Below are 114,185 nucleotides of genomic sequence, written 5' to 3' on the forward strand. Positions count from 1 at the left end.
CCCCAGCGCCTTTTCTCTTTTGGACCGTGCACGGCCCGTTTTCTCTTTTCGGCGCAACCGAAAAGAGAAAATGGGGGGTGCATTGCCCAGCCATCATCATGGCTGAAATCCACCCCGCCCGTCAGGGCGACAACAAAACCCCGCCCAGGCGGAAACCCAGACGGGATCACTCAGGATATTTTTCGTAAAAATCAGAGAGAAGATCCTTTTCAGAGATATGGAGAACGCGGCAAAAGCAGACAAGCTCATAATCTTTTACAAAGCGCTGATTAAGCTCGATTTTGCTGATAAGAGGTTGGGTGATGTCTGCACCAAGCAGCTGCATCTGTGCGGCAAGTTCCTCTTGTGAAAGATTGCTTTTCTTGCGAAACTTTCGGAGCTTTTTGGAAATAATGTTGGAATCTGCGTTGAAATAGGATTTGTTCATTATTTTTACTCCAAGACGACATATTTTCTTGACTATATCATGTCACTTGTTATATAATTATGTCGTCTTATAATAAAACGGAGGATATGACTATGGATGATAGAGAATTTTACGCAAGCATTCTGGCAAGAGTATTGATCGACGCCGGGGCGGGCGTCGTTGTCGGCGGAACCGATTCAGACGAGATCATCAAATATATGGCAGAGACAGAGTGCTGTGAGGCCCTGCGTAAAATACGGGATATATTGGACGACGACTCCTTGAGCGACGAGGCCTGCTTCGGCCGTATCAGCCGTATCGTCTCCCTCTATGAGGAGCTGGGCCCCGGAGGCGGAGCCCGCCACGATTTCGGCTGAATTTATCTTTCCCCAAACCACCAAAAATTTTTTTCAATTTTCATGAAAAACAGAGAAAATCCTCTTGACAATGGGAGGATTTTCTTTTATTATAGGTAAGTCCGCGCGGGAAGGCCGTATCTTGCCGCGCAGGCTTGCGATGAACCGGGAGATTGCTCCGTCAGGAGGTAACTTTCGGGGAGTATGTCCGATAATCGGGCGGCTGAGAGGGATCTGTACGCTGCGTAGATCGCTGCGCCATGATCAATGTACCGGCCGGAATTGCCCTGCGCCGGTATTTTTCATGAGCTGGAATGATACGCACGGTTAAGCGTATAGAAAATTTTCTCGCCGTAGGTCGTCGAGACTCAAGAAAAAACGACGTACGAAACAGGAGGAATCAAAACCATGGCACAAAAAGAAATGATCCGCATCCGGCTGAAAGCCTATGACCACCAGGTCATCGACCAGAGCGCCGAAAAGATCGTCGAGACCGCCAAGCGCACCGGCGCCGAGGTCTCCGGTCCCATCCCGCTGCCCACCAAAAAAGAGATCATCACCATCCTGCGCTCCGTCCACAAGCACAAGGACAGCCGGGAGCAGTTCGAGCGCCGCACCCACAAGCGCCTCATCGACATCACCCGCTCCACCCCCAAGACCGTGGAGGCCCTGATGGCCCTGGAGCTGCCCGCCGGTGTGGACATCGAGATCAAGCTGTAAGGCCGGCCTCATCCGCAATACCTCATTATAAAGGCTCCCCGCGCAAATCGGAAGACATTTGTGGCGGGAAGCGGAAAAGAAACGGAGCGCGCGGCGTTTTCACCCTGCGGCGGAGACGGAGCGAAGCGGAGTTTCTTTTGACGAGTTTGCTGTCCGTGCCCGTCGACTTGCGAGGCGGGCGGGTCATGTCGGCAGAGCAATGCGGCCCGGGGTTTCGGCTCCGCCGTATCTAAGCCGACCAATAACCTATCAAGGAGGAACATACATGAAAGCGATCATCGGCAAAAAAGTGGGCATGTCCCAGATTTTTGACGAGAACGGCCATGTGATCCCCGTCACCGTTATCGAGGCGGGTCCCTGCGTGGTCGTTCAGAAGAAGACTTCCGAAAAGGAAGGCTACCAGGCTGTTCAGCTGGGCTTTGAGGACGTCCCCGAGCGCAAGCTGAGCAAGCCCGAGATGGGCCACCTGAACAAGGCTGGCGTCAGCCCCAAGAAGCACCTTAGAGAGTTCGACCTGGAGAACGCCGGCGAGCTGAACGTGGGCGACCTGGTGAAGGCCGACACCTTCGCCGTGGGCGACTTCGTGGACGTCACCGGCACCAGCAAGGGCCACGGCTTCCAGGGCGTTGTCAAGCGCCACGGCGCAGCCGTCAAGCGCAACACCCACGGCGGCGGCCCCGTCCACCGCCATCAGGGCTCTCTGGGCGCCGGCACCACCCCCGGCCGCATCATGAAGGGCCGCGACGGCGCGGGCCACATGGGCGTGGATCAGGTCACCGTCCAGAACCTGTCCGTTGTGAAAGTTGATCCCGAGCTGAATATGCTGGTCGTCTGCGGCGCGGTGCCCGGCCCCAAGGGCGGTCTGGTCACCGTCAAGTCCACTGTGAAGGTCCACAAGATCAAGCAGGCCGGCGCCGACATCAGCAAGAACCCGCAGAAGGCTTCCGGCCGCAACCCGCAGAAGGCCTCCGCGAGAAATCACTGAGAGAGGGGTGCTTAGAGTATGTCTACCATGAAAGTTTTGAACATGGCCGGCGCGGAAGTCGGCACTGTGGAACTGAACGATGCGATCTTTGGCATCGAGCCCAACGAGGCCGTTGTGCATGAGGTCGTGAAGAACCACCTGGCCAACTGCCGGCAGGGCACCCAGAGCGCCCTCACCCGGGCCGAGGTCTCCGGCGGCGGCAAGAAGCCCTGGCGCCAGAAGGGCACCGGCCACGCCCGCCAGGGCAGCACCCGGGCTCCCCAGTGGACCCACGGCGGCGTCGTGTTCGCCCCCAAGCCCCGGGATTACAGCTACGTGCTGAATAAGAAGGTCAAGCGCCTGGCGCTGAAATCCGTCCTCTCCGCCAAGGCGGCCGAGGGCAAGCTGGTGGTCGTCGACTCCATCAAGATGGACGAGATCAAGACCGCCGTGTTCCGCAAGTTCCTGGACGCGGTGAAGGTGGACGGCAAGGCCGTCGTGGTCACCCCCGCCGTGGACCAGAGCGTCGTCAAGAGCGCTCGGAACATCCCCGGCGTGCTGACTACCCCCGCCGTGCAGCTGAGCGTCTATGACATCATCAACGCCCGCTACCTGGTGGTGGATCAGGCCGCCCTCGCAAAAATCGAGGAGGTGTACGCGTAATGGCAACCGCATACGATATTGTTATCCGCCCCATCATCACCGAGCGCGCCATGGCCGGAGCCGCCGACAAGAAATATGTCTTCGAGGTGGCCAAGGACGCCGGCAAGATCGAGATCAAGAAGGCGGTTGAGGAGATCTTCGGCGTAAAGGTCGCCTCCGTCAACACCCTGACGGTGCCCGGCAAGGAAAAGCGCATGGGCGCCGGCCGTCCCGGCATGACGAAGACCTGGAAAAAGGCCTACGTCCAGCTGACCGGCGATTCCAAGACCATTGAGTTCTTCGAAGGCATGGTCTGATTTTACGGAAGGAGTGTAAAGCATGTCTATCAAAACCTTTAAGCCGACGACTCCCTCCCGGCGTCAGATGACGGTCTCCGGATTCGACGGCATTGACAAGAAGGCCAAGCCCGAGCCCAGCCTGGTGGAGCCCCTGAAAAAGAGCTCCGGCCGCAACAGCTATGGCCGCATCACCGTCCGCCACCGCGGCGGCGGCAACAAGCGCAAGTACCGCGTCATCGACTTCAAGCGCGACAAGCACGACATGTTCGCCACCGTCCTGCGCCTGGAGTACGACCCCAACCGCTCCGCCAACATCGCCCTTCTCGAGTATGAGGACGGCGAGCGCCGCTACATTCTGGCCCCCGTGGGCCTGAAAGCAGGCGACAAGGTGGAGTCCGGCGCGAACGCGGACATCAAGGAGGGCAACGCCCTGCCCCTGTCCAGCATCCCCGTGGGCACCATGATCCACAACATTGAGCTGCATCCCGGCAACGGCGCCCAGCTGGTGCGCTCCGCCGGCACCGCCGCCCAGCTGATGGCCAAGGAGGGCCAGGACGCCCAGATCCGCATGCCCTCCGGCGAGGTCCGCATCGTGCGCACCAACTGCATGGCCACCATCGGCCAGGTGGGCAACATCGACCACGCCAACATCAACATCGGCAAGGCCGGACGCAAGCGCCACATGGGCTGGCGTCCCACGGTCCGCGGCTCCGTCATGAACCCCAACGACCACCCCCATGGCGGCGGCGAGGGCCGCGCTCCGGTTGGCCGTCCCGGCCCTGTGACCCCCTGGGGCAAGCCCGCCATGGGTTACAAGACCCGGAAGAAGAAGAATCCCACCAGCAAGTTCATCGTCAAGCGCCGCAACGAGAAGTAAGGGAGGCAAGTAAAATATGAGCAGATCCATTAAAAAAGGCCCGTATGTTGCCCCGGAGCTTCTGAAGCGGGTCGAGGAAATGAACGCGAAAAACGAGAAGAAAGTGCTGAAGACCTGGAGCCGCAGCTCCACCATCTTCCCCGCCTTCGTGGGCCACACCATCGCCGTCCACGACGGGCGCAAGCACGTGCCCGTGTATATCCAGGAGGATATGGTGGGCCACAAGCTGGGCGAGTTCGCCCCCACCCGTACCTTCCGCGGACACCGGAAGGACTGAGTAAAGGAGGATGCTGAACATGGAAAACAAAACCGCTAAGGCCTATCTGCGCTATGTCCGCATCTCTCCCCGGAAGGTCCAGATCGTCTGCGACCTGATCCGCGGCAAGGATGCCGGCACCGCCATGGCTATTCTGATGCAGACTCACAAGTCTGCCTCCGAGCCTCTCCAGAAGCTGCTGAAGAGCGCCGTCGCAAACGCCGAGAACAATTTCGGCATGGACCCCAGCAAGCTGGTGGTCTCCGAAGTGTTCGCCACCCCCGGCCCCATCCTCAAGCGGATGATGCCCCGGGCCCAGGGCCGCGCCTACCGTATCAATAAACGCACTTCTCACGTCACCCTGGCTGTGACGGAAAAGGCATAAGAGGGAGGAGAACAGTTTTATGGGACAGAAAGTAAACCCCCACGGCCTTCGCGTGGGCGTCATCAAAGACTGGGATTCCCGTTGGTATGCCAGTGACGAGAAGGTCGGCGATCTGATCGTGGAGGATCAGAAGATTCGCAAATACCTGAAAAAGACACTGTACGGCGCCGGCGTTCCCAAGATCGAGATCGAGCGTAGCAACGACGTGGTCACCATCTTCCTGCACTGCGCCCGGCCCGGCATGGTCATCGGCAAGGGCGGCGAGCAGATTGAGCAGTACCGCCTGGCCGTTGAGAAGCTCATCGGCAAGAAGGTGAAGCTGAACATCGTCGAGGAGCGCAACCCCGACATGAACGCCCAGCTGGTGGCGGAGAACATCGCGGCGCAGCTGGAAAAGCGCATCTCCCACCGCCGCGCCATGAAAAACGCTATGGCCCGCGCCATGCGCGCCGGCGCCAAGGGCATCAAGACCTGCTGCTCCGGCCGTCTGGGCGGTCGTGAGATCGCCGGCGTGGAGCACTACCACGAGGGCACTATCCCCCTGCAGACCATCCGCGCCGACATTGAGTACGGCTTCGCGGAGGCCGCCACCACCTTCGGCCGCATCGGCGTGAAGGTGTGGATCTACAAGGGCGAGGTTCTGAGCCAGACCCTGCGGACCACCCCCCGCACCATGGATACCTCCAAGCCCTATCAGGAGCGCCGTGAGCGCCGTCCCCGCCGGGATGGCGACCGCCGCGGCGGCTTCAATCGGGGCCAGGGCGGCGGCTTTAACCGCGACCGTCAGGGCGGCGGCTTCAACCGCGGGCCCGGCGGCCAGGGCGGCCGTCCCCAGTTCCGGCCCAACACCAACACCAGCCGCCCCGCTGCCCCCGCAGCCCCCGCGGCTCCCAAGGAAGGAGGGGCGCAGTAATGCTGATGCCGAAGAGAGTGAAATACCGCCGGGTGCACCGGGGCCGCATGACCGGCAAGGCTACCCGCGGCAATACCCTGGCCTACGGCGAGTTTGGCCTGGTGGCCACGGAGCCCGCCTGGATCACCAGCAATCAGATCGAGGCCGCCCGTATCGCCATGACCCGCTACACCAAGCGCGGCGGTCAGGTCTGGATCAAGATCTTCCCCGACAAGCCCGTGACCAAGAAGCCCGCCGAGACCCGCATGGGCTCCGGTAAGGGTTCCCCCGAGTTCTGGGTTGCCGTGGTGAAGCCCGGCCGTGTCATGTTCGAGATCGCCGGTGTTTCTGAAGAAGTCGCCCGCGAGGCGCTCCGTCTGGCCAGCCACAAGCTGCCCATCAAGACGAAAGTGATCGCCCGCACCGAGGAAGCAGGTGAGTAAAGATGAAGGCAAATGAAATCCGTGAGATCCGCAAGATGACCCCCGAGCAGCTGAATGAGAAGCTGGCGGGCCTGAAGAAGGACCTGTTCTTCCTTCGTATGCAGCACGCCACCAACCAGCTGGACAATCCCGTGAAGATCCGGGAGACCAAGCATGATATTGCCCGAGTCAAGACCGTTCTGGCGGAGCTCGCCGCGGCCGAGAGCAAGCAGTGAGAAGGAGGTAAGGTAAAATGGACGAAAAGAGAACTTCCTCCCGCAAGACCCGGGTCGGCAAGGTGGTTTCCGACAAGATGGATAAGACCGTTGTGGTCGCCATTGAGGACCGGGTTGCTCATCCCCTGTATAAGAAGATCGTCGGCCGCACCTATAAGCTCAAGGCGCATGACGCCGAGAACGCCTGCGGCATCGGCGATAAGGTCAAGGTCATGGAGACCCGGCCTCTGTCCAAGGACAAGCGCTGGCGCGTGGTCGAGATCATCGAAAAGGCGAAGTAAGGAGGTGCCGAGTATATGATTCAGCAGGAAACTTTTCTGAAGGTCGCCGACAATACCGGCGCCAAGGAGATCAAGTGTATCCGCGTTTTGGGCGGTTCCAAGCGTAAGTTCGGCAACATCGGCGATGTGATTGTGGCCTCTGTCCGCAAGTCCACACCCGGTGGCACCGTGAAGAAGGGCGAGGTCGTCAAGGCCGTCATCGTCCGCAGCGCCAAGGGCGTCCGTCGGGCCGACGGCACCTATGTCCGCTTTGACGATAACGCCGCCGTCCTGATCAAGGACGACAAGAACCCCCGGGGCACCCGCATCTTTGGGCCTGTGGCCCGCGAGCTGCGCGACAAGGATTACATGAAGATCCTGTCCCTCGCCCCCGAAGTGATTTGAGGAGGGGAACGAAATGGCTATGAATATCAAAAAGGGCGATACCGTTGTCCGGATCTCCGGCGACGGCGGTAAGGACAGAGACCTTACCACCCACCAGGGAAAGGTCATCGCCACCCTTCCCAAGGAGAACAAGGTCGTGGTGGAGGGCCTGAACATGGTCACCTGCCACATCAAGCCCCGCCGTCAGGGCGAGGAGGGCGGCATCATGAAGCGCGAGGCCGCCATCCACGCCTGCAAGGTGCAGGTGGTGTGCCCCAAGTGCGGCAAGCCCACCCGCGTCGGCCACAAGGTCGAGGACGGCAAGAAGAGCCGCGTCTGCAAGAAATGCGGCGCCGAGCTGTGAGAAAGGAGAGTTGACAAATGGCCAGACTGAAAGAGAAATACAAAGCCGAAGTCGCTCCCGCCCTGATGAAGCAGTTCGGCTACAAGAGCGTCATGCAGATCCCCAAGATTGACAAGGTCGTCGTGAACGTCGGCTGCGGCGAGGCCCGCGAGAACGCCAAGATTCTGGACAATGTGGTGGGCGATCTGACCCAGATCACCGGCCAGAAGCCGGTTGTCACCCGGGCCCGCAAGTCCATCGCCAACTTCAAGCTGCGTGAGGATATGCCCATCGGCGCGAAGGTGACCCTCCGCGGCGAGAAGATGTGGGAGTTTTTGGACCGCCTTTTCAACGTGTCCCTGCCCCGCGTCCGCGATTTCCAGGGCATCAACCCCAACTCCTTTGACGGCCGCGGCAACTACGCCCTGGGCATCAAGGAGCAGCTGATCTTCCCCGAGATCGAGTATGACAAGATCGACAAGATCCGCGGCATGGATGTCGTCATCTGCACCACCGCCCACACCGATGAAGAGGCCCGGGCCCTGCTGGAGCAGGTCGGCGCCCCCTTCGCCCGCTAAGGAGGAAGAACGATGGCTAAGAAATCTATGATTCTCAAGCAGCAGCGTCCCGCCAAGTTCTCCAGCCGGCGGTACAACCGCTGCAAGCTCTGCGGCCGCCCCCACGCCTATCTGCGTGATTATGGCGTGTGCCGCATCTGCTTCCGGGAGCTGGCCTACAAGGGCGAGATCCCCGGCGTCCGCAAGGCCTCCTTCTGAGCGCTTTCCTTTCAAGAGCGGAAAGCTGACTCGCCGCGAAACTGGCGGCTGAGGCAGCGGGAGCGCCGATTGAATGTCTTTAGGCTCTCCCCATTCCGGAGGTCAAGGGGTGGGGAGAGCTGAAAGAGCAGATTTGCCCTCTATAGATTTTCCTTGAGGAAAAGAGTTCTTTATGGTGGGCAATCTTGCCGTTGCCGCCGCAGAGGCTTGGATCTGTTCCCGGACTTTGCAGCGCGCAAAAGGTCTTTTTCGTCACTTTTTCCACTTCGTGGACGTACTCCACTGAGATTTGCTTTGCAAAATCAAGTGTTGTTACAGTCTTACAAGAAAAAGTGGCCGGATGGCGAAAGGTCATGGGCAATTGGGCACCACGCGCGAGCGGACTGCTCCATTGGCCACGATACCTCGCCGCCGAAGCGGCTCCAGGAGGAGACCGCAACTCTAAAAATAGGAGGATTACCCAAATGCATATCACCGATCCTGTTGCGGATATGCTGACCCGCATCCGCAACGCAAACAGTGCCAAGCACGACACCGTTGATGTACCTGCCTCCAAGATGAAGAAGAGCATTGCTCAGATTCTGCTGGATGAGGGCTATATCAAGAGCTTCAACGTGGTGGACGACGGCCTTCAGGGCGTGATCCACATCACCTTGAAGTACAACGCGGGCAAGGAGAAGGTCATCACCGGCCTGCGCCGCGTTTCCAAGCCGGGCCTCCGGGTCTATGTGGGCGCCGACGAGCTGCCCCGTGTGCTCCGCGGCCTGGGCATCGCCATCATCTCTACGTCCAAGGGCGTCATGACCGACAAGAAGGCCCGCGAGCTCCATGTCGGCGGCGAAGTCCTGGCGTTCGTCTGGTAAGGAGGGTGTTTGAACAATGTCTAGAATTGGCAGAATGCCCATTACCGTTCCCGCCGGCGTGAGCGTGAACATCGCCGAGGGTAATGTGGTTACCGTCAAGGGACCCAAGGGCGAACTGAGCCGCGCGCTGCGCCCTGAGATGATTATTAAACAGGAAGGCACTACGATCACCGTGGAGCGTCCTTCCGAGGATAAGCTGCACCGCAGCCTCCACGGCCTGACCCGGACCCTGCTCAACAACATGATCGTCGGCGTGACCGACGGCTATAAGAAGGAGCTGGATGTCAACGGCGTCGGCTACCGTGTGGCCAAGGAGGGAAAGAACCTGGTCATGAACCTGGGCTTCTCCCATCAGGTGATCGTTTCCGAGGTGGAGGGCATCACCATCGAGGTCCCCTCTCCCAATAAGATTGTGATCCACGGATGCGACAAGCAGGCCGTCGGCCAGTTCGCGGCCGAGGTCCGCGAGAAGCGTCCTCCCGAGCCCTATAAGGGCAAGGGCATCAAGTATGCCGACGAGACCATCCGCCGTAAGGTCGGCAAGACCGGCGCTAAGAAGTAAGGAGGTGTGCCGATATGATTAAGAGACCGAATACCAACAAGCAGCGCTTAAAGCGCCACAAGAGAGTGCGCGCCAAGATCTCCGGCACCCCCGAGATGCCGCGTCTGAACGTGTTCCGCAGCGAGTCCAACATCTATGCCCAGATCATCGACGATGTGGCGGGCGTGACGCTGGCCTCCGCTTCCTCCCTGGACAAGGCCGTTGAGGGTTACGGCGGCAACGTGGCCGCCGCCGAGGCTGTCGGCAAGCTGATTGCCGAGCGGGCCAAGGCCAAGGGCATCGAGACCGTGGTCTTTGACCGCGGCGGATACCTGTATCACGGCCGTGTGCAGGCTCTGGCCGACGGCGCCCGCGAGGGCGGCCTGAAATTCTAAGGGAGGAGGAACGACAAATGCCTAGATTTGAAAGAGAGCAGAGCGAGTATATCGAGAAGGTTGTGTACCTGAACCGTGTTTCCAAGACGGTGAAGGGCGGCCGCGTCATGAAGTTCTCCGCCCTGGTGGTCGTCGGTGACGGCAAGGGCAAGGTGGGCTACGGCCTGGGCAAGGCCGCCGAGGTTCCCGAGGCCATTCGCAAGGGCATCGAGGCCGCCAAGAAGAACATGATTACCGTGACGCTGTCCGGGACCACCATTCCCCATGAGACCATCGGAGAGGCAGGCGCCGGCCGCGTGCTGATGAAGCCCGCCGCCCCCGGTACCGGCGTAATCGCCGGCGGCGCCGTCCGTGCCGTGGTCGAGGCCGCCGGCATTAAGGACATCCGTACCAAGTGCCTTCGGTCCAACAACCCCAACAACGTCGTTGCCGCCGCCTTCCAGGGCCTGAAAGAAATGCGTGGCCCCGAGGAGGTCGCCCGCATCCGCGGCAAGAGCGTCGAAGAGATCGTGGGTTAAGGAGGCGCAAAACATGGCAAACTTAAATATTAAGCTCGTCAAGAGCCTGAACGGCCGCCTGGAAAAGCAGGTCGCCACAGCCCATTCCCTGGGTCTGCGCAAGATCGGTGACGTCACCGTGCAGCCCGACAACGACCAGACCCGCGGTAAGATTGCCAAGATCGGCTATATGCTGCAGGTCACAGAAGTGAACTAAGGAGGCACCCATTATGAAATTGAGCGAACTGTCTCCCGCCGAGGGCTCTGTCCGCCAGGCATACCGGAAGGGCCGGGGCTCCGGCTCCGGCAACGGTAAGACCGGCGGCCGCGGCCACAAGGGCCAGAAGGCCCGCTCCGGCGGCAAGGTCCGCGTGGGATTTGAGGGCGGCCAGATGCCTCTGGCCCGCCGTGTCCCCAAGCGCGGCTTCAACAACATCTTCGCCAAGCCCCTGGAGATCGTGAACCTCAGCGCCCTCAACGCCTTTGACGACGGTGAGACCGTCACCGCCGAGGCGCTGCTGGGCAAGGGCATCCTCTCCAAGTGCGAATACGGTTACAAGGTGCTGGGCAGCGGTAAGGTGTCCAAAAAAGTCACCGTCCAGGCCTCCGCTTTCTCCGCTTCTGCCAAGGAGGCTATCGAGGCGGCTGGCGGGAAGGCCGAGGTGATCTGACGTGATTCAAACGATTCGTAAGGCGTGGGGCGTCCCTGAGCTGAGGAAGAAGCTGATCTTCACGGTCCTCATTCTGCTGATCTTCCGGATCGGCAACGCCATTACGGTCCCCTACGTCAACGTTGATCTGTTGCAAAGCCAGCTCCAGAGCATGGGCACCACCATTCTGGGACTGTACAACGTGATGAGCGGCGGCGCCTTTGCTACCGCCACGGTGTTCGCCCTGGGCGTGCAGCCCTATATCAACAGCTCCATCATCATCCAGCTGCTCACCGTGGCCATCCCGGCCCTGGAGCGGCTGGCGCGGGACGGCGGCGAGGAGGGACGGAAGAAGATCCAGTCCATCACCCGTTATACCACGGTGGCCATCGCCGTTCTCCAGGCCTTTGGCTACTATATGATGATGAAGAACTACGGTCTGCTGGCCGCCGGCGCTGACGGCGTCTGGCCCGCCCTGGTCATTATGGTCTCCATGATCGCCGGCTCCTCCTTCGTCATGTGGATGGGCGAGCAGGTCACGGAGTTCGGCGTGGGCAACGGCGTTTCCATCATCCTGTTCGCGGGCATCATCTCCCGCGTGCCCAATATGATCTCCGGCATGATCGACGGTGTGCGGATCTACAACGGCATTGGCAATGGCACTATCACCATGGAGACCCTGACCGCCGCCGGGGCCAGCCAGGCGCAGGCCCAGGCTCAGCTGGACAGCGCCATCCCCGTGTGGGGTGTAATTCTCCTGCTGGTGGGCATTCTGGCCCTGGTTGTGTTCATCGTGTTCATCAATGACGCCGAGCGCCGCATTCCTGTGCAGTACGCCAAGCGCCAGGTGGGCCGGAAGATGTACGGTGGTCAGAGCAGCAACCTGCCCATGAAGGTGGGCATGGCCGGCGTCCTGCCCGTCATCTTCGCCCAGAGCATCGCGTCTTTGCCGATCACGGTTTGGAGCTTCATCGGCATCCCTCAGGAGGGCACCGTGTCCCGGACCATCTATGACGCAATTGACGCCCGGTCCTTTGTGTATATCGTGGTGTATTTCATCATGATTATCGGGTTCAGCTATTTCTATTCCAGCATTCAGTTCAACCCCGTTGAGATCGCCAACAACCTGAAAAAGCAGGGCGGTTTCATCCCGGGCTTCCGTCCCGGCAAGCCCACGGTGGACTTCATCAAGCGGGTGCTGAACAAGGTCACTCTCTTCGGCGCCATTTACCTGGCCATCGTGGCCATCTGCCCCATCCTGGTGAGCAAGGTCATCGGCAACAGCTCTGTGGCCATCGGCGGCACCTCCGTTATCATCGTGGTGGGCGTGGCTCTGGAGACGGTGAAGGCTTTGGAGTCCCAGATGCTGATGCGTCAGTACAAGGGCTTCCTGGAGTAAGAGAGGCGTTTCAAATGAAATTGATTCTGCTGGGCGCCCCCGGCGCCGGAAAAGGAACCCAGGCCGAAAGGCTCTGCAAAACCCTGGAGATCCCTACCATTTCTACCGGCAATATCCTCCGCGCCGCCATCAAAAACGGCACTCCAACGGGCTTGAAGGCCAAGAGCTTTATGGACGCGGGGAAGCTTGTTCCGGATGAGGTCATCATCGGCATCATCACGGAGCGGCTTGCGGAGGAGGACTGCAGGAACGGCTATATCCTGGACGGGGTGCCCCGCACCATCGCCCAGGCCGAGGCCATGGAGCAGGCCGGGATTGTATTTGACGCCGTCGTCTCCATCGAGATCGCCGACGAGGCGATCATGGAACGCATGAGCGGGCGCCGCGTGTGCGAGTCCTGCGGGGCCAGCTACCATCTGGTGGCTGTGCCCCCCAAGCAGGAGGGCGTGTGCGACAGCTGCGGCGGCAGGCTGGTCCAGCGAAAAGATGATGCCCCCGAGACGGTGAAGAACCGGCTCGAGGTCTATCATAAGGAGACCGAGCCTTTGAAGGCGTTCTACAAAGAGCGCGGCCTCCTGAAGCCTGTGGAGAACCAGAAGGGTGTCGAGGACACCACACAGGCCATCCTCCGCGCACTGGGGAGATGAGTGTATGATTACCCTGAAATCCCAGACAGAGATCGAACTGATGCGCCGGGCCGGAAAAATTACCGCGGCTGCCCGTGCCTTGGCAGGGGAAATGGTAAGGCCCGGCGTAACAACCCATGAGATCGACAGCGCGGTGGAGCAGTTCATCCGCAAACAGGGCGCGGTTCCGTCTTTCCTCCACTACAACGGCTATCCGGCCAGCGTCTGTGTCAGCGTCAACGACGAGGTCATCCACGGCATTCCCGGCAAGCGGGTGCTGGTGGAGGGCGACATCGTCAGCATTGATGTGGGCGCGTACATTGGAGGGTTTCACGGCGACTGCGCGGCCACCTTCGCCTGCGGAAAGATCTCTCAGGAGGCCCAGAGCCTGATCGACGTGACCAGGCAGAGCTTTTTTGAGGGCATCCGGTACGCCAGGGAGGGCCACCGCCTTCAGGACATATCCGCGGCCATTCAGTCTTACGTGGAGAGCCACGGCTGCAGCGTCGTCCGGGAGTATGTGGGCCACGGCGTGGGAGCCAAGATGCACGAGCCGCCGGAGATCCCCAATTACGGCCATCCCGGCCGGGGACCCCGGCTGCTGCGGGGCATGACCCTTGCAATCGAACCCATGGTGAACGCGGGAAAGGCCGCCATCCAGGTCCTGCCGGACGGCTGGACCGTCAAAACGGTGGACGGCAAGTGGGCGGCCCACTATGAGAATACGATCCTGATTACCGATGGGGAGCCGGAGATTCTGACGGCCCCCGCCATCTGAGGGTAAGAAGAAGCGTATGGAAATTGCAAAATCAAATATCGTCCGATCCGACGCCGGCAGGGACAGAGGGAAGCTCTTCGTCGTTCTTGCGGTGGAGGGGGAGTACCTTCTGCTGGCGGACGGAAAGTCCAGAAAGGTGGAGTCGCCCAAGCGCAAAAAGCGCAGGCATGTGCTCTTTGTGGCCGACGACGGCACCCGCCTTGCTGAAAAAATCAAGGGCCAAGAGAAGATCACCAACAGTGAGCTTCGCAGAACCCTCGCGGCTTACCGCGGGGAGGTTCATCCGGACCAGGAGGGATAACGTTTGGCAAAATCCGACATGATCGAGGTAGAGGGCGTTGTGGTGGAAGCCCTGCCCAACACGACATTCAAGGTAGACATTGGAAATGGACACACAATTTTGGCGTTCATCTCCGGAAAACTCAGGATGAATTTCATCAGGATCCTGCCAGGCGACAAGGTTACGGTGGAGATGTCCCCCTACGACCTGACCCGCGGCCGGATCACCTGGCGCAGCAAGTGAGCGCCGGGGGAGCAGACTGACACAAACCGCTGAAAGGAAGGTTTCAAACTATGAAAGTAAGACCGTCCGTGAAGCCCATGTGCGAAAAATGCAAGGTCATTCGCCGCAAAGGCCGTGTCATGGTCATTTGCGAGAACCCCAAGCATAAGCAGAGACAGGGCTAACATTTAATTGGAGGTGCTTTAAGAGTATGGCACGTATTGCCGGTATTGACCTGCCGAAGGATAAGCGTATCGAGATCGGCCTCACCTATATCTACGGCATTGGCAGAAAGAGCGCCAAGGACATTCTGGCGCAGGCGGGCGTCAACCCCGACGTCCGTGTGAAGGACCTGACCGACGCCGACGAGCAGAAGCTCCGTGACGCCATCGACGACTATACTGTCGAGGGCGACCTGCGCCGTCAGACTGCCCTGGACATCAAGCGTTTGAGCGAGATCGGCTGCTATCGCGGCATCCGGCACCGCAAGGGGCTGCCCGTCCGCGGCCAGCGCAGCAAGACCAACGCCCGCACCCGCAAGGGTCCCAAGAAGACCATTGCCAACAAGAAGAAGTAAGGAGGGAGAACAGAAATGGCAACTGCGAAGTCTGGCGGCAAGAAAGTCATTCGCCGCCGCCGTGAGAGAAAGAATATTGAGCGGGGTCAGGTCCATATCCGTTCTTCTTTCAACAACACCATGGTAACTGTTACCGACGCCCAGGGCAACGCCATCTCCTGGGCCTCCTCCGGCGGCCTGGGCTTCCGGGGCAGCAAGAAGTCCACTCCCTTTGCGGCTCAGACTGCGGCGGAGACCGCCGCCCGCGCCGCTATGGAGCACGGTCTGAAGACCGTTGAGGTCTTTGTCAAGGGCCCTGGCCAGGGCCGTGAGGCTGCGATCCGCGCCCTGCAGGCGGTGGGCCTGGAAGTGACGATGATTAAGGACGTCACCCCCATCCCCCACAACGGCTGCCGCCCCCCGAAGCGCCGCCGCGTCTAATCAAAATAGGAGGTAACAAGGAATATGGCAAGATATACCGGCGCAGTCTGCCGCCTTTGCCGCAGAGAGGGCCAGAAGCTCTTTTTGAAGGGCGACCGCTGCTACACGGACAAGTGCTCCATTGAGCGTCGCGGCTACGCTCCCGGCATGCACGGCAACGCGAGAAACAAGAAGCTGTCTGAGTACGGCATGCAGATGCGTGAGAAGCAGAAGGCCAAGCGCTACTACGGCGTGCTGGAGAAGCAGTTCCATGAGTATTTCATCATGGCCAACAAGAAATCCGGCATGACCGGCGAGAACCTGCTCAGCATCCTGGAGACCCGCCTGGACAACGTGGTCTACCGTCTGGGCTTTGCCATGAGCCGGGCCGAGGCCCGCCAGCTGGTGCTCCACGGCCACTTTACCGTCAACGGCAGGAAGGTCAACATTCCCTCCTACCTGGTGAAGAGCGGTGACGTGGTGGCCCTGAAGGAGGGCTCCCGCAGTCTTGACAAGTTCAAGGGCTCCCTGGAGGCCAATTCCTCCCGCGTGGTGCCCAAGTGGCTGGAAATGGATAAGGACAACGTGGCCAAGGTCATTGCAGAACCCGCCCGCGAGGACATCGATCTTCCCATTGAGGAACACCTCATCGTCGAGCTCTACTCCAAATAATCGGAGGATACCCTCGAGGATGACACGTAATGTCCGCGGCATGCAGCAGTGCGCCGCCGCAATGAGAAGATGAAGGAGGGTAACTGCATGATCGAAATTGAAAAGCCCCAGATCGAGTGTATCGAAACCCCAGGCAGTGCCACCTACGGCAAGTATGTGGTGGAACCCCTGGAGCGGGGATATGGCACGACCCTGGGCAATGCGCTCCGTCGCATTATGCTTTCGTCTCTCCCTGGCACCGCGCCGACCACCATCAAGATCGCCGGCGTCCAGCATGAGTTTTCCACCATCCCTGGTGTGAAGGAGGATGTGACGGAGATCGTCTTAAATGTGAAGGGCCTCCTGACCAAGCTGCACAGTGAAACCGTCAAGACGGTTTATATTGAAGCGGTAGGACCCTGCGAGGTCACCGCCGGCGACATCAAGGCCGATGGTGAAGTCGAGGTCCTGAACCCTGAGATGCACATTGCCACGTTGGACAACGGCGCAACGCTCAACATGGAGATCAGCCTGTCCCACGGGCGCGGCTATGTGCCCGCGGACCGCAACAAGCCCCAGCAGAACGTGATCGGCACCATCGCCGTGGACTCCATCTACACCCCGGTCTACAAGGTGAACTACACCGTAGAGCCCACCCGCGTAGGCACCTCCAGCGACTTTGATAAGCTGACGCTGGAGGTCTGGACGGATGGGACCATCTCCGCCCGGGACGCCGTGTCCCTGGGCGCCAAGATCCTGTGCGACCACTTCACCCTCTTCACTGACCTCAGCGAGAACGTAGGCAGCAAGCCCACCGTTGTGGAAAAGGCGGAGGCGCAGCGGGACAAGGTGCTGGAGATGACCATCGAGGAGCTGGACCTCAGTGTCCGCAGCTTTAACTGCCTCAAGCGCGCCAACATCAACACCGTCGAGGATCTGATTTCCAAGACCGAGGACGAGATGATGAAGGTCCGCAATCTGGGCCGCAAGTCCCTGGAAGAGGTTATCAACAAGCTGGCGATGATGGGTCTGCACCTGGCCGATGAAGAGAACAACTGATTTATGGCCGGTGAACTCTGCCGGCTGACCAAAATCCTGATAAGGAGGAGATCGAAATGCCCGGAACCCGGAAACTTGGCAAGACCACTGACCAGCGCATGGCGATGCTGCGTCAGCAGGTTACGGATTTCCTGGACAATGGGAAGATGGAGACCACCGTCACCCGTGCCAAGGAGATCAAGCCTCTGGCTGAGAAGATGATTACACTGGGTAAGAAGAGCGATCTGGCCGCTTACCGCAAGGCCATGAGCTTTATTACCCGCGAGGACGTGTGCAAGAAGCTGTTCAAAGAGATTGCGCCCACCTACGCGGAGCGCAACGGCGGCTATACCCGCATTGTCCGTACCGGTGTGCGCCGCGGAGACGCCGCGGAGACCGCCGTTATCGAGCTGGTGAAATAATCATCCGTCCTGATTGAGAAAAGTCCTTTGTCATGGAATACCGGTGCCATGACAAAGGGCTTTTTATTTTTGGTAAAACTCTGGCGGAGGAGGAATTATTCAATTTCAGAGAAAGTATTATGATGCGTGAGGTACGCAAACTTTTGAATTTCAAATATGGAAAAGAGAGCGTTCTGATCGAGTGTGGGTATCCGGGTTCTTTGGGCTGTTGGAAATCCTATTAAAACGGCATAATAGGAGACCGAAAATTGATCCAATATCAAGGCCATTACTATATCTGCTGCCATAAGGGAATTTTCGGACAAATGGCCGGCAGTGATCCGGAGGAGAGCACTTTTCAAATGTCGAAAGTTGTGGTATGATGGGAACAGTAAAAAAGGAGGGGATTTCCATGCGCAAAATTCAGTGCTATGAGTGCGGGAAGAGCTATGACTTTGACGTGGACGATTTCTGTCCCAAGTGCGGCGCGTTCAATCAGCCCGGAAAGAGCGCCAGAATCGGCGCTGATGGCGCAGTGGTCCGGTCGGAGGGCCTTAATGAGAAAAACCATGCCGGCTCCTTTCTTCATCAGGAGTTCCATTTGGAAAACCGGGTGCGGAAAGCGGTGGGACTGTCCAAGGGAGTCGTGCGCACGGTAAAAGCGGCGCAGCCGCTTCCCAAGCGGCAGGAGAGCTGGCAAAAACAGCAGAAAAGACCCGCCCTGTACATTATATGGATCATTATAGCCATTATAGTTGTCAATACGCTGAGCAGTATCATTGGAATCCTATTTTGAGGAGAGACCGCCCGTGGATACAACGCAGGCGGAGTCTGTCCACACGCTGAAAAACAACAGATTTTGACAGCTCTATTTTTCCGCTATTCGTATAAACTATCCCTGAAAAATACGAGGAGATGGAAACGGATGTGGAAAAAACGGCTGCTCTTTTTGTGTCTGGCAGGGCTGACGCTGTGGGCCGCCGCGGGCGAGGAGGCTCTGCCTGCGGACGCCGCGGCGGAGCTTCCGGCGGAGGTAAAATATATCGCGCTGACCTTTGACGACGGTCCACGCCGGGGGACCACCAGCTGTCTGCTGGATGGCCTGCAGGAGCGGGGGGCCAGTGCCACCTTTTTTCTGGTAGGCGAGGAGATCGAAGGAAACGAGGACCTGGTAGAGCGAATGAAGGCAGAGGGACATCAGGTGGGTAACCACACCTGGAGTCATGTGCGGCTGGGAGGCACCTCCTTTGAGACAGTCAGCCAGGAGGTCCGTATGACCGAGGAGGCACTGGAGGAGCTTCTGGGGGAGAAGGGGTACTGGCTCCGCCCGCCCTATGGCCTCGTCGACGAGGGGATGGAAATCAGCGTCCCCATGGTCAAGTGGTCCGTGGACCCCCGGGACTGGGAGAAGCGGAATACGGCGCAGGTGACCCAGGCTGTGTTGCGGGACGTCAGGCCCAACTCCATCATCCTGCTCCATGACATCTACCCCACCTCGGTGGAGGCTGCTTTGCAGATTGTAGACGCTCTGGAGGAGGAGGGGTATTGGTTCGTTACGGTGGAGGAGCTGCTGCGGCTGAACGGCATCACCCCGGAGGCGGGGGTCATGTACCGCTCCGGAACGGGATAAATAAAAGGGCGGATGCTTCCAGCATCCGCCCTTTTTTGTGATAATCAGCCCAGGATCAGCAGGACCAGCGTCAGAATCAGAAAGAGAGCCCCCACCCATTTGGTAGCCCTGGCCAGCTTGGCATCCAGCGTCTTGGCCTTGTTCTTGGCCAGGAAGGAATCGGCCACACCGCCGATGGCACCGGACAGGCCAGCGCTCTTGCCGGACTGGAACAGCACGGCCATGATGATGGCAAGGCCGCAGAGCAGCTGCAAAACAGTAATGACGATCTTCAAAGTGTCCATGTGGAAAACCTCCAAAATTTGCCCATGCACAGGCATGATATGTCATTTCACGGATTATTATACTACCATAGATTGTCCCTGTTTTCAAGTGGAATTTTACAAATAAATCAAAAATAAAGTGGAACAAGTGTTTGCAATCTGTGGACAGATGTGATATAATACTTAAAATAGAACCCGGGAAGGGAATCAGGAGGTCCACTATGGCGGAGCTTTCCAAAATGCAGAAGCGGATCTATGACTATATTGCGGCCTGCATCCAGGAGCAGGGATATGCTCCCTCGGTGCGGGAGATCGGAGAGGCTGTGGGGCTGAAATCCCCCTCCACCGTGCATTTTCACCTGAAACGTCTGGAGGAGGCCGGCGTAATTGCCAAGGGGGCCGGCAAGGGCCGGGCCCTCGCCCTGACAGAGCAGGTACAACAGCCGCCGCAGCCGGAGGACCGCATTCCCATTGTGGGCAGCGTGGCGGCCGGCAGTCCGATTTTGGCGGAGGAGTGTATCGAGGAGTATCTGACATTTGACACCGGCGGCCATGGGGACGACTATTTTGCCCTGCGGGTGCGGGGCGAGTCCATGCTGAATGCCGGCATCCTGCCAGGAGACCTGGTGGTGGTGCGCCGCCAGCAGACTGCCAGCAACGGCGAGATCGTGGTAGCCCTTCTGGAGAACGAGGCCACGGTGAAGCGGCTGTCCCGGCGGAATGGGGAGATCTGGCTTCTGCCGGAGAACGACGATTACAGCCCCATTGACGGCACCTATGCCACGATACTGGGGAAGGTCACTGCGGTGGTGCGGTGGTATTGAAATGCAGGTGAGGCGGCACAGGGGCGTTCTCTGTGCCGCTGTTTGTCGCCGGGCTAACTTTTCCGCTTTTCATGTGAGCGGGGCGGAGGAGGAGCTTGCAGGGCGGCCCGCAGCTTCTCCAGGGCCCGTTTTTCGATGCGGGATACATAGCTCCGGGAGATCCCAAAGGAGGATGCGATCTCCCGCTGGGTCAGCGGCACAGTGCCGCCCAGGCCGTAGCGCAGACGGATGATCTCTGCCTCCCGGCTGGTCAGACACTCCCGCAGCAAGGTGTGGAGCCGCAGGGCGTTGTCACGGTCGTGGAGATCTTCCAGCATGGTGTCATCCACGCCCACCACGTCAATCAGCTGCAGGGCGTTGCCCTCCTTGTCGTTTTCGATGGAGTCCGACAGGGAGACCTCCCCCTGGAGTTTTTTCTGACTGCGGAAGTACATCAGGATCTCGTTTTCAATGCACCGTGCGGCATAGGTGGCCAGACGCGCTCCCTTGGAGGGGTCAAAGCTGGAGATCCCTTTAATAAGTCCAATGGTGCCGATGGAGATCAGGTCCTCCTGGTCGGCGCTTTGGGTGTAGTATTTTTTGGACGGGTGAAGCAAAGGGAGGGATGTTCCCGGTTGAAAACGGCCTCCCATGGGCCGCCGAATTTCAAATGGATGTCCAGGTGGATTTCTTCTTTTATACTGCTTTTTTTAACCACTATTTTGTCCAGAATCGTAGTGACCAGGGCGGAATTGACGCCGTTTTGGAAAGTGAGCTCCCGCTCCAGGGCGGCGCGGATTTCCTCCATCCGTCCCACGGTCTGCTGCCCTTTTTCCGCTTCCGCCCGGAGGGCTTCCAGCCGTTCCGCCAGGGCCTGCGCCTGCTGGTTAAAGCCGTCGTTGCGCTGCTTGAACTCCGCCATGGTGATGACACCCTCGACGCTCATCTCCAGCAGGTGGTCTTTTTTTGTCTGGATGGCAGACAAGTCCTCCTCGATGCGTCGGATGTCCTGGTCATAATTGTGCTCGTCAGGAACGGACTGGAGAACGGTAATCACCGCATCAATGACAGATTGCTTGTTTTGCGCCAGCTTGCTGAAGATGCCGGCCATGATCCGGTTCAGCTCCGCTGTCCTGAGCTGAGGCGCGGAGCAGGCTGCCCGGCCTTTATCACGGTAAATCCGGCACTGCCAGACCTCCTGATTTCCCTTGGCGCTTTTCAGTACCTGCCGGTGGAAGCTGGTCCCGTGCTCCTCACAGAGAATCTTTCCGCTGTATGGGTAGCGGTTGTGAAATTCCGCTCCGCTCTGGTGGGACATCATCTGCCGGCTTCGGCGTTTGTAGAGGGCGTTGGCCCGGTCCCACAGCTCCTCCGACACAATAGCTGGTATGGACGGGTCCGGATACAGGACCCACTCGTCTTCGTCCAGGAAGATCTTCCGCTTGCTGCGGTAGTCCACCGTCTGGGACTTATTGGCGCAGTACCAGCCCTTGTACTTGGGATTGCAGAGAATGTGCCGGATGGTCAGGACGTTGAAGGAATTGCCCTTCCGGCTGGTGAATCCCTCGCTGTACAATATCTGTGAAATGCGGCGGATGCCGATCTGCTGGTTGGCGTAGAGGTCGAAGATCCGCCGCACCACCTGGGCCTCGGTTTCGTTGATGGTCAGCACACAGTCCTTTTTGTCGTACCCCCACAGCTTATCGTTGCCTAGCACATGGCCGTTTTTGATGGCCTGCCGGAAGCCGAACTTCAGCCGTTCGGAGAGCTTGCGCACCTCATCCTGAGCCACCCCGGCCATGACCACCAGCCGGAACTCACTGTCGCTGTCCAGCGTGTTGATGTTGTCGTTTTGAAACAAGACCCCCACATCGTGCTCCAGCAGCTCCTGAGTGTACTGGATGCTGTCCAGGGTGGAACGGGAAAAGCGGGAGATCTCCTTTGTGATGATGAAGTCGAACCGCCCCGCTTTGGCATCCTTTATCATCCGTAAGAAGCTATCCCGCTTTTTCGTGCTGGTGCCGGAAATACCCTCGTCCACATAACCCTGAATATAAGTCCAATTCTGCTTTTCCTGAATGAATTGGGTGTAATACTGCACCTGGTTTTCCAGACTGTTGATCTGTTCGTCCTTGTCGGTGGAAACTCTGGCATAGAAAGTCACCCGCAGGGGCAGATCAAAAATGGTTTTCCCATTTCGCATTTCATTGCGTATCCTGAGCACATTCATATTCGCCCGCCTCCTTTGTCAAGCGCACAGGACACTGGAAAAGCTCCGGGAAGTCGATCATAGAGTATACCAAATCCACCGCTCCGGAATAAGTGGAATTCGATATGAGACCAAGCGAACGGATATGGTCCAGCAGGACGCTGACCAGTTCTCTCTGTGCACTTTCCATGCTGCATCACCTCGGTCTATGCATATGTTGAAAAGAAAGAAAAATGCCAGGCGGACAAGCTCCGTCTGGCATCTGTTGAAATTCTTACAAAACGGGCAGTTCGTTGACGGGCGGCAGGCAGCTGCAGCCCTGGCAGACATAGAAGGTCGTCTTCCCGTTTTTCAGCGGATACGCTGCTTCCGGCTCCCGCAGGATTACAGCCGCTTCAGCAGGCAGTCTCAACGGCAGATATTCCGCCTCGGATCTGTCCGAACAGACTGCCGTCACCTTGGGCGGCGGGTCCCGATCATCCAGCAGCGCCAGCAGAAACATGGCATAGCCGGCGGGATACTGACTTGCGTCTCCAGCCAGAAAGTCCAGCTGCTGTTCTGCCGACGGACCGAAGCGCTCCTCCGAAGCGAGCTGGCTGAGCCGCACCAGATTCCAGGCCATCAGGGAATTTCCGCTGGGCAGCGCCCCGTCATAGGTCTCCTTGGGCCGGAGAATCAGGGCCTCGTGATCCTCTCCATAGAGATAAAACCCGCCGTTTTCGGCATCGTGAAAGCGAGAGAGGGTGTCTCGGCAGAGCTTTTCCGCCTGCGTCAGATACGTTTGCTCCAGCGTGGCGCCGTACAGCGCCAGCTGGGCGAAGAGACAGGCAGCGTAGTCGTCCAGGAATCCCTTTGCGCCCCGCTGCCCGCTCCGAAAGCTGACGTAGAGCGCGCTGCCGTCCCAGAGATTTTCCCAGAGGAAGCGGTTCGCCTGCTTTGCGGCGGCCAGGTATTTCTCCTCTCCGCCGGCCTGATACAGCCGGCACAGCGCCGCGATCATCAGACCGTTCCAGGCAGTCAGGATTTTATCGTCCAGGCGGAGGACACAGCGGCGTTTGCGGTATTGATATACAGGTTGCAGCAGGTCGTCAAAGAACCGATTCGCCGGGTCGCTGCGCAGGAGATTGGGGATGCTCTCCCCCTCAAAATTCCCGGCGTCCGTGATGTCAAAATGCCGGTTGAAGGCCCCGCCCTGTTTCGGGCCGAGGAGGCGGACAAGCTCCTCTGGCGTAAACAGATAATACTTTCCCTCCACGCCGCCGCTGTCGGCGTCCTGGGCGCTGTAAAATCCGCCCTCCGGCGCGGTCATCTCCCGCAGGACGAAATCCGCGGTCCGTTTCGCCGCCAGCAGGTACAGCTCTTTTCCGGTGACTGCGTACGCTTCGCAGTATGCCAAAATCAGCAGAGCGTTGTCATACAGCATTTTCTCAAAGTGGGGAACAAGAAACCGCTCGTCGGTGGAATAGCGGCAGAATCCGCCGCCGATGTGGTCAAACAGCCCGCCTCGATACATCTGCAGCAGCGTCCGCTCCGCCATCTCCAGACACTCGCGGTCTCCCCGTCTGCGATGGTATGCCAGGAGGAACAGAAGGTTGTGGGGAGAGGGAAATTTGGGTGCGCCGCCAAAGCCGCCGTTTTTCGGGTCGAACAGCCGCTTGTACAGCTGGACAGCATCCTCCAGCAATTCCGGTTCTGCGTTATCCTCCGCTGCCCTCGGACGAGTCAGCAAAGACATGATTTCCCCGGCCGGACCCAGCAGCGCGGAACGGTTCTGTTCCCACCTGTCATGAATCAGCGTCAGCAGTTCCCCAAAGCTCACCATACCGCCCTGACGGCGTTTGGGGAAATAGGTTCCCGCAAAGAAGGGCTGCTTCTCCGGCGTAAGAAAAATACTGGCGGGCCACCCGCCGCTGCCGGTAAACGCCTGGCAGACGCTCATATAGACGCTGTCCAGGTCGGGCCGCTCCTCCCGGTCCACCTTGATGGAGATAAACCAGCGGTTCAGCAGCGCCGCCGTCTTTGGGTCTTCAAAGCTCTCATGGGCCATGACGTGGCACCAATGGCAGGTGCTGTAACCGATGCTGAGGAAGACTGGCTTGTCCTCCTCTCTGGCCCGGCGGAAGGCATCCTCGCCCCAGGGGTACCAGTCCACAGGGTTTTCCGCGTGCTGAAGGAGGTAGGGGCTGGTCTCGTTTTTCAAGTGGTTTGACACAGTATCACATCCTTTTGCTGTGCAGGCGCAGGGCAGTAATCAAAATGCGCCGCTTCCCCGCCCCTTCGGGCAGCCGGAGATGATGCGCAAAAACTTCATGCGCACAGACGGCTGCCTGTTCCTGTGATGCGGCAGGCGATTTTATTTAGGATGACTGTGATTCTGCGGAATTATACCAGGGACGGCCGGTGAAATGCAGGCATTTCTTCGGGCAGGCGTCCGCGCACTTGCCGCACCGGATGCACTCCGGGGAACGGGAAATCTCCTGTAAGGACAGCGCCGCCGGACAGGCCCTCTCACAGGCCCCGCAGGAGACACAATTCCCCTGGTCCCACTGAATTTGCACCAGGCTGAATCCGTTGAACCAGCCGTAAATGGCTCCCAGCGGGCACAGGTATTGGCAGAAGGGGCGGTAAACCTTCACGGAGAGCAGCAGGATTCCCAGCAGGATTCCCAGCTTCCAGAGAAACAGGCCGGCGGCCTGGCCCCGCAGGGCCTCGTTCGCGCTAAGCAGGGGAATCGCGCCCAGCAGGGTGCCGGAGGGACAGAGATATTTGCAGAAGGCCGGGACCTTTGCAAGACCGCCGAACAAAAACATGGAACCGCCACACACCAAAAGAATCAGCGCCGCGTATTTTCCGTATTTCAGGATGCGGTGAAAGGGCAGGCGCTTTCTCTTTTTGAATAGGGGAATCTTATGGAGAAGGTCCTGCGCCAGCCCAAAGGGACACAGCCAGCCGCAGACAAAGCGCCCCAGCAGGCTTCCGAACACGAAGAAGACCCCCAGAGCGGCGAAGGGGATCTGAAAGCCCCGCTGGTTCAGCAGCGCCTGCAAGGCCCCGATGGGGCAGGCGGCGACGGCTCCGGGACAGGAATAGCAGTTTAGTCCCGGCACACAGGCGTATTTCAGGCCGCCCCGGTAAATCCTCCCATTCAAAAAGCCGTACATATATCCGTTGGTTACGATGGTAAACAGCAGCTGTACGGTCAGTCGAAGTCTGTTTCTCATAGCTCACCCAATCCCGATGCACTCCAGGCAGATCATCACCGCTTTTTTCCAAATCACGTCAAACTGCCCTTGAACGGCCCCGATCCCAAGGAAGAGAACACCTGCCAGGGCGCCCAAGACCCAGCCGTACGGTTTACAGTTCTTCCAGAAGTCCATGGATGAGCTCCTCCCACTCTGATTTTTCCGCGGAACCGACGACGCTGCCCAGGTATGCCCCCTCCCCATCAAAAAAGAAGGTGGTGGGTACGGCGCTCACGCCCGCCAGGAGCGCGTAGTCGATGGAGTCGTTGGCGAGCAGATGGGGGTAATTCGCCCCTGTGTTTTGGACCAGACTTTCCGCAAGGGCCTGGTCCTCTCCCTCCCTCACATCGCTGACAATGCCGATGATCTGGAACTCCTCCGCGTCATGCTCCGCCGCCAGCTCGCCAAGTCCCGGCATTTCGCTCAGGCAGGGATTGCAGTAGGTGGCCCACACGTTGACCATGGTGAGTTTGGACTGGGTGAAGATGTCCTGTGAGATCGTGTTCCCCTCCAGGTCCGTTCCCTCGAAGGTGATGAAGATGGGCGAGGCTTCCTCCGACGGTTCCTCTGCGGTGGGGGGCTCGCCTGCGGTTTCAGAAGCGGCCGGCGGTCCGCCGCTGTCCCCGGCGCAGCCGCACAGCAGGACCAGTGACAGTATCAGGAAACTGATACTGGAATTCATTAAAAGACGCGATAAGCTTTTTGGGGCGCCCAAGGCGCGTTGGCCCCTTGTGAGACAGGCTTTGCGCCATTTCAGATGAAACGATTTCATTTTATCTGAAACTGGTATCAAAAAAATCTCGTGCAGTTTGCCCATGTCGCTTCCTCCATATGTTATAATTTTTCTGCCTTGTTAAAATACACGTCTCAACGCGGTCCGTAATGGCGGCCCGGCCCCGCCGGGGATAGTAGTCCAAAATTTGCCGCAGGACTGCCCGAATATGACCTGCCGTCAGGTTGGGTATCATCAGCTGCGGCCCATACAGGCTTCGGGCCGCGTGCATCTGCCGGGTGAATGCGGTGTTGAGGGGTCTGGCCTGTAAAGCGGGTATCAGCCGCGGGCGCTCCCGTCCATGGACCGGCAGGCGGCGGACAAACGTGAAGGGCGTGTCTGTTTCAAGGCCGCTCTGCTCCGGCAGTACGGAGACAGCGGTTTCTGCCAGCTGTCCCGGCGGCAGAGCTGATATTGATTTTTGCTATTCGCCGATTTATTTTTCACCCCTTTGGCTTATTGTATATCATTCGGTACGAATAATCAATGTTAAAGGAATCTCTGCGGCCAGGGACTTTTTCAGCGCTTCTATCAAAGAGAACATTTGTCAAGGGGGATTTCACCCAAAAGATGAAATCCCCCCGATAAACTGGAAGGCGTATTACTCCTCGTCAAAACTCGTTTTCTTGTGGAGCAGGATCATTTTCTGTAGAGCCATCAGGCCAGAATATCCAACTGTTTATAATCCGCGATTCTTTTCCCGACCTCCTCCCAGGTGAAACGGTCCCGGACAAACTCATAGTCGCTCCAGATACGCTCCAGTTCCGCCTTAATCTGGGGGACTTCGTTCAGGTCTCTTGCCCCAGTGCGGACATAGTAGTCAGGCAGCAGGGCGCAGGCCACAATGCTGCTCTCGGCCTGGGGCAGCTCCTCCGCCCCCTGGCTCAGAGCGGCCAGCAGCCGCAGATGATTGTCGGTATAGCTGTTCAGCTCCTGTTCTACTCCAAACAGGCCGTTCAGGTCGAACAGCTGGAAGGGGGGCCTGCCTGGAACCTCAATCTCACCGCTGTAATAGACCAGCTTTCCGTTGAGTTCATAGAGTGCGTTGCACATATCCATCAAGCGTTGGTATGCCTCTTGAGAGGGTAAGGTCTGAAGGGAGCGAAACATCAAATCAACCGCCCAGTCCAGTTGGCCCAGCACCTCACAGTCTGGTAGTCTGGACAACTGCTCTCCCAGCCGCACAAGCCGGGCAATGGACAGCAAACCCCATACCCGAACCTCGGCACCGCTCAGTTCCTTCGCCCTGGCCTCAATTTCGGCGGGAATGTCGTTGTAGAACAGTCCGTCCTTATCCTCCAGCCGCCCAATACGGTCGGAGCAATCGTCCATCAGTTTCTCCCCCACCTTATCATAGATATTGTCATCAGCACTATAAATGGTGTCCGCCCGGTGGAGCCACAGCTGGGCTTCATGCAGGTTGCCCGCATCCATAGCGGCCACACCCAGTTCATAATAAGTTCTGGACACCCCAGCCCAGTCCTTTTTTCTCTGGAACTCAGCCAGCCGCTTCTCTGGGGCGTTATCCTCCTTTATTTTCTTTTTTCCAAATCCAAACATAAAAATCATCTCCTGTTGTATTTTGCTGACACGAAACAATCATGCTATTCTTAAATTCTGTAATTTACTTTTCTTTCTATAAATTCCCAGAAAATTCCGATTTGTCGAATTAACACGGGCAAAGTATAACACCGGTGCGGGCGATAGTCAACCTTTGTCTTTGGACGCTGATAATAGTAGTGGCAAGCAATGCCCCGGTATATACCCGGCACAGCTTGTTGGGGGCCAATGCCCCCCCAGTGCATCGGCGCAGCTCCACCCGATGCACAAACCGCTGGTGGTGTCTGCTGGCCTGTCCATACTGGGCAGGAAAGGGACGCCCGGTGGACCGACCCTCGGAGATCGCACGACTGCCGGAGGCAGTACCACCGCCGGCCTTGGCAGGTGGTGAGTAAGTGCGCTCTCCGAGAGGGCCGGCAAGGAGAACGGAGCGCCCAGGTCATCCCCGGACGCTCCCGCTTCGATCCTCTCCTGCTGGTCGATCACTGCCTTTCCAGCCTATGCCATTCTGCCACAAATGAACCGTCAGCCAATGTGTATTTGGATGATGAAACTACCCTTTACACAATACATCTCAGCAAAGAATCGCTGACCCATGGATTCAAGCCGATGTTTGATCGATGCTCCAAACAAGTTACGCCGCCATTCGAGCCGGCAGGCTGTATCTGGCTGAAAGATATGTAATTTTCATTGCTGGGAGAACGGATTGGGATTGGGGTACGGATACTTCGCCGTATAGGACGGCCAATAAAAACACTCATTCGGTTCCCTTCTGGAGTCGGATGAGCATAAAAGAACGGATTGATTTGCCGGTCTCGCTTCGCCGCGCCGGTATCACTTTTCTTGCCGGGCGACAGAGCGCCTGCAAAAATCTGCCTCGATCCGGCATTCCGCCGGCTTGAAAACAGGCTCTAGGCCGGGCGGAATGCCCCAACTGCGGGAAAAGGCGGTTTTCAAGACAAAGCAGCGTCGCCTCGGTAGAAAAATGCGCCGAGACGACGTTCTGCCATTTTTCAAACAGCTCCGAATCCTGAGCTTATGCCATATGGATTCTTCCTGCTCTATCGGTTCTTTTTCGCCAGCGCAGCCAGCTCCCCAAACTTTGAGACTACATAGCCATAGCTTTTCCTTCCGTGAGGGATAAGACACGCGCTGCAGTCTTTCGTCCCATCGGGAAGCCAGGAGCAGTTTCCCCCGCAGGCTGATCCCAGGGTGTACAGGGGACAGTAACAGAACAGGCAGTTGAAATCCTCCGGCCGGTCTGTTTTGTGGCAGGGGAAAAATTCACAGTCCTTATGCTGAAAGAAAGAGTACCGGCTCTCCTCCGGTTTCATAGTCAATCCAGTTTTCTCTTCTGCTGCCATCGTCTGTTTCCTCACTTTCAAAGATTCAAAGCGGCCATCTGCCGCAGAACTGCCGTCCGGCGTTCGGACCGGCTGCCCGCCGCCAGCTCATGGGTCAGATAGTCCGGCTCCAGATTCCAGATCCCCTCGGCGCCCTGACAGCCCAGCTCCCTAAGCTCCTGCCGCAGTCCCTCCGCGCCGCCGTACTCCGCCAATACGGCAGAGGACAGAGGCAGACTGAGCGTCTGTTTCACGCCTGCTCCTCCCCAGGCCTTTTTCCGCACCTCCGGGTATCCGGCGTGCCGCTCCGCGCGGGAGGCCCGCAGGCCGGCGGCCTCCAATGCGCCGGGCCAGAGGATGAATTCCCGGTAAACGCAGAAAAGACTTTTTTACAGGGCAGCCGGTCCAATTCTTCCGCTTTCCGTCGTATTATATCCAGCGGTTCTTCATCGGAAAACGGCGGTACAGAGGCACTACGGTATAGGGTATGGTTATGGGAAATTCTCCCCTCCTGCATTGCCAATAGGTTGGATAAACGCTCCGGCAGTATTGCCGCTGGGCATGCTCGGCCATCCGGTCATAAAGATCCGCCAGTTCATCCCGCGTCTGCGGGCCGCCAGCGCCCATTGCGCGGAGGCAGTCCCGCCATGCGCAGCGCGGCAGACCATCGGCCAAACCGCTGGGCAATATACGCCCCGCCCAGAACCTCGCTTTGGAACGGGGGACGGTTCAGCTCTGCTGCGCAGCGGTGGACATAGGCAAGCAGCTGCTCGTCCGTATCGCCGCTGTGCTGCCGGCCCCACTCCATATCCCGGGCGATCCGCGCCCTGCCCAGGGCGGCGCCGGCTGCGGCCTCTGCCCGCCGGGCTTCCCGCAGGGTCTGCTGTCCCGCCCGGTATGCCTCCTCATGCTTGAACAAGAGCGCCTGCCGCTTAAATTCCCGCTTGTAGATTCGCCGCCTGGTCAGGGGCGGCAGCGGATGGGGCGGCTCCAGCCCGGCGGCCGCCACGGCCTTTTCCCAGCCGCCGAACCGTTTTGCGATATACGGCCCTCCGATGATCTCCTCTGCGCAGGGCGTCACGCCGAACGGCTCCGCCGCCTGCAGGAGGCGGGCCAGCAGCTGTTCGTCCGTATCCTTCTGATGGTCCCGGCTGAATTCGGCCTGCTGCCGTTCCAAAGCCTTGACTGTGCGCCCGATCACCTGTCTGTTGGACCACAGGCTGCTGTGAAACCGCTGTGTTTTTCTGTTTCCAGACATATGCATTCCTCCTGTATTTGCGCTCTTTGTCCGGCGGCTGACGGCCGGGATGGCATGAGGCACCGAGGGGGGAGACGCTCCGGGCAGTCCCCTCCAACGCAAAAGGCCGCATAATGCCCCTTGGGAAAGAAAAACCGCACCAGGTAATTTTTACCTGGTGCGGCCGTTCTTTCCCGCGCCCGTTTCCCGTCACTCCCCCCTTGGGGGCCCCACAGGTTCGATCATCGTCGGTATTCTGGCTTGCGTATTGGGAACCGGAAAACCGGTCCTGCGCCTGCTGTCCAGCCTTCCCAGGGGTTACCCAGTGACCGGATCGCTCCACGGACAGCACACTCCTACGCTTACAGCAGCGGGCAAAGAGCCGTGGACTGGCCGCCAAAGCGGCTTCACCACGTTTCCTAATCACCGCGCCTGCCTTTCGGGCAGTCATTACGGGTGACACGATGCGGCGTATTTGGTTGTTATGTTCAGTATATACGATTCGCTAAGGCAAGTCAAGAGCGCCTTTTGCCGCGGAAGTGTCCAACCGCGCATATTATCATCTGCGATTTTGGTTTTGCGCCGTCATCAGCGGCCCATATCGGCAATATGGATCTGAGGATTTGCTCTTTTCGCCAAAGCCAGCACCGCCTGGCTGTCCTCCGGCTTCATCACAAACACCCGCGTATTGACGCCCTTGCCGAAGTGCAGCATCACGTTGGGCGCCGCTTTTCGGGTGTCCTGATGAAGCGTCGTGATCTCAGACCAGGTCCAGCAGCTGTGAAGGGAGGAACCAAACAGGCGGTAGTGGATGTCCACACCCTCCTGGGACACGATATGCTCTTTTTGAAAGAAGCAGGCCAAAACCACGAACAGCACCACCGGTACGTAGAGCCACTGTCCGCGCGCGGCCTCCAGAAAGAGCATGCACAGGGCCAGAAGCAGGACGGACACTTTCACCCAGAGCCTGCGTTCGTGCAGAAGTCCATAGTATCGCATTTACTTTTTTGCTTCTTTTGCCGAAGCGCCGGCTCTGATCCTGGCCAGGGCGGCTATCGCCCGCTCATGGGCGTCGTCCGGCGCGCCGGCAGGCGTGCCGCCGGTTTTCAGTCTGCCCAGCAGATTGGTGCGGGAGCCGTCGGCATAGAGGATGTTGCCGCCCCAGCTGGCTGTGATAATGGCATAGATGGGGTTGATAATATTCATGAAGCAGAAGGGCAGATAGCCGAATGTGGAGACGCCCAGAATGCTGGAGTGATAAGCGCCGCAGGAGGACCAGGGGATCAGGGGAGACCAGAGGGTGCCGCCGTCCTCCAGCGTCCGGGAGAGCATATTCCGGCCCAGGCCCATCTCATCGTATTTTTCCTTATACATACTGCTGGGAATGATGAGCCCCAGGTACTGGTCGCACATCGTGGTAATGCAGAACATGGAGGTGAGGATCGTCACCACGATCAGCTGGAACGGCGTCCTGACCTTTTTAATCAGACCGCCCAGCAGAGACTCCACCGCGCCGATCTTCTGGAGAATGCCGCCGAAGCCCACGGCGATAATCACCAGGTTATTGGTCCAGAGCATACTGTTCATGCCGCCCCGGTTCAGCAGCGTGTCGCACAGGGCGTTGCCGGTCTCGGCGGAGTAGCCGTAGTGGGCCATTGTGATGCAGTCGGAGAAGCTGGCGCCCTGAAAGATCACGGCGAAGATACAGCCAATCGTTGAGATCAGCAGCACGCCGGGAATGGCCGGGATTTTCAAAAGAGCCACCACGATGATGAACAGGACGGGCAGCAGCAGAATGGGGCTCATGTACGCATAATGGTCCACGATGGCCTGGGACAGATCGTTTGCCATCTGCGGATCATAGCTGGCGCTGCCTCGAAGGGAAATAATGGTGTAAATGACAATGGCGATCACCAGACTGGGGAAGGTTGTTGTAACCATGGCCCGCACATGGTCGAAAAGACCGGTCTGGGCGGAGCCGGCAGCCAGATTGGTGGAGTCGGACAGGGGAGAGAACTTGTCGCCGCAGCAGGCGCCGGAGAGGATCATGCCGGCCACCAGTCCGGGATTCAGTCCCATGGTGTCGCCAATGGCCATGAAGGCGATGCCAAGGGTCGCCACCACCGTCCAGGCGGAGCCCAGGGCGATGCCCACAATGGCGCACAAAATGCAGGCCAGTGGCAGGAACATCCCGGGAGTGATGCATTTCAGGCCGTAATAGACCACGGCGGGAATGGTGCCGCACCACTCGAAAGAGCCGATCAGACAGCCCACGCAGAGGATGATAATGATGGCCTCCAGGGACTGATTCACCGCGTCCAGCGCGGCAGCGAGCATCTCTTTGTAGTTGTAACCGCACCGCCAGCCCACAATCATGGCTGCCGCACAGGCGATCAGCACCGGGATGTGGGGGTCCTGGCCCCAGTCAAAGACGTAGTTGGAGATCATGATTGCCAGCAGCACTGCAATGGGGACCAGCGCCTCAATTTTGCCTGGAAGCCGCGTTTTTGTTCTCTGTTCTTTTTCCATACGTTTCTCCTATCTCGTGTGGTATATGTTTCTGCAGTGCTCCTGCGGATAGAACCATGTTCCTCCCCGGTTGGCACCGCAGTTGTTATCAGGGCGGCAGGCGCACAATACACTCCTTTCCGATGTGACCAATCTTGATAATACCCCCTTTATTTTACATTTATTGACTTATTTTGACAATTGATAGTTCGTAATAATTGCGGACCAACAGTTGTAAAATATCACCAAAAACGGTGGCTTGAAATTTTGACACATGGGAACCGCTATTGCCTGGCGGGCAGCTTGGTGAGCGGAAAAATGCCAGGGAATACACGCAAAAGAACATTTGTCAAGGGGGATTTCACCCAAAAGATGAAATCCCCCGGTAAATACGTGGTGGGGCGGTTAGATGCCTGTGATCTATTCTACAAATAGCATATCTCTGTGATAGGAAAGGTATTCATTCATACTTTTGTTTATTTGAAGGTTAGACTTCATCCCTTGGGATAGTCCAAGCCGCTTAATATTTTCAGCCCCAATCTGAGAAGATAAAATAATCTTGCCATATCTATCGAATGTAATGAGACCACGGTCAAAAAGTCTATCATAGGTAGCGCTAAGGAGAAGCCCGTTGTCAACACTTAAGCGCTCTTTATTAGAGCTGGCTGCCCATGGCTTAATGTGGCTTGCAACAAGCAAATCGGGATGGTCAATTCCCGTTATAATACAACGCCCATTATATTTATCAATAAGAGATTTTCTAAAGGCACCTTGACCTACTCGTGATTGAATGATGGCTGTTTTCTCGGTTTCGGGAATTTGTCTGTCATTCTCTATTGTCTCCATATAAGTACGATCGCCCGAATCTTCGGATATGGTATTAAGAAAATAGCGGTATTGCTTAAGCGCATTTCTGTACAACAGTTTTCTGCGAGTATTTTCTGTGGCAAAATCTCTATCGTTTATGATAAGAAAGATTGCAAGATCAAGTTCAAACGGTGACATATTTTCAAGTGGTTTTTGAATTGTACCTTTTTGATGCATTTTCTTCGATATTGCGCCTACTGCATCAGAGTATGTACCAATAGAACCCTCAGAAAACCCAATATTCTGAGCCAGCCAGTCAGAAAAGGGATTGCTACTATGAGTGGTAGATAATAATGCAGATGTACGGTTAGCGGAATCTGGATTGGCTTTCTTTTCTTCATTTACCCCGGTCGAACCTCTTTTCGATGCAACGCCTAAGATACGCGCTCTCGTTTTAATAGCATTTTCTGTTCTGTTAGGCAGATATTTTTCCCGCAATTCTTTAGGTGATATTTTACCATAGTTTTTTTGCGGTATTTCATCATCTTCTTTAGTCCAGTTGGGGGTCTTTGCTGATGTGAGACCAAGCTTATATGCTCTCCCAACGATAGCGTCTACCGTTCTGTCTGGCAGGTATATTTTCTGCAATTCTTCATTTGATATTTTGCTATAGTATGTTTGTAATATTTCATCATCTTCTTTAGTCCAGGCGGGACTCCTTGGTGACCCAATACCAAGGAGCACTGCTCTCCCAATAATAGCCTTTATCGTTCTGTCGGGCAGGTATGTCTTTTTCAATTCCTTATTTGGTATTTTGCCATAATATTCTTGTAACTTTTTAATCTCTTCCTCGGTCCAGTCGGGACTCTTTGCTAATGTGAGGCCAAGTTCAGATGCTTTCCCAAGGATAGCATCTACTGTTCTGTCAGGCAGATATGTTTTCTGCAATTCTTCTATTGATATTTTACTATAGTATTCTTGTAACTTTTCAAGCTCTTCTTCGTTCCATTCTGGTCTCTTTGCTAATGCAATGCCAAGTTCAGATGCTTTCCATCTAATAGATTGCGATGTCCTGTTAGGTAGATATTTTCTCCGCAATTCTTTATTTGGCATCTTACCATAGTGCTCTTGCAACTTTTCAAGTTCTTCTTTCGTCCAGTCTTGGCCTTTCAATGGAACCCCTCCCTTTTATAATTTCATTATAGCCAACGCGGTTAATCAAAGTCAGGTTTGAAAGTATAGCATCAATATGGGCAATATTCAACCCTTGTTTTTGGACGTTGCGGTAGTGGCAAGCAATGCACCGTTATATACCCGGCGCAGCTTGTTGGTGGCCGAAGGCCCCCAAGCCCCCAGTGCATCGACGCAGCTCCGCCCGATGCAAAAGCCGCCGTTGGCGTCTGCTGGTATATACTGGAAGGGAAGGACACCCCTGGCGGAGCCGCCCCCGGAGGGCGCACGGCTGCCATCAGGCAGTACCACCATCGCGCCCTGGCAGGTGGTGGTTTAGTGCGCTCTTAGCAGAGGGCCTATAAGAACGGAGCGCCCAGGTCATCCCCGGACGCTCCCGCTTCGGTTCCCTTCTGCTGGTCGATCACCGCCCTTCCAGCCTGTGTCATTCTGCCACAAATGAGCCGCAGTCAATGTAATGTAGTGGTCTGGTGAAACCACCCTTTATACATTACATCTCAGGAACAGCTCGTGTTGATAAATGCCTATAAGCTTTTTTCGTCAAAATGACTGAATGAGCAGTTACCCATAATGAGTAACTGCCCGATAAATAAGAATTTATTGAAATGTAATTCTCAAAAGGCAAAAATCAAATCCTTGCCGAATGCTTTGCACAATTTCTACATAGACAGGTTTTTCAAAAACAATCTCAAATAATTTTTTGTTATATCCAGCAGTGCAGTGACACCATGTTAATGAATTTGAATTTTTTGCTTTTTCTAACATAGGACATTCACAGGAAAACATTTTTGTATACAATTGATTATCTTTAATAAACCAACCGGCACCATTTTCATTCAAAGCATTGACAAATCTATGCAAATCCTTATCCAAAGAGAGATAGAGCTGTTTCAAGTTATTTGCTGTATCTTCTAACCTGCCATTTTCATTGCAATAGCACTCTTGGCGAATGTTTTTTACCGTTTCTTTATCAAATCTATTTTCAAGAATAGCAGACAGCTTTTCTACCCACTCGGCTCGAATGTCTGGTGTTGAATTTATAGATAATGGAATTTCCTTTATTATGCTCTCTGCAGCTTCCCTTGATACATTCTTTTCCAAACTATGTTTCAACCTCATTAACTCATCTATTTCTAATGTCGGAGAAATTTGCTCTGGCATAGAAAAATTTTTCATATTCTTTCTCCTTAAATTCCGATCTATTACCCTAATTATAGCACAGCCAATCTTCTGACTCAAGCTGCAATCCGTAAAATTGCCAGTGCCCAGTTCCATCAACACGAAAGGCAAAAGGGACAAGCAGATGCCGCCATATCTTTGTACGGCAAGGAAAATCAACGCGGAGCGGCGGAAAAAGATCCGTCGTTTGGGCGTTTTGACATTTTATAAACAAGGCCCAAAGTCTTGAAATACGGCATGTCCACCGAGAGAATATATTTTTGCTTTGTCTCTGCTCCGGCAGACCCGCATGAAAGCTGGCGGTTTGTTTGATTTCTCCTTCCGCTTCAACCCTTGTTAATAATGTGCGCCACCAGGCGCAGATTTCGCTCAATCAGTACATTCCTGGCCTCCGGGTCCCCTTGGGCGTAGCGGGCCAGCCACTCCCGTTCCTCTGCGGCGGACAGGGGCTTTGGAAACGACCCGCCGCCGGACAGGCGCAGGGAAAATAACAGTGTGTTGGCAAACAGCAATAGTGCGGCAGACAGCATAAAATCCCTCCTCCCTAATGTCTATGAGGCAGGGGGAAGTCCACATGCAGACTTTACAGCGGGGGAGGAATTTGGTATAGTATAGCCAGTGAAGCTGAAAAGCTGTAAATTGCCGCCTCAGCTACCGGCGGTCCGGCGGACTGCCGGCGGGCGCACGTTCGCCGTGCAATTGGGCCGCATAGACCGGCGGCGGGCAGCGTTCTGCGGTTTTTCGAGTTTGTGAAGCGCAGAGGCAGATTTGGACGGATGTCCCGGGAGTGAGGCGGCGGAAATGGCCTGGTTTGTCTATATGCTCCGCTGCGGGGACGGATCGCTGTATACAGGCTGTACCAACGACCTCCCCCGGCGTCTGAAAGCCCACCAGACTGGCAGAGGGGCCAAGTACACTCGCAGCCGTCCGCCGGTGGCGCTGGTCTACCGGGAAGAGGCGCGGGACCGGTCCGCGGCCCTGCAGCGGGAGGCGGCCATCAAACAGCTGACAAGGCGGCAGAAGCTGGCCTTGATCGGGGAAGGAGAGGGAATTGCCATGACGGAGATGCGGCGGAAGGAGCGGCAGATGCCGGAGGAGTTCGCCTGGGAGGTGGTGGACAAGTGCGAGTACGCCTTTTTGGCCATGACGGCGGAGGACGGCAGCCCCTACGGACTGCCGGTGACCATCGCCCGGGGCGGGCGGGCGATCTACTTTCACAGCGCTCTGGAGGGGCGGAAGGCGGAGTGCCTGCGGCGCTCTCCCAGGGTCTGCCTCAGCTGCGTGGGGGACACCCGGGTTCCGCCGGGGAAGTTCACTACGCTGTTTGAGTCGGCGGTGGCCTTCGGAAGAGCGGAAGAGGTGACGGAGGACGATGAGAAGATCCACGCGCTGCAGCTGCTGTGCCAGCGTCACACGCCGGACAACATGGAGAACTTCCCCAAAGCCGTCGCCAAGAGCCTGAGCCGGACCGGAGTCTGGAGGATCACGGTGGAGGAGATCACCGGAAAGGCGAAGCAATAAAAAACAGCGGGCGTCGTGAGGACGCCCGCTGTTTTGCCTTCAATTCTCCCGCAGGTGGATGGTGCAGCCGGTCAGGCCGTAGAGGGGCTCCGCAGCCGTAGGGGTCAGTTCCTCCAGAACGCCGGTCTGAGTGAGGACGGAGGTGGATTTGAAGCACACCGGCAGGATGGGGGACTGCTGCCGGAGACGGCTGCACAGCGCCTCCATGGCGGCAGTCCGGTTTTCCGCGGCGTTGTAGGCGGCCAGCAGTCCGTCTGTCTCAGCGTCCATCCAGCCGCCGTAGTTCAGAGCGCCGCCGGAAGAGAGCAGGGGCGAGAGGTCCCAGTCGGCAGTGAGACGCACCTCGCCGTAGTAGAGGTCAAAATCCCCTGCCTCCAGGGCGGCGGCATACTCCTCCCAGGGCAGGACCCGGGTCTCCACCGGTACGCCGGCGGCGGTGAAGGACTCCGCCAGATAATCCGCCACGGCGGTTTTGAAGCTGTTCTCACCGTTTACCAGCAGGGTGAGGGTGCGCTCCGGGACGTAGCCGGTCCGGCTCACGGCCTGGACGGGGGCGTCAGCGGAAAAGCGGATCTCCAGCTCCTGCGGGTAGAGAGGCGAGCGGGGAGAGACGGGAAACTGGGCGGCCCTGCCGTGGCCGGAGAGGAAGCCGCTGACGATGTGCTCCCGGTTCAGGCACTCGCCCAGGGCGCACCGGAGAGCGGCGTCGTCCAGGGGCGCGGCAGCAGTGTTCAGGCCCACGTACTGCAGGACAGCGGTGTCCGCCTCCCACTGGTTGACGCTGCCGGTGAGGACCGCCGGGTCTGTGCCGGTGAGGTCGGCGGTGATCAGCTGCACCTCGTGGGAGGAGAAGCGGTAGAGGACGGCGTCCTGGCCGGAGGCCTCCGTCAGGCCGATGCGCTCCACCGGCTGGCCCCCGCCCTGCCACCAGGCGGGATTGGCGGCCAGAAAGGCTCCGTCCTCGTCCTGGGAGAGAAAATAGGGCCCGGTGCCCAGGGGAACGCCGCCGCTCTCCTTGGAGATGGGAATGTCCAGCAGGGCCGGGAAGCCGGTGTTGGGGCGGCTGAGGGTGATGGTGACGGTACCGTCCCCGGCGGAGATGGAGGAGATGTGAGCCAGCCGTGCCCGATAGCGTTCCGACTGTCTGGCCCGTTCCAGAGCGGCCCGCACGTCACGGGCAGTCAGAGGGGAGCCGTCGGAGAAGAGGACCCCGGAGCGGAGGGTGAAGGTGTAGGCGTACCGCTCTGAATCGTAGGTATAGCTCTCACACAGAAGATTTTCTGTCTCCAGATCGGGAGTCAGTCGGAACAGTCCCTCACAGATCAGGGAGGCCGCCGTCTGCTGCGGCCCGTCGGGACAGTCGATAGGGTCCAGGGATTGGTCCGGCGCGTAGGGCAGGGAGAAGGACTCCGGCAGCAGCAGTTCCGGTTCCGGCTCCGGCTCCTGAGGCAGTTCCTCGCCGGGAGAGATCAGACCGGTGTCCTCCGGCAGCTCCTCCTGCCAGCAGCCCGTCAGCAGCAGCGCCGGAAGGAGAAGAGAGAAAAATGTCAGCAAGTGCTTTTTCATCGTGTCACCGTTTTTTGGAATTCGGAATCAGGCCGTGTTTGAAAAATGGCAAAACGCCCGCGTGGCGGATTTTCCGCTGTGTATTCCGCCATTTATCAAACAAGGCCTGGAGATCAGGAGTTGGGAATTCTCTATTCCGGAGTTTCTACTTGATGGAGATTACCGCCGCGTGAACGCCTCTCGCATCTCCCATCTTTCGGTGAGACCAGAAGAGGTCCGGGCGGCAGGCGGTGCAGAGGCCGCAGACGTCGATGTGCTGCGGCAGCAGTCCGGAGCGCAGGAGCCATTGGCGGTTCAGGCCCGCCAGATCCACGTGATACTTGGGACCCCGCTTCTCCAGAAACGGCTCCGCCTCCGCCCCCAGGGCAGAGCGCATGGCCTCCGGCACATCGCCGTCGGTCTCAAAGCAGCACCGGCCGATGCAGGGGCCGATGGCGGCCAGCAGATTTTCCGGCCTTGCGCCGCAGTTCCTGCCCAACTCTTTGACGGCATTTTCCAGAATGCCCCCGGCGCAGCCCCGCCACCCGGCGTGGACGCCGCCCACCGCTCCGGTGACGGGATCGTGGAGCAGGATTACGCCGCAGTCGGCGGAGAAAACCGCCAGAGGGAGATTTTTTTCGCCGGTAATCAGGCCGTCGGCGTCGTAGTCCCGCTCCCGGTCCAGTCCCTTGCCGGCGTCGGCGGCGGTGCAGAGGCGGACGGTGGTCTCGTGGACCTGCCTGGAGAGGACCAGACGGTCCATGTCCACGCCGGCGGCGCCGCAGAAGCGGCGGTAGTTCTCCCACAGGGCCTCTGCGCCGTCCCCCATGCCGGGGCGGAGGTTCAGGCTGTCCCAGGGAGCGGGGGAGACCCCGCCCAGACGGGTGGAGAAGGCGTGGGGGACGGGGAGCAGGGAAGAGGTCAGAAAGGCCAGACCGTCCCGCTCATGGGTTTCAAAAGCCATAAATACCTCCGTTATGGTTGCGTGTTTGGAGTCTCTTCTTGGTGTTCCACGACCTCGTGGGCCGTCCAGCCATGCCAGATATGGACCCCGCCATAGAGTATAATGATGAGGCCCGCCACCAGTAAAAGAAGAAATACATCGCCGCTTGTCAGCCAGGCGAGGCCGGTGCCCAGACCGGTGAAAATTCCTCCGAGAAGCAGAAGAGCGATGCCAAGCAATAATTCTTTGATGTCCTGGAGCAGTTTTAATGTGTTCTCGCTGTAGTGGTCCATAAATCGTACCTCCATGGTTGTTTGAGGGATGGCCTGCACAGGGGTGCAGACCCCACAGTCTTCTGCCGAAAATGCTGGAGGCTGTGGGGGTATGGCCAGCAGAGGGCTGCTGGCCTCACAGGAGTTCTACCGGCAAACGGAAGGTCGTTGGGGGACGGGCCGGGTCAGAGCCCGGCCCCTACAAGAAAGCCGGTAGAATAGGGCGCCATCCCAGACGGTAAGCCAGGCGCGAAGCGCGGGAAGAGAAGGAAGTCCTTGCGTCTACCCATCAAATTTCCAGCGCGTCCTCCGATTAAAGCAAAAGACCTCCGCAAGCGCCAAAAAGTCTTTTTCTCTTTTGGACCATGCACGGCCCGTTTTCTTTTTTTCTGCGCTCAGAAAAAGAGAAAATGGGGGGGTGTATCTGCCCAGCCATCGTCATGGCTGAAATCTCCTCCGCCCGTCAGAGCAGGTAAAATCCCGCCCGCCGTAGGGCGGGACCTTCCATCCATCAGTTCTGATGGTACTCAGGACAACTGCACTTCTTCCACTTCAGCCCGCTGCCGCAGGGGCAGGGATCATTCCGGCCGATTTTGGTGACTTTCACAGGCTGCTTTTTCGGCTTGGTGCCGTCGCCGCCCACATTCTCCACCATGCCCTTGGCCACCCGCTCCCGCTTGACCTCCTCGTCCTTCTTGAGGCGCACGGAGTACAGCCGCCGGACAGTCTCGTCCTGAATGGCGGAGACCATCTCCTCGAACATGGACAGCGACTCCTGCTTGTAGGCGATGACCGGGTCGGTGTTGCCGTAGGCCTGGAGGCGGATGCCCTGCTTGAGATCATCCATGGCGTCGATATGGTCCATCCAGTACTCGTCTACCACCCGGAGCATGACGACCCGCTCCAGCTCCCGCATGATGGCCGGGGTAATCTCCGCCTCCTTGGCCTCGTAGAAGTTCTCCGCGGCGGCGGTAAAGGCCGCGTCAAAGTCCTCCTGGCCCTTGCCGGGGATCTCCGCCTCGGGGATGGAGACGGCGCCCTTGGCAAAGTACATGCCCTCCAGACCCCGGAGCATCTCCTGATACCCGGCGGCATCCAGGTGCTGCCGCTCTCCGAAGGCCAGGGAGACGTGGTTGGCGATGGAGGTGCGCATCATGTTCAGCACGGTGTCCTTGATGTCCAGGCCGTCCAGCACCTGGCGGCGCTGGGCGTAGATGATCTCCCGTTGCTTGTTCATCACGTCGTCGTACTCCAGCACGGATTTCCGGGACTGGAAGTTCCGGGACTCCACGGTGGTCTGGGCGTTTTCGATGGCTTTGGTGAGCATCTTGTTCTCAATGGGGGTGTCCTCGTCGATGTCGAACCGCTCCATCATGCCGGTGATGCGGTCGCCGCCGAAGAGGCGCATGAGATCGTCCTCCAGGGAGATATAGAACCGGGTCTCGCCGGGGTCGCCCTGGCGGCCGGCGCGGCCGCGGAGCTGGTTATCGATGCGGCGGGACTCGTGGCGCTCCGTGCCGATGATGAAAAGACCGCCTGCCTCCCGGACCTTGTCCGCCTCATCGGCAATCTCCGCCTTGTGCTGGGCCATCTTTTCAGAGAAGAGCTTCCGGGCGTCCAGAATCTCCTGGTTGTCGGTGTCGGCGTAGCCCGTGGCGTCCACGATGACCTCCTCGGAGTAGCCGGCCTTTACCAGATCCGCCCGGGCCAGATACTCGGCGTTGCCGCCCAGCATGATGTCGGTGCCGCGGCCGGCCATGTTGGTGGCAACGGTGACCGCGCCGAACTTGCCCGCCTGGGCTACGATCTCGGCCTCTTTTTCGTGGTTCTTGGCGTTGAGCAGGTTGTGCTTGATGCCCTCTTTGACCAGGAGCTTGGAGAGGAGCTCGTTTTTCTCGATGGACACGGTGCCAACCAGCACCGGCTGGCCCTTCTTGTGGCACTCCTTGATCTGCTGGATCACGGCCCGGAACTTGCCCGCCTCGGTCTTGTACACCACGTCGTGGTGGTCGTCACGCTGGTTGGGGCGGTTGGTGGGAATCTCCACAATGTCCAGATTGTAGATGGTGCCGAACTCCTCCTGCTCCGTCAGGGCGGTGCCGGTCATGCCGGAGAGCTTGCTGTACAGGCGGAAGTAGTTCTGGAAGGTGATGGTGGCCAAGGTCTTGTTCTCGCTGTTGACATTGACGTGCTCCTTGGCCTCGATGGCCTGATGGAGGCCGTTGGAGTACCGCCGGCCGAACATCAGGCGGCCGGTGAACTCGTCCACGATGATGACCTCGCCGTCCTTGACCACGTAGTCCACGTCCCGCTTCATGGTGCCGTGGGCCCGGATGGCCTGGTTGATGTGGTGGGAGAGGGTGGAGTTGGAGGGGTCGGAGAGGTTGTCGATGTGGAAGAACTCCTCCGCCTTGGCGATGCCCCGGGCGGTGAGGGTGGCGGTCTTGCCCTTCTCGTCCACCACGTAATCGGCGTCGATGTCCTCGTCCTCCTCCTCCTTGTTGTCCACCTGGACCACTACCTGCTTTTTGAACCGGGCCACCAGCATCTCCGCCATGTCGTAGAGCTGGGTGGACTTCTCCCCCTGGCCGGAGATGATGAGGGGCGTCCGGGCCTCGTCGATGAGGATGGAGTCCACCTCGTCCACAATGGCGAAGGCGTGGCCCCGCTGCACCAGCTCCTGGGAGTAGATGCACATGTTGTCCCGCAGGTAGTCGAAGCCCATCTCGTTGTTGGTGCCGTAGGTGATGTCGGCGGCGTAGGCCTCCTGCCGCTGCTTGCTGGTGAGGCCGTGGACGATCAGGCCCACTTTCAGCCCCAGGAAACGGTGAACCTTGCCCATCCACTCGCTGTCGCGCTTTGCAAGGTAGTCGTTGACGGTGACGATGTGGACGCCCTGGCCCGTCAGGGCGTTCAAATAGGCGGGGAGGGTGGCCACCAGCGTCTTGCCCTCGCCGGTCTTCATCTCGGCGATGCGGCCCTGGTGGAGGACAATGCCGCCCACCAGCTGTACCCGGTAGGGCCGCATGCCCAGCACCCGGTCGGCGGCCTCCCGCACGGCGGCGAAGGCCTCCGGGAGGATGGCGTCCAGCGTCTCGCCGTTTTGCAGGCGATCCTTGAACTCGGCTGTCTTGGCCTGGAGCTGGCCGTCGGTCATGGCCTTGTACTCGTCGGCCATGGCCTCGATCTTGTCCACAACGGGGTAGATGGATTTCAGCTCCCGGGAGCTGTAATCGCCGAAGATTGATTTCAAAAGACCCATGGTTTTATATACATCCTTTCAATTCATCTTTCCTGAGAAAGGGAAGAGTTCTCTTGTATAGATAATTGTTCATAATAAAACAACGATAGCATACCACAAACAGGAAGGGAATGCAAAGAAAATCAGGGGATTGGTAAAAAAGTTTACAAAGGGGGGCGGCGGGTTTGAAGCCGCCGCCCCCCCTCATGGGTTGCGTTATTCCAGGGTAAACTCCGCCGTCAGGAGAAAATCCGTCGTGTCGCCGGGGGCCCGGTACTCGAAGAACCACTTTGTGACCCGATAGTGCCCCGGCTTCAAATCGCCGTAACCGCTGCTCCAGGTGAGGGCCAGCTCCCGGGATTCGTCCGTGGAGAAGATATACGCCTCCGCCGTGTTGGCGAACTCCCCCTTGCGCTCCAGCCAGTGCCACCGGCCATCCTGTTCCATCTGGAGCCCAAAGTCGTGCTGGTTGCCGCTGTTGATCTCCGCCTCCGTGGTGTTCAGCACCTCCACCGTGACGCCGCCGGGCATGGCGGTGCCCTCCACAACAGTCATGGTGACGCCCTCATAGTTGTTCACTTCACCCTCGAAGGCGTCTCCCACCTTGGGCGCGCCATAGCAGGCGGTGAGGGTCAGCAGGCCCAGCAGGGCCAGGGACAAAAATAATTTTTTCATCTCAAACACCTCCTGTTGATTTAGACGGCGTAAGATCAGAAAAGGTATCCGCCTTTACAGCTCTGTGTCCAGCAGCATCCGGATTCGGTTCTCCACCGTGCCGTCCCGGAGAGAGGCGTCGTAGTCCACCCCCACAATGAGGCTCCCCGGCAGCTGCCGCTGGAGGGCGGCATACTGCCCCCGGCCGTAGATGTGTCCCGGCAGGCACTGAAAGGGCAGGCCGCTGAGGACCTTGCGGTACCCCGCCCGGACCCAGGCGGCGCTCTCCGCCGCCAGCAGCCATCCGCTGCCCAGGGCGCAGCGGGTGCCGTTCAGCTCCCGCGCCAAAGCCTTCAGCTCCCGGTAGGGCGGCAGGACGGTGAACCCCGCCTCCCGCAGAATCCGGATGAAGCGGCGCTGCATGGGCCCGCCCAGGGCTGCCAGCAGCTTGCCGCCCAGCCGCATGGGCAGGGGGCCAATTTCCAGGTGACTGTCCAGATAGTACAGGGCGTACCAGGTCAGGCCGTTGATCCCCACCCGGCACCCCTGCCGCTCCAGAAAGTCCGTCAGGTCCCAGTTGCCCAAGGCGCAGTACTTGGTGTAGATGTCCCCCACCAGGGCGACGTTCTGCAAAGGCGCGGGCCGGGTCTCCACAGATTGAAAGTCCCGGGCCATTTCCCGGCAGCGGCGGAGGATGGCGGCGGGGGAGAGGTTCCGCTTTGACGCCAGGTCGCCGGAGAGAATCTCCTCCCAGCGGCGGATGAGGGCCGCCGTCTCCCCGGCGCGGCGCTCCGCGGGGCGGGTCTCGCCGCCCATCAGCAGCAGGGCGTCTCCCCAGAAGGCCGCCGCCAGGGCCCGGCGGGCCATGGTCAAAGACACCGGCAGGGCGGAGGAGCGCTCCACGCCCCGAACGTTGAAGGACAGCAGCGGCACCTGGGTAAAGCCCTCCCGGTCCAGCACCGGCCGCAGCAGCCGGATCAGGCAGGAGCCCCGGCAGCCGTCGCCGGTCTGGGAGATCAGAACGCCGGTGCGGGCCGGGTCATACTCTCCGGAGCGCAGAGCGCGGAGCACCTGCCCGGTGATGAGGACGAAGGGGTAGCACAGGTCGTTGTGGGTGCGGCCCAGCCCCAGGTCCTCCACGTCCGCCCGGTTTCCCTCCAGTACCACAGGCGTCCACACCGGGGACTGAAACGCCCACCGGAGCAGAGGCCAGTGGGCGTCCAGCAGGGAGGGAATCAGCAGAGTTTTGGGCGGCATGAGGGCACCTTCTTTGATTGCGAATAGTATATAAAATAGAAAATATACAGATAGTATCTAAAAATCCGGCTCCAGATCCTCGTCCAGCAGCATCCGGATGCGGCTCTCCACGGTGCCGGGGCCGGTGCTGGCGTCGTAGTCCACGCTGACCAGCCGGGTTCCCGGGAGCTTGCGCTGGAGGGCGGCGTACTGCCCCTTGCCGAAGATGTGCCCCGGCAGGCAGGCGAAGGGCTGGACGCAGAGGATCTTCCGGCAGCCCAGCCGGGCCCACGCGGCGGCCTCGGCGGCAATGAGCCAGCCGTCCGCCACGGTGCAGTTCAGCGGGGCCAGGCCCTCCGCCTGCCTCTTCATCCGGGCGAAGGGGGGCAGGGTATGGTAGCCTGCCCCATTCAAAATGTCCAGCATCTCCCGCTGAACGGAACCCAGGAAGCGGGCCAGAAGGCGGTAGAGCTTCCGCTGGGGGACGGAACCTTTCATGGCGTGAGAGTCCATGTAATACAGGGCGTACCAGGTGATGCCGCCCACGCCGGTCTCGCAGCCCTCTGCCGCCAGATACCGCTCCAGATCCCAGTTGCCAAGATGGCAGTATTTGGTGTAGATCTCCCCCACCACGGCCACCCTCTGGACCTTCCGGGGCACGGTCTCCACTTGGCGGAAGGCGGCGGTCATCTCCCGGCAGCGGGCCATGATCTGACGGCAGGTAAGGGATTTCCCTTGACGGAGACTGTCCCCCAGGGTTTTCATCCATGTCCGCCACAGGGACTCCGCCTCGCCGGGATGGAGCTCATAGGGCCGGGTCTGATTGCGGAGAATGGCCAGCGTGTCCCCCCACACGGCGGCGGCCAGGGCGCGCCGGACCATTATGGGCGTGATGGGCAGGCCGGTGTCCCGGTCGATGCCCCGCACGTTCAGGCTCAGCAGGGCCACCTGCGGGTACCCGGCCTTGTCCAGGGCCCTCCGGGTCAGGCGGATGCCGCAGGAGCCCCGGCACTCGTCCCCGGCCTGGCCCATGAGCACGCCGCACCGGGCGGGGTCGTACTTTCCGGAGGCCAGGGCGGAGAGCACCTGCCCGGCGATCAGAAAGACGGGATAGCACAGCTCGTTGTGGAAGTACCGCAGGCCCAGGTCGGCAAGGCCCTGGTCCTCTGTCAGCAGCACAGGCTCCCAGTTGTCGGAGGAGAAGGCGTATTGCAGCAGGGGAAACCAGTCGTCCAGCAGGGCGGGAATCAGCAGCGTGCGGCGGGCGGGCATGGCGGGACCTCCTTCGGATGAGACGGTTGGCCTGTAACTTTTTCCACGATCTCTGCAGCGTATAATGATTGTGACTTATAAACCGTTGTCTTAAAAGCGGCAAATCAGATAGACTTATCAGGAAGAGATCGGAGGTGAACGAGATTTGGAAATTCAGCTGGCGTTTGGGAAACGGGTCCGGCAGCTCCGGACGGAGTACGGAATCAGCCAAGAGAAATTCGCGTTAAAAATTGAGATGGACCGGACCTATTTTGCCTCGGTGGAGGCAGGGCGGCGCAATATTTCGCTTTGCAATATAGCGAAGATTGCTGGCGGACTGGATATAACGTTAAGCGAGCTGTTCGACGGAGTGGAATGAAAGGAAGCGAATGATATGGAAGAATTTCTGATGAGCGAGTTTTATGAAAAAATGGAAGGCGTCAATTTTGAGGCATATGGCATCCTTGATTCCGATAACAGGATTCATACGTTGGGCACGGACTCGAAGATTATCGGCCGGATTTTTGAGATGTTTACACAGCCCATATTGTCAGAAATCGCACAAGCCCATGGAATGCTGCTGAAAACGCCTGTGTCTCAGACTGTTTATCCGGACTTTATCATGATGCGGGATGAAGCCTCCAGAGAGAAAATAGCGATTGACGTTAAGACTACATATGTCGGCGGTAATCAGTCGACCATTAAATTTACGCTTGGATCATACGGCTCATATATGCGAAATAATACAAAGAATATTGAATATCTCTACACAGACTACGTAAAACACTACGTGATCGGCTTTGTGTATAGGAGGAACGGAGCGGCGCAGGAAAGCGCGGTCTATGATTACAGCCGGAGAGACCAGGTTGTATTTCCGTACCGTGATGTGCGGTATTTTATACAGGAGAAGTACAGGATCGCGGGAGATAAGCCCGGATCGGGGAATACGGAAAATATCGGGTCTTTCCCCACGAGGTGTTTTTCTGATCTCAGGGAGGGGAGAGGTCCTTTCGGTGAATTGGGCGTGGATGCGTTTGATTTGTACTGGAAATACTATCCCAAATACCGCAGCCCGGAAAAGGCGTATACGACTTTGGATGGCTTCCTGGAGTGGGTTCTGCAGCAGAACGGGCTGTCTCTCCTGCACCCATACGACCACCAGGGACTGCTGGAGCGGATTGCGGACTATCAGAAGAGACATAAATAGAGAAGCAGATTTTTATGTCTTACCGCTTGATGGCCAGTACCTCTGTCATCGGATGGCGGTTGGATTCTTTCGCTCCGAAGTGATAATAATGGCTGTGTTCATACCATGTGAAATCGGACCAGTATTCAAACAGGTGTCCGTTTTTCCGAAATTGGTTTTCCTTCCACATGGACAGGCACACGTTGGCCGGTGTCTGATGGGCATACCCGGCGAGAGACGCCGCGTCTTCTTCCGACCATTCGCCGACATAGGAGGTATCTCTTCCGATATATGGAGGGTCCAGATATATATAGTCGTTTGCCGCCGCCCCGGCAAATGCGTTTTGCCAGGGACAGCAGATAAACTCCCAATCTCTTCCGCTCATTGCGGCGGAGACGCGGGAGACTTGATTGCAGATTTTTGTAATATATGACTTGGAAAACCGGTGCGGCTTTTGGCAGAAGGGTACATTAAATTCGCCTTTTTGATTAAATCGGATCATGCCGTTGAAGTCGGAGCGGTTTAGGAACAAAAAGTACAGGGGATCGTAGTTTTGGTTGAAGGCGCTGCGCATTTCAAGGTAGTACTCTCCGCCCCGCTGTTCCAATATGCTGCCGTGGTATTCGAGGAAGTCTCTCACGGTGCTGCTGTTGATGATGCCGTTTTGGATGCCCTGATAGAAGGAGATGATATGCCGGTTTTTGTCGCATAGGAGCGCCCGTGCCGGCGCGATATTGAAGGCGACGGCTCCCGTTCCCACGAAAGGCTCAATCCACAGGCCGTTCTCATCCCGTTGTACATTTTCTATGATAAAGGGCACCAATTTGGTTTTTATTCCCTGGCACTTGATGGGCGGTGTGATGATTTTCTCTCCTGCCATTTGCTACCTCCGAATTGGATAAGTTCTTTGCGCGCGCAAAACCTCAGGCAGGACTGCCTAAATCTTGGAGGAATCGCGTTTTGATAACAAGACGACTGCCTCCACATGCCGCGTCCCCGGGAACATGTCCACCGCGCAGGCACGGTCCGCCCGGTAGCCGAAGCCGGCGAAGATTTTCACATCCCGCCCCAGGGTGCCGGGATCGCAGGAGACGTACACCACCCGCTGTGGTCCCATGCCGGCGATGGAGGAGATGACCTCCGGGCTGAGGCCCTTCCGGGGCGGGTCCACGGTGACGACGTCCGGCCGCAGACCCTCTGTCTCCAGCCGGGCGGCCACAGAGGCGGCGTCTCCGCAGAAGAACTCCACATTTTTGACGCCGTTTCGGACGGCGTTTTCCCGGGCGTCCGCCACGGCGGGGGGAACAATCTCCGCGCCGATGGCCCGACCGGCCTGCCGGGCCAGACACAGCGTGATGGTGCCCGTGCCGCAGTACAGGTCCAGCACCGTCTCCCTGCCCGTCAGGCCGGCGAATTCCAGGGCCTTGCCGTAAAGTACTTCCGCCTGAGCCCGGTTCACCTGGTAAAAGGAGGGGACGGACAGCTTGAACTCCAGCCCGCAGAGGGTGTCCATCAAAAAGTCCCGGCCCCAGATGACGCGGTATTTGTCCCCCAGGATCACATTGCCGGGGCGGGTGTTGGTGTTCAGCACCACGCCCACGGTCTTGGGGGCAGCGGCCTGGATGAGGGCTGCCAGCTCCGGCTCCCGGGGGAGCTGCTTTCCGTTGGCTATCACGCAGCAGAGGCTCTCGCCTGCGGCGTTGACCCGGACATAGATGTGGCGCATCAGCCCCTTGCCGGTGGACTCGTCGTAGGCGGAGATCTTGTAGCGATGCATCCAGTCCCCCACGGCTCTGGCAGTGCGGTCGGAGACCTCCGGCTGAATGAGGCAGCGGTCAATAGGCACCACCTGGTGGCTGCGGGAGCGGTAGAAGCCGATGGAGCCGTCGGCCCCCACGGGGTACTGGCTCTTGTTGCGGTAGCGGGCGGGCTCCCTCGCCCCCAGAATCTCCTCCACCTGGATGTCCGCACCCCCAAGACGGGTTAAGGCATCCTGCACCCGCTGGCGTTTGGCTCGGAGCTCCTCCGGGTAGCTCAGGTGCTGAAAATCGCAGCCGCCGCACCTGCCGAAATAGGGGCACTCCGGCTTGACCCGCTCCGGGGAGGGGGCGCGGATCTTTACGATCTCTCCGGCGCAGCTGGATTTCATCACTTTTGTAATCCGCAGGTCCATGGTCTCCCCCCGGACGGCCTGGGGGACGAAGACCACGGCGCCGTTCAGGCGGACGATGCCCAGGCCCTCGCTGGAGTAGGCCTCCACGGTGCCGGTGTAGAGCTTGCCCTTTTGCAGGGGCTGGCGCAGGTTTTCCATAGGCGGGTCCTCTCTTGATAGAATGGCGTGCGGGAAAGGGCGTTCACTGCCGCTTTTCTGCGGCGGTGCGGGAAAGCGGAAGGCTTTGGCCTTCCGCTTTTTTGAGGCTTACGCCTCCCACTTCTCCAGCAGCAGCCGCAGCTGGTCGGCGAATTTCGCAAGGGACTTGTTGTCCCGTCCCTTGCTGCGCTTGATGGACTCGTTGAGCATGGCGCCCACGGAGACCAGCCGCTCGTAGGCGGCGGAGGCCCGGGCTCCGCTGGGAGTCACCTTGGAGACCTTCCGCTCCGGCAGGTAGCCGGGGGCCAGCTGGGTGTTGGCCGCCAGATCGTAGACCTCGGTGTACTGGGGCGCGTGGGCCGGAATCCCCATGCCCTCCAGCGTCTTGGCGAAGAAGGGGGCCACCTCCCGGTCGCCGTGGACCACGAAGACATGCTGGGGCTTGGGCTCCTGGAAGCCGCTGATCCACTTGAGCAGGTGGTCCCGGTCGGCGTGGGAGCTGAGGCCTGTGAAGTTCTCCAGGTGAGCCTGGACGGAGATCTCCTCGCCAAAGAGCTTCACGCTCTTGGCCCCCTCCAGCAGCTGGCGGCCCAGGGTGCCCTCCCCCTGGTAGCCCACGAAGAGGATGGTGCACTCCGGCCGCCAGAGGTTGTGCTTGAGGTGGTGGCGGATGCGGCCGGCGTCGCACATGCCGGAGGCGGAGATGATGACCTTGGGGGTGGGGTCCTCGTTGAGGGCCTTGGACTCCTCGCTGGTCTCCGTCAGCTGGAGGTTGGGGAAGCGGAACATGTTGGTGCCCTTGCGGGTCAGCCACACGGCGTCCAGGTCCATGTAGCCCCGGAGGTCGCCGTCAAAGATGGTGGTGGCCTTCTTGGCCAGGGGGGAGTCGATGTAGACCGGGAAGTCCGGGCAGGAGGAGACCTTGTGCTGCTCCTTGATCTCCCGGATGAAGTACAGCAGCTCCTGGGTGCGGCCCACGGCGAAGGAGGGAATGATGACGTTGCCGCCCCGGGCCATGGTCTTGTCGATGATCCGGGCCAGGTTGTCTGTATAGCCCCAGTGCTCCGGGTGGTTCCGGTCGCCGTAGGTGGACTCCATCACCACGTAGTCCGCGCCGGTGATCTGCACCGGGTCCCGGATGATGGGCTGGTTGATGTTGCCGATGTCGCCGGAGAAGACGATGCTCTTCTTCACGCCGTTTTCCTCCAGGTCCATGGCGATGAAGGCGGAGCCCAGCAGGTGCCCCGCGTCGGTGAACTCCAGGTCCACGCCGTCGCACAGGTGGACGAACTGGCCGTACTCGCAGGTGTCCAGGAACTCCGGCACCCGCTCCGCGTCCGCCACGGTGTAGAGGGGCTCCGTCCGGGGGGCGCCGGAGCGCTCGCCCTTGCGGTTTTTCCACTCGGCGTCCTGTTCCTGGATGTGGGCGGAGTCCAGCAGCATGATCTCCAGCAGCTGGGCGGTGAGGCGGGTGGTGAGGATGCGGCCCTGAAAGCCCTGCTTGATGAGCATGGGAATGCGGCCGGAGTGGTCAATGTGGGCGTGGGTCACCAGCACATAGTCGATGGTGTTGGGGGCGAAGGGGAACTCGCCGTTGGACACCTCGTCCCGGCCCTGCTGCAGTCCGCAGTCGATGAGGATGCGCTTGCCGTTGATCTCCAGGCAGTGACAACTGCCGGTCACGCATTGGTCCGCGCCGAAAAAGCTGAGCTTCATGGGGAAAACCTCCTTGCAGATTTCTTGTGAGATAGAGACACAGCTGTTTTATATCAGTATATCACAAGTGGGGGCCGAGAACAAGGGTGGCATTCGGTAAAAGTGTCGAAAATTTGGAGGAGGCATTTTGCCGGTTGGAGCGGAAAAATGTGCTTCCCTTTTGGCGGGACATGTGATATACTGCATACGGTATACAAAATTCAAGAAAATGGACGATGGAAAGGGGAGGAACCTGATATGAGCAAAACTGCAAGCATGGTCATGAAGATCATCGGCGCCAGCCTGGCCTTCGCGGCGGTGGTCTGCCTGCTGATCGGCGGCTGGCACGACCTGTCCGTGGGCTGCTGCGGCATGAAGAAGCGGCTGAGCAAGCGCTTCCGCTCCGAGTACGACGACTACGCCGACGAGGAACTGTTCAGCTGACGGCTGGAGAATGGAGAGGCCCCGGTCCTTTTGGGACCGGGGCCTCTTTTCCGCATGGGAGCCCTGCCGGATTTGGGCCGCGGTGCGCAGGCGTTCAGGATGCGTTTATACTTCCCGGTGCTTCTCAGGAGAGCATTTATCAAGGGGGATTTCACCCAAAAGATGAAATCCCCCTTGATAAATGTATTTGATTGCAAATAGAGTTAGCGTTGTTTTCTAAATGTAATAACAAATGCCCCTTTTATCTGAGTTGACGTTGCCATGTAATCATATGTTACAAGTTCCCACCCATCAGCAGCTCTTTCGTTAATTAACTGGTCCAATGCGGCTATGTCGTTTGCATTTGCCTTATCGGAAATCCATTTTACGCCTACCGTTAAAATTTCTGTTTTATAAATGTACATTATTTGGTTCCCCCTGTTGTTAGGCCATGTTTGAAAAAAGTCAAAACGCCCAAACGGTGGATCATTATCCGCCACTCTGCGTTGAATTTTCTTGCCGGGCGTCAGCCCGCCTGCGAAAATTTGCCTTGATTGGCGAAAATATCTCTTCTCTCGCCGTTGGGCATTCCGCCATTTTTCAAACAAGGCCTAATTCTATATATTTTTTTACTGGAAACACTGACTTGCTAAAATCACGGCCAAAGTATACCACGAGCGCAAATAGCAGTCAATTGCAATTTGACGGTGCTGATAGTAGAGGCAAGCAATGCGCCGATGCACAAGCCGCGGTGGCGTCTGATGGCCTGTCCGTGCTGGGCGGGGGAAGGAGCGCGTCCGGCGGAGCCGCCCCCGGAGGGCGCACGATAGCCACAGGCCCATACCACCACCGGCCGATGGCGGTGGTGAGTAAATGCGCACTTAGCAGAGGGTCGGCAAAGTGAATGGAGTGCCTGGGTCATCCCCGGACGCTCCTCCTGGTCGGTCACCGCTTTTCCAGTCTGTGTCATTTTGCCACAAATGAACCATCAGCCATGTAATGCAGCAGGTGGTGAAACCACCCTTTAATACATGACATCGCAGCATGCGCGTTTTGTCAGGCGGCGAATTTGCCGCCAAAAGCAAAAGAGAGGCCTCCGCCTCTCAAATTCACCGGCCGGGGGTAAAAAAGGACAAAATATCCCTTGACAACCCTGGCAGAGCATGGTAAAATGAATCACTTATGTGATAACTGGAGATAAAACCCCATTCTCATCTCTGTTCACAGTATAGCACATTCCCCATGGCAATGCAAGAGCGGAACGGAGAGTTTTTAACAACTCATCCGCGTGTATCACAAGCTGGCGTTTTCAGAGAAACAACGCGCGCCGCCGAACAGAGCGGGGCGGAAGAAAGGTGAATTTGAGAAGATGGCCAAAGACAAGTACTACGGAAAGACCCTTCGCAAAAACTTTGCCCGGCATGAGGAAGTCATGCCCATGCCGAACCTTCTGGAGATCCAGAAGACGTCGTACCAGTGGTTTTTGGACACCGGCCTGCGGGAGGTCTTTGCCGACGTGGGTGCGATCACGGACTATCAGGGCAACCTGGAGCTGACCTTCATCGACTACAAGATGGACGAGGACCCCAAGTACGACGTGGAGGAGTGCAAGGCCCGGGACGCCACCTACGCCGCCCCCCTGAAGGTCAAGGTCCGCCTGCGGAACAAGGAGACCGGGGAGATCAAGGAGCAGGAGATCTTCATGGGGGACTTCCCCCTGATGACCCACTCCGGCACCTTCGTCATCAACGGCGCGGAGCGCGTCGTGGTCTCCCAGATCGTCCGCTCCCCCGGCGTGTACTACAGCAAGGAGATCGACATCAAGACCGACCTGCCCATCCTCTCCGCCCAGATCATCCCCCAGCGGGGCGCGTGGCTGGAGTATGAGACCGACGCCAACGAGCTCTTCTGGGTCCGCATCGACAAGAACCGCAAGATCCCCATCACCTGCCTGATCCGGGCTCTTGGCATCCGCTCCGACGAGGAGATCAAGGAACGCTTCGGCGGCGACGCCCGGATCATGGCCACTCTGGAGAAGGACCCCTGCAAGACCTACGAGGACTCCATGCTGGAGATCTACCGCCGCCTCCGCCCCGGCGAGCCCCCCACGGTGGAGGCCGCCGAGACGCTGATGAACAACCTCTTCTTCGATCCCCGGCGCTACGATCTGTCCGTCGTTGGCCGGTACAAGTTCAATAAAAAGCTGTCCCTGTGGCAGCGTGTCACCGGCTACAAGCTGGCCGGCGCCGCGGCGGACCCCGCCACCGGCGAGATCCTCTTTGATGAGGGGCATCTTCTGAGCAAGGACGACGCCCGGCTGCTGGATGACGTGGGCGTCAGCGAGGTCACCATCGATGTGGAGGGCCAGCCCCTGCTGGTGATGTCCAACCGGATGTGCGATATGGCCCACTATGTGGACTTCGACCCCTTCGAGACCTGCGGCATCAAGGAGCGGGTCCGGTTCGACGTGCTCCAGGAGCTGCTGGGCCAGTACCAGGGGGAGGAGCTCATCGACCAGATCAAGCTCCACAAGGACGACCTGGTGCCCAAGCACATCATCATCGACGACATCCTCACCTCCATCAACTATATGAACGGTCTGGCCCGGGGCGTGTCCGTCAGGGACGACATCGACCACCTGGGCAACCGCCGCCTGCGCTGCGTGGGCGAGCTGCTCCAGAACCAGTTCCGCATCGGCTTTAGCCGTATGGAGCGGGTCATCCGGGAGCGCATGACCATCCAGGACCTGGAGATTGTCACGCCCCAGAGCCTCATCAACATCCGGCCAGTTACCGCCGCCATCAAGGAGTTCTTCGGCTCCAGCCCCCTGAGCCAGTTCATGGACCAGACCAACCCCCTGGCGGAGCTGACCCACAAGCGGCGCCTCTCCGCCCTGGGCCCCGGCGGCCTCTCCCGTGAGCGGGCCAACATGGAGGTTCGGGACGTCCACTACAGCCACTACGGCCGCATGTGCCCCATTGAGACCCCCGAGGGTCCCAACATCGGATTGATCTCCTACCTTGCCACCTATGCCCGGATCAACGAGTACGGCTTCATCGAGTCCCCCTACCGGGCCGTGGACAAGGAGACCTTCCACGTCTCCGAGGAGATCACCTATATGACCGCCGACGAGGAGGACAACTACATCGTCGGCCAGGCCGCCGAGCCCCTGGATGAAAACGGCTGCCTCATCAACGCCCGTATCACCGCCCGCCACCGGGACGAGGTGGTGGAGGTAGACAAGGAGCGGGTGGACTATATCGACGTCTCCCCCCGGATGATGGTCTCCATCGCCACGGCCATGATCCCCTTCCTGCCCAACGACGATGCCAACCGCGCCCTGATGGGCGCCAACATGCAGCGCCAGGCCGTGCCCCTGCTGCGGCCCGAGGCCCCCATCGTGGGCACCGGCATGGAGCACAAGATCTGCGTGGACTCCGAGATCGTGGTGACGGCGGAGGGCGACGGTGTGGTCACCGACCTGGACGCCCGCCACGTCACTGTTCAGTACGACAGCGGGGAGAAGAAGACCTACAAGCTCACCAAGTACCTGCGCTCTAACCACACCACCTGCATCAACCAGCGGCCCATTGTGGCTGTGGGCGACCGGGTCCTGGGCCCGGGCAGCAAGGGCCCCAACGGCGAGGACGGCCCCACCGTCCTGGCGGACGGCCCCGCCACCGATCAGGGTGAGATTGCCCTGGGCCGGAATATTCTGGTGGGCTTCATGACCTGGGAGGGCTACAACTATGAGGACGCCGTCCTCTTAAACGAGCGCCTGGTGCGGGAGGACCTGTATACCTCCATCCACATTGAGGAGTTTGAGATCGACGCCCGTGACACCAAGCTGGGGCCTGAGGAGATCACCCGGGACATCCCCAACGTGGGCGAGGACGCATTGAAGGACCTGGACGAGAACGGCATCATCCGCGTGGGCGCGGAGGTGAAGGCCGGGGACATCCTGGTGGGCAAGGTCACCCCCAAGGGCGAGACCGACCTCACCGCCGAGGAGCGGCTCCTGCGGGCCATCTTCGGCGAGAAGGCCCGGGAGGTCCGGGATACCTCCTTGAAGGTTCCCCACGGCGAGAGCGGCATCGTGCTGGACACCAAGGTCTTCACCCGGGAGGCCGGCGATGAGCTGGGGCCCGGCGTGAATATGGTTGTCCGGGTGTATATCGCCCAGCGCCGTAAAATCCAGGTGGGCGACAAGATGGCCGGCCGCCACGGCAACAAGGGCGTTGTCTCCCGGGTCCTGCCCCAGGAGGATATGCCCTTCCTGCCCGACGGCACGCCGCTGGACATTGTGCTGAACCCCCTGGGCGTGCCCAGCCGTATGAACATCGGCCAGGTGCTGGAGGTCCACCTGGGCTACGCCGCCCACGCCCTGGGCTGCAAGGTGGCCACCCCCATCTTTGACGGCGCACGGGAGGAGGACATCTCCGCCATGCTGGCCGAGGCCGGCCTGGACCCCGAGGGCAAGAGCGTGCTGTACGACGGCCGTACCGGCGAGCCCTTTGACAACAAGGTCACCGTGGGCTACGTCTACTTCCTGAAACTGCACCACCTGGTGGACGACAAGATCCACGCCCGCTCCACCGGCCCCTACTCCCTCGTGACGCAGCAGCCCCTGGGCGGCAAGGCCCAGTTCGGCGGCCAGCGCTTCGGCGAGATGGAGGTCTGGGCCCTGGAGGCCTACGGCGCGGCCTACACCCTTCAGGAGATTCTGACGGTGAAGTCCGATGACGTGACGGGCCGCGTCCGCACTTACGAGGCCATCGTCAAGGGCCACAACGTGCCCCAGCCCGGCGTGCCCGAGTCCTTCAAGGTGCTGGTGAAGGAGCTCCAGTCCCTGTGCCTGGACATCCAGGTGCTGGACCCCGAGGGCAACACCATCGAGCTCAAGGATGACGAGGACGCCATGGACACCTTCAATCTGGCGCGGATGGACGCCGACGACGACCGCCGCCGCGCTTTTGCCGACGAGACGGAGTTCCAGGAGTCCGGCTTTGACATTGAGGACGCTCCGGAGGACGCGGGCGCGGACATCGGCATGGACTTCGACGAGGACGACGAGGAATGATTCAGAGGTCAACCATTCGTCAGACGCCACATTCTGAATCATTAAGGAGGAAATCGCACTATGAGTGATATGAACACCGGCAACAACATTGCCTTTGACGCGATTAAAATCGGCATGGCCTCCCCCGAGCAGATCCTCGCCTGGTCTTACGGCGAGGTGAAAAAGCCCGAGACCATCAACTACCGCACCCTCAAGCCGGAGAAGGAGGGCCTGTTCTGCGAGAAGATCTTCGGGCCCACCAAGGACTGGGAGTGCCACTGCGGCAAGTACAAGAAAATCCGCTACAAGGGCAAGGTCTGCGACCGCTGCGGTGTGGAGGTCACCCGGGCCAAGGTGCGCCGGGAGCGCATGGGCCACATCGAGCTGGCCACCCCCGTCAGCCACATCTGGTACTTCAAGGGCATTCCCTCCCGGATGGGACTGCTGCTGGACATCAGCCCCCGCATCCTGGAGAAGGTGCTGTACTTTGCCAACTATATTGTCACTGACCCCGGCGAGACCCCGCTGACCCGCAATCAGATCCTCTCCGAGAAGGAGTACCGGGACTACCGGGAGAAATATGAGGACGACTTCCAGGCCGGCATGGGCGCCGAGGCCGTGAAGAAGCTCCTCCAGGACGTGGACCTGACGGCCCTCTCCGCCCAGCTCCACGCGGAGCTGAAGGAGGCCTCCGGCCAGAAGAAGGCCCGCATCGTCAAGCGGCTGGAGGTGGTGGACGCCTTCTTGATGTCCGGCAACAAGCCGGAGTGGATGGTTATCGACGTGCTGCCGGTGATTCCGCCGGAGCTGCGGCCCATGGTCCAGCTGGACGGCGGCCGGTTCGCCACGTCGGACCTCAACGACCTCTACCGCCGGGTCATCAACCGCAACAACCGCCTCAAGCGGCTCATTCAGCTCAACGCCCCGGACATCATCGTCCGCAATGAGAAGCGGATGCTCCAGGAGGCCGTGGACGCACTGATCGACAACGGCCGGAGAGGCCGGGCCGTCACCGGCGCCAACAACCGGGCTCTGAAATCCCTCAGCGACCTCTTGAAGGGCAAGCAGGGCCGCTTCCGCCAGAACCTTTTGGGCAAGCGGGTGGACTACTCCGGCCGGTCCGTCATCGTCGTCGGTCCGGAGCTGAAAATCTACCAGTGCGGCGTGCCCAAGGAGATGGCCGTGGAGCTGTTCCGGCCCTTCATCATGAAAAAGCTGGTGGAGGACGGCACCGCCAACAACATCAAGTCTGCCAAGAAGATGGTGGATAAGGGCGTCACCGAGGTCTGGGACGCGCTGGACGTCATCATCACGGACCACCCCGTCATGCTCAACCGCGCCCCCACACTGCACCGCCTGGGCATCCAGGCCTTCGAGCCGGTGCTGGTGGACGGCAGGGCATTGAAGCTCCATCCCCTGAACTGCACGGCCTTCAACGCCGACTTCGACGGCGACCAGATGGCCATTCACGTGCCCCTCAGCGCCGAGGCCCAGGCCGAGGCCCGCATTCTGATGCTCTCGGCCAACAACCTGCTCCGTCCCCAGGACGGCGGTCCCGTCACCGTGCCCACCCAGGACATGGTGCTGGGCAGCTACTACCTGACCATGGACCGCATGGGCAAGGCGGAGAAGGGCGCGGAGAACGTCTGGTGCGAGAGCGCCGGAGACACGAATCTTGCCGCCGGAACCGTGGTGGACGCCGACGAGTTCCTGGCCGCAAACGCCGCCCTGGAGAAGGGGCAGCAGCCCGCGTCCTACCGCCCCCTCCACGTCTACGCCAGCGAGGACGAGGCCCTGATGGCCTACAACGAGGGCGTTATCGGCCCCCACTGCCCCATTCTGGTCCGCCGGAGCCGGGAGGTGGACGGCGCCGTCTATACCCGCATTGTGGAGATCACCCCGGGCCGGATCATCTTCAACCAGAACGTCCCCCAGGACCTGGGATTTGTGGACCGGAACGACCCCGCCCACATCTGCGACTACGAGATCACCGAGACCTGCGGCAAGAAGCAGCTGGGCAGGATCGTGGACCGGACCATCAACAAGCACGGCTTTACCATGGCCGCCGAGGTGCTGGACGCCATCAAGGCCACGGGCTATAAGTACTCCACCCGGGCCGCCATCACCGTTTCCATCGCGGACATGACCATCCCGCCCAAGAAGTACGAGATGGTGGCTGCCAGCGAGCAGGCCGTGGTGGACATCGAGAACCAGTACAAGATGGGCTTCATGACCGACCACGAGCGCTACAAGCAGGTGGTGCAGGTCTGGGAGAAGACCACGGACGATGTCTCCTCCGCCCTGCAGGACAATCTGGACCGGTACAACCCCATCTTCATGATGGCGGACTCCGGCGCCCGCGGCTCCATGAAGCAAATCCGCCAGCTGGCGGGCATGCGCGGCCTGATCGCCAACACCGCCGGCAAGACCATCGAGATCCCCATCAAGGCCAACTACCGGGAGGGCCTGACCGCCCTGGAGTACTTCATCTCCAGCCGCGGCGCCCGCAAGGGCCTGGCGGACACCGCTCTGCGGACCGCCGACTCCGGCTACCTGACCCGCCGCATGGTGGATGTCTCCCAGGAGGTCATCATCCGGGAGAAGGACTGCGGCGTGACCCACGGCATCAAGGTCTCCGAGATCAGCGAGAACGGACAGGTCATCGAGAAGTTCTCTGACCGCCTCCGCGGCCGGTATCTTGTGGGCGACGTAGTGGACGCGGACACCGGCGAGGTGCTGCTCTCCAGCGACCGCATGATGGAGGAGAGCGACGCCAAGATCCTGGAGGGCCGCAAGTGGGTCCAGGAGAACTTCCAGGAGGGCGACCGCTGCGCATTTGATCCTGAGAAAGACGAGCGCCCCACCGTTATGATCCGCACCGTGCTGACCTGCAAGGCCCGCAGCGGCGTGTGTGCCAAGTGCTACGGCATGAACCTGGCCACCCAGCAGCCCGTGGGCCCCGGCGAGGCCGTCGGCATCATCGCTGCCCAGTCCATCGGCGAGCCCGGCACTCAGCTGACCATGCGTACCTTCCACACCGGCGGTCTGGCCGGCGGCGACATCACCCAGGGTCTTCCCCGTGTGGAGGAGCTGTTTGAGGCCCGCAAGCCCAAGCGGATGGCCACTCTCTCCGAGATCGCCGGCAGGGTGAAGTTTGAGGAGGCCACCAAGGGAAGCCTGTTGAATATCATCGTCACCGCAGACGACGGCGACGTCCGCACCTACGCGGTGCCTCACACGGGTCTCCAGGTGAAGGACGGCGAGGTCATTGAGGCCGGCCACCAGCTGACCTACGGCGCACTGAACCCCCACGACGTGCTCCGCATCCGTGGCGCCGACGCCGTGTACAACTACCTGATTCAGGAGGTCCTGCGGGTGTACCGCCAGCAGGGCGTGGACATCAACGATAAGCATATCGAGGTTATCGTCCGCCAGATGATGCGCAAGATCCGCCTGGAGGACTCCGGCGACACCCGGCTGCTGGACGGCTCCATGGTGGACGTTCTGGAGCTGGACGACGCCAACGCGGAGATCGACCGCCGCAACGCGGCAGGAGAGACCCGGGAGGACGGCGAGCCCCTGCGCAAGGCCGTGGGCACCCAGCTGCTGATGGGTATCACCAAGGCCTCCCTGGCCACGGACTCCTTCCTGTCCGCAGCCTCCTTCCAGGAGACCACCAAGGTCCTCACCGAGGCCGCCATCAAGGGCAAGGCCGACCGCCTGACGGGCTTGAAGGAGAACGTCATCATCGGCAAGCTCATCCCCGCCGGCACGGGTCTCCAGACCTATCAAAGCTCCGCTAAAGAGCTGGTGCCGGACGAGGCGCCCGGCGAGGCGCTGGAGGAGGTTCCGGAGTACCAGAGCGTATAATTAAAAGAGAGCCCGGAAGGGTCCAGCCGGGCGGCCGCATCCGCGGCCGCCCGGCTCTTTGCATAAATTGTGCAAAAAGCGGCTATATTTTCAGGGAATCTTGGATAGAACCGGGAAGTTTCAAAAATCGGGAAGCATTTTTCAGAAATACTTGACGGCGGCGGACTCGTATGCTATAATTTCCAATTACGCGGGCAGATTCCGCGAATTTTGCCATGCGTGTGCGTCAATGTGCGCTTTTCCCATAAAAGCGAGTATCAGGAGGAATTTCCCGTGATTACGGAACTTGCTTCGCAGGAAAAGGTGATCGGCGTGAAACAGTCCCGCAAAGCCATTCGGGAGGGCCGTGCCCGCCAGGTGTTTCTGGCCTGTGACGCCGACCCGGTGATCACCGGCCCGGTGGCCTCCAGCTGCGCGGAGGCCGGCATCCCCGTTCAGGAGGGGTATACCATGACCCAGCTGGGTCAGGCCTGCCGTATTGCAGTGGGAGCGTCCGTGGTGGCGGTCCTTTGAATCCGGGGCCCTGCAATTATTTGGTTTTTTCGGAATAGCCAAGAGGTTTTCCGCAAAAAATAAAGGCTGTCCGCATCTCAAGCGGCTGCCAAAAATATGTAAGAAAGGAGAAATTCAATGCCTACTTTTAACCAGCTGGTCCGTAAAGGAAGGGAGCAGGCGACCTACAAGTCCACCTCTCCCGCTCTGCAGTTTGGTCTGAACACCCTGAAGACCAAGACCACCGATCTCCCCTCTCCCCAGAAGAGAGGCGTCTGCACCGCCGTGAGAACCGCTACCCCCAAGAAGCCCAACTCCGCGCTGCGTAAGATCGCCCGTGTTCGCCTGACTAACGGCTACGAGGTCACCGCCTATATCCCCGGCGTGGGCCACTCCCTCCAGGAGCACTCCGTGGTCATGATCCGCGGCGGCCGTGTCAAGGACCTCCCCGGCGTCCGCTATCACATCATTCGCGGCACTCTGGATACCCAGGGCGTGTCCGGCCGTATGCAGAGCCGTTCCAAGTACGGCGCCAAGCGTCCCAAGTCCAAGTAAGGACAATCTGAAAGCTTTGCCGAACAGGTTTATATATAATGTACGTATGTACGGATATACCTCTTTGGCAGGCATACACAAGAGGCTGGAAGATGCCTTTTGAGTACCTATGAGATCATAGAATATTATGAAGGAGGGAAGCATAGTGCCCAGAAGAGGTAATGTTCCCAAAAGAGAAATTCTGCCCGATCCCGTCTACGGTTCCGTCCTGGTGACCCGGCTTACCAACAACGTCATGCTGGACGGCAAGAAGGGCGTCGCGCAGAAGGTGGTCTACTCCGCTTTTGACCAGATCAAGGAGAAGACCGGCAAGGACCCCGTTGAGGTGTTCACCCAGGCCATGGAAAACATCATGCCTAGCCTGGAGGTCAAGGCCCGCCGCGTGGGCGGCGCCAACTATCAGGTCCCCATGGAGGTCCGTCCCGCCCGGCGCACCACGCTGGGTCTGCGGTGGCTGACCGCCTATTCCCGGGCCCGCAGCGAACGCACCATGGCCGAGCGTCTGGCCAGCGAGATCATGGACGCCGCCAACAATACAGGCGCCGCGGTGAAAAAGCGCGAGGACATGCACAAGCAGGCCGAGGCCAACAAGGCCTTCGCGCACTTCCGCTGGTAAGTTAGGAGAAAGACAGTATGCCGAGAAAGACATCTCTCGAAAACACCAGAAATATCGGCATTATGGCTCACATCGATGCAGGCAAGACGACGACCACCGAGCGCATCCTGTTCTACACCGGCGTGAACTATAAGATCGGTGAGACCCACGACGGTACCGCCACCATGGACTGGATGGCGCAGGAGCAGGAGCGCGGCATCACCATCACATCCGCCGCCACCACATGCTTCTGGTCCGGCTCCAAAAACCAGTTCAATCCCACCCGCATCAACATCATCGACACCCCGGGCCACGTGGACTTCACCGTAGAGGTGGAGCGCTCCCTGCGCGTTCTGGACGGCTCCGTGACGGTTCTTTGCGCCAAGGGCGGCGTGGAGCCCCAGTCCGAGACCGTGTGGCGTCAGGCCGACAACTATAAGGTCCCCCGCATGATCTACGTCAACAAGATGGACATCATGGGCGCGGACTTCTATCACGTGCTGGATATGATCGCCGACCGTCTCAAGTGCAACGCCGTGCCCATCCAGCTCCCCATCGGCAGTGAGGAGACCTTCAAGGGGATCATCGACCTGGTGGAGATGGACGCCGATATTTACTATGACGATCTGGGCAAGGATATGCGGGTCGAGCCCATCCCGGAGGACATGGTGGATCTGGCCAACGAGTACCGCGAGAAGCTCATGGACGCCGTCTCCATGTTTGACGACGAGATCATGGAGCTCTACCTTGGCGGCGAGGAGGTTCCCCAGGAGCGCATCCGCACCGCCATCCGCAAGGCTACCATTGCCAACGAGATGGTTCCCGTCACCTGCGGCACGTCCTACAAGAACAAGGGCGTGCAGAAGATGCTGGACGCCATCGTGGACTATATGCCCTCCCCGCTGGACATCCCCCCCATCAAGGGCGTCAACCCCAAGACGGAGGAAGAGGAGGAGCGTCCCTCTGACGACAACGCCCCCTTCTCCGCTCTGGCGTTCAAGATCATGACCGACCCCTACGTGGGCCGTCTGAGCTTTGTCCGCGTCTACTCCGGTACACTGAGCACCGGCACCTCCGTGCTCAACTCCACCAAGGGGCAGAAGGAGCGCATCGGCCGCATTCTCCAGATGCACGCCAACCACCGGGAGGATATTGAGACCATCTACTCCGGCGACATCGCCGGCGTGATCGGCCTGAAAAACTCCACCACCGGCGATACGCTGTGCGACGAGAAGCACCCCGTCATTCTGGAGTCCATGGAGTTCCCTGAGCCTGTAATCCGCGTGGCCATCGAGCCCAAGACCAAGGCTGGTCAGGAGAAGATGGGCATCGCCCTGATGAAGCTGGCCGAGGAGGACCCCACCTTCAAGACCTACACCGACGAGGAGACCGGGCAGACCATCATCGCCGGCATGGGCGAGCTGCACCTGGAGATTATTGTGGACCGTCTGCTGCGGGAGTATAAGGTGGAGGCCAACGTGGGCGCGCCCCAGGTGGCCTACAAGGAGACCATCAAGAAGTCCGTGGAGCAGGACACCAAGTATGCCCGCCAGTCCGGCGGCAAGGGCCAGTACGGCCACGTCAAGATCCGCCTGGAGCCCAACGAGTCCGGCAAGGGCTATGAGTTCATCAACTCCATCGTGGGCGGCGCGGTGCCCAAGGAGTATATCCCCGCCGTTGACGCGGGCATCCAGGGCGCCATGAACGCCGGCGTTGTGGCCGGCTTCCCCGTGGAAGATGTGAAGGTCACGCTGTACGACGGCTCCTACCACGAGGTGGACTCCTCCGAGATGGCGTTCAAGATCGCCGGCTCCATGGCCTTCAAGGAGGCCATGCGCAAGGCTGATCCCACGCTGCTGGAGCCCATCATGAAGGTTTCTGTTATCGTTCCCGACGAGTATCTGGGCACGGTCATCGGTGATTTGAACAGCCGCCGCGGCCAGATCCAGGGCCAGGAGAGCCGCACCGGCGCCACCCAGGTGGACGCTCTGGTGCCTCTTGCCAATATGTTTGGTTACGCCACCGACCTGCGGTCCAGCACCCAGGGCCGGGGACAGTACACCATGGAGCCCCACAGCTACGTGGAGATCCCGAAGAGCATTCGGGAGAAGATCGTGGACGAACGCTCCAAGCCTCAGTAAAACCCCGTATCTCTCGTGGATACAGGTTCTAATTCAGGTATTGATTTTTCCTGAGGTTTCCTGTAAAATAGGCAGTGCTGAGGAAATTCGCATTGCTGGAAGTGATTCTACAAATTGTTAGGAGGATATTCAAATGGCTAAGCAGAAATTTGAGCGCACCAAACCCCACGTAAACATTGGCACCATCGGCCACGTTGACCACGGCAAGACCACCCTGACCGCTGCCATCACCAAGTACCTGGCCTTCTCCGGCAAGGCCGACTACACCGACTACTCCAGCATCGACAAGGCTCCCGAGGAGAAGGAGCGCGGCATTACCATCAACACCGCTCACGTGGAGTATGAGACGGACGCCCGTCACTATGCCCACGTGGACTGCCCGGGCCACGCCGACTATATCAAGAACATGATCACCGGTGCCGCTCAGATGGACGGCGCCATTCTGGTCATCGCCGCCACCGACGGCCCCATGGCCCAGACCAAGGAGCACATCCTGCTGGCCCGTCAGGTGGGCGTGCCCGCCATCGTGGTCTTCCTGAACAAGTGCGATCAGGTGGACGACGAGGAGCTGCTGGAGCTGGTGGAGATGGAGGTCCGCGAGACCCTGTCCAACTACGAGTTCCCCGGCGACGACATCCCCATCATCAAGGGCTCCGCTCTGAACGCTCTGATCTCCGAGTCCAGCGATCCCGCCGCTCCCGAGTATGCCTGCATCAAGGAGCTGATGGACGCCGTTGACAGCTATATCCCCACCCCCGACCGCAAGGCCGACCTGCCCTTCCTGATGCCCGTGGAGGACGTGTTCACCATCTCTGGCCGCGGCACCGTGGCTACCGGCCGTGTGGAGCGCGGGCAGCTGAAGCTCTCTGAGGAAGTCGAGATCGTCGGCCTCATGGAGGAGAAGAAGAAGACCGTCGTCACCGGTATCGAGATGTTCCACAAGCTGCTGGACTACGCTGAGGCCGGCGACAACATCGGCGCCCTGCTCCGCGGCGTGGACCGCAACGGCATCGAGCGCGGCCAGGTTCTGGCGAAGCCCGGTTCCATCCATCCCTACACCAAGTTCAAGGGCCAGGTGTACGTCCTGAGCAAGGAAGAGGGCGGCCGTCACACCCCCTTCTTCAACAACTATCGTCCCCAGTTCTACTTCCGTACCACCGACGTCACCGGCGTCATCACTCTGCCCGAGGGCGTTGAGATGTGCATGCCCGGCGATAACGTGGAGATGAGCGTTGAGCTGATTACCCCCATCGCCATTGAGAAGGGCCTGCGTTTCGCCATCCGTGAGGGTGGCCGTACCGTTGGCTCCGGCGCCGTTACCGACGTTGCCGACTGATTTTCAAGGCTTGAAAAAAGGACTGCCGCACAGCGGCAGTCCTTTTTTAATAACCTAAGGGAGATTTTCCTATCTTTTATAAAAGTATTGGGCTCCGCTCAAACCCGCCAGGGCTTTGCCCCGGACCCACCGCCCTTTGAAAAGGGCGGCCCTAAATGTTAACACCGCGGGGCTGCTTTGCACATTCCTCCTTTACAAGCGCGTTTGCGTTTGTCCTCACGTCCCGCTCTCCGGATAGACCAGCGTATCCTGGAAGCCGTTGGCCCCGGCGCAGAAGATGTCTCCCGCCACAGGCTGGTCCTCACAGATGTAAAGGTTCAATTGAACCCCCTCGGGCCGGTCGGGATAGTTGCTGACGGCGTAGGTAAACCGGGAGAGCTGCTTGCCGCAGCAGGGGGAGAGGTCGAAGCCCTGGGCGTTTTGCAGCTCATTATAGCTCAGGTAGGGCTCCGCCAGGTGGTCCGGCAGCAGGAATTGCAGTGTCTCCAGCGGCTCCAGGGCCACCTCCCAGCCCATGGACTGGAGATAGGCCACGCGGTCCTCGTTGGTGAGGAGCTGGGGCGCTGGGGGTTCCTCCGCCGGCCTGCGGCCCAGGAAAAGGATTGCCGCGGCGATGACCAGCCCCAGGAGAATGACAATGAGGACGGCTTTCTTTTTGGAAAAGCGGGTAGTGAAAATCAGCATGATACATCCCTCCTGCTTGTTTCCTATTCATTTTTCCCAGAGATTATGATAAAATGGGAATAAGAAATGGAGAGGAGGGGGATTCCGATGGAGAAACAGCGGTTGGACAAGATCATCGCCTCCACGGGGAGATGGTCCCGCCGGGAGGCAAAGGAGCTGATCCGCCAGGGCCGGGTGCTGGTGGACGGCGTCCCCGCCCGGTCGGCGGAGGAGAAGGCGGAGCCGGAGTCCTCGGAGATCAGCGTAAACGGCGAGGCGCTGCGCTACCGGCGGTATACTTGGGTCATGCTGAACAAGCCGGCGGGATACCTCTCCGCCACGGAGGACGGCCGGGGCCGGACAGTGCTGGACCTGCTGCCCCAGGACCTGCGGCGGCAGGGGCTCTTTCCCGTGGGGCGGCTGGACAAGGACACGGAGGGCCTGCTGCTGCTGACCAACGAGGGCGGTCTGGCACATGATCTGCTGTCGCCCAGGCGCCATGTGGACAAGGTGTACTATGCCCGGGTGTCGGGACGGCTGACAGAGGTGGATTGTGCCGCCTTTGATGCCGGACTGAGGCTGCCCGATGGCCTTGTCTGTCTGCCAGCCGGATTGGAGATCCTGTCGGCGGGGGAGGAGAGCGAGGCCCATGTCACCCTCCGGGAGGGAAAGTTCCACCAGGTGAAGCGGATGCTGGCCCACCTGGGGAAGCCAGTGCTGTATCTGGAGCGGGTCCGGATGGGGCCCTTGGCCCTGGACGGCGCACTCCCCAGAGGCGCTTTTCGCTTTTTGACGGAGAATGAGCTGGAAGAATTGCGGAGATTTGATAATCCTACGAAAAACATCAAATCTTCACCAAAAACGCAATAGTTTTTTTGTCTAAAAAAGAAAATATCTCTTGCAATTCGACGAAATTGCCGATATAATATAGGCATTGTTAATTCCCCTGGTGATTTTAGGTGAGGAGGAAGGCCATGTCTGGAAGAATTTTTCAAAACGTAGTGCTTCAGTTAAAGGAAAATACAGATCGGACCATCGGCGTAATCGACGGGGAAGGTGTGGTGATTGCGTGCAGTGAGCTGTCTTTGATCGGACAGCGCTGGGCGGAACATGTGCCTGTGGTAAACGGCGCCTCCGGCGCCATGGTCTCCTCCGACGGCAAGACCTTCAAAGCCCTGAACGGCTGGAATACCCAGTTTGATTACGCGGTTTTCGTCTTCGGGGACAACGACGTGAGCCGGACGGTGTGTGCCATGTCCACAGTGGCCCTGAACTCCGCCAAGTCCTATTACGAGGAAAAGCACGACCGTGGCTCCTTTGTCAAGGACATTATCTCCGACAACATCATGCTGGGCGACATCTATATGCGTGCCAAGGAGCTGCGGGTCACTGCCGACGTGCCCCGGGGCGTGTTTGTGGTGCGCTCGCTGAAAAAGGGCGAGTCCGTGCCCACGGATGTGATCCAGTCCATGTTCCCGGACCGGCAGAACGATTTCGTCCTCAGCGTGGGGGAGGGCGACGTGGTCCTGGTCCGCCAGATGCCAGAGGGCGCCGGGATCAAGGAGCTGAACAAGATTGCCGCCTCCATCGAGGAGAGCCTCCGCGGCGGCGGCGCCAGCGCGGTGGTGGGCATCGGCACCATCGCCACCCACCTGCGGGACCTGGCCAAGAGCTATAAGGAGGCTCAGATCGCCATCGAGGTGGGCAAGGTTTTTGACACGGAGAAGTATATCATCAACTACGAGAACCTGGGTATCGGACGGCTGATTTACCAGCTTCCCACCACGCTTTGCGAGATATTCCTCCAGGAGGTCTTTAAGAAGAACCCCATTGACGCCCTGGACAAGGAGACGCTGTTCACCATCCACAAGTTCTTTGAGAACAACCTGAACGTCTCCGAAACGGCCCGGAAGCTGTTTGTTCACCGGAATACCCTGGTGTACCGGCTGGAGAAGATCAAGAAGCTCACGGGGCTGGACCTGCGGGAGTTTGACGACGCCATTACCTTCAAGGTGGCGCTGATGGTGAAGAAGTATCTGACCTCCCGGGGCATTGATTCTTAGAACCTGTATCAACAGACGGCGGTACGCATTTTGACGGAAAATTTTTTCGCCAATCTGCGTACCGCCGCCTTATTGATACAGCTTCTTAGAGCAGTTCCCGAAAATAATGAGAAAAAAGGAAGCGAGGACGGGAATTGCATGACTGCGTTGTCGTCCCATGGGCTTTGAAAATCTGCCGCAATGCGGCGCAGGCGGCTGCAGTCGTTTGATTCGATACGCGGCGGGCACAGCCCGCCGCCTTTTTTCGACAGTACGGTCTTGACAGCCGTGGTATGATGTGGTAGGCTGAACAGGCATACTACTACAATAGTACAAAAGAGCGCTGGAGAACTGACAGAATTTTCCCCGGCTGGAATTGCAAACTTTGGTTGCATTGCGGCGGAAAACCATATATAATGTGGTTTAATTGGAATTTATGTCGACCGTTCCTTTGGGGATGGCGCGTTTACAGAACTACGGAGCGAGGTGCCTGTATGATCCGCCTGAAAAATGTAGAGATGGAATACGACAACGGGACCAGGGCCATCCGCGGGGTTACCCTGACCATTGAGGACGGGGAGTTTGTCTTTTTGGTGGGGCCCTCCGGCTCAGGAAAGTCCACCATTATCAAGCTGCTCACCGGGGAGGTGGTCCCCACCGCGGGCCGCATCATGATTAACGGATTTTCCATCACTAAGATCTCCGGCAGGCAGATTCCCCTGATGCGCAGGACCCTGGGGGTTATCTTCCAGGATTTCCGCCTCATTGAGAAGAAGACGGTGTACGAGAATCTGGAGTTTGTCATGCGGGCCGTGGGCGCCAGACCCAGAGACATCAAAAGCCGCATCGACTACGTGCTGGACCTGGTGGATCTGGAGCGGAAGGCGGAGAGCTTCCCCACAGAGCTCTCCGGCGGCGAGCAGCAGCGGGTGGCCATCGCCCGGGCCCTGGTGAACAATCCGGAGACCATCATCGCCGACGAGCCCACTGGCAACCTGGACCCGGAGCGGTCTTTGGAGCTGATGGACCTTTTGGTGAAGATCAACCAGCTGGGCACCACCGTGGTGGTGGTGACCCATGAGAAGGATCTGGTGGACCGCTTCGGCAAGCGGGTAATCACCATTGACAGCGGCCACGTGGTTAACGACGGCGTAGGCGGCTACGTGGGAGGACACATACATGGGTAAACACAACTTGGGATATTTTCTGCATGAGGGCGTGTCCAACATGTTCAGCCACGGCTTCATGTCCTTCGCCTCCATCGGCATCACCGTGGCGTGCCTGCTGATTATGGGCACCTTCACCCTGGTGGCGGTGAACGCCAACGAGCTGCTGGCGGGACTGGAGCAGGAGAACGAGATATTGGCCTTTGTGGACGAGTCGTACAGCAGAAATGAAGCCCTGGGGGTGCAGCGGGAGCTGGAGGCACTGCCCAATGTGCTCACCACCACCTATGTCAGCAAGGCCCAGGCCATGGACAACTTCGCGGCGAAATACGCCGACGACCCGCTGTTCCAGAACCTGGACCCGGAGATCCTGCGGGACCGGTATGTAGTCAAGATACAGGACCTGGGGCAGCAGAGCCAGACCGTGGCCCAGCTGCGGCAGGTGGAGGGCATCGCCGACGTCAGCGCCTACGAGGAGCTGGCCACCGGCTTTATCACCATCCGCAACATCGCCTCCGTGGTCTGCATTGCCCTCATTGCGATTCTCTTCATTGTGTCGGTGTTCATCATCTCCAACACCATCAAGCTCACCACCTTTGACCGGCGGGAGGAGATTGCCATCATGCGCATGGTGGGCGCCACCAACGGCTTTATCCGCTGGCCCTTTGTGTACGAGGGGCTGCTGCTGGGCTTTTTGAGCGCAGCGCTCTCCTTTTTCCTCCAGTGGGGGCTCTATGAGGCGGTGGCCCAGGGCGTGGACACCAGCGATACGCTCCAGCTTATTAAAATCGTCCCCTTCCGGCAGCTGTGGCCCGCCGTGGCGGGGATTTTCGCGGGGGCGGGGATTTTGATCGGTGTGGGAGGCAGTCTCTCCGCCATTCGGAAATTTTTGCAGGTGTGAGGTGACGGCGTTGAGACGGAGAAAAGCCAAGCGGCTGTGCAGGGCGGCGCTGTGCCTGTGTCTGGCGGTGCTGTGCCTGGCGGCGGACCTGGCCCCGGCCACGGCTCGGGTGACCCAGGAGGACATCGACGCTTTGAAGGGAGACGCCGCTGATTTGAAGGACCAGCGCAAGGAGCTGGAGGCCCAGTTAAAGACTCTGGCCAACGACAAGAGCACCGCCATAGCACGGAAGAACCTCCTGGACCAGCAGATCGCCAACACCACCGCGCAGATTTCCAATGTGGAGCAGCAGATCGCCCAGTATGACCAGCTGATTGCCCAGAAGGAGGAGGAGCTCCGTCAGGCGGAGGAGGAGGAGGAGGAGCAGTACGCCCTCTTCTGCCGCAGGGTGCGGGCCATGGAGGAGCAGGGCACCATCTCCTACTGGTCGGTGCTCTTCAAAGCGGACAGCTTCACGGACCTCCTCTCCCGCATGGATTTTATCAATGAGATTATGGAGGCGGACCAGCGGGTCATTGACGATTTGAAGGCCATGCAGGTGCGGATCGAGGAGGCCAAGACCTCTCTGGAGGGCAGCCGGACGGAGGCCCAGGCGGCCAGGGACGACCTGGCGGACAAAAAGAAGGAGCTGGACGCCCAGCGGGCCGAGGCCAACAAGGTCATTCAGCAGATCGCGGCGGCGGCGGAGGAGACCGAGGCCACACTGGACGAGATGGAGGCGGAGCAGGAGAAGATCCAAAAGGAGATCGAACGGCTGAACCGGGAGCTCCAGGCCCAGCTGGCCGCAGAGGGCAAGTCCAACCAGTCCAATCCCGGCGGCTATATCTGGCCGGTGGACAGCCGGTATATCACCTCCACCGTGGGCGGACGGACCTCTCCCGGCGGCATCGGCTCCACCAACCACCAGGGTACGGACATCGGCCGGGTGGGCTATACCAGCTCCATCTACGCCGCCAAGGCCGGCACGGTGATCGTCTCCCAGAGGAGCTCCTCCTATGGCGAGTACGTGGTCATCTCCCACGGCAGCGGCAATACCACGCTGTACGCCCATATGAGCAGCCGAAAGGTCAGTGTGGGCCAGTATGTGAACCAGGGGGGCGTCATCGGCATCACCGGCTCCACCGGCAACTCCACCGGGCCTCATCTCCATTTTGAGGTGGTGGAGAACGGGCAGCGGGTGAATCCCCTGAGCCACGGCGCGGACCCGAAGATGGGCTATCTCACCGGGTATACCCTGTCCAGCAGCGCCTGACAGGCGGCGGAAACAGCCGTGCCAATCGTCTCGGCGGGAATCTGCCGTCCCGGCCATTGGTACAGCTTCTAAAAATTCCTCCCGCTCCATACCATGGAGCGGGAGGAATTGTCTTATGATTGGAATACTATTGTGGAAAGAGCCTCAGAGAGGGTTCTGGCAGAGACCGGTGTCGCTGTCAGAGCGGAACATTCTGCACATGCGCTTTTTGTGCGCGGAGATCGCCCGGGGGCCCCGGACGCCGGAGGCGCAGCTGGGCTGGCGGGTGTCGTCGGCGGCAAAGCGAATGCGGAAGATGGGCGTCACCCGGGTTGTGCTGCCGGAGGACTTTGCCTGCGTCACCCAGCTGGAAAAATACGGTGTCCGGCCGGTGTCCACACTGGCTCTGCGCCGCCGCTTGGCATCGGATTGGGTCCGGCAGTCCCTGGCGGAGCGGGGCGTGTCCCCCGGCGGGGCGCGCGTCGCGGTGTCGGCGGCCCAGATGACCGGGGAGCTGGTGCGGACGGTGACGGAGCTGGCCCTGCGGCACCGGTATGTGCTGCTGGATGTCCCCTACGGTGGGGAGGAGCTGTGCCGCAGGCTTCGGCGGGAGTACGGCGTGTCGCTGCTGCTGGGGCCGGACCGGGAGCAGCTGGAGGAGGCGGACATCCTGGTGCTCTTTGACCCCAGGACGGATCTGCGGCGCAGGAGCGGCGTGACGCTGCCCCTGTACGACGAGGCGGCGCCTATGGGGGGGCTCTCCCTGCCCCCGGCGCTGGAGGAGCGGCTGCCGGAGGGAGCGGGCCGGGGACAGCTGCTCGCGGCCCTGCTGGAGGCGGGGGTTCTCCGTCCGGAACAGGTGAGCGCCTCGGCTCCGCCAGGTCCCGCGGCCGCGAATACAGTGCTTAATGCTTGACAATCCGGAAACCAACCACTATAATAATGCCCTGTAAATAAAATGGAATATGTATATTCTGGAAGGCGGCAGCGTTTTCCGGTCAAAAGATACCAGAAAGGAAGCGGCAGACATGGAAAAAGAGTACAAGATGAGCCAAGCCCGGGCCGATGAGCTTCAGGAGGAGCTGAACTATCTCAAAACCACCCGGTCCGACGAGGTGGCGGAGCAGATCAAGGTGGCCCGGGGGTTCGGTGATCTCAGCGAGAACAGCGAATATGACGAGGCCAAGAACGAGCAGGGCAAGCTGTACTCCCGCATTGCCGAGCTGGAGGAGATTCTCCAGCACGTGGTCATCGTGGACGAGAGCAGCAGCACCGACGTAGTGGCCATTGGCTGCAAGGTGACGGTGAAGGGCCCCGCCGGCGAGGCGGCCTATTCCATCGTGGGCTCCCAGGAGGCGGACCCCATGCACGGCATCATCTCGGAGGAGTCCCCCTTCGGCAAAGCCCTGATCGGAGCCAGGGAGGGAGACACCGTCTCCGTGGAGGCGCCCCAGGGCGTAATCAACTATACGGTGCTGAAAATTGAGCGGTAAAGGAGAAGGCAGTCATGAGTGAACAGAAGACATCCCAGCAGCCGGAGCAGGATCTGAACGAGCAGAGAAGAGTCCGCCGGGAGAAGCTGGCGGCGCTCCAGGCCGCCGGACAGGACCCCTTCCAGATCACCAAGTACGTGGTGACCCACCACTCCGCCGACATCAAGGAGGGCTTTGAGGCCCTGGAGGGGCAGAGCACCTCTGTGGCGGGCCGCATCATGAGCAAGCGGGGCATGGGCAAGGCCGTGTTCTGCGATTTGCAGGACGTGAAGGGCCGCATCCAGCTGTACGTCCGCGTGGATGAACTGGGCGAGGAGGCGTTTGCCAAGTTCAAGAAGACCGACATCGGCGACATTGTGGGCGTCGAGGGCGAGGTGTTCAAGACCAAGCGGGGCGAGATCTCCGTGAAGGCCCACAAGGTGACGCTGCTGAGCAAGTCTCTGCTGCCCCTGCCGGAGAAGTTCCACGGCCTTACCGACAAGGAGACCCGCTACCGCCAGCGGTACGTGGACCTCATCATGAACGAGGACGTGCGCCGCACCTTCCAGATCCGCACGGCCTTCATCAAGCATGTGCGCAAGTACCTGGACGACCGGGATTACCTGGAGGTGGAGACCCCCATTCTGGGCACCATCCAGGGCGGCGCCACCGCCCGTCCGTTCATCACCCACCACAATACGCTGAATCTCGATATGTATATGCGCATCGCAACGGAGCTGCACCTCAAGCGGCTGACGGTGGGCGGTTTCGAGCGGGTGTATGAGATCGGCCGCATCTTCCGCAACGAGGGCATGGACCCCAAGCACAACCCGGAGTTTACCACCATTGAGCTCTACGAGGCCTACGCCGATTTCCACGATATGATGGACATCGCCGAGGGAATCCTCTCCTCCGCCGCCAAGGACATCCTGGGCAGCTACCAGGTCCAGTGGCTGGGGGTGGACATCGACCTGACCCCCGGCTGGAAGCGGCTGACCATGACCGACGCTGTGAAGGAATATGTGGGTGTGGACTTCGATGCCATTTCTGACGACGAGGAGGCCTGCAGGGCCGTAGAGGCCAAGGGCATCGACCTGGAGGGCTGCGAGCGTACCTGGGGCACCGCCCTGTACGAGGCCTTTGACCAGCGGGTGGAGGAGAAGCTGATCCAGCCCACCTTCATCACCATGTACCCGGTGGAGGTTTCCCCGCTGACCAAGCGCTCTCCCAAGGACCCCCGGCTCACCGAGCGGTTTGAGCTGTTTATCAACCACGCGGAGTTCGCCAACGCCTTCTCCGAGCTCAACGACCCCATCGACCAGCGGGGCCGCTTCGAGCATGAGCTGGCCCTGCGGGACATGGGCAACGACGAGGCCGGCATGATGGACGAGGACTATATCACCGCCATGGAGTACGGCCTGCCCCCCACGGGCGGCATGGGCATCGGCATTGACCGGGCGGTCATGCTGCTGACCAATGCCGACTCCATCCGGGACGTGCTGCTGTTCCCCACGATGAAGCCGCTGGACTAAAAATCGGCATTAGAAATTAGAAAAACGGACCATATCGCTGAAAAGCGTGGTGTAAATTCAAAAAATTGTTACGAAGTCTGAGATGCACATTTGAATTTTACGACAGTTTTGCGACAAACGAAAAGGATTTGGTATGGCAAAAGAAGTACCAGCCTCATGGCTGGTACTTCTTACTATTTTTGATGGGAGCAATTAACATGAGAGAAGGAATTCTAATTCCCGATATGCAGAGCGGACGTGCTGATATCCACTTCAGTAGCGACGACTGCTACGGTGGGCTACACTGTGGCACCACAATGGATATTTGGCTGAATGAGCAATGGGTACCCACCCGCATTGAGATGGACAGCCGCGGCTGGTTTCTGGTCGGCGTTCAGATCGAGACACTGTGGGGACAGAGGGTGCGCATCCGCTGGTGATCAGACGGCAGCACCCTCCAAGGCTGGCTGCAAAGCCGTCAATTTTGCCGAGGCCATTCCAGTATCATGGAGCCAAGGCATCACTTCATCATCCGTCAGCAGGACCGGCATCCGGTCATGGACATTGATGATAGTGTCATTGGGGACAGTTGTCAGGATCACAAACCGTTCCTCCCCCTGAAAAGTGTTCCAAAGCCCGGCCAGATACAGCCTGTCCTGCCCCGGCAGCCAAAAGTGGTATTTTGTCTTTTTCCGGTCCCACTCATAGAAGCCGGTCGTAGGCACGATACATCGCCGCTCCAGCAGGGATCGGTGGAACATCGGTTTATCCAGCGCCGTCTCACCCCGTGCGTTGATGATGACCCCCTTGCCTTTGAAACTGGGGAAACCCCAGGTCATCGGCTTGGGGGTCATTTTTTGTCCGTCCGGAAGTAGGATAGGTGCGGCGTTGGTAGGAAATATCTCCCCGGTATGGATGCTGGCAGCCCCAAACCGCGCTTGTACCTCAGCCACAATCTGGGCGATCTCCTTGGACTGCTCCGGTGCTAAACTGTATCTTCCACACATAGCTGTGACTCCTTTCGAGGATGAAGGCCGGACTGCCCTCATATACTGAGGACATGAAGCCTGTGATTTTGCATTCGGATATGAACAATTTCTATGCCAGCGTGGAGATCCTGTATGATCCCACGCTGCGGGACAAGCCAGTGGCGGTGGCTGGAGACGAGGAGGCCCGCCACGGCATTGTGCTGGCCAAAAACGATATTGCCAAACGGTTCGGCATCCGCACCGGGCAGGTGCTGTGGGAGGCCCGGCAGCAGTGCCCCGGGCTGGTCTGTGTCCCTGCCCATTACGAGCGTTACCTCGCGTTCTCTGCCCAAGCCAGGGGCATCTATACCAGTTACACCGACCAGGTGGAGCCTTTCGGCTTGGACGAGTGCTGGCTGGATGTCACCGGCTCTGTGGGACTGTTTGGGGAAGGGCCGGCCATCGCCGATGATATCCGGGGCCGCATGAAGCGGGAGCTGGGGCTGACCGTATCGGTAGGTGTGTCATTCAATAAAGTATTTGCCAAACTGGGCTCAGATATGAAAAAACCGGATGCCACCACGGTCATCACCCCGGAGAACTATCGGGATAAGGCTTGGAGCCTTCCTGTGAGTGACCTGCTTTATGTGGGCCCTGCCACCACCCGGAAGCTGAACCAGTATGGGATCACCACGATTGGGGAGCTGGCCCAGGCCAATCCTGATCTTCTGTACTGGCTGCTGGGCAAAAACGGAATCATGCTCCATCAGTTTGCCAACGGGCAGGACCACTCCGGCGTCCGGCGCTATTATGCCGTACCGCCCATGAAGAGTATTGGCAACTCCACGACTGCACCCCGGGATTTGGTTAGTGAGGATGATGTAAAGATTACCCTCATGGCCCTGTGCGAAAGCGTGGGAGCCAGACTCCGGGAGCAGAACTGCCTTTGCTCTACCGTAGCTCTGGGTATCCGGGACAACCGCCTGCTGTCCTGCGACCGGCAGGCCAAGCTGAACCGCCCCACAGCGAACACATTGGATATCTGGGAAACGGCCATGGGGCTGTTCCGGAGACACCATACCAGCAGGGAGCCTGTGCGCAGCCTGTCGGTGAAGGCCAGCGGGCTGACGCCGGCGGACGGCGTTGTGCAGTTGTCGCTGTTCCCGGAGGAGCAAAAAGCCCAGCGCCGGGCCGACATCGACCGGACGCTGGACAAAATCCGGAGCAAGTACGGGTATCATAGCATCCGCCGGGCCATTGCGCTTGCAGACCCAGCTCTGGATCTGGACGCCAAAGAGGAGCATATCATCCATCCCATCGGCTTTCTGGGGACACTCCATGAATAGCGGCTCAGCAGTTTCCAGTGTAGACATGAGACAGATATTCCTGTGCTGCCTCAGAAAGCCGGTAGACCTGCTCTACGGGCGTCGGCAGACGGTCTACCATCTGGTACTGGGGGAAGAACCGGGACAGGTGCAGAGGGATTTCCGGGCTGATTGAGGCCAGCCAGCGGGCCAGCTCCCGGATTTCCTCCTCGCTGTCGTTTTCTCCGGGAATGAGCAGGGTGGTCACCTCCACATGGCACCGCTCCGCCGCCAGGGCAATGGAATGCTTGACCGTCTCCAGGTCCCCGCCCAGCTTCCGATACCACGAGGGCGTGAACCCTTTCAGGTCGATATTGACGGCATCAATCAGGGGCAGCAGCGTCCGCCAGGGTTCCTCCTCAACCGTCCCGTTGGTGACCAGCACATTGACCATGCCTTGCTCATGGACCAGAGAGGCGCAGTCTTGGACATACTCATAGCCGATCAGCGGCTCGTTGTAGGTGTAGGCCACGCCGATGTTTCCCCGGGTGCGCAGCTCCGCCGCTTTGCTGGTCAACTGCTCCGGGGATAGCTCCACCGTCTGCATATCCGTCTCCCCGGCCATGGATATTTCATGGTTCTGGCAGAAGGGGCAGCGCAGGTTACAGCCGAAGCTGCCCACGGAGAGGATCAGACTGCCAGGACGGAAGCGTCGCAGGGGCTTTTTCTCAATGGGGTCCAGAGCCAGACTGGTCAACTTCCCATAGTTCAGCGGGATAACGGCCCCATCCCGGCAGGTCCTGGCCCGACAGAGGCTGGTTTGGCCCTCCTCCAGCTTGCAGTGGTGGAAGCACAGCTCACAAATTGCGCTCATGTATGCCGCACCACCTCAAATCGCTCCAGGGTATAGTGCTCCCGGGCGCTGATGCCGCCCTTCTGACGGGCGATGTCAATTTGCTGTTCCACAGTGTCCACGCCCTCCAAATCGGGTAGCAGCAGTCCCCTTCGGCCGCCGCAGGATACGATGACGCCATACCGCTTCACATCCAACTGCGCCGGGGAGTCGATTGGCTCCGGCACACCCAGTGCATCCACGCTGTACCGCCTGTATGGTCTTATCCACGATACGGTAGCTGCCACGCAGTCCTGCAAGATCACGGATGGTCCCATCCATCCCCTCCAGCAGCAGGGAGCCGGATAGGGCAACCTCCAGGGTGATGATCGTATTAAACCCGTCCAACACCAGATAGTCCGGTGCCTGGAGCAATTCCTTCCGCTTCCTGTTCTGCACAGCGCTGGCTGTTGATACGATGCGGGCCAGTGCCATCCGTTGCCGTTCGGAGAGAAGATGATGGTTGCCTACAAAGGTGGAGGCGGATTTTGTGTCATATCCACGGTCCATCAGGAATACCAGCTCCTGGGCGGCGGCATTCAATTTTTCGGCGGCCTTTGCTCCAAACTCAACGCTATCCTTCGGGACATAGCCGCGTCTGACGATTTCCATAGCACCCTCACTCGTCCCATAGATTGGCGTTTATACGCTACTCAAATTCCTGAATCTCATCCTGTGTTGCCTCGCGGATACTCTCTTTTCCGCAGTCAGGGCACTGTTTGGCAGGGGCAGTCCGGGAAAACAGAAAGTGGCAGCTATCACACGCATATATCATTATTTTTTTGCCTTACTTTCGTGCCCATTCAGTTTAGCACGGAACGGGGCTTTTTTCAATTCAAAACAAGAAGGAGGCCAGCCAGGTGAAATGCTTGCTGAAGTACCAGTGGGTCAAGCTCCCCCGCAGTCAGATGCCAGCAGGCAAGGGCGTCATGGGCGCCTGGGCGCGGCTGGCCTCCCGTGCGGCCTTCCGCAACGGGCAGGCTCGCTACTGTGGCTATATCAATCAAGTTACCATTGGCGCCTGGGCAGGAGGCATCGTGGGGCTCAAGAGCATCCTTGGCATCAAAAACCGGAGCAAGGCCCTGGAGATGATGGACAAGCTGGCCCAGCTGGGCTGCATAGATTATGAGCTGAACCCCAAGACAAAGAAGCTCACCTATCAGATCAAAGACTGGGTGGTCCAGTGCTCCGGCGAGCCCTGCATGGGCTCCGAGGCCGTCTATGCCACCCAGGGGTATGGCTTCCTATGTCTGCCCCGGAACATTACCCAGCGCCTCGCGGAAGCGCACTATCACTTTGATGAGTTGGACGCATGGCTGGATCTTTGGTGCCACACAGTATGGCAGGAGCCCGGCAATGCGTTCTCTCATATGGCGCCTGTTATCCAGTTCGGCAAGTATGGCGCCGTTTTGACCCTGGAAACCCTCGGCCACCGTTGGGGATGGGAGAAGACGAAGGTCTGGCGCTTTTTCAAGAAGCACGCGGATGCCTTCCCGCTGCAAAAGCTGCCTGGCTCTTTCGGCTGCCTGATCTTTAACACCGGCTACCCAGCAGGAACCTCTTTTACTCTGCCGGAGTCAGCACAAGTTAAACGTATTTTAGAGGAAATACGCATTTGGGGCGGAAATACGCACACCAATAGCAGAAGCGACCATGAGCGGGTGAACCGCTGGGTCGCATGGTATAGCCGTAAGGTAATGCCGCAGATCCCGCAGCCGCAGTCTGACCCCGCGGTGGAGCAGTGCCGTGTTGCAGTTTCGGGCTGCCCTATTTCGCGCGCGTATTTTTCTCCGTGTAGGCATTGTAAGAGTTTCGTTGAGGACTGCCAGGGTGTAGAGGGAATTTCCCCGGTCGAATTTGAGCTTTTGCCCAGGGCTGGCCCCAAAGCCGGCCCGCCATTCGATTTTGGAGGTATTGACTATGGCAGATTTGAAGGCGACCCGTTGTGGTGAGCTGCCGAAAACTGAATTTTCTCCTCAGACGGAGCAGCTGATTTCGCTGCTGGAGCGCCGGGGGATCGTGGAAGACCACAGCATTGTGAATGAAAAAGCCCGTCAGGCGGAACAGGCTCTGCGCCGCAACATGTACCATAACACCCAGATGATGCTCAAGCACTACCGGGACATCGTCTGGGCGCTGGAATGCTTCCCGGAGCAGGTGGCGGAGGAGCTAGACCGCCCGCTGAAGGACTTGGACGCCCTACTCAGCATGGTGGATACTCAGCTGGCCATGGGGAACACCCGGCTGGAGCATCGGATGCTGAGTATCAAACAGTCCCGGCTGCTGCTGGACCGGATCAACGATGCCCTGACGGTACTGCGGCAGAAGCCGGGGAACGGCGAGATGATGTATAATATCATTTTCCAGACCTTTGTCACCCCGGACAAGCTCACGCACCAGGAGATCCTGTACCGGCTGGACATCTCGGACCGGCACTACTACCGGCTCCGGCAGCAGGCGGTCAACATCCTCTCCATCCGGCTCTGGACGGCCCCGGCGGGGTGCCTGGACGCATGGCTGGAGATCCTGACCTTGCTGGAGGGAAACTGATGGCAGAAAAATGGCAGGAAAATTGGCAGCGCCGCCGCTGATGACATGGGGAGTGTAAATGTGGTATGATGGTAGCGTCCAAAAGTGGGCACGGGCAGTGCGCCGGTCCCGCAGAGAGCCTTTGGCTTCCCTGCGGCCCGGCGCTTTTTGCTGTCCAGATTATCAGGAAGGAGGAACCTGTATGGCGAAAAAAGAGCACGAGAAGCACACCATCAGCCCCAGATCGGCAAGGCTGCAGCGCCGGGTACAAGCGGCAGTGTCTGTCTGCTACATGATGCTGCTGACCGCACAGCCTGCCGCAGCAGCCGACACCATGTGGACCCGCTTTTCCACGATCATTGCGGACGTCTACGGCCAGCTGGTGGGCATCTCCACTATCGTGGGCGTGACAGCCGCAGCTGTGGCGCTGCTGGTGCGCATGATCTCCCGCAACGAGCGGGCGGTTGCCGAGGCCACCAGCTGGCTCAAACGGATCGTGGTGACGTGGATTGTCCTCAACACGCTTGGATTCGCGGTGGCATACCTGCAACCGCTGATCCAGGGCGGACAGTACACCCCCTGAGCAACCGCAAATGAACCACACAACCAAAAAAGGAGGAAACGCCCAGTGAAAAAAAGGTTCATTTCCCTGTTGGTATCGCTTCTGGTGCTGACGGCGCTGGTGCTGCCCGCCGGGGCAGCGTCTGTGGATCTGGCGGATCCGGAGGCCCTGCTGCCGGTGGACATTATCATCGACCAGGATTCCAGGGAAATCCGCAAGGTCTATGACCTCTCGCCCAACACGGACCCTGCTGCGCTTCCTATGGAGGCGTTTGAGCGGGACGGGTCCAGATATGAATGCACCGACATTCTGCGGGAGGTGGTCATCGGCTCCGAGACCCAGACCATCACCCAGACGGAAACTGTGGACAGTGCCAAGAAGGACATGGAAACCGTCCTTGAACTGCTGCCCCAGGAGAAGGAGACCACTACGGAGGACGGTTTTACCGGCACCCTCCATTTGGTGCTGGACAGCATCAAGACCGAACCTGCCGGGTATGGCAGCTCCACCAAGCCTGTCACAGCCACCCGCAGCTATCCCAACCTGGCCAGCGCCGATGCCAACCATCTGCCCAAGACCATTACAGAGGGGGGCCGGACGCTGAAACTCCAGGACATCCAGTGGCAGACTGATAATACCTATAATGCCGATGACTACGAGATCGGAGACCGGTTTACCGCTATCTGTACCTACGGCGGCAGCAAGTCGGTCAGCTATGTCACCGGCTACACGACTACCGCCAATTACACTGGAGAGGTGTACCGTACCGGCGTGACGGTCATCCGCTATACCGTCATCTTTACCGGTACCCCTATCGCCTCTGTTGATCCGGAGCCTGTGGCGAAGGAGGACCAGCCGCAGGCCGGAGCGGGGTGGCCGGTTATGACAGTGCTCGGTTTGGCCGCCCTGGCCGCTGGCGCGGGCGGAACCTATTTTGTGATGAAACGAAAGGAGCGCATGAGCTATGAAGAAACTGCTGACGATGGCCGGGGTGGCGCTGATGCTCACCATGGCGATGGCCACGACGGCCATGGCGGCCGAGTATAATATCGACGGTCCGGAGGACCCCCTGTTCGCCTCCCCCACATCGGTGGACCAGGTCACAGTAGTGGGCGGCGGTGTGACGGAGCAGAGCAATATCGACCGCAGTAAGAATGCGGCCGTGGTTCCGCCGCCCTTCGGCAGCCCTGAGTCCTACCAGACCGGGAGCGGGGCCGTGCTGATCCCGCAGACGCAGACTCAGACGAGCGGTTCCGCCACTACTCCCATCGGAGGCGGTACCGCCTATTACCCGCCCGCTGAGTCCGTAACCCCGCCGGCGAGCGATGTCACCACTTCGTCCACCTCGTCTACCCCTTTCACCCTGCCGGATGGGCTCTACTACTCGGATGGCAGCATCGGCCGGTTGAAGATCCCGAGTATCGGGGTAAACGTCAAGGTCTACGAGACGGAGAGCCTGGAGAGCCTGGCCAAGGGGGCAGGACACTTCAAATCCACCTCCTGCTGGGATGGCAACGTGGGGATCGCTGGCCACAACAGAGGGGTGACCAATCACTTCGGCAAAATCCACACCTTGAAAACCGGGGACCAGATCACATACACCACCCAACTGGGTACCAGGACGTATGAGGTCTTTTTTGTCGGGCAAATCGAGGAGACAGACTTCTCCCGGCTGGAGCGCACGAGCGATAACCTGATCACACTGGTCACCTGCGTTCGGGATGTCCGAAACATGCGCTGGTGTGTGCAGGCCCGGGAAGTGCGTTAGCCGCGTTGTAAATTCCCCTGCTTATTTGTATAATTATGGTGAATACAAAAGAACAGGAGGAATCGAACATGAAAAAGCACACAATGAGCTTCGTGGCAGGACTGCTCACCAGCGCAATGCTGTTCGGCGGCGGCGTAGCCTATGCCGCTGGGGTAATGGCGGAATACGCCCCTCAGCAGGCCTACGTGGACGGTGTCCCGGTCCAGATGAATGCGTACAACATCGGCGGCAACAACTATGTCAAGCTCCGTGACATCGGACAAATGGTCGGTTTCAATGTCTATTGGGACGGCCGGGCGGTCCAGATCGACAGCAATGCTCCCTACACCGGCGAGGCCCCCGCACAGGGGAATGCTTCCATCCGTGTAGGCAGTTCCAAGGGGAGTACGCTGAAAGAGGGCGTAACCAGTACCTTGATTATCGCTCCCAGCCGTTCGGACTATACGGTGACCTCCAGCAACCCCGCCGTCGCCCATGTGGCGGAAGTCCTAGGCCATTGGACCGTAAACACCAAAGCCCCAGGCGCGACAGTCATCACGGTGACTGCCCCAGACGGGAAGACGGGAAGCGTGTCCATTACGGTGGAACCCTCAGCCCCCACCAACGGGAACGCCGGGAGCAATAATCTAAACGCCAATATGGAGATCCGGCTGGAGATGATTCGACTGATCAACCAGACCCGCGTAGCTTACGGTGTGCCAGAGCTGCCTGTTGATGACGCTCTGATGAACGCGGCCCAGACCATGTCTGACAAGCAGTATTCCTGGCACAACTCCAAGGAAGAGTGTGAGGCTGCCCTTGCATTCGGCTACCCGCACGGTTTTGGATCCAACCTGACAGCATTCACCGGCGTAGGATCAGCGGACATCGCTCAACACGCTGTTGCGAACTGGATCAGTTCGCCCGGTCACTTCGAGACCATGATTGATGCTGGCGGTGGCAGCCTGGGCGTCGGTATTACCGAAAACGATAGGGGAGCGACATTCTGCTTTATGTTCATCGGGCTACCGGGAACACACAACCCGTACGAATAACTGAATAACCGGCAAACAAAGACCTTTCAGCTACGCTGAGAGGTCTTTTTCTATGCCGAGAAGGAGAATGACAAAACATGAAATATATCCATAAACCGCATAACCGCCTGATCGCGGCTCTGCTGGTGCTGGTCTGTCTGCTTGGGCTTCTGCCTACGACAGCCATGGCCGCTACTCCGGACACGATCAAGATGGACGACTGCGCCTACAATGGTGTCAAGTATGATTCCCCGGCCCTGGGCGAGTGCTATATGCACCAGATGCACTTTGGTCTCAACGGAAAGAGTACGATGGGCTTCTGTGCCGAGAAGGGCAAGGGCATGGGCTGGTCGCTGAAAGGCCACACATGGGGTAATCCAAAGCCCATCTCCGATCCCACGGTCAAGACGATGATGGCCTACTTCTACGCACATTCCACCGGTGTCTTTACCGACCGGGCGATTGCCCTAGGTGAAAACGCCGTTTGGAACAGCAACTACACCTGGACAATGAACGCCTGGACACAGGCCATTGTTTGGCGGTACAAGGCCGGTCTGCTGGCAGACCCTGTCACCGCCTGTGCAGAGGAGCTGATGTGCGTCTACAACAATCTGGAACACACGAACTACACCAGCATTGATGACCTGATAGACGGCATATCTTTCCGCGACCGGGTCAAGTACATCTTGGATTTGGGCGCTGAAGGTGTGTGGGGCGAGTGTGAAGTCTATGAGTACGCATATACCGGCCCTGGCTCCAGTTATCACCCCTCCAACGATGTTCAGGCCGTTATGGTGGGCGAATTGAGTGTCATCCGGGAAAGATACGGTCTCACAGTCAGAAAGGTTGACTCCACTAACCCCAATAAAGGACTGCCCGGTGCCCGATTCTTGGTTGCATCTGAAAATGGCGCTTACTCTAAAGAGATTGTGACAGGCCAGGATGGCACCTATACTTTGTCCAATTTGGAAGCTGGTACCTATGCCGTGACTGAATTGGAACCGCCGGCCGACTATGAGATCGACAATGCTGGGCCACAGTATGTGGTTTTGCCCAGCGGCAGCGATAAGACTGTAACGGTTATCTTCACTGATACGCCGGTCATCACAGGCGAGGGCAGTATCCGCAAAGTGGATGCGGACGACCCAACCAAAGGGCTTGCCGGTGCAGTCATCAAAATCACCGGCGTAGACAATGACTTCACCGGCACCTATGTCACCGGCGTGGGCGGCTATCTTACTGATGTGCCTTGGAAGGATATGCCCATTGGCAGCTTTACTGCGGAGGAGGTCACTCCCCCGGAGGGTTATACCAAGAGTCCTGACGTCAGCAAGACAAAGCAGACTTTTGTGTGGGATGGCAAGACCGATGTCGCCTTGGTCTTTGAGAATGACGCCAAGGTGAAGGTCAAGCTCATTAAGCTGGACGACAGTGACAACCCCCTCCCTGGCGCTGTATTCAACATCATCAAGGATGGCCAGATCATCGGCACTGAGGCCACGAAAGCGGATGGCTCCATTACCGTCACCGATGTGACTGAGGGTATGTACGCCTTTGTGGAGGTGAGCGCCCCATCGCCCTACGCCGCGCTCACTGATCCAGTCATCGCCCATGTGGACCAGGCCACCATCAACGGCGGCGGCACTGTCACCGTCACGGCCTCCGACAAGAAGCTCCCGAGCCTGACCGTTTTGAAGCGGGACGCCAAGACCGGCGACGTAATTCCCAATACCCACTTTGAAATCAAGGGCATCCACTACGGCTACCACAATGATGTGACCACTGGGCCGGATGGCAGGGCCGTTCTCACCAATATCCCTGTGGACAGCTATGAAGTGACCGAAAAATCCGTTCCCGACCCTTACGTTGTCAGCGAGGAACCTACCCAGACCATTTGGCTGGAGGCTGGCGACAATAAGGAGCTGATTTTTGACAATCAAAAGCAGCCGTTGCTCAAGATCAGCAAAATTGAGAAGGGTACAGGCAAGCCTATCCCCGGCACCGTCTTCCTCTTGGAGGCGATTGATGGGGATTACCGCCATGAGGTGACCACAGAAGCCAACGGCTCTGTGGAACTGCGAGTTGCCCCCGGCAGCTATCGCGTGACAGAGAAATCTGTCCCGGAGCCTTATGTGATCAGCGATAATCCCACCCAGACCATCAGCTTAAACGGCGGTGACGAGAAGGAAATCATCTTCGAGAACCTGAAGAAGCCTGAGCTGACCCTTTCGAAGATCGATGCCGACACACAAAAGCCGATTCCTGGCACTGTGCTGCGGGTGGAGGCGATCAACGGCGACTATCAGGACGATTGGACCACCGGAGCTGACGGCAAGGTAACCAAGTACGTCGCGCCTGGGACATATCGTGTCACGGAGATCTCCGTACCCGCTCCTTGGTATCTGCCGGATAAGGATGCTGACCGTGTGCAGACGATCAGCCTCAATCCCGGCGATGCGAAGGAGCTGGTCTTCAGGAACCGGAAAAGCCCGGAAATCACCATTTTTAAGGAGGATTCCGTTGCTGGCGCACCGATTGAGGGTGCAAAATTCCATGTGACCTATACGTCCACTGGTGAGGCTGCGGAGGCCCCTGCCTCTGCGGATTATGGCTATCTGTTTACAGATGCCAACGGTGAGATCAAGCTCCATGAGAAGGGCAAAAAACTCTACCCCGGTGAGTTCACTATCACGGAAGTGGCGCCCGCCCCCGGATTCCAGATGAAGGAACCTATTACACAGACGGTCATCATCCACGGCAACGAGAGCAAGACCGTCACATTCCAAAATGAACCGCTGAATGCGATTATCGTTGAAAAGTACGATAGCGTGACCCATGAGGCATTGCCTGGCTGTACCTTCCAACTGCGGTATCTGGGCGGAACCTCTGGCACTGGCGGCACGGTGATTGGGCAGAAGGTGACAGGGAAAAATGGTACCTGCATCTGGACAGGCCTAAAAAGCGGCACATATGTCGTGGAGGAGGTTGATCCGGCAGACGGGTACAGCATCATCAATTCTTCCGAAACGGTGTATCTGGCGGACAGCGGCGAACAGAGTGTCGTCACGGTCCGCTTTGACAATGCCCCTGATGGGAACCTCCTAATCCGGAAGGTCTGCTCTGTCAATCCCAGTATTCCCCTTCAGGACGCGGAGTTCAAGGTCATGTATGCCGATGGGACTCTGATTGGCGATGGAAACGGCATCTACCGGAGCGATGAAAATGGAGAGGTACGGATCTCCGGCCTCAAGCCTGGAAAAAGCGTCGTCGTGACGGAGGTTCGGGCACCGGACGGGTTCATCCTCGATACACAGAGCCAAACCATCCAGATCAAAGAGGGACGGACAGTCACTTTGACCTTCAAAAATCAGCCCCGCGGCTCCCTAATTATCCAGAAACGGGACAGTATCAGCGGTCAGCCGCTCCCGGGCGCACAGTTCCGCGTGACAACGGCGGCGGGCTGCGAGGTCGGTCTGGACGGCGTGATCGGCACCGCCACGCTCACCTCAAATGGGATCTTCACAACAGATTCCAATGGTGAGATCAGGATATCCAATCTCGCCCCCGGTGCGCTGATATTGACAGAAATCCAAGCCCCGGCAGGCTATGTCATTGACAATCCCAGCACAAATGTCGTGATTGGCCCCAATGGTGACACACAGACCGTCATCGTGACCAACACCCCCAAGGGCGGTCTGATTGTGGAAAAATATGACAGTGTGACAAAACTGCCCTTGGCTGGCGCACAGTTCAAGATCATCTATTCAAATGGTGAGCTGCTGCCGGACAACGAGGGCCTGATCAGCAGCAACGGCCTCTATACCACAGATGTTAATGGCCAGATCGTCCTCTCCAAGGTAAAGCCTGGAACGCTGGTCGTAACCGAGGTCAGGGCCCCGGACAATTACCAGGCAGACCCCATGCCGCAGACGGTCGTGGTCAATGCGGGTGATACCCAGACCCTCCGCTTCTATAATGACCCCCTCTGCACGTTGACCATCCTCAAACGGGATGCTGTGACGAAGAAGCCTTTGAAGGGCGCGGAGTTCACCGTTCGGGACAGTGAGGGCAGGGCCATCGGGCCCAACAATGGCCGGTATATCACCGGGACCGACGGGACTGTGACCGTCTCCGGGTTGGCGCCTAACGCCACCATTGTGGTGTCTGAAAGCAAGGCCCCCACTGGCTATATCAAGGACGAGACCCCGAAAAACATCGTTGTCCGGACTGGCGTTGCCAACAGCCTGACCTTTGACAACGAGCCCGCCACTACCCTGATCATCCGCAAATTCATCGAGGGGACCGCAAACGAACCTCTGAGCGGTGTAGCCTTCAAAGTAGTTGATGGGAGCGGTGCGGCGGTTGGACCGGATGACGGGGTCTATTATACTGACCACGCCGGCGAGATCGTTCTGGACGGCATCGAGCCCGGCACCACCGTGATTGCCAGAGAAATCAAGACCGTAGAGGGCTATGTTCTTGACGGAACCCCTCAGGACATTCTCATAAAAGCCGGCCAGGTACAGCAGCTTACGTTTTGGAACAAGCGCGCCGGTACTTTGGTCATCCAGAAAAAGAACAGCGTATCCGGTGCTTTGATCGCCGGGGCACAGTTCCAGCTCACCTACGCCAATGGTGGTTTTGTAGATAATGACAATGGCCACCTGAGCAGCAATGGCCTCTACACTACGAATGATAAAGGAGAAATCCGTATCTCCGGCGTGACCGGCACCATCGTCGTAAAGGAGGTAAAGGCAGCTCCTGGCTATGTCATCGATCAGAGCACCCAGACCCAGACTGTCACCGTTAATCCGGAAGACACACAGACCCTCGTGTTTCTCAATGAGCCTCTGTGCAGTTTGACGCTGAAAAAACTGGATTCTGTGACCGGAAAGCCAGTCCCCAATACGGAATTTACCGTGAAGGACGGGAACGGAAATATTCTGGGCCGTTATACCACAGGAACGGATGGCACTGTGACTGTATCCGGACTCGTTCCCGGCAGCACCGTAGTCGTGTCTGAAAGCAAGGTTCCCAGTGGCTATGTCCTTAATACTACGCCCCAAACCATCATCATTAAGAACGGCAGCAATACGCTGAGCACTGGCGGTGCTGGAACGGTCGGCGGCAACAATGACGGAACCGGTGTTGGCGGCAGCAATGATCTGGTCTTTGAAAACGATCCTAAGACCCGCCTTGTTATTGAGAAGTACATCACTGGGACCACCACTCCGCTGAAAGGCGTAACCTTCCTGGTCACGGAATCCAACGGCCAGGTGGTAGGCAGTTCCAATGGCGAGTTTGTGACCGATGAAAATGGCCGCATTGTGATTGAGGGCTTGGAGCCTGGCATTACCATTATTGCCAAGGAGATCAGGACATTGGAGGGGTTCGTTCTCGACACCACACCCAAATCCATTAAGATTGAGGTCGGGGACGCACAGACCCTGCGCTTCTTCAATGAAAAGCAGGGAACCATCGTGATCCGAAAGTTGGACAAGCAGACGAATGAGCCACTGGCAGGGGTGGAGTTCCAAATCACCTATTCGGATGGCAGCTATTTGGACGATGACTACGGCCATCTGTCCAGCAAGGGCCTATACAAAACCGATGCTAACGGGGAGATCCGCATTTCCGGTGTGGTGGGTACGCTGGTCATCACAGAAACCAAGCCCTTGCCCGGTTATGTGATGGACGAGGGCACTAAGACACAGACCGTGCGCGTCAACGCCGCTGACACACAGACCATTACGGTATATAACACCAAGGTCGGGGGTCTTACCATCATCAAGAAGGACGAGGAGACTGGAGCGCGTATCAAGGGCGTTGAGTTTGAAGTCCGTAAGCTGAACGGGGAGATCATCGGTACCTACACCACTGATGCCAGGGGCGTCATCAGTCTGCCCCAGGCCGAGAAGGGATGGTATCAGGTGGTGGAACTCAAAGCCGCCAAGGGTTATAAATTAGATGATACGCCCTACCAAATCGAGGTGAAGGACGGTGGCACCGCCACCCTGGAGATCACCAACCGGCAGAGTGGCAGCGCCCTGATCCACAAGATCGACAGTGTGACTGGCAAGGGAATTTATGGAGTAAAGTTCCTTCTCTCCGATGCAAAAGGCAACCCCGTAGGCACATACGAGAGCGATAATGAGGGGTATGTCTACATCGACAAGGAACTGGCGGACGGCAGGTATACCATCCGGGAGATCGAGTGTGCGGAGGGCTACATTCTGGATACTCAGCCCAAAACCGTCTATGTGGAATATGGCGGCTGTACCACCATCACTTGGAAGAATACCGCCATCACCGGCCAGATCCAGGTCTGGAAGAAGTCCGCAGATGATAACGCCATCAACGGCTTCCCCGCCGGCACTCCTCTGGAGGGTGCTGTTTTCGAGATTTACGATAAAGCAAATCGGCTGGTGGACACCATCAAGAGCGACAGTCGGGGATTGGCGGTATCCAAACAGCTTCCCTTGGGCCGCTATACCCTGAAAGAGGTCACCAGCCCCGCCTATTACAGCCCTGCCAGCGAGACTGTTACCGTCTACCTGGAGCATGAAGGCCAAATCGTGCAGATAGAGGTCTTGAACAAGAGCGTCTACACCCATGTGTCCGTGAGAAAGAGCGGCTATACCCAAGTGGTTCCCGGCCAGTCCATTCGGTACACGTTCAAGGAGATTGGCAACAACTCCACGGTGCCCCTGGATAACTTCTTCTGGCGCGACACACTGCCCACAGATGCGGTTCGGCTGGACAAGATCATCACCGGCACCTGGTCGGCCAAGCTCACGTATAAGGCCGTTTTCCGCACCAACGTCAACGGGGAATATCGCACACTGGCAGACAACCTGGACACCCAGCGCAGCTATACCTTGGATGCCTCGCCTGCCGCACTTGGGCTGGCCAGCAACGAGTATGTCACTGAGGTGATGTTCCTTTTCGGCCGGGTACCTGCGGGCTTCAAGCAGATGCAGACCCCGTATATCTATTGCAATGTGCTCTCCAGCGTCACCCACGAGTACCGGTTTGCCAACAAGACCGATGTAGGCGGTACATGGCAGGGCCAGTGGATCATGGCCAATGACCGGTGGGTAACCATCGTCTACCGGGGCGGCCCCACACCCACCCTGCCCAGAACGGGCTATTGATGTTCCAAAACACGCACGCTCGGGGGCGGCGGCTGTAAAGCTGCCGCCCTCAGACCATGAGGTGATATTCAATGTTAGATTGGATTTTTGAAGGCGCAGCAAATTGGGTGGCCAGCATCATGACCCAGATCATGGACGCCATCTCCGGCCTTTTCCTGGAGGCGCTGGGCACAGATATGACGGCGATGGAGGAGTATTTCCCCTTTGCCGTCAGCGCCTACACAGTGGTCCAGTACATGGCTTGGGCACTGCTGTTCCTGGTCGTGGCTTGGCAGTTGTTCCGGGCTTTTGGCGGGCCGCTCACCGAGGCGGAGAATCCCCTGCATCTTCTGGCCCGGGGCGGGATCTTCGCCATCCTGATCACTTACGCCAAGCCCATTTTCAGCCTGCTGCTGAATATTGCCCGCGCACCCTACACTGCTCTGATGGATACGTCCATGGCACCGAGCAATTTTACGTTTGCCGGTATCCAGCAGGTACTGAGCAATGGACTGACCACCATCGTATCGGTAGCCACCGTTGTGGGCCTTATTCTGCTGATTATCCTGATGATCGCCCTGGCCTGGAACTACTTCAAGCTCCTGCTGGAAACGGTGGAGCGGTATGTGCTGGTGGGCGTCCTCTGCTATACATCGCCGCTGGCCTACGCTATGGGCGCGTCCAAGGCGACCTCGCGGGTCTTCCAGTCCTGGTGCCGGATGGTGGGCTCCCAGTTGTTGCTACTGGTTCTTAACGTCTGGTTCCTGCGGGCCTTCGACTCCTCCGTGGGTCAGTTTATCGCCAACGGCGGTGCGCTGACCAGTGGGCAGGGCAGTATCTTCCTTTGGCTGTTCTGTGCGCTGGCGCTGCTGAAGATTGCCCAAAAATGTGACAGCTACCTGGCCGCACTGGGCCTTTCCGTTGCACAGACCGGCAGCAGCATGGGCATTGAGATGATGATGGCAGCCCGGGTCCTCACCGGTTTTTCCAAGGGCGGCGGGAGTGCGGCGTCCATGTTCGGCGGTGCGGGGAAAACCGGCGCCGCTGCGGGCGGCGCTGCCAGCACAGCGGCAGGCGGCGCAACAGGCGGCATCCTCTCAGGATTTGCCAGCCGGTATAAGCCCAACAGCTTTGTCCGTGACGCAGTGGTTGATGGAGGCTCCCGCATGGGAACAGGCGGCAGCGTGGGCTTTGTGGGCCGCGCCTTTGGCGGTATGGCCGCACGCAATGGCGCGACCCTCACCGCAGAGTCTGTATCCTCAGTGGCCAGCCGCCCACCCAAGGTCTCCGGTACCATCGCCGGCGACATCGCGGATCGCAGCCTGCCCAACTATATGCCGCAGATGGCCAGCGGGGCGGCAGGCAATATGAAGTATACCGATACGCAGATCACCGGCGGCCATATCAGCACCAAGGCTGTGGGGCCGGACGGGAAACAGGCCAATGTGGAGCTGTTCAGTGCCGCTCAGTATGATAGGCCGGACAGCCCGCATAAGCAGATCCAGGCTGCGGACGGGAGCCAGTGGTATCAAGTGGCTTCCGGCGAGGGACGGGACGCATTTTACGCCGCCCCCAACTTCACCGGCGACTCCTCCGAAGCGCCCCAGGTATCTGAAGCATTCCCCAGCGCCCCCCAGGATACGGTACTGCGCATGGTGGACGAAGGCACCATGGAAGCCAGCTACCCAGACGGCAGCAATGCCTTGTGGTACAGCAGCGCCTTCTATCAGGAGCCGGATGCGCCCCATGAGGTTATCCAAGGTTCCGACGGCCTGAGCTGGTACGCCATGACGCCCCATGCTGCACCGCCACAGTTTGACTCTGGTACTGGTCCCGCACCGCAATTTGATGCCGGAGCGGGTGCTGCGCCTCAGCCTGGCGTTGGGCCGGGTGCAGCGTCCTCGCTTGACGGCGGGGAAGGTGTGCCGCCCCCGTCTGGTGCCGGGGTGAACACTTCTGCTCCGCTTGGCGTTAGAGCAGCCCCAGTACCGCAGCCTGAAGCAGGCGGCGGTGCTGGCACATTGGGACACGCTCCATCCGGCACAGGCACTTACGGATTCTCTGCGGATGTGCCGGCTGGTCCCGGCAGTGCTGCCGCATATAACCAAGCGCTCTTTGGGCAGTTTATGCCCGGCTTTACCCAGGAGGTCACAACCGTGGACAGTTCCCGCACCTGTGACGGTGTGCTGGAGGTGCGCCACGCGGATGGGTCTGGGACCGCGTTCTATGACCGCACCAGATACCAGCCGCCCAGGGGCGACTACCATGTCTATGAGGACAGCGGCGGCGGGCAGTGGTATGCGATCCCTGGCGTTGCGTCTGTGGAGCGCAAACCCGTCTATCAGGACGGCAAGCCTGTCTATGACGGAGATATTCTGCGGACTGTCAATGTGGAGTCCGTACGCTACGCTTCCACGCCCACACAGTTTGCGCCTACCCCCAAGCGGCGGCCGGTCAGCGACCATAAACCGCCAAAACGCAAAACCTGACCGATGGCCCGCACAATCTGACCGGTGTGCGGGCCGTCCCATATTCCATAGGAGGTGGTTCCATGTCTGATGAACAGCAGCGCTTTGGCGATGGCCAGGACGATTATCTGAAAGGCGCACAGAAGGCGGCGGAGGCCGCCAAAAAAGCGGGTGCGGCCTCGGCAAAATCCGCAGGATCCGCTGCCGCCGGGGAGGCGACCGCCAATGCCGCTGCTGCGGTAACCAAAGCAGGAGTCACAGGCGGGAAGGCAGCCGCCGAGATTGCGGCGGGTACAGCCGCAGGCGGTCCCTGGGGTGCAATTTTGTCGGCGGCCTGGTCCTTGCGGCACACCTTGTTTAAGGTGCTGATCTTTATCTGTCTGTTCCTGCTCTTTATCATTGTGGGCATCGTATCGCTGCCCTCCATAGTTGTCAACAATCTCTTTCACACTGACCCCTCTACCGTTGACATCAATGCCCCCACAAGTATAACTGCCAGTTTTGACGATGTATCCGGCGTGGTTTCCGACTGCATTCAGAACGGCTATGATATGGCTCTGGCACAAGTGGAACAGATCATCGCCCAGGGTGGGTACGACCGTGAGCTGTCCATGGAGGCGCTGATCAACAACGGGCTGATCTCTGCCGACTACGATACCTGCTATACCCTGGCGGCCTACTCAGCCTCCATGCAGCAACGCGGTACCACCAAGGCGGACATGAAGGCCAAGCTGGATGCTGTTGCCGGGCAAATGTTCGCAGTTACCTATGAAGTGAAAGAAACCACAAAAACGGTGGTGCCGGAAGTCCAAGAAGGTGAGGAACTGGGAGCACCCGAGACGGTTACGGTCCAGTATGTGGTCTGCACCATCCACCCATTTGACCAATCTGTGATCTTGACCGCGTTTGGCATCGACACCTCCGCCCAGTATGACCAGTTCAATCTGACATACGGCGAGGCCATCACCAACATGTCCAACGCCTTGAAGATGACCATGTACGGGTCCCTGACCAGCGGCACAGTGCCGCCGATCACCGATGCTGAGCTGAATGCCTACCTGAACAGTCTCACATGCAGCGGCACCCGGAAGGAATTGATGCGGGCGGCCCTGTCCCTGGTGGGCCGTGTCCCGTATTTCTGGGGCGGCAAGAGCGCACCAGGCTGGAACGAGGCGTGGAACACGCCCCGGCTGGTGACCTCAGCGGGTTCCAGCAGCACCGGCACCATACGGCCCTACGGGCTTGACTGCTCCGGATTCACGGACTGGGTCTATAAAACGGCTCTGGGCATCAGCCTGCTAGATGGCTCCTGGAGCCAGTGGGATACTACCTACGCCATTACCGAAGCGGAACTGCTGCCCGGCGACATTGGCTTTATGGCAGCGCCGGGAACAGTGCCGGTCAATCATGTATTGCTCTACGCTGGCCGCAGCGCCGATGGCAAGCAGATGTGGGTCCACTGCTCCAGCAGTGCGGGCGGTGTGGCGCTCAACTCGCCGACCTATGTGACCCAGTTCCGCCGCAGGAAGGATATCGACCTGGAGGCAGACTTCACGCCTGCTCCCATAGAACAAGGAGTCAACGATGGCTGACGACAGAGAATACAGCAATATCTACACGATACCGCCCAACTACACTGACTCCGGCAAGCTGATGGGCGGGATGCTGGAGACCCGCAACACGGTAGAGGCCAGCATCCTGCTGGCCTTGGTGGGATACCCGGAGCTGATGTGGCTCCACCTGCCAGTGACGGCCAAGGTGGTGGTCATGACCATAACCCTGCTGCCGCTGGGCGTCTTTGCCCTGATGGGCCTGGGCGGCGACTCGCTGCTCCAGTACGTCTCCCACATGGTCATGTTTCTGGTGCGCCGGCGGCAGCTTCACTATAGGAGGATTGGATACCACTATGACACGAACACGCACAAAGGCAGCCCCCCGAAAAAGAGGACGGGCAAGCCCCCCGCCAAAAGAAAAGCTGGAGTTCGTTCAGGACTTCATTCCGATCAAAGAGCTCAAAAACGGCATCGTCGAAACCACTGATGGCCGGTTTATCAAGATCCTGGAGATTGAGCCCATCAACTTCCTGCTCCGTTCCGACGAGGAGCAGTGGGGGATCATCTCCACCTTCGCCAGCTGGCTGAAAATATCCCCCATGCGACTGCAATTCAAATCCGTGACCCGGAAGGCGGACTCCGACCAGTATGTAGCAGGCCTCCAGGCGGATCTGGAACAGGAAACGGTGGAGGCCTGCCGCCGCCTGGGAGAAGGCACCATCCAGTTCATCCGGGAAGAGGGCAGCCGCGAGGCGCTGTCCCGCCGGTTCTTTCTGATCTTCCAGTACGAGGCCCCCAACGGGCGGCGGCAGATGGATCCCGACTATGGCGAGATTTATTCCGCCCTCCAGGTGGTGACCCAGAACGCCCGTACCTATTTTGCCCAGTGTGGCAACAGCATCGTGCAACCCAAGGACGAAGACGCGTTCACAGCTGAGGTGCTGTATATGTACTTCAACCGCCGCTCCTGTGTGGATGACCCGTTCCAAAATCGGCTTAACCGGGTGGTGGTGGACGCCATGGCCGCCAGGAAGCGTGTGGTGGGTATCGATCCCGTCCCCCATATCCGGGCCTCCAATTTCATTGCACCACGGGGCCTTGACCTGACCCATCCCGGCTACCTGGTCATGGACGGCATCTACTATACCTACCTGTATGTTCGGAAGAACGGGTTCCCTCAGACAGTCCGAGGCGGTTGGATGTCGGCTTTGATCAACGCCGGTGAGGGTGTGGATGTGGACCTGCACCTGCGCCGGGAGATTCGGGGCAAGACCATTGACCGGGTTGCCCAGCGTATCCGGCTCAACCGCACCAAACTGCGGGAATTACAGGATACCTCTACCGATTACGAGGAGCTGGCGGGATCCATCCAAGCTGGCTACTACATCAAACAAGGTCTGTCCAGCCGGAACGAGGACCTGTTCTACATGTCAGTGTTCATCACCGTGTCCGCCGCCGGCTATGAGGAGCTGCAGTGGCGCAAGCAGCAGATGACCGACCTGATGAAGTCCATGGACATCCAAGTATCGGACTGTATGTTCCAGCAGGAAGCTGCTCTGCGCTCTACGATGCCGTTTCTCTACATAGATTCCAGCCTGGAGCGGAAATCCAAGCGCAATGTACTCACCAGCGGAGCGGCGTCCACCTATATGTTTACCAGCTTCGAGCTGTCCGACGACAACGGCATCCTGCTGGGCCTCAACCGGCACAACAACTCTCTGTGCATTGTTGACCCGTTTAATACAAAGGTCAACAAGAACGCCAACTTCACCATCTGCGGAACGTCAGGAGCAGGCAAAACCTATACCATGCAGGTTATGGCGCTTCGTATGAGGATGCGGGGCATCCAATGCTTTATCCTGGCGCCTTTGAAGGGGCACGAGTTCAAGCGGGCGTGCCATAAGGCAGGCGGTTCCTACATCAAGCTGGCACCTGGATCCACCGCCTGTATCAATGTCATGGAGATCCGCCCCACCATCACCCCAGAGATGGAGCTGATTGATGAACTGGACTACAGTGACATAGACTCCATGCTGGCCAGAAAGGTACAGCAGCTGATGATTTTCTTCTCTTTGCTGATTCCCGACATGAACAACGAGGAGGAGCAAATGCTGGACGAGGCGCTGATTAAGACCTATACCCAGTTTGGCATCACCCACGACAACACCTCGCTCTACACCGATGCCAGCCGGACAGTGATGAAACCCATGCCCATCCTGGGCGACCTCTATGAGAACTTGAAGGAAAATCCTCTTACCACCCGGCTGGCTACCATCGTCAGCCGGTTTGTCACTGGCAGCGCCCAGAGTTTCAACCGGCAGACCAACGTGGACCTGAGCAACAAGTACATTGTACTGGACATCTCAGAACTGAAGGGCAAGCTGCTCCCGGTAGGCATGATGATTGCGCTGGATTATGTTTGGGACCAGGTAAAGGCCGACCGTACCAAGCGAAAGATGGTGTTCATTGATGAGATTTGGAAGCTGATCGGCGGCGCTGCCAACAAGCAGGCGGCTGAGTTCTGCCTGGAGATTTTCAAAATCATCCGCGGATACGGCGGCGGAGCTCTGGCTGCTACTCAGGACCTGTCCGATTTTTTTGGCCTGGAGGACGGACGCTATGGACGGGCTATTCTCAACAACAGCAAGACCAAGATCATCCTCAACCTGGAACCAGACGAGGCTGAGTATGTCAAGGATGTCTTGAAGCTCACCCGCACAGAAATCCGCAGTATTACCCAGTTCGAGCGCGGCGAGGCGCTGATCTCCAGCAACAGCAATAAGGTACCGGTTATCATCAAGGCATCCAAGGAGGAACAGCAGATGATCACCACCGACCGGGCCGAACTGGAGGCCATGCTGACCGAAATGAAAGCAGTCGCGGACCTGGCCGAACGGAGCGGCATCCCGGCTGGCGAGGCGGACGAAGAAAACGCATAAGCTCCAAAAAACGTATTTACCCCAATTATACGCATGAAACGAGGTGAATCTATGCTATTGCAGGAAGAACAGTATATCATACACTGGCTGACTCAGTACGGGGCGCTTACCAAGACGCAGGTGGTCCGACTGCTGAAGGATAAGCCGCCGCAGACCGCTGAGAAGATTATCCGCGGCCTCAAGCGGGAAGTGATGCTCCATGACATTTCCGGCGGCTACTATCTGGGTGTTGACCCCATGTGCCAGCCGGAGCAGCGTATCATCCTGTCGGTGTGGGTGCTGCTGCAGTTTATCGACCATGTGGAGCCTATGGCCCACTATCCAGCCACTTATCCCTCCCAGATTTTCTTCCTCAAGGAGAATATGGGCTATGAGATCGTGGTGCTCTACGATGGGGAGCAGCACCTGGCCCGGCTGCTCCAGCCCCAGGAGGACCTGCGCTATATCTTTGTCCTGCCCAGAATCTCTATGGCCCAGGAACTGGTGCTGCCGAATGTCCCCTGCCTGTTCGCCACAGTGGACTACAACGGCCAGGAGGTCCCCACCGTCAAATTTTACACAGAGGAAGGAGGCGCACAGAATGGCTCAGACTGATTTTGGCCGCGTTCTGTCAAAAACGGAAGTGCAGTTCAAACGGGCCTCTGACGCTTTGACACAGACAAGACTCTTTTCGGAGCAGAGCAACCTGAACGCCGCCTATGAGGCGGCGTTTCGTTTTGAAGCGATCCTGGAGCAGGCCGTTCTGCTGGCGCGGGCGCTCCCCGCCTATACGGGACGGCCCAAGGCGCAGGAAGCGGTGGATGCTTTGATGGAACAGGCCATCCCCATTGAAATGGGCTACACCGAATTGGGCTGGTTTTGCCTGCGGATCCCAGCGCTTCTCCCCAAGAAGGGGAGTGGTTCCCCGGTCTATATCCAGCAGGCCCTCTATCCGGCTATGAACCGGTTCTTCAAAGGCAAGGTGCCCGCCAGCTATTCTGACTGTGTGCTGATCTACCGCCATGTCTATGACAGCGCCCGGCCAGAGCGGGCTTGGCGTGACCACGACAACATTGAACAGAACATGGTGACGGATATCATCACACTCTATCTGCTGCCCGATGACGCGCCTGCGCAGTGCGCCCACTTCTATTGCAGTGCCGCTGGCTCAGCGGACAGCACGGAGGTTTATGTTGTCCCCAGAGAACAATTTCCCACTTGGATCTATGCCGCATTTCACGACAGGCTGAAGGAGGTAACGCTCTATGAAAACCGGGCGTAATGGAGGAAAAAAGATAAGTATGAAAGGCCGGAATTTGCCGCCGTCCAATCACTTACAGTTCAAGCACCGGAAAATCCCTGAAAAACCAAGGGGCCGGCGGCGTGACGAGGGGCCGGATTGCGGCAAAGAGAGGAGGAGAGATGCCGCAAAGTTGAGTGAGATGGAGGCACAGGAATGATTACACTCCGCCCGGGCAGTCATGCGTATCGCCTCCTGCTTCTGTTATCTGCTGCTGGTGAATTTCCAACACGCTCTATGCGGCTTTTGGGAAGTGTTCGCTCTTTGGAGGCTCTGGTATACCGGCTGGAGCATACCCAGCAATTCCGAAATGAGTCTGGGGCGGACCTGGGCAGCTGTAAGATGCTGTCCGTCAGCGGTAAACGGGACAGGCGTACCATTCGTTTCCACAAAACCGCGCTCCCACTCCTGAACACACTCCATCCGGCGGCACTGGAACAGTATCTGGCCTTATCCGGCGGACACCGCTTTTCCAGCAGTACTGGACATGTGCAGCGAAATCATCGGGTCGCCGAGACGTTGGCAATGTGTATGGGGGCTGGGATCGAGTTCCGGCCCTATGCCCTGCCAGTCCTGCAAAAGCAGCGCATCGCCCAAGTCGTCCCCCCCGCTCCTGCACTTTACATCGCCAAATCACTCAAGCATCTGGACAGCACAGAGATGAATAAGACCATCTTTACCCGGCTGACGGGGGCCCTGTTTGCTCATGAGACCTGCTGGGCTGTCTACAACACCCGCAGCGCCGTCATGAAATGGAGCGGCATGGGTGAGTTCAAGACCGCGCAGCACCTTGCGGAGCTGGCTCGGATGAATGCCGGCATACCCCAGGCAGACCATGCGCTGCTCTTGGGTGAGTGCATAGACATTGCGCTGCGCACGATGGAGGAGTCGGATAAGAGCCGCCGTATGGAGCTTCGCTTTGACCGTATCTACCCCCACATTCATTTCATTCCGCTGAACTGGCAGGGCATCCGGCTGCTGAGGATCCTGACACTCCCAGACTGGAACGAACAGTTGCTCTCAGCGGTATTTCCTTCAGAATGGCGTGCCGCCAGTCCTGGCATCATAGAACACGACGCCCAGCGGGATGGGATATTCATCCTTTCCCACCTGGATGGGGATCTGGCACGGCTCCTGCGGCTGCGGCAGGCTTTGGAGCACAGCGAAACGCCCTGTGAGGTACTGTGTTTTCCCTGGCAGACGGTATTTGTCCGAGATTATCTGGGTGGCCGTGCAGGTCTGCGCGAAGTGACGATGGACGCATTGGAGGATGCCCTGGGTCTGACTGACCCAGAGGACAGTGATCCACACAAGGAGGTGCCGCCTTGAACAATAATCGTACCCGCACCATTGGTATCATCATCGCTGTCATACTGGGTTTGGCCGCGCTGCTCTATTTGGGCGGACTGGTGTGCCAGATGCTCACTGAGTATCAGGTTTGGCTGGCTAAAGGAGGTATGCAGGGGCAGGCCCAGATTGGAGACATCCGGTTTGGGCCGCTTTCCTGCTGGCGTCGGGCTCTTACCATATCCGGACTGAAGTACACGGGGCTGGTAGCCCTCATAGGCGGCAGCGTTTATGTTTTGGTCCGGCTCTATGACCGGTTTGGAAGCCGCGATTTTGATGACCGCAACTTTGCCCGCAGCCAGCGCGGAACTTACGGCACCGCCGGCTGGATGGGCGAGACGGAACTGCGCGCAGTTCTGGAAGTGGCCAGCCCGCAAAAGGCCCGGGGAATCATACTGGGACAGAGCGACCGTGGCAGTGTGATTTGTCTGCCTGAGGATACCAGGCTCAATAAGCACATCGCAGTATTCGGCGCCAGCGGCACCATGAAGTCCAGAGGCGTAATACGACCGGCGCTGTTCCAGAGTATCCGGCGCGGGGAGTCGGTAGTGGTCACAGATCCAAAGTCGGAAATTTACTCCGACACAGTGGAGTTGTTCCGAAAACACGGCTATACCGTCCGGGTCTACAACCTGCTCCAGCCCGAACTGAGCGACTCCTGGAACTGTATGTTCGACCTGGGTGGCGATACTCTGATGGCCCAGGTACTGACAGATGTCATTATCGCCAACACAAAAGGGGACGGCAAGGGGGACCATTTCTGGGACAACGGCGAGGCCAACCTGCTGAAAAGTTTGATCCTCTATGTGGATCTGGACTCCACACGTCGCCCAGAGGAACGCAACCTGCCCGCCGTCTACCAAATGCTCACTCAGAACACAGAAAAGCAACTCACTGCACTCTTCGACCGGCTGCCTCTGGACCATCCGGCCCGGGCGCCATACAGTCTGTTCAGCCAGGCCAGCGATACGGTGCGGGCCGGTGTGGTTCTGGGCCTTGGCACCCGGCTGCAGGTACTCCAAAGCGAGGCTGTCCGAAGCATCACCCGCCAGTCCGGCATCGACCTCGCTCTCCCTGGGCAGACCAAATGCGCATATTACATCATTTTGGACGACCAGAACTCCTCATTGGAATTTCTGTCGTCCCTTTTCTTCGCGTTCCTGTTCATCAAGCTGGTCCGCTACGCCGACAGCACACCGGAGCAGCGGTGCCCGGTACCAGTGAATATCGTCTTGGACGAGATGAACAACATCGGCGTTATCCCGGACTTCTCCCGGCGTCTGAGTACTATCCGCTCCAGAGCCCTCCAAGTTTTGATGTGCTGCCAAAACCTGCCCCAGATCCAGAACCGCTACCCCAACAACCTCTGGGCAGAGCTGGTGGGCAATGCGGACACGCAGCTGATGCTGGGCTGCACAGATGATGTGACAGCGGAGTATTTCAGTGCCCGGAGCGGCGATATGACGGTGGAGGTCAACTCCACCATGACGACCCGGCAGAGCATCGCCATTGCCCAAGTCATCCCCCAGTACCGTTATACGCAGGGGCTTGGCCGCCGCAGGCTGCTTACGCCCGACGAGGTGCTGCGGCTGCCCAATGATCAACTGCTGATCATCATCCGTGGCCAGAAAATCCTGCGGGCGAGGAAGTTTGACTACACTGGCCACCCCTATGCCAAAGAGTGTGTCAAAACCAGTATACGAGACTATCCACTACTCCAACGCACCTCCGCTGTGGACCCAAAGCCTGCCCCTGAAGTGCCGGAGGCTATACCTGCCCCAGCTCCAGAAGAACATGCACCGCCTGCGGAACCGGCGTCCGCCCCTGCGGCGGTGCCGGCAGAAACACCCAAGCGTGCCAGGCGGAGGCCGACCCTCTACGAGAGTGCGAAGCCGCCGTCTGATTTTTAGGCAACCACGTATTATTTTTATCAACTACAAGGAGGAAACAAATCATGGCACGTACGAAAAAGGAATTGGAAGATCAGGATCCTCTGCTCGGCAATGAGACTGTGGATCAGACCGCTGGCGCCGACGGTACCGGCCTGACACCGGGCGGTGAGCCTGGCGCTCCGACCCCGTCCGACCTGGAGCTGGCGGAGGGCGCACCGCTGGACCCCAACGCTCCCCAGACTGAGATGAATCAGGAGCCGGGAGGCGGACAGCCGCCCCAGACTGACCTGGAACCCGGCGCAGAACCGCCTGGCCTGGGCGAGCCGCCCGCTGTTCCCCATACTGGCTTGGAACCTGCCGGAGATGGGACGTTGGAGCCCGGCGGAGCCCCGGAATTTCCCCAGACTGACCTGGAATTATTGGAAGGCGCTGAAGGCCGGGCGGACGAAAAGGCCGGTTCCCAGACTGGCTCTGAAGTGCCAGATGATGAGGCTGCGGGCGAGTCTGGACCTGCCGCCTCCCAGACTGACTCCGGGCAGCCCAAAAGCCGGCTCAGAATGCCTGGCCGGCGCGGCCAGCGCGTGGTTTCCATTGACGCTGAGCGCACGGTTGAGACGGATACGGACAAGCTGCGCAGCGACCTGCTGGACCTGGTGGAGTCCCTGAAGGGCAAGAAGATCCTGACCGGCACCATCCAGGGCGTGGAGCGGCTGGCGGACAACCCGGAGATGTCTTACGCCGTCACCTACCACGGCGACTACAAGGTCATTATCCCGGTACTGGAGGCGGTGGAGGAACCGGAGGACTACCGTGGGCAGCCCAAGGGCGATGTCCTGCACTACCTGCTTAACAAACGGCTGGGCGCCGAGGTGGACTACATCATCAAGGGCATCGACCAGGAGAGCGGCATCGTGGCGGCCAGTCGTCTGGAGGCCATGGCCATGAAACGGAAGGAGTATTACTTCCGCACCGACCGGGACGGCAACTATCAGATTTATGCGGGCATCTGCGCCGAGGCCCGGGTGGTCTCTGTAATCCGGGCGGGTATCTTCGTGGACCTGTTCGGCGCGGAGTGCTACATCCCCCTGCGGGAACTGTCCTACCAGCGGTGGGTGGACGCCACCGCCCACTACCAGTCTGGACAGCGCGTGCTGGTAAGGGTGCTGGAGGTAGACCGGTCCGACCGCAGCAGACTCCGGGTGTCTGCATCTGTCAAGCAGGCAGGTGAGAACCCCTATGAGAAAGCGCTGAAGAAGTATGCGGTGGGCAGCCTGTATGTGGGTACAGTCAGTATGGTGGATACTACCGGAGTATTTGTCTCCCTGGACGGCGGCATCGACTGCCTGTGTACCTATCCCAAGCGGGGCCGGCCGCCCTGCGGCTGCCGTGTCTCAGTGCGCATCCTGGGCATCAATTACGAGAGCAACCGTATCTGGGGCGTCATCACCCATATGTCCACCGTGCGCTGAATGTCAGAAGGTCCTGATTTCAATCTTTCAGCTTGGACTCATGTACGGTGCAGCAGCATGGAAAGTCAACCCAGACCACATGCTTCTGAAAATGTATTGCTATTGTGCGGACATAGTGGTATAATATGAGGGAAACAGTTTGCCATCTACAGGAAGGAGTGTCTCACATGGCAAAGACAGCAAACCTCTACGCCCGCATTGAGCCGGAAGTAAAGGAACAGGCGGAAAGCATTTTAGCTGCGCTGGGTATCCCGGTCTCTAACGCGATCAATATGTTCTATAAGCAAATCATTTTGCAGCGTGGCATCCCCTTTGAAATGAAGCTGCCGCAGGCAAGGGTAGTGGATATGGGCAAGCTGACTGCACAGGAACTTGACCAGGAATTGGAAAAGGGATACCAAGATGTTCTGGCGGGCAGGACAAGACCGGCAAACAGGGTTTTTGACGAAATCCGAAAGGACTACGGTATATGACATATTCAGTCGAGATCGCGGCTCAGGCAGAACAGGACTTGCGCGGTATCTTTGAGTATATCGCCTACGAGCTGCAATCGGTCCAAAACGCTGCGGCGCAGCTTGCCAGACTGGAGGAAAACGTTTGCGCCCTCGACCGGATGCCGGAGCGGTATCGCCGGTATGAAAAGGAGCCGTGGTATAGCCGGGGCTGGCGGGTTATGCCGGTAGACCATTACTGTGTGTTCTATACGCCGGATCACGACCGCAAAATCGTGAACATCACCCGCGTACTTTACGGGGGGAGGGACATAGAGACCGTCCTTGCCGATCATGAAACAGTATAAATTCGAGCAAATTGATAGGATCCATGTTATCTTTGAACGGGCGGAGCTGGTAAAACGGCTCCGCCCTTTTGCTATCCATTGCAAAGGAGCGATAAACCGATGAATAGATCAAAAAAGCGAAAAAACCGGCTGTTTCCCATGCTCATAACCGTCATGGTGCTGACCGCCGTTTTAACCCCTGCCGCCTATGCGGATACCGACGGCACTGAGCCGAAAATTGTGCAGCAGCCCGACCAACTGGTCCTGCAGTTGGGAACGCGCTGGGCCGGGGTGGAGTTTGAGCTGCGCACCGACGCCGGTATCTTTCCTGTTCCGGTTGTGGTAGACGAGTATGGCGTTTTGACCATGGACCTGGGCGGCAGCACGACCTATACCTTGAGCTGCATTCACTCCACCGCCCCGATCCCTGACCCGGAACCCGAGCAGACCGACCCGCCTCCGCCCGCTGTATCCGACCCCGTGCCGGAGGCTCCAGTCAGCCCCCAGAAAGAGGGGAAGCAAGGCGGCCTTCCGATTCCAGCAGTCATCTTTCTGGTCGGCCTGGCCGTCGTGGCCGGAGTAATCGCCACGCTCCATATCACAAAGAAGCGCCAGGAATACGCCTATGACGAGTGGGAGTATGAAGACGACGAGCCGTAATACTGACTTCGCGCTCCCATACTCACTTTGACACAAAACTTGTGAATAAACCGTGTATTTTTGGGAATTTGGTTGACTTTTCAAAATGTTTATGGTAATATTTATCCATAGCAAGACACTGCGTTCAGGCTCTCGATACGCCGGGATAACCTGGCGTCAGACCTGCCGGAACTTAGCAGGGAATCGTTACGGATCTGCTGTATAGCCGGATCCACACGACGCAGGTCTTGTCTCATAAAATTGTAGCCGGAAGGCTGCTGAAATACAGTGCAGAGTCAATGGCTGGGTGCGACCCCACTATCCCAGCGCTTGGCTTTGCATTGTCTTTTTTCGGCAGTCTTCCGGCTCTTTCTGTTTTATTTGGAGGTTTTGAGCATGAAACGAAAATCAAATCGGGGAAAGGTATGGAACCCGCGAGGTACATCTGGACAGGTGCGGTGCCACTGCGGCTGTCCGGCAGTCCTGCGCAGTGCGGAGGGAATCTGCAGGACCTACCGACCGGGTGCTAAGGTGTATGTCTGCTCCGGCTATCCCGCGTGCGACTCTTTCGTTATGGCCCACCCGGGAACTTTGGAGCCGATGGGTACGCTGGCCCCTCCGGGGTTGAGACGGCTGCGGTATGAGGCCCACCAGCAGTTCGACCAGCTCCATAAGTCCGGCCTGATGACCAGGCGGGAGGCATACCAATGGCTGTCTTACACGACGCAGGCGCCCATGTCTCACGCCCACATCGGGCATCTGGGCGAGTATTACTGCCGGGTTGTGATCCGAGAGAGCAGGAAACTGCTGGCCCAGCGCACTGGGGCGGCGTGAACTTAAAATATCGGGAGGTGAATGGTATGCTGCCGCTTACAAAAGAACAGCGAGTAAAAGTAGAAGAAAATATGGGGCTTGTGGGCAAGGTAATAGGGGACTGCGTTCACACATTGGACAAGGGTTGCATCTATACCTATGATGATCTCTTCCAGATCGGGTGCATTGGCCTGTGCAAGGCGGCCCAGACCGACCAGCCCGGACACAAGGGCGCATTCTCAACCTATGCCTACTGCCTGATCCGCAATGAGATCTACACACAGATGGAGTACGCCACACGCCGCGGCCGGGAACAGGCCACAGACCCGGCGGAATTGCCCTGCGGCGTAGTGGACGACAGTCTGGAGGAGCGGGATGCCTGTCGGGAACTGATGGGGCTGCTGGACCGGGCTGAAGCTACAGCCACCGGCACCACGGCGAAAGGCATCCGGGCCATCCGGATGCGCATTGACGGATACTCCAGTAAGGAGATTGGTGTCAGCGCCAGTGATAAAATGTAAGAAAACGCCGAGGAAAAAATGTAGTTTAGTGGCGGAGGTGAAGGGAAAAAGATAGACTCCCAATCAGGGCGAGAAAGAGCCCGGAAAGGGAGTCAGAAAATGAAAGGAGCACAGTGGATGGATATCCGAAGCGACAGACAAAAAGGGCTGAGCTATGTGGAGCTGGGACGGAAGTACCACATGGACCCGCGGACGGCAAAGCGGTACGCGGAATCGCCGCAGAAGCCGGAGTACACATTGAGCGAACCCAAGCCAACAAAGATGGACCCGTACAAGCAGATCGTGGACGAGTGGCTGGAAGAGGCGCCGTATTCAGCGTTGCGGATACTGGAGAAGCTGCGGGAGATGGGGTTTGACGGAGGTTACAGTATTGTCAAGGCGTATGTGAGCAGCCGGAAGATGGACTTGAATGAGAAAGCAACGGTGCGGTTTGAGACGATGCCAGGAAAGCAAGGGCAGATGGACTGGGGATTCTTCGAGGATCACCTGGTATACGAGGACGGAAAGTGGAAGAAGCTGTACTGCTTTCTCATGATTCTGGGGTACTCAAGGATGCGGTACATCGAATTTGTCACAGATATGAGCACAAACACGTTGATACGGTGCCATCAGAACGCGTTTCGGTATTTCGGAGGCTACCCGGAGGAGATTCTGTACGATAACATGAAGCAGGTAGTCATCAAGCGGCTTTTGAAGCAGGAGGACTCCACACTAAACCGGCAGTTTGAGGACTTCGCGGGATTCTATGGATTCAAACCCATCCTGTGCCGGCCATATCGTGGTCAGACGAAAGGAAAAGTGGAGCGGACGGTGCAGTTTGTGCGGGACAACTTCATGGTCGGGATCAAGTACAACAGCCTGGCAGATTTGAATGGACAAGCCTTGGCTTGGTGTAATAAGGTCAATGGCAAAGTCCATGCCACCACCAACGAGATTCCCTTTGAACGGCTGCAAAAAGAGGGGCTGAGTCCTCTTTCCCGTGAGTACATCATCGACAAGATCAACCTTAGGCGGGTACAAAAAGACTGCCTCATCTCATACGCCGGGAATCAGTACTCCGTGCCAGCGGAGTACATCGGCAAAGATGTGGCAGTCGTGGCCCTCGACAGTATGCTGGCCGCCTACTATGAGGGAAAGCAGATCGCTCTGCATCGAATATCGTATCAAAGGAAGGACATGGTTGTCAATCCTCAGCACTATAGAAGGATTACGCTGAAACAGACAATAGATGCGGAAAATGTTCTGCTGGAACAGGGCAAAGTAATAGATTTCCCCTTGAAGCCCTCCGATTTATCCAGATATGACGAGGTGCTGTATGACTGAATTTACTATGGACAGGCTGAGGGAAAACCTGGAAGCCCTTAAAATGAAAAACACCCTGGAGATTCTGGACAACTACCTGGAACGGGCGGTGGCGGACAAGCTCAACATTGTGGAGGTTTTGGATCACATTTTCTCAGAAGAAGCCAAATCCAAGCGGAGACGGGCCTATGAGAAGCAGATCCAGATGTCTGGCTTTCCCATTAAGAAAACCCTGGACGACTTCGATTTCTCTTTCCAGCCCTCCATCGACAAGCGCCAGATCGATGAGTTGGCTACCATGCGCTTCCTGGAAAACGGGGAGAATGTGGTCTTCCTCGGCCCGCCCGGCGTGGGCAAGACCCATCTGGCCTCCGCTTTGGGCCTGGTGGCGGCACAGCACCGTTTCTCCACCTACTACATCAACTGCCACCAGCTCATTGAACAGCTCAAGAAGGCCCATTTTGAGAACCGTCTGCCGGACAAGCTCAAGGTTCTGGCCAAGTACAGGATGCTCATCATCGACGAAATCGGCTACCTCCCCATGGACATCCAGGGTGCAAACCTGTTCTTTCAGCTCATTGCCAGGCGGTACGAGAAAACATCCACCGTCTTCACCTCCAACAAAACCTTCTCCCAGTGGAACGAGGTCTTTGCCGACGTCACCATCGCCTCCGCCATCCTGGATCGTGTACTGCATCACTGCACCGTTATCAACATCAAGGGTGAGTCTTACCGCCTGAAGGAGCGCAAGGAATTTATGCGCCAGAAACAGCAAATCGTAAATACTCTTTTCCTGCAAGGAAATAACTGATTCTGTTACCCCCCCCCCCCGCCGAAAAACTACAAAATTTCTTCGGCGTTTTCTTACAATTTCAAATTGGCGTTGACAGTTTTTTATGGAAAGGATTAGATCTTTTCAGATTACCAGCATGACTATTTCCGGTTTTAAGTCCTATCAGGAGCCCACGGAGCTGGTTTTCGGAAATCCTACCATCATCACCGGCGGCAATGGCCGGGGAAAAACCAGCGTGGCGGACGCCATCGCCTTCGCTGTCACGGGGCTTCCCTTCTTCGGAGAGCGGGGCATCGACCGCCTGCACAACGAGGAAAACCCGGACGTGTACATCGCTATGCGCTTTGTGGAGGATATCGGCAAGGCCCATGAGCTGATTCGCACCCGGCAGAACAATAAAATGCGGATCACCTATGACGGCCATGAGATCCGCCAGCTGGACCTGAAGGACCTCTTTGGAGAGCCCGATGTATTCCTGTCCATCCTGAACCCCCTCTATTTCATTGAGGAGCTGGGGGATAAGGGCAAGAACCTTCTGGAAATGTATCTGCCGGAGCTTCCGGTGGAGAATGTCCTGAAACAGCTGTCTCCGGATTTGGCGCTGGCTTTGAAGGGGGAACCGCTTCTCTCGCCGGAAACCTATCTAAAAAAGAAGCGGGCGGACATTCGCAATCTGGAGGAAAGCATCCTCTACATGCAGGGCCAGCGGGATCAGGCGGAGGCCCAGGGCGAGACCCGGCTTCAAATGACCGAATCAGCCTCTAAACGGCAGGCCGCGCTCCAGGAGGAATTGACCGCTCTGGAAGAAAAGCGGTTTGCCGGGCTGGATGTGCCGGCCCTACGGGAGCAGCTGGTAGACCTCAGCACCCGATACGAGGAGGCCCTTCGGGACAACAGCGGCCGAGAGGAACAGAATCAGCTTCACGTCCTCCGGGGAAAAATCGTCGAGCGGCAGGCGGAGCAGTACCAGTCCAAGTACGCCCAGCCTCTGGCGGAAACTGCCGCCCAGGTAAAAAGTCTGGGGCTGCGCTACCAGCAGGAAGGGAAAAATTATCAGTTCCTTTCCGCCGGGAATCCCTGCCCCACCTGCCACCGCTCCATTCCGGCGGATATTTTGCCGGAGGTACAGGCGGAGATCAAAAAGGCCGCCGATGCCATTCTCGCCGAGGGTAAGGCAAGACAGGCCCAGCTGCAGGAGCTCCAGGGGCTGGACAAGCAAGCCGCCGACACCTTTGAGCGGTTCAAGGCCGATGACCTGGAGAAATGGTCTCAGGAGGCGTCTGAGCTGGAGGCCCAATGCCGGACCCTGGCAGGGTCTGTTCCCCAGGAGGCAGAGAACCTTCGGCAGGAGATTCAGACGGTAAGCGCCGCCATTGAGTACGGTAATCTCAGCCAGGAGGAGTTTGACCGTTTGAAGGAGTGCCGGGAAGAGCTGCGACAGTGCGCCGCTGATTTGAAAGCGGCGGAAAAGGCTGTGGCTGTAACGCCGGAGGACATCGACGGGCAGATCGAGCAGGCAAACCAGAAGATCGCGGTGCTGAAAAAGCAGATCTCCAACGCGGCGCAGTATGTTTCTAAGCGGGCCGAGATGCTGTTTTCTGCCTTGAAGATGAACCGGGTGGAGATTTCCCTCTACGATGTGGTAAAGACCACCGGGGAAGCCAAGGACGCCTTCAAATTCACCTATGCCGGGCGGCGTTACGACCGGCTGTCCCTGTCCGAGAAGATTCGGGCGGGCATGGAGGTCTCCGAGATGATGAAGCGCCTCACCGGACGGAATTACCCGGTCTTCGTGGACAATATGGAGTCTGTGGACGATCTCGCCAACGCCAGGCCCACCGGGCAGGTGATTTTGGCCAAGTGCGTACACGGCGCGGAATTGTCCGTAGGGCCCATGAGTCCCACCCCGGCGGCGGGGCAGCAGAAAGCCGCGTGATTGACCTGATTTAGAGGGGTAGGTGTACCGCTTGGTCTATGAGAAGATCCCCATCGTGGAAACGGCCCGGCGGTGCGGGCTGGTCCTCGACTCCCGGACGCTCAATCGTCTGGAGGTCGAGGCCAGCTGCCCCTTTTGCGGCGACCACGGGCCGGGGAAATACCACCTCAACCTCAACACAAATACGGACCAATACCGCTGCAGCCTCTGCGGGGCCCGCGGGAACAGCGTTTCCCTGTACGCCCGAATCAAGGGAATGAGCAACAAAGAGGCTTTTCGGGAGCTGTCCAGGGAGGTCAAGACCTACCCTTTTCCACAGCAGCCGGAGCCTCGAAATACGGAGCGGCAGCCGCTTCCTCTGGAGCAGCGCCATGCCGCCTATACGGATATGCTGGAGCATCTGACGCTCCTGGGCAGGCACAGAGACAACCTGCTGGGCCGGGGCTTTTCCCCGGAGCGTATCCAGGAGAACCAGTACCGCAGTATGCCGGAGACAGACCGGAGCCGGAGGCTCCTCGCGGAGCTTCTCCGAGCCGGCAGCCATGAGCTGTTTGGCTTGCCGGGTTTCCGTACATACTACGGCGAGTGGACCATAAGCGGGCCCAGGGGGTTCCTGATTCCCGTCCGAAACAAGGACGGACTGATCCAGGGACTCAAAATACGGCTGGACGACGCAGATAAACCGGACCGCAAATACCGCTGGTTCTCCAGCCGGGGCCTGCCGGATGGGACCCGCAGCTATTCCTGGATTCATGTCACCGGAAATACCGCCAGCAGGCGGGCCTTCATTACGGAGGGACCACTGAAGGGCGACGCCGCCAGTTTCCTGACGAACGACGCGCTCTTTGTCTGCATCGGCGGCGTCAACGCCATCCACGGGCTGAAGGATACCCTGGTTGATTTGGGTGTCCGGGAGATCGTGGAGGCTATGGACATGGACCAGATGACCAATGAGAATGTGTGCAGAGCCGTTCTCGAAATGCGCCGGGAGGTGCAGACCATCCCGGGAATCAGATATTACAAATATACCTGGAATCCGGCCTATAAGGGGGTAGACGATTACCTTTTAAGCCGGAGAGCTGCGACGATGTAAAGGAGGTGTGTTTATGGGCAGAACATTAGTAAAAGTCATTGCGTCGGAGTCATATATTGATTCCCAACTTTTTAGCTTGGAGCATAAAGCCTCTCCGCATTTTTATCTTCCCAGAGAGAAGTTTGAGGAATTGGAGCGGGACGAAATGGTTCTTTCTAAAAGCGTGAGCGGTGACGAACAGGAATCTTCTCTTTCAGCGTACTTTCATAGATTCCTTTGGTCAAGGGAGCTTTTTATCTGTTTTGTCTGGTCTGGTGCCGGGCAGCCGATTCGCAGTGATTCTATAAGGCTTCCTTATGATGATCTGGCGGCATTTGTTAAAGAGAGCCGGTATAAGGGCGCACAGGCTGAATGGAAAATGCTTTCGCTGGAGGAATTGGAATCCCCGCGTCTGGTGTTTTGTGATAAGCGGAATCTGCGTCAATGCCTGGTTGACAAGACCATACGGCATAAGCTGGTCCACTGCCTGCGGGACAAATTTCAGAGGCCGGACGTTCGGGAGATTCGGTTTTATGACCGGGCGACGCCATATAGCTTTACCTACCAGGAAATTTGTGATACGGACATCCGGCGAGTGGGTTCGATTACTCTACTCCACCAAGATGACCTTGAAAAGGCATATTACCTCGAAACGAGCCGCCCTGAAAGGAATCCTCTGTGTCCGGAGTGCTATCGTTCAATTGAGCTGCTTTCGTGCGATAAATAAAGGAGGAACAGCATGGATAATTTTTTTGATATGCGGGACTTTATCGGCGCCGCCGAGGGCGACAAGGACCATATGCTGGGGAAATTCCTCTACTTCTCCCTGGCGAATCTCCTGGTGGAGAAGGACGCCCTGGCCAAGCTCTGCGGAGATTTGGACATCCCCTATGCCGGCGGCAAGCGGCTGTCCGTTTCGGACGCCTTCCGTTCCGCCACCGGCGATATCCAGGAGCGCATCCCCGTCACCCGGATGGGAGAGTCCCACATCTACCTGGCCTACTGCCGGGACAACAAGCGTACATCTGAAATCCTCTCCCGGGAGCTGGTGAAGGAGACCTTGAACCAGCAGACCAACCAGTATGAGAAGCTGGCGAACATCAGCTACGACAAGCGGGACGGCTCGTTCCGCTGTGAGAATCTGGTGATGGACGACGTAGTGGACGTGCGGAAATGCTGCCGCCAGGCGGAGGAGCTGTTTGAACTTTACCAGCGCTGCGCCAACCGCAAGCAGGTGGAGACGATCTGCACCAATTTCCTGCGGTCCATTGAGGCTACCAAGCTCAGTATCACCGGATACCTCTACTTCGTTCCCCGGACCTTCATGGAGAAGGTGGACACCTTTGAGGCGTTTCTCAACTTCCTGGGAGAATGAAACCAGAAAGGGACCCCTCTGGTGGTCAACTCCTTCTACATTATCGACGATGAAAAACAGCGGGGCAGGATGACCGAGGAGTTCTACGCGGCGGTGAAGAAGGAGATTGCCGAATACCAGGAACGGGCGGACTACTTCATCCAGTCCGGGTGCCAGAGTCCGGCGGTCATGGAGCGCTGGGCCTTGAAGATCCAGGGGCTGGAGGAGCGCAAGCGGCACTATGAGCAGGTGCTTCGCCGGGAGCTGGAC

Annotated in this window: 113 protein-coding genes, 4 pseudogenes and 1 riboswitch (1 of these 118 only partly in view); of the genes and pseudogenes, 84 read left to right on the top strand and 33 right to left on the bottom strand. The window is 58.5% G+C overall.

What is annotated here, in order from left to right; all coding sequences use genetic code 11:
- Positions 1 to 166 precede the first annotated feature (166 nt).
- Positions 167 to 427, bottom strand: coding sequence for a helix-turn-helix domain-containing protein (locus C816_RS03270; protein ID WP_016320988.1), 261 nt, complete (start codon positions 425 to 427; stop codon positions 167 to 169).
- Between the two features lie 92 nt (positions 428 to 519).
- Between C816_RS03270 and C816_RS03275 the strand changes: the two genes are divergently transcribed.
- The 35 genes from C816_RS03275 (at position 520) to C816_RS03440 (ending at position 19,165) form a co-directional block, all read left to right on the top strand.
- Positions 520 to 783 carry a hypothetical protein gene (locus tag C816_RS03275; protein ID WP_016320989.1) on the top strand — a complete coding sequence of 88 codons (264 nt, stop codon included), beginning with the start codon at positions 520 to 522 and terminating at the stop codon, positions 781 to 783.
- A gap of 387 nt (positions 784 to 1,170) precedes the next feature.
- On the top strand, positions 1,171 to 1,482 hold the full coding sequence (gene rpsJ / locus C816_RS03280; protein WP_016320990.1) for a 30S ribosomal protein S10: 312 nt from the start codon (positions 1,171 to 1,173) through the stop codon (positions 1,480 to 1,482).
- Positions 1,483 to 1,747: 265 nt separating this feature from the next.
- Positions 1,748 to 2,467 (top strand): 50S ribosomal protein L3, encoded by a 720-nt coding sequence (gene rplC / locus C816_RS03285; RefSeq protein ID WP_016320991.1) that lies wholly within the window; start codon positions 1,748 to 1,750, stop codon positions 2,465 to 2,467.
- A gap of 18 nt (positions 2,468 to 2,485) precedes the next feature.
- A complete protein-coding gene (gene rplD, locus C816_RS03290; protein WP_016320992.1) occupies positions 2,486 to 3,109 on the top strand; it encodes a 50S ribosomal protein L4 in 624 nt (207 codons plus the stop codon).
- Positions 3,109 to 3,405 carry a 50S ribosomal protein L23 gene (gene rplW / locus C816_RS03295; RefSeq protein ID WP_016320993.1) on the top strand — a complete coding sequence of 99 codons (297 nt, stop codon included), beginning with the start codon at positions 3,109 to 3,111 and terminating at the stop codon, positions 3,403 to 3,405. The genes rplD and rplW overlap by 1 nt, the downstream gene beginning before the upstream one ends.
- A 22-nt stretch (positions 3,406 to 3,427) precedes the next feature.
- On the top strand, positions 3,428 to 4,264 hold the full coding sequence (rplB, locus tag C816_RS03300) for a 50S ribosomal protein L2 (RefSeq protein ID WP_016320994.1): 837 nt from the start codon (positions 3,428 to 3,430) through the stop codon (positions 4,262 to 4,264).
- Positions 4,265 to 4,280: 16 nt separating this feature from the next.
- Positions 4,281 to 4,541 (top strand): 30S ribosomal protein S19, encoded by a 261-nt coding sequence (gene rpsS, locus C816_RS03305; RefSeq protein ID WP_016320995.1) that lies wholly within the window; start codon positions 4,281 to 4,283, stop codon positions 4,539 to 4,541.
- 19 nt (positions 4,542 to 4,560) lie between these two features.
- Positions 4,561 to 4,905, top strand: a complete 345-nt coding sequence (gene rplV / locus C816_RS03310) for a 50S ribosomal protein L22 (RefSeq protein ID WP_016320996.1) — start codon at positions 4,561 to 4,563, stop codon at positions 4,903 to 4,905.
- A gap of 19 nt (positions 4,906 to 4,924) precedes the next feature.
- Positions 4,925 to 5,818 (top strand): 30S ribosomal protein S3, encoded by an 894-nt coding sequence (gene rpsC / locus C816_RS03315; protein WP_016320997.1) that lies wholly within the window; start codon positions 4,925 to 4,927, stop codon positions 5,816 to 5,818.
- Positions 5,818 to 6,240, top strand: coding sequence for a 50S ribosomal protein L16 (gene rplP, locus C816_RS03320; protein WP_016320998.1), 423 nt, complete (start codon positions 5,818 to 5,820; stop codon positions 6,238 to 6,240). The genes rpsC and rplP overlap by 1 nt, the downstream gene beginning before the upstream one ends.
- A gap of 2 nt (positions 6,241 to 6,242) precedes the next feature.
- A complete protein-coding gene (gene rpmC / locus C816_RS03325; RefSeq protein WP_016320999.1) occupies positions 6,243 to 6,455 on the top strand; it encodes a 50S ribosomal protein L29 in 213 nt (70 codons plus the stop codon).
- Between the two features lie 17 nt (positions 6,456 to 6,472).
- The gene (gene rpsQ, locus C816_RS03330; protein WP_016321000.1) at positions 6,473 to 6,736 is read left to right on the top strand and encodes a 30S ribosomal protein S17; all 264 of its coding nucleotides are present in this window, start codon (positions 6,473 to 6,475) and stop codon (positions 6,734 to 6,736) included.
- A 15-nt stretch (positions 6,737 to 6,751) separates the two neighbouring features.
- Positions 6,752 to 7,120: a 50S ribosomal protein L14 gene (rplN, locus tag C816_RS03335; protein WP_016321001.1), complete on the top strand. Its 369-nt coding sequence runs from the start codon at positions 6,752 to 6,754 to the stop codon at positions 7,118 to 7,120.
- Between the two features lie 13 nt (positions 7,121 to 7,133).
- A complete protein-coding gene (gene rplX / locus C816_RS03340; protein ID WP_016321002.1) occupies positions 7,134 to 7,463 on the top strand; it encodes a 50S ribosomal protein L24 in 330 nt (109 codons plus the stop codon).
- A gap of 17 nt (positions 7,464 to 7,480) precedes the next feature.
- The gene (rplE, locus tag C816_RS03345; RefSeq protein WP_016321003.1) at positions 7,481 to 8,020 is read left to right on the top strand and encodes a 50S ribosomal protein L5; all 540 of its coding nucleotides are present in this window, start codon (positions 7,481 to 7,483) and stop codon (positions 8,018 to 8,020) included.
- Between the two features lie 12 nt (positions 8,021 to 8,032).
- Entirely contained in the window at positions 8,033 to 8,218 is a 186-nt protein-coding gene (locus tag C816_RS03350) for a type Z 30S ribosomal protein S14 (RefSeq protein WP_016321004.1), read from the top strand.
- Positions 8,219 to 8,682: 464 nt separating this feature from the next.
- Positions 8,683 to 9,081 carry a 30S ribosomal protein S8 gene (gene rpsH / locus C816_RS03355; RefSeq protein WP_016321005.1) on the top strand — a complete coding sequence of 133 codons (399 nt, stop codon included), beginning with the start codon at positions 8,683 to 8,685 and terminating at the stop codon, positions 9,079 to 9,081.
- 16 nt (positions 9,082 to 9,097) lie between these two features.
- Entirely contained in the window at positions 9,098 to 9,643 is a 546-nt protein-coding gene (gene rplF / locus C816_RS03360) for a 50S ribosomal protein L6 (RefSeq protein ID WP_016321006.1), read from the top strand.
- Positions 9,644 to 9,657: 14 nt separating this feature from the next.
- The gene (gene rplR, locus C816_RS03365) at positions 9,658 to 10,017 is read left to right on the top strand and encodes a 50S ribosomal protein L18 (protein ID WP_016321007.1); all 360 of its coding nucleotides are present in this window, start codon (positions 9,658 to 9,660) and stop codon (positions 10,015 to 10,017) included.
- A gap of 17 nt (positions 10,018 to 10,034) precedes the next feature.
- Complete coding sequence (gene rpsE / locus C816_RS03370; protein WP_016321008.1) at positions 10,035 to 10,535, top strand: 30S ribosomal protein S5; 501 nt, start codon at positions 10,035 to 10,037, stop codon at positions 10,533 to 10,535.
- Between the two features lie 13 nt (positions 10,536 to 10,548).
- Positions 10,549 to 10,731 carry a 50S ribosomal protein L30 gene (gene rpmD / locus C816_RS03375; protein WP_016321009.1) on the top strand — a complete coding sequence of 61 codons (183 nt, stop codon included), beginning with the start codon at positions 10,549 to 10,551 and terminating at the stop codon, positions 10,729 to 10,731.
- A gap of 13 nt (positions 10,732 to 10,744) precedes the next feature.
- Positions 10,745 to 11,185, top strand: coding sequence for a 50S ribosomal protein L15 (gene rplO, locus C816_RS03380; RefSeq protein ID WP_016321010.1), 441 nt, complete (start codon positions 10,745 to 10,747; stop codon positions 11,183 to 11,185).
- A gap of 1 nt (position 11,186) precedes the next feature.
- A complete protein-coding gene (secY, locus tag C816_RS03385) occupies positions 11,187 to 12,563 on the top strand; it encodes a preprotein translocase subunit SecY (protein ID WP_016321011.1) in 1,377 nt (458 codons plus the stop codon).
- A gap of 14 nt (positions 12,564 to 12,577) precedes the next feature.
- Entirely contained in the window at positions 12,578 to 13,210 is a 633-nt protein-coding gene (locus tag C816_RS03390; RefSeq protein WP_016321012.1) for an adenylate kinase, read from the top strand.
- Positions 13,211 to 13,214: 4 nt separating this feature from the next.
- Positions 13,215 to 13,967, top strand: coding sequence for a type I methionyl aminopeptidase (map, locus tag C816_RS03395; RefSeq protein WP_016321013.1), 753 nt, complete (start codon positions 13,215 to 13,217; stop codon positions 13,965 to 13,967).
- 16 nt (positions 13,968 to 13,983) lie between these two features.
- Entirely contained in the window at positions 13,984 to 14,268 is a 285-nt protein-coding gene (locus tag C816_RS03400; RefSeq protein ID WP_016321014.1) for a KOW domain-containing RNA-binding protein, read from the top strand.
- A 3-nt stretch (positions 14,269 to 14,271) separates the two neighbouring features.
- The gene (gene infA / locus C816_RS03405; RefSeq protein WP_016321015.1) at positions 14,272 to 14,490 is read left to right on the top strand and encodes a translation initiation factor IF-1; all 219 of its coding nucleotides are present in this window, start codon (positions 14,272 to 14,274) and stop codon (positions 14,488 to 14,490) included.
- A gap of 50 nt (positions 14,491 to 14,540) precedes the next feature.
- Positions 14,541 to 14,654, top strand: coding sequence for a 50S ribosomal protein L36 (gene rpmJ, locus C816_RS22340; protein WP_014116882.1), 114 nt, complete (start codon positions 14,541 to 14,543; stop codon positions 14,652 to 14,654).
- Positions 14,655 to 14,680: 26 nt separating this feature from the next.
- Entirely contained in the window at positions 14,681 to 15,046 is a 366-nt protein-coding gene (gene rpsM / locus C816_RS03410; protein ID WP_016321016.1) for a 30S ribosomal protein S13, read from the top strand.
- Between the two features lie 15 nt (positions 15,047 to 15,061).
- On the top strand, positions 15,062 to 15,466 hold the full coding sequence (rpsK, locus tag C816_RS03415) for a 30S ribosomal protein S11 (RefSeq protein ID WP_016321017.1): 405 nt from the start codon (positions 15,062 to 15,064) through the stop codon (positions 15,464 to 15,466).
- Between the two features lie 24 nt (positions 15,467 to 15,490).
- A complete protein-coding gene (rpsD, locus tag C816_RS03420) occupies positions 15,491 to 16,117 on the top strand; it encodes a 30S ribosomal protein S4 (RefSeq protein ID WP_016321018.1) in 627 nt (208 codons plus the stop codon).
- Between the two features lie 87 nt (positions 16,118 to 16,204).
- Entirely contained in the window at positions 16,205 to 17,155 is a 951-nt protein-coding gene (locus C816_RS03425; RefSeq protein WP_016321019.1) for a DNA-directed RNA polymerase subunit alpha, read from the top strand.
- 56 nt (positions 17,156 to 17,211) lie between these two features.
- Positions 17,212 to 17,556, top strand: a complete 345-nt coding sequence (gene rplQ / locus C816_RS03430; RefSeq protein WP_016321020.1) for a 50S ribosomal protein L17 — start codon at positions 17,212 to 17,214, stop codon at positions 17,554 to 17,556.
- A gap of 391 nt (positions 17,557 to 17,947) precedes the next feature.
- Positions 17,948 to 18,331, top strand: coding sequence for a hypothetical protein (locus C816_RS03435; protein WP_016321021.1), 384 nt, complete (start codon positions 17,948 to 17,950; stop codon positions 18,329 to 18,331).
- A gap of 129 nt (positions 18,332 to 18,460) precedes the next feature.
- Entirely contained in the window at positions 18,461 to 19,165 is a 705-nt protein-coding gene (locus C816_RS03440) for a polysaccharide deacetylase family protein (protein ID WP_016321022.1), read from the top strand.
- Between the two features lie 44 nt (positions 19,166 to 19,209).
- Here C816_RS03440 and secG read toward each other — a convergent pair whose 3' ends face one another.
- The gene (gene secG, locus C816_RS03445; RefSeq protein WP_016321023.1) at positions 19,210 to 19,449 is read right to left on the bottom strand and encodes a preprotein translocase subunit SecG; all 240 of its coding nucleotides are present in this window, start codon (positions 19,447 to 19,449) and stop codon (positions 19,210 to 19,212) included.
- 200 nt (positions 19,450 to 19,649) lie between these two features.
- Here secG and lexA point away from each other — a divergent pair, with 200 nt between their 5' ends.
- The gene (gene lexA, locus C816_RS03450) at positions 19,650 to 20,252 is read left to right on the top strand and encodes a transcriptional repressor LexA (protein WP_016321024.1); all 603 of its coding nucleotides are present in this window, start codon (positions 19,650 to 19,652) and stop codon (positions 20,250 to 20,252) included.
- A 53-nt stretch (positions 20,253 to 20,305) separates the two neighbouring features.
- Here lexA and C816_RS03455 read toward each other — a convergent pair whose 3' ends face one another.
- The 15 genes from C816_RS03455 to C816_RS03520 form a co-directional block, all read right to left on the bottom strand.
- Positions 20,306 to 20,848, bottom strand: coding sequence for a sigma-70 family RNA polymerase sigma factor (locus C816_RS03455; RefSeq protein WP_016321025.1), 543 nt, complete (start codon positions 20,846 to 20,848; stop codon positions 20,306 to 20,308).
- Complete coding sequence (locus tag C816_RS03460; protein WP_016321026.1) at positions 20,794 to 22,461, bottom strand: recombinase family protein; 1,668 nt, start codon at positions 22,459 to 22,461, stop codon at positions 20,794 to 20,796. The genes C816_RS03455 and C816_RS03460 overlap by 55 nt, the downstream gene beginning before the upstream one ends.
- A 253-nt stretch (positions 22,462 to 22,714) precedes the next feature.
- Positions 22,715 to 24,652: a thioredoxin domain-containing protein gene (locus C816_RS03465; RefSeq protein WP_016321028.1), complete on the bottom strand. Its 1,938-nt coding sequence runs from the start codon at positions 24,650 to 24,652 to the stop codon at positions 22,715 to 22,717.
- Between the two features lie 145 nt (positions 24,653 to 24,797).
- Positions 24,798 to 25,661, bottom strand: a complete 864-nt coding sequence (locus C816_RS03470) for a 4Fe-4S binding protein (RefSeq protein WP_016321029.1) — start codon at positions 25,659 to 25,661, stop codon at positions 24,798 to 24,800.
- A 3-nt stretch (positions 25,662 to 25,664) separates the two neighbouring features.
- Positions 25,665 to 25,817, bottom strand: coding sequence for a CD1871A family CXXC motif-containing protein (locus C816_RS24165; RefSeq protein WP_016321030.1), 153 nt, complete (start codon positions 25,815 to 25,817; stop codon positions 25,665 to 25,667).
- Positions 25,795 to 26,364 carry a TlpA family protein disulfide reductase gene (locus C816_RS03475; RefSeq protein WP_040654575.1) on the bottom strand — a complete coding sequence of 190 codons (570 nt, stop codon included), beginning with the start codon at positions 26,362 to 26,364 and terminating at the stop codon, positions 25,795 to 25,797. Before C816_RS03475 ends, C816_RS24165 begins: the two co-directional genes overlap by 23 nt.
- A 747-nt stretch (positions 26,365 to 27,111) precedes the next feature.
- Positions 27,112 to 28,014, bottom strand: coding sequence for a hypothetical protein (locus tag C816_RS03480; RefSeq protein WP_016321032.1), 903 nt, complete (start codon positions 28,012 to 28,014; stop codon positions 27,112 to 27,114).
- 1,061 nt (positions 28,015 to 29,075) lie between these two features.
- Positions 29,076 to 29,378, bottom strand: coding sequence for a cysteine-rich small domain-containing protein (locus tag C816_RS03485; protein WP_016321034.1), 303 nt, complete (start codon positions 29,376 to 29,378; stop codon positions 29,076 to 29,078).
- A gap of 17 nt (positions 29,379 to 29,395) precedes the next feature.
- A complete protein-coding gene (locus tag C816_RS03490) occupies positions 29,396 to 29,611 on the bottom strand; it encodes a hypothetical protein (protein ID WP_155978879.1) in 216 nt (71 codons plus the stop codon).
- A 341-nt stretch (positions 29,612 to 29,952) separates the two neighbouring features.
- Complete coding sequence (locus C816_RS03495) at positions 29,953 to 30,615, bottom strand: homing endonuclease associated repeat-containing protein (protein WP_016321036.1); 663 nt, start codon at positions 30,613 to 30,615, stop codon at positions 29,953 to 29,955.
- A 207-nt stretch (positions 30,616 to 30,822) separates the two neighbouring features.
- Positions 30,823 to 31,076, bottom strand: a riboswitch (cobalamin riboswitch).
- Between the two features lie 106 nt (positions 31,077 to 31,182).
- Positions 31,183 to 31,593, bottom strand: coding sequence for a hypothetical protein (locus C816_RS03500; RefSeq protein ID WP_016321037.1), 411 nt, complete (start codon positions 31,591 to 31,593; stop codon positions 31,183 to 31,185).
- Positions 31,594 to 33,123, bottom strand: a complete 1,530-nt coding sequence (gene nhaC / locus C816_RS03505; protein ID WP_016321038.1) for a Na+/H+ antiporter NhaC — start codon at positions 33,121 to 33,123, stop codon at positions 31,594 to 31,596.
- Between the two features lie 399 nt (positions 33,124 to 33,522).
- Positions 33,523 to 35,082 (bottom strand): HNH endonuclease, encoded by a 1,560-nt coding sequence (locus C816_RS03510; RefSeq protein ID WP_016321039.1) that lies wholly within the window; start codon positions 35,080 to 35,082, stop codon positions 33,523 to 33,525.
- A gap of 615 nt (positions 35,083 to 35,697) precedes the next feature.
- The gene (locus C816_RS03515; protein WP_242832103.1) at positions 35,698 to 36,375 is read right to left on the bottom strand and encodes a DUF6144 family protein; all 678 of its coding nucleotides are present in this window, start codon (positions 36,373 to 36,375) and stop codon (positions 35,698 to 35,700) included.
- Between the two features lie 230 nt (positions 36,376 to 36,605).
- The gene (locus tag C816_RS03520) at positions 36,606 to 36,809 is read right to left on the bottom strand and encodes a hypothetical protein (RefSeq protein WP_016321040.1); all 204 of its coding nucleotides are present in this window, start codon (positions 36,807 to 36,809) and stop codon (positions 36,606 to 36,608) included.
- A 238-nt stretch (positions 36,810 to 37,047) separates the two neighbouring features.
- On the opposite strand from C816_RS03520, the gene C816_RS25530 reads away from it, so the two are divergent.
- A complete protein-coding gene (locus C816_RS25530) occupies positions 37,048 to 37,800 on the top strand; it encodes a pyridoxamine 5'-phosphate oxidase family protein (RefSeq protein WP_371254347.1) in 753 nt (250 codons plus the stop codon).
- A 39-nt stretch (positions 37,801 to 37,839) separates the two neighbouring features.
- Here C816_RS25530 and C816_RS03530 read toward each other — a convergent pair whose 3' ends face one another.
- The 7 genes from C816_RS03530 to C816_RS03560 form a co-directional block, all read right to left on the bottom strand.
- Positions 37,840 to 39,366, bottom strand: a complete 1,527-nt coding sequence (locus tag C816_RS03530) for an ABC transporter substrate-binding protein (RefSeq protein ID WP_016321042.1) — start codon at positions 39,364 to 39,366, stop codon at positions 37,840 to 37,842.
- Positions 39,367 to 39,511: 145 nt separating this feature from the next.
- Positions 39,512 to 40,309 carry a peptidoglycan editing factor PgeF gene (pgeF, locus tag C816_RS03535; protein ID WP_016321043.1) on the bottom strand — a complete coding sequence of 266 codons (798 nt, stop codon included), beginning with the start codon at positions 40,307 to 40,309 and terminating at the stop codon, positions 39,512 to 39,514.
- Positions 40,310 to 40,320: 11 nt separating this feature from the next.
- Positions 40,321 to 40,581, bottom strand: a complete 261-nt coding sequence (locus C816_RS03540) for a hypothetical protein (RefSeq protein WP_016321044.1) — start codon at positions 40,579 to 40,581, stop codon at positions 40,321 to 40,323.
- Positions 40,582 to 41,071: 490 nt separating this feature from the next.
- Complete coding sequence (gene secA / locus C816_RS03545; protein WP_016321045.1) at positions 41,072 to 43,822, bottom strand: preprotein translocase subunit SecA; 2,751 nt, start codon at positions 43,820 to 43,822, stop codon at positions 41,072 to 41,074.
- A gap of 195 nt (positions 43,823 to 44,017) precedes the next feature.
- The gene (locus C816_RS03550; RefSeq protein ID WP_016321046.1) at positions 44,018 to 44,476 is read right to left on the bottom strand and encodes an immunoglobulin-like domain-containing protein; all 459 of its coding nucleotides are present in this window, start codon (positions 44,474 to 44,476) and stop codon (positions 44,018 to 44,020) included.
- A 54-nt stretch (positions 44,477 to 44,530) separates the two neighbouring features.
- Positions 44,531 to 45,712: a 2-hydroxyacyl-CoA dehydratase gene (locus C816_RS03555; RefSeq protein WP_016321047.1), complete on the bottom strand. Its 1,182-nt coding sequence runs from the start codon at positions 45,710 to 45,712 to the stop codon at positions 44,531 to 44,533.
- Positions 45,713 to 45,769: 57 nt separating this feature from the next.
- Entirely contained in the window at positions 45,770 to 46,963 is a 1,194-nt protein-coding gene (locus C816_RS03560) for a 2-hydroxyacyl-CoA dehydratase (protein ID WP_016321048.1), read from the bottom strand.
- 145 nt (positions 46,964 to 47,108) lie between these two features.
- On the opposite strand from C816_RS03560, the gene C816_RS03565 reads away from it, so the two are divergent.
- Both C816_RS03565 and C816_RS03570 read left to right on the top strand, forming a co-directional pair.
- Entirely contained in the window at positions 47,109 to 47,321 is a 213-nt protein-coding gene (locus tag C816_RS03565) for a helix-turn-helix domain-containing protein (RefSeq protein ID WP_016321049.1), read from the top strand.
- A 15-nt stretch (positions 47,322 to 47,336) separates the two neighbouring features.
- Positions 47,337 to 48,149, top strand: coding sequence for a type II restriction endonuclease (locus C816_RS03570; protein ID WP_016321050.1), 813 nt, complete (start codon positions 47,337 to 47,339; stop codon positions 48,147 to 48,149).
- Positions 48,150 to 48,168: 19 nt separating this feature from the next.
- On the opposite strand, the gene C816_RS03575 is transcribed toward C816_RS03570, so the two are convergent.
- From C816_RS03575 to C816_RS03585, 3 genes are all read right to left on the bottom strand, one after another.
- Positions 48,169 to 49,008: a DNA adenine methylase gene (locus C816_RS03575; protein WP_016321051.1), complete on the bottom strand. Its 840-nt coding sequence runs from the start codon at positions 49,006 to 49,008 to the stop codon at positions 48,169 to 48,171.
- 57 nt (positions 49,009 to 49,065) lie between these two features.
- Positions 49,066 to 50,439 carry a 23S rRNA (uracil(1939)-C(5))-methyltransferase RlmD gene (rlmD, locus tag C816_RS03580; protein ID WP_016321052.1) on the bottom strand — a complete coding sequence of 458 codons (1,374 nt, stop codon included), beginning with the start codon at positions 50,437 to 50,439 and terminating at the stop codon, positions 49,066 to 49,068.
- 108 nt (positions 50,440 to 50,547) lie between these two features.
- Complete coding sequence (locus C816_RS03585) at positions 50,548 to 52,155, bottom strand: MBL fold metallo-hydrolase RNA specificity domain-containing protein (protein ID WP_016321053.1); 1,608 nt, start codon at positions 52,153 to 52,155, stop codon at positions 50,548 to 50,550.
- Positions 52,156 to 52,392: 237 nt separating this feature from the next.
- Here C816_RS03585 and C816_RS03590 point away from each other — a divergent pair, with 237 nt between their 5' ends.
- Positions 52,393 to 52,578 carry a hypothetical protein gene (locus tag C816_RS03590; RefSeq protein WP_016321054.1) on the top strand — a complete coding sequence of 62 codons (186 nt, stop codon included), beginning with the start codon at positions 52,393 to 52,395 and terminating at the stop codon, positions 52,576 to 52,578.
- Positions 52,579 to 52,781: 203 nt separating this feature from the next.
- Here C816_RS03590 and C816_RS03595 read toward each other — a convergent pair whose 3' ends face one another.
- A complete protein-coding gene (locus C816_RS03595) occupies positions 52,782 to 52,982 on the bottom strand; it encodes a DUF4177 domain-containing protein (protein WP_040654586.1) in 201 nt (66 codons plus the stop codon).
- 944 nt (positions 52,983 to 53,926) lie between these two features.
- Here C816_RS03595 and rpoB point away from each other — a divergent pair.
- The 7 genes and pseudogenes from rpoB to tuf all read left to right on the top strand — a co-directional run bounded on the left by rpoB (position 53,927) and on the right by tuf (position 66,605).
- Positions 53,927 to 57,637, top strand: a complete 3,711-nt coding sequence (gene rpoB / locus C816_RS03600) for a DNA-directed RNA polymerase subunit beta (RefSeq protein WP_016321055.1) — start codon at positions 53,927 to 53,929, stop codon at positions 57,635 to 57,637.
- Between the two features lie 69 nt (positions 57,638 to 57,706).
- Positions 57,707 to 61,408, top strand: a pseudogene (gene rpoC, locus C816_RS03605) (DNA-directed RNA polymerase subunit beta'); the annotation flags it as partial.
- Between the two features lie 351 nt (positions 61,409 to 61,759).
- A complete protein-coding gene (locus C816_RS03610) occupies positions 61,760 to 61,999 on the top strand; it encodes a ribosomal L7Ae/L30e/S12e/Gadd45 family protein (protein WP_016321057.1) in 240 nt (79 codons plus the stop codon).
- 117 nt (positions 62,000 to 62,116) lie between these two features.
- Positions 62,117 to 62,533: a 30S ribosomal protein S12 gene (rpsL, locus tag C816_RS03615; RefSeq protein ID WP_016321058.1), complete on the top strand. Its 417-nt coding sequence runs from the start codon at positions 62,117 to 62,119 to the stop codon at positions 62,531 to 62,533.
- A gap of 145 nt (positions 62,534 to 62,678) precedes the next feature.
- Positions 62,679 to 63,149: a 30S ribosomal protein S7 gene (gene rpsG, locus C816_RS03620; RefSeq protein WP_016321059.1), complete on the top strand. Its 471-nt coding sequence runs from the start codon at positions 62,679 to 62,681 to the stop codon at positions 63,147 to 63,149.
- A gap of 17 nt (positions 63,150 to 63,166) precedes the next feature.
- Positions 63,167 to 65,269 (top strand): elongation factor G, encoded by a 2,103-nt coding sequence (gene fusA / locus C816_RS03625; RefSeq protein ID WP_016321060.1) that lies wholly within the window; start codon positions 63,167 to 63,169, stop codon positions 65,267 to 65,269.
- Positions 65,270 to 65,402: 133 nt separating this feature from the next.
- Entirely contained in the window at positions 65,403 to 66,605 is a 1,203-nt protein-coding gene (gene tuf, locus C816_RS03630) for an elongation factor Tu (RefSeq protein ID WP_016321061.1), read from the top strand.
- Between the two features lie 216 nt (positions 66,606 to 66,821).
- On the opposite strand, the gene C816_RS03635 is transcribed toward tuf, so the two are convergent.
- Positions 66,822 to 67,289 (bottom strand): DUF4830 domain-containing protein, encoded by a 468-nt coding sequence (locus C816_RS03635; protein WP_016321062.1) that lies wholly within the window; start codon positions 67,287 to 67,289, stop codon positions 66,822 to 66,824.
- An 87-nt stretch (positions 67,290 to 67,376) separates the two neighbouring features.
- Here C816_RS03635 and C816_RS03640 point away from each other — a divergent pair, with 87 nt between their 5' ends.
- The 9 genes from C816_RS03640 (at position 67,377) to C816_RS03680 (ending at position 76,031) form a co-directional block, all read left to right on the top strand.
- On the top strand, positions 67,377 to 68,138 hold the full coding sequence (locus C816_RS03640; protein WP_016321063.1) for a pseudouridine synthase: 762 nt from the start codon (positions 67,377 to 67,379) through the stop codon (positions 68,136 to 68,138).
- 104 nt (positions 68,139 to 68,242) lie between these two features.
- Entirely contained in the window at positions 68,243 to 69,331 is a 1,089-nt protein-coding gene (locus C816_RS03645) for a PucR family transcriptional regulator (RefSeq protein WP_016321064.1), read from the top strand.
- Positions 69,332 to 69,804: 473 nt separating this feature from the next.
- On the top strand, positions 69,805 to 70,497 hold the full coding sequence (gene ftsE, locus C816_RS03650) for a cell division ATP-binding protein FtsE (protein ID WP_016321065.1): 693 nt from the start codon (positions 69,805 to 69,807) through the stop codon (positions 70,495 to 70,497).
- Positions 70,490 to 71,377 carry a permease-like cell division protein FtsX gene (ftsX, locus tag C816_RS03655; protein WP_016321066.1) on the top strand — a complete coding sequence of 296 codons (888 nt, stop codon included), beginning with the start codon at positions 70,490 to 70,492 and terminating at the stop codon, positions 71,375 to 71,377. The genes ftsE and ftsX overlap by 8 nt, the downstream gene beginning before the upstream one ends.
- A gap of 1 nt (position 71,378) precedes the next feature.
- A complete protein-coding gene (locus C816_RS03660) occupies positions 71,379 to 72,629 on the top strand; it encodes a murein hydrolase activator EnvC family protein (RefSeq protein WP_371254348.1) in 1,251 nt (416 codons plus the stop codon).
- 115 nt (positions 72,630 to 72,744) lie between these two features.
- Positions 72,745 to 73,524 (top strand): hypothetical protein, encoded by a 780-nt coding sequence (locus C816_RS03665; RefSeq protein ID WP_016321068.1) that lies wholly within the window; start codon positions 72,745 to 72,747, stop codon positions 73,522 to 73,524.
- Positions 73,525 to 73,636: 112 nt separating this feature from the next.
- Entirely contained in the window at positions 73,637 to 74,101 is a 465-nt protein-coding gene (greA, locus tag C816_RS03670) for a transcription elongation factor GreA (RefSeq protein ID WP_016321069.1), read from the top strand.
- Between the two features lie 14 nt (positions 74,102 to 74,115).
- Positions 74,116 to 75,612, top strand: coding sequence for a lysine--tRNA ligase (gene lysS, locus C816_RS03675; protein WP_016321070.1), 1,497 nt, complete (start codon positions 74,116 to 74,118; stop codon positions 75,610 to 75,612).
- Between the two features lie 197 nt (positions 75,613 to 75,809).
- Positions 75,810 to 76,031 (top strand): DUF5348 domain-containing protein, encoded by a 222-nt coding sequence (locus C816_RS03680; RefSeq protein ID WP_016321071.1) that lies wholly within the window; start codon positions 75,810 to 75,812, stop codon positions 76,029 to 76,031.
- Here C816_RS03680 and C816_RS03685 read toward each other — a convergent pair whose 3' ends face one another.
- Positions 76,032 to 76,598: an SOS response-associated peptidase gene (locus C816_RS03685; protein WP_016321072.1), complete on the bottom strand. Its 567-nt coding sequence runs from the start codon at positions 76,596 to 76,598 to the stop codon at positions 76,032 to 76,034.
- An 80-nt stretch (positions 76,599 to 76,678) separates the two neighbouring features.
- Here C816_RS03685 and C816_RS03690 point away from each other — a divergent pair, with 80 nt between their 5' ends.
- Positions 76,679 to 77,905, top strand: a complete 1,227-nt coding sequence (locus C816_RS03690; protein WP_242832104.1) for a DNA polymerase Y family protein — start codon at positions 76,679 to 76,681, stop codon at positions 77,903 to 77,905.
- 4 nt (positions 77,906 to 77,909) lie between these two features.
- Here the strand turns inward: C816_RS03690 and amrS are convergent, their stop codons facing one another.
- From amrS to C816_RS24705, 3 genes and pseudogenes are all read right to left on the bottom strand, one after another.
- Entirely contained in the window at positions 77,910 to 78,737 is an 828-nt protein-coding gene (amrS, locus tag C816_RS03695) for an AmmeMemoRadiSam system radical SAM enzyme (protein ID WP_016321074.1), read from the bottom strand.
- A pseudogene (locus C816_RS23405) lies at positions 78,734 to 78,967 on the bottom strand (AMMECR1 domain-containing protein); the annotation flags it as partial. The gene amrS and the pseudogene C816_RS23405, both read right to left, overlap by 4 nt.
- A 49-nt stretch (positions 78,968 to 79,016) precedes the next feature.
- Positions 79,017 to 79,367: pseudogene (locus C816_RS24705) on the bottom strand (DUF434 domain-containing protein); the annotation flags it as partial.
- Between the two features lie 248 nt (positions 79,368 to 79,615).
- Here C816_RS24705 and C816_RS03710 point away from each other — a divergent pair.
- The 27 genes and pseudogenes from C816_RS03710 to C816_RS25535 all read left to right on the top strand — a co-directional run.
- Positions 79,616 to 80,707, top strand: a complete 1,092-nt coding sequence (locus C816_RS03710; RefSeq protein ID WP_016321076.1) for a hypothetical protein — start codon at positions 79,616 to 79,618, stop codon at positions 80,705 to 80,707.
- Entirely contained in the window at positions 80,676 to 81,305 is a 630-nt protein-coding gene (locus C816_RS03715; protein ID WP_016321077.1) for a hypothetical protein, read from the top strand. The genes C816_RS03710 and C816_RS03715 overlap by 32 nt, the downstream gene beginning before the upstream one ends.
- Positions 81,306 to 81,486: 181 nt before the next feature.
- Entirely contained in the window at positions 81,487 to 81,867 is a 381-nt protein-coding gene (locus tag C816_RS03720) for a hypothetical protein (RefSeq protein ID WP_016321078.1), read from the top strand.
- Between the two features lie 45 nt (positions 81,868 to 81,912).
- On the top strand, positions 81,913 to 82,893 hold the full coding sequence (locus C816_RS03725) for an LPXTG cell wall anchor domain-containing protein (RefSeq protein ID WP_016321079.1): 981 nt from the start codon (positions 81,913 to 81,915) through the stop codon (positions 82,891 to 82,893).
- Positions 82,811 to 83,614 carry a class D sortase gene (locus C816_RS03730; protein ID WP_040654599.1) on the top strand — a complete coding sequence of 268 codons (804 nt, stop codon included), beginning with the start codon at positions 82,811 to 82,813 and terminating at the stop codon, positions 83,612 to 83,614. Before C816_RS03725 ends, C816_RS03730 begins: the two co-directional genes overlap by 83 nt.
- A 68-nt stretch (positions 83,615 to 83,682) precedes the next feature.
- Positions 83,683 to 84,648 carry a CAP domain-containing protein gene (locus C816_RS03735; RefSeq protein WP_016321081.1) on the top strand — a complete coding sequence of 322 codons (966 nt, stop codon included), beginning with the start codon at positions 83,683 to 83,685 and terminating at the stop codon, positions 84,646 to 84,648.
- Between the two features lie 77 nt (positions 84,649 to 84,725).
- Positions 84,726 to 91,781, top strand: a complete 7,056-nt coding sequence (locus tag C816_RS03740; RefSeq protein WP_016321082.1) for an MSCRAMM family protein — start codon at positions 84,726 to 84,728, stop codon at positions 91,779 to 91,781.
- A 71-nt stretch (positions 91,782 to 91,852) separates the two neighbouring features.
- Positions 91,853 to 94,249: a hypothetical protein gene (locus C816_RS21550; RefSeq protein WP_016321083.1), complete on the top strand. Its 2,397-nt coding sequence runs from the start codon at positions 91,853 to 91,855 to the stop codon at positions 94,247 to 94,249.
- 62 nt (positions 94,250 to 94,311) lie between these two features.
- Positions 94,312 to 95,820, top strand: a complete 1,509-nt coding sequence (locus C816_RS03750) for a C40 family peptidase (RefSeq protein ID WP_016321084.1) — start codon at positions 94,312 to 94,314, stop codon at positions 95,818 to 95,820.
- Between the two features lie 314 nt (positions 95,821 to 96,134).
- Entirely contained in the window at positions 96,135 to 98,720 is a 2,586-nt protein-coding gene (locus C816_RS03755; RefSeq protein WP_016321085.1) for a VirB4 family type IV secretion system protein, read from the top strand.
- 51 nt (positions 98,721 to 98,771) lie between these two features.
- Positions 98,772 to 99,314, top strand: a complete 543-nt coding sequence (locus tag C816_RS03760) for a DUF5697 family protein (RefSeq protein ID WP_016321086.1) — start codon at positions 98,772 to 98,774, stop codon at positions 99,312 to 99,314.
- Positions 99,301 to 99,981 (top strand): DUF6100 family protein, encoded by a 681-nt coding sequence (locus C816_RS03765; RefSeq protein ID WP_016321087.1) that lies wholly within the window; start codon positions 99,301 to 99,303, stop codon positions 99,979 to 99,981. Before C816_RS03760 ends, C816_RS03765 begins: the two co-directional genes overlap by 14 nt.
- Positions 99,965 to 100,159: a hypothetical protein gene (locus C816_RS03770; protein WP_016321088.1), complete on the top strand. Its 195-nt coding sequence runs from the start codon at positions 99,965 to 99,967 to the stop codon at positions 100,157 to 100,159. Before C816_RS03765 ends, C816_RS03770 begins: the two co-directional genes overlap by 17 nt.
- Positions 100,160 to 100,236: 77 nt before the next feature.
- Entirely contained in the window at positions 100,237 to 101,328 is a 1,092-nt protein-coding gene (locus C816_RS03775) for a hypothetical protein (protein WP_242832105.1), read from the top strand.
- A complete protein-coding gene (locus C816_RS03780) occupies positions 101,325 to 103,256 on the top strand; it encodes a VirD4-like conjugal transfer protein, CD1115 family (protein WP_016321090.1) in 1,932 nt (643 codons plus the stop codon). Before C816_RS03775 ends, C816_RS03780 begins: the two co-directional genes overlap by 4 nt.
- Before the next feature lie 44 nt (positions 103,257 to 103,300).
- Positions 103,301 to 104,707, top strand: a complete 1,407-nt coding sequence (locus tag C816_RS03785; protein ID WP_016321091.1) for a S1 RNA-binding domain-containing protein — start codon at positions 103,301 to 103,303, stop codon at positions 104,705 to 104,707.
- 167 nt (positions 104,708 to 104,874) lie between these two features.
- Positions 104,875 to 105,180 (top strand): type II toxin-antitoxin system RelB/DinJ family antitoxin, encoded by a 306-nt coding sequence (locus C816_RS03790; RefSeq protein ID WP_016321092.1) that lies wholly within the window; start codon positions 104,875 to 104,877, stop codon positions 105,178 to 105,180.
- Positions 105,177 to 105,506 carry a type II toxin-antitoxin system RelE/ParE family toxin gene (locus C816_RS03795; protein ID WP_016321093.1) on the top strand — a complete coding sequence of 110 codons (330 nt, stop codon included), beginning with the start codon at positions 105,177 to 105,179 and terminating at the stop codon, positions 105,504 to 105,506. The genes C816_RS03790 and C816_RS03795 overlap by 4 nt, the downstream gene beginning before the upstream one ends.
- Before the next feature lie 99 nt (positions 105,507 to 105,605).
- Complete coding sequence (locus tag C816_RS03800; RefSeq protein WP_016321094.1) at positions 105,606 to 106,145, top strand: hypothetical protein; 540 nt, start codon at positions 105,606 to 105,608, stop codon at positions 106,143 to 106,145.
- Positions 106,146 to 106,520: 375 nt separating this feature from the next.
- The gene (locus tag C816_RS03805; protein WP_016321095.1) at positions 106,521 to 106,958 is read left to right on the top strand and encodes a zinc-finger-containing protein; all 438 of its coding nucleotides are present in this window, start codon (positions 106,521 to 106,523) and stop codon (positions 106,956 to 106,958) included.
- 26 nt (positions 106,959 to 106,984) lie between these two features.
- Positions 106,985 to 107,458 carry a sigma factor gene (locus tag C816_RS21555; protein WP_016321096.1) on the top strand — a complete coding sequence of 158 codons (474 nt, stop codon included), beginning with the start codon at positions 106,985 to 106,987 and terminating at the stop codon, positions 107,456 to 107,458.
- 117 nt (positions 107,459 to 107,575) lie between these two features.
- The gene (gene istA, locus C816_RS23410; RefSeq protein WP_016320838.1) at positions 107,576 to 108,781 is read left to right on the top strand and encodes an IS21 family transposase; all 1,206 of its coding nucleotides are present in this window, start codon (positions 107,576 to 107,578) and stop codon (positions 108,779 to 108,781) included.
- Positions 108,774 to 109,571 (top strand): IS21-like element helper ATPase IstB, encoded by a 798-nt coding sequence (gene istB / locus C816_RS03820; RefSeq protein WP_016320839.1) that lies wholly within the window; start codon positions 108,774 to 108,776, stop codon positions 109,569 to 109,571. The genes istA and istB overlap by 8 nt, the downstream gene beginning before the upstream one ends.
- Positions 109,572 to 109,656: 85 nt before the next feature.
- Positions 109,657 to 111,489 carry an AAA family ATPase gene (locus tag C816_RS03825; protein ID WP_016321097.1) on the top strand — a complete coding sequence of 611 codons (1,833 nt, stop codon included), beginning with the start codon at positions 109,657 to 109,659 and terminating at the stop codon, positions 111,487 to 111,489.
- Positions 111,490 to 111,511: 22 nt separating this feature from the next.
- Positions 111,512 to 112,582 (top strand): hypothetical protein, encoded by a 1,071-nt coding sequence (locus tag C816_RS03830; RefSeq protein WP_016321098.1) that lies wholly within the window; start codon positions 111,512 to 111,514, stop codon positions 112,580 to 112,582.
- A gap of 13 nt (positions 112,583 to 112,595) precedes the next feature.
- Positions 112,596 to 113,288, top strand: coding sequence for a hypothetical protein (locus C816_RS03835; protein ID WP_016321099.1), 693 nt, complete (start codon positions 112,596 to 112,598; stop codon positions 113,286 to 113,288).
- A 30-nt stretch (positions 113,289 to 113,318) separates the two neighbouring features.
- Positions 113,319 to 114,185, top strand: a pseudogene (locus C816_RS25535) (DUF6744 family protein); it runs 90 nt beyond the window's last position.

This window comes from Oscillibacter sp. 1-3 (assembly GCF_000403435.2).
GTDB lineage: Bacteria > Bacillota > Clostridia > Oscillospirales > Oscillospiraceae > Oscillibacter.

What these genes read in the sequence shown, in the direction of transcription:
- C816_RS03755 (WP_016321085.1), top strand. Translation starts at nt 96,135, where the DNA reads ATGACACGAACACGCACAAAGGCAGCCCCCCGAAAAAGAGGACGGGCA.
- C816_RS21555 (WP_016321096.1), top strand. Translation starts at nt 106,985, where the DNA reads ATGCTGCCGCTTACAAAAGAACAGCGAGTAAAAGTAGAAGAAAATATG.
- map (WP_016321013.1), top strand. Translation starts at nt 13,215, where the DNA reads ATGATTACCCTGAAATCCCAGACAGAGATCGAACTGATGCGCCGGGCC.
- C816_RS03765 (WP_016321087.1), top strand. Translation starts at nt 99,301, where the DNA reads ATGGCTCAGACTGATTTTGGCCGCGTTCTGTCAAAAACGGAAGTGCAG.
- amrS (WP_016321074.1), bottom strand. Translation starts at nt 78,737, where the DNA reads ATGAGCGCAATTTGTGAGCTGTGCTTCCACCACTGCAAGCTGGAGGAG.
- rpsE (WP_016321008.1), top strand. Translation starts at nt 10,035, where the DNA reads ATGCCTAGATTTGAAAGAGAGCAGAGCGAGTATATCGAGAAGGTTGTG.
- C816_RS03470 (WP_016321029.1), bottom strand. Translation starts at nt 25,661, where the DNA reads ATGAGAAACAGACTTCGACTGACCGTACAGCTGCTGTTTACCATCGTA.
- rplF (WP_016321006.1), top strand. Translation starts at nt 9,098, where the DNA reads ATGTCTAGAATTGGCAGAATGCCCATTACCGTTCCCGCCGGCGTGAGC.
- C816_RS03730 (WP_040654599.1), top strand. Translation starts at nt 82,811, where the DNA reads ATGAAGAAACTGCTGACGATGGCCGGGGTGGCGCTGATGCTCACCATG.
- secG (WP_016321023.1), bottom strand. Translation starts at nt 19,449, where the DNA reads ATGGACACTTTGAAGATCGTCATTACTGTTTTGCAGCTGCTCTGCGGC.
- C816_RS03270 (WP_016320988.1), bottom strand. Translation starts at nt 427, where the DNA reads ATGAACAAATCCTATTTCAACGCAGATTCCAACATTATTTCCAAAAAG.
- rplW (WP_016320993.1), top strand. Translation starts at nt 3,109, where the DNA reads ATGGCAACCGCATACGATATTGTTATCCGCCCCATCATCACCGAGCGC.
- C816_RS21550 (WP_016321083.1), top strand. Translation starts at nt 91,853, where the DNA reads ATGTTAGATTGGATTTTTGAAGGCGCAGCAAATTGGGTGGCCAGCATC.
- rpoB (WP_016321055.1), top strand. Translation starts at nt 53,927, where the DNA reads ATGGCCAAAGACAAGTACTACGGAAAGACCCTTCGCAAAAACTTTGCC.
- nhaC (WP_016321038.1), bottom strand. Translation starts at nt 33,123, where the DNA reads ATGGAAAAAGAACAGAGAACAAAAACGCGGCTTCCAGGCAAAATTGAG.
- C816_RS03520 (WP_016321040.1), bottom strand. Translation starts at nt 36,809, where the DNA reads ATGCTGTCTGCCGCACTATTGCTGTTTGCCAACACACTGTTATTTTCC.
- rpsK (WP_016321017.1), top strand. Translation starts at nt 15,062, where the DNA reads ATGGCAACTGCGAAGTCTGGCGGCAAGAAAGTCATTCGCCGCCGCCGT.
- rplR (WP_016321007.1), top strand. Translation starts at nt 9,658, where the DNA reads ATGATTAAGAGACCGAATACCAACAAGCAGCGCTTAAAGCGCCACAAG.
- rpsJ (WP_016320990.1), top strand. Translation starts at nt 1,171, where the DNA reads ATGGCACAAAAAGAAATGATCCGCATCCGGCTGAAAGCCTATGACCAC.
- C816_RS03735 (WP_016321081.1), top strand. Translation starts at nt 83,683, where the DNA reads ATGAAAAAGCACACAATGAGCTTCGTGGCAGGACTGCTCACCAGCGCA.
- C816_RS03680 (WP_016321071.1), top strand. Translation starts at nt 75,810, where the DNA reads ATGAGAGAAGGAATTCTAATTCCCGATATGCAGAGCGGACGTGCTGAT.
- rpmD (WP_016321009.1), top strand. Translation starts at nt 10,549, where the DNA reads ATGGCAAACTTAAATATTAAGCTCGTCAAGAGCCTGAACGGCCGCCTG.
- rplE (WP_016321003.1), top strand. Translation starts at nt 7,481, where the DNA reads ATGGCCAGACTGAAAGAGAAATACAAAGCCGAAGTCGCTCCCGCCCTG.
- rplB (WP_016320994.1), top strand. Translation starts at nt 3,428, where the DNA reads ATGTCTATCAAAACCTTTAAGCCGACGACTCCCTCCCGGCGTCAGATG.
- rpsM (WP_016321016.1), top strand. Translation starts at nt 14,681, where the DNA reads ATGGCACGTATTGCCGGTATTGACCTGCCGAAGGATAAGCGTATCGAG.
- C816_RS03770 (WP_016321088.1), top strand. Translation starts at nt 99,965, where the DNA reads ATGAAAACCGGGCGTAATGGAGGAAAAAAGATAAGTATGAAAGGCCGG.
- rpsS (WP_016320995.1), top strand. Translation starts at nt 4,281, where the DNA reads ATGAGCAGATCCATTAAAAAAGGCCCGTATGTTGCCCCGGAGCTTCTG.
- istA (WP_016320838.1), top strand. Translation starts at nt 107,576, where the DNA reads ATGGATATCCGAAGCGACAGACAAAAAGGGCTGAGCTATGTGGAGCTG.
- rplC (WP_016320991.1), top strand. Translation starts at nt 1,748, where the DNA reads ATGAAAGCGATCATCGGCAAAAAAGTGGGCATGTCCCAGATTTTTGAC.
- C816_RS03275 (WP_016320989.1), top strand. Translation starts at nt 520, where the DNA reads ATGGATGATAGAGAATTTTACGCAAGCATTCTGGCAAGAGTATTGATC.
- rpmJ (WP_014116882.1), top strand. Translation starts at nt 14,541, where the DNA reads ATGAAAGTAAGACCGTCCGTGAAGCCCATGTGCGAAAAATGCAAGGTC.
- C816_RS03390 (WP_016321012.1), top strand. Translation starts at nt 12,578, where the DNA reads ATGAAATTGATTCTGCTGGGCGCCCCCGGCGCCGGAAAAGGAACCCAG.
- C816_RS03570 (WP_016321050.1), top strand. Translation starts at nt 47,337, where the DNA reads ATGGAAGAATTTCTGATGAGCGAGTTTTATGAAAAAATGGAAGGCGTC.
- C816_RS03495 (WP_016321036.1), bottom strand. Translation starts at nt 30,615, where the DNA reads ATGTCTGGAAACAGAAAAACACAGCGGTTTCACAGCAGCCTGTGGTCC.
- C816_RS03720 (WP_016321078.1), top strand. Translation starts at nt 81,487, where the DNA reads ATGGCGAAAAAAGAGCACGAGAAGCACACCATCAGCCCCAGATCGGCA.
- rplN (WP_016321001.1), top strand. Translation starts at nt 6,752, where the DNA reads ATGATTCAGCAGGAAACTTTTCTGAAGGTCGCCGACAATACCGGCGCC.
- C816_RS03540 (WP_016321044.1), bottom strand. Translation starts at nt 40,581, where the DNA reads ATGGACCACTACAGCGAGAACACATTAAAACTGCTCCAGGACATCAAA.
- ftsX (WP_016321066.1), top strand. Translation starts at nt 70,490, where the DNA reads ATGGGTAAACACAACTTGGGATATTTTCTGCATGAGGGCGTGTCCAAC.
- C816_RS03500 (WP_016321037.1), bottom strand. Translation starts at nt 31,593, where the DNA reads ATGCGATACTATGGACTTCTGCACGAACGCAGGCTCTGGGTGAAAGTG.
- C816_RS03425 (WP_016321019.1), top strand. Translation starts at nt 16,205, where the DNA reads ATGATCGAAATTGAAAAGCCCCAGATCGAGTGTATCGAAACCCCAGGC.
- rpsQ (WP_016321000.1), top strand. Translation starts at nt 6,473, where the DNA reads ATGGACGAAAAGAGAACTTCCTCCCGCAAGACCCGGGTCGGCAAGGTG.
- C816_RS03775 (WP_242832105.1), top strand. Translation starts at nt 100,237, where the DNA reads ATGCGGCTTTTGGGAAGTGTTCGCTCTTTGGAGGCTCTGGTATACCGG.
- rpsC (WP_016320997.1), top strand. Translation starts at nt 4,925, where the DNA reads ATGGGACAGAAAGTAAACCCCCACGGCCTTCGCGTGGGCGTCATCAAA.
- C816_RS03665 (WP_016321068.1), top strand. Translation starts at nt 72,745, where the DNA reads ATGATTGGAATACTATTGTGGAAAGAGCCTCAGAGAGGGTTCTGGCAG.
- C816_RS03835 (WP_016321099.1), top strand. Translation starts at nt 112,596, where the DNA reads ATGGGCAGAACATTAGTAAAAGTCATTGCGTCGGAGTCATATATTGAT.
- rplO (WP_016321010.1), top strand. Translation starts at nt 10,745, where the DNA reads ATGAAATTGAGCGAACTGTCTCCCGCCGAGGGCTCTGTCCGCCAGGCA.
- ftsE (WP_016321065.1), top strand. Translation starts at nt 69,805, where the DNA reads ATGATCCGCCTGAAAAATGTAGAGATGGAATACGACAACGGGACCAGG.
- lexA (WP_016321024.1), top strand. Translation starts at nt 19,650, where the DNA reads ATGGCGGAGCTTTCCAAAATGCAGAAGCGGATCTATGACTATATTGCG.
- rplD (WP_016320992.1), top strand. Translation starts at nt 2,486, where the DNA reads ATGTCTACCATGAAAGTTTTGAACATGGCCGGCGCGGAAGTCGGCACT.
- C816_RS03685 (WP_016321072.1), bottom strand. Translation starts at nt 76,598, where the DNA reads ATGTGTGGAAGATACAGTTTAGCACCGGAGCAGTCCAAGGAGATCGCC.
- rplP (WP_016320998.1), top strand. Translation starts at nt 5,818, where the DNA reads ATGCTGATGCCGAAGAGAGTGAAATACCGCCGGGTGCACCGGGGCCGC.
- tuf (WP_016321061.1), top strand. Translation starts at nt 65,403, where the DNA reads ATGGCTAAGCAGAAATTTGAGCGCACCAAACCCCACGTAAACATTGGC.
- C816_RS03435 (WP_016321021.1), top strand. Translation starts at nt 17,948, where the DNA reads ATGCGCAAAATTCAGTGCTATGAGTGCGGGAAGAGCTATGACTTTGAC.
- istB (WP_016320839.1), top strand. Translation starts at nt 108,774, where the DNA reads ATGACTGAATTTACTATGGACAGGCTGAGGGAAAACCTGGAAGCCCTT.
- C816_RS03475 (WP_040654575.1), bottom strand. Translation starts at nt 26,364, where the DNA reads ATGAATTCCAGTATCAGTTTCCTGATACTGTCACTGGTCCTGCTGTGC.
- rlmD (WP_016321052.1), bottom strand. Translation starts at nt 50,439, where the DNA reads ATGGAAAACCTGCGCCAGCCCCTGCAAAAGGGCAAGCTCTACACCGGC.
- C816_RS03795 (WP_016321093.1), top strand. Translation starts at nt 105,177, where the DNA reads ATGACATATTCAGTCGAGATCGCGGCTCAGGCAGAACAGGACTTGCGC.
- C816_RS03440 (WP_016321022.1), top strand. Translation starts at nt 18,461, where the DNA reads ATGTGGAAAAAACGGCTGCTCTTTTTGTGTCTGGCAGGGCTGACGCTG.
- pgeF (WP_016321043.1), bottom strand. Translation starts at nt 40,309, where the DNA reads ATGGCTTTTGAAACCCATGAGCGGGACGGTCTGGCCTTTCTGACCTCT.
- C816_RS03825 (WP_016321097.1), top strand. Translation starts at nt 109,657, where the DNA reads ATGGAAAGGATTAGATCTTTTCAGATTACCAGCATGACTATTTCCGGT.
- C816_RS03515 (WP_242832103.1), bottom strand. Translation starts at nt 36,375, where the DNA reads ATGGAACTGGGCACTGGCAATTTTACGGATTGCAGCTTGAGTCAGAAG.
- C816_RS03485 (WP_016321034.1), bottom strand. Translation starts at nt 29,378, where the DNA reads ATGGCAGCAGAAGAGAAAACTGGATTGACTATGAAACCGGAGGAGAGC.
- rpmC (WP_016320999.1), top strand. Translation starts at nt 6,243, where the DNA reads ATGAAGGCAAATGAAATCCGTGAGATCCGCAAGATGACCCCCGAGCAG.
- C816_RS03690 (WP_242832104.1), top strand. Translation starts at nt 76,679, where the DNA reads ATGAACAATTTCTATGCCAGCGTGGAGATCCTGTATGATCCCACGCTG.
- C816_RS03645 (WP_016321064.1), top strand. Translation starts at nt 68,243, where the DNA reads ATGTCTGGAAGAATTTTTCAAAACGTAGTGCTTCAGTTAAAGGAAAAT.
- C816_RS03575 (WP_016321051.1), bottom strand. Translation starts at nt 49,008, where the DNA reads ATGGCAGGAGAGAAAATCATCACACCGCCCATCAAGTGCCAGGGAATA.
- C816_RS03750 (WP_016321084.1), top strand. Translation starts at nt 94,312, where the DNA reads ATGTCTGATGAACAGCAGCGCTTTGGCGATGGCCAGGACGATTATCTG.
- C816_RS03480 (WP_016321032.1), bottom strand. Translation starts at nt 28,014, where the DNA reads ATGTTTGGATTTGGAAAAAAGAAAATAAAGGAGGATAACGCCCCAGAG.
- C816_RS03590 (WP_016321054.1), top strand. Translation starts at nt 52,393, where the DNA reads ATGAGCAAAACTGCAAGCATGGTCATGAAGATCATCGGCGCCAGCCTG.
- greA (WP_016321069.1), top strand. Translation starts at nt 73,637, where the DNA reads ATGGAAAAAGAGTACAAGATGAGCCAAGCCCGGGCCGATGAGCTTCAG.
- rplV (WP_016320996.1), top strand. Translation starts at nt 4,561, where the DNA reads ATGGAAAACAAAACCGCTAAGGCCTATCTGCGCTATGTCCGCATCTCT.
- rplQ (WP_016321020.1), top strand. Translation starts at nt 17,212, where the DNA reads ATGCCCGGAACCCGGAAACTTGGCAAGACCACTGACCAGCGCATGGCG.
- C816_RS03715 (WP_016321077.1), top strand. Translation starts at nt 80,676, where the DNA reads ATGGCAGATTTGAAGGCGACCCGTTGTGGTGAGCTGCCGAAAACTGAA.
- rplX (WP_016321002.1), top strand. Translation starts at nt 7,134, where the DNA reads ATGGCTATGAATATCAAAAAGGGCGATACCGTTGTCCGGATCTCCGGC.
- C816_RS03585 (WP_016321053.1), bottom strand. Translation starts at nt 52,155, where the DNA reads ATGAAGCTCAGCTTTTTCGGCGCGGACCAATGCGTGACCGGCAGTTGT.
- C816_RS03800 (WP_016321094.1), top strand. Translation starts at nt 105,606, where the DNA reads ATGAATAGATCAAAAAAGCGAAAAAACCGGCTGTTTCCCATGCTCATA.
- C816_RS03760 (WP_016321086.1), top strand. Translation starts at nt 98,772, where the DNA reads ATGCTATTGCAGGAAGAACAGTATATCATACACTGGCTGACTCAGTAC.
- rpsD (WP_016321018.1), top strand. Translation starts at nt 15,491, where the DNA reads ATGGCAAGATATACCGGCGCAGTCTGCCGCCTTTGCCGCAGAGAGGGC.
- rpsL (WP_016321058.1), top strand. Translation starts at nt 62,117, where the DNA reads ATGCCTACTTTTAACCAGCTGGTCCGTAAAGGAAGGGAGCAGGCGACC.
- C816_RS24165 (WP_016321030.1), bottom strand. Translation starts at nt 25,817, where the DNA reads ATGGACTTCTGGAAGAACTGTAAACCGTACGGCTGGGTCTTGGGCGCC.
- C816_RS03560 (WP_016321048.1), bottom strand. Translation starts at nt 46,963, where the DNA reads ATGCCCGCCCGCCGCACGCTGCTGATTCCCGCCCTGCTGGACGACTGG.
- C816_RS03530 (WP_016321042.1), bottom strand. Translation starts at nt 39,366, where the DNA reads ATGAAAAAGCACTTGCTGACATTTTTCTCTCTTCTCCTTCCGGCGCTG.
- C816_RS03555 (WP_016321047.1), bottom strand. Translation starts at nt 45,712, where the DNA reads ATGCCGCCCAAAACTCTGCTGATTCCCTCCCTGCTGGACGCCCACTGG.
- rpsH (WP_016321005.1), top strand. Translation starts at nt 8,683, where the DNA reads ATGCATATCACCGATCCTGTTGCGGATATGCTGACCCGCATCCGCAAC.
- C816_RS03785 (WP_016321091.1), top strand. Translation starts at nt 103,301, where the DNA reads ATGGCACGTACGAAAAAGGAATTGGAAGATCAGGATCCTCTGCTCGGC.
- C816_RS03595 (WP_040654586.1), bottom strand. Translation starts at nt 52,982, where the DNA reads ATGTACATTTATAAAACAGAAATTTTAACGGTAGGCGTAAAATGGATT.
- C816_RS03550 (WP_016321046.1), bottom strand. Translation starts at nt 44,476, where the DNA reads ATGAAAAAATTATTTTTGTCCCTGGCCCTGCTGGGCCTGCTGACCCTC.
- C816_RS03790 (WP_016321092.1), top strand. Translation starts at nt 104,875, where the DNA reads ATGGCAAAGACAGCAAACCTCTACGCCCGCATTGAGCCGGAAGTAAAG.
- C816_RS03635 (WP_016321062.1), bottom strand. Translation starts at nt 67,289, where the DNA reads ATGCTGATTTTCACTACCCGCTTTTCCAAAAAGAAAGCCGTCCTCATT.
- C816_RS03400 (WP_016321014.1), top strand. Translation starts at nt 13,984, where the DNA reads ATGGAAATTGCAAAATCAAATATCGTCCGATCCGACGCCGGCAGGGAC.
- C816_RS03350 (WP_016321004.1), top strand. Translation starts at nt 8,033, where the DNA reads ATGGCTAAGAAATCTATGATTCTCAAGCAGCAGCGTCCCGCCAAGTTC.
- fusA (WP_016321060.1), top strand. Translation starts at nt 63,167, where the DNA reads ATGCCGAGAAAGACATCTCTCGAAAACACCAGAAATATCGGCATTATG.
- secA (WP_016321045.1), bottom strand. Translation starts at nt 43,822, where the DNA reads ATGGGTCTTTTGAAATCAATCTTCGGCGATTACAGCTCCCGGGAGCTG.
- C816_RS03460 (WP_016321026.1), bottom strand. Translation starts at nt 22,461, where the DNA reads ATGAATGTGCTCAGGATACGCAATGAAATGCGAAATGGGAAAACCATT.
- lysS (WP_016321070.1), top strand. Translation starts at nt 74,116, where the DNA reads ATGAGTGAACAGAAGACATCCCAGCAGCCGGAGCAGGATCTGAACGAG.
- C816_RS03805 (WP_016321095.1), top strand. Translation starts at nt 106,521, where the DNA reads ATGAAACGAAAATCAAATCGGGGAAAGGTATGGAACCCGCGAGGTACA.
- C816_RS03640 (WP_016321063.1), top strand. Translation starts at nt 67,377, where the DNA reads ATGGAGAAACAGCGGTTGGACAAGATCATCGCCTCCACGGGGAGATGG.
- C816_RS03740 (WP_016321082.1), top strand. Translation starts at nt 84,726, where the DNA reads ATGAAATATATCCATAAACCGCATAACCGCCTGATCGCGGCTCTGCTG.